Origin of the sequence: Arthrobacter sp. KN11-1C, assembly GCF_052180225.1 — a bacterium.
GTDB lineage: Bacteria > Actinomycetota > Actinomycetes > Actinomycetales > Micrococcaceae > Arthrobacter.
This window is the reverse complement of sequence record NZ_CP197467.1, coordinates 2,843,806-2,959,148: the sequence shown is the minus strand read 5'-3', so window position 1 is coordinate 2,959,148 and position 115,343 is coordinate 2,843,806. Positions and strand designations below refer to the sequence as shown.

The 115,343-nt window shown below is 65.1% G+C and carries 104 protein-coding genes and 3 rRNA genes (1 of these 107 running past the window's edge); 85 read left to right on the top strand and 22 right to left on the bottom strand.

The features are described from left to right. The 3 genes in view from ACSBOX_RS13850 to ACSBOX_RS13840 are tightly spaced (at most 51 nt apart) and all read right to left on the bottom strand, a layout consistent with a single transcriptional unit that may run on beyond the window. A protein-coding gene (locus ACSBOX_RS13850) for an aminoglycoside phosphotransferase family protein (protein WP_442542957.1) crosses the window boundary here: on the bottom strand, positions 1-308 show its 5' end (the start). Its footprint begins 739 nt before the window's first position; only the first 308 of its 1,047 coding nucleotides appear in the window; it begins with the start codon at positions 306-308; its stop codon lies beyond the left edge, outside the window. 35 nt (positions 309-343) lie between these two features. After that, entirely contained in the window at positions 344-1,072 is a 729-nt protein-coding gene (locus ACSBOX_RS13845) for a VIT1/CCC1 transporter family protein (protein ID WP_442542956.1), read from the bottom strand. 51 nt (positions 1,073-1,123) lie between these two features. Beyond that, positions 1,124-2,128 carry a DUF4439 domain-containing protein gene (locus ACSBOX_RS13840; protein ID WP_442542955.1) on the bottom strand — a complete coding sequence of 335 codons (1,005 nt, stop codon included), beginning with the start codon at positions 2,126-2,128 and terminating at the stop codon, positions 1,124-1,126. A 167-nt stretch (positions 2,129-2,295) separates the two neighbouring features. On the opposite strand from ACSBOX_RS13840, the gene rimP reads away from it, so the two are divergent. From rimP to ACSBOX_RS13810, 6 genes are all read left to right on the top strand, one after another. Further along, a complete protein-coding gene (gene rimP / locus ACSBOX_RS13835; protein ID WP_078105701.1) occupies positions 2,296-2,919 on the top strand; it encodes a ribosome maturation factor RimP in 624 nt (207 codons plus the stop codon). Further along, on the top strand, positions 2,919-3,899 hold the full coding sequence (gene nusA, locus ACSBOX_RS13830; protein ID WP_078105700.1) for a transcription termination factor NusA: 981 nt from the start codon (positions 2,919-2,921) through the stop codon (positions 3,897-3,899). The genes rimP and nusA overlap by 1 nt, the downstream gene beginning before the upstream one ends. A 224-nt stretch (positions 3,900-4,123) precedes the next feature. Next, the gene (locus tag ACSBOX_RS13825; protein ID WP_171983387.1) at positions 4,124-4,465 is read left to right on the top strand and encodes a YlxR family protein; all 342 of its coding nucleotides are present in this window, start codon (positions 4,124-4,126) and stop codon (positions 4,463-4,465) included. 152 nt (positions 4,466-4,617) lie between these two features. Continuing rightward, entirely contained in the window at positions 4,618-7,455 is a 2,838-nt protein-coding gene (infB, locus tag ACSBOX_RS13820) for a translation initiation factor IF-2 (protein WP_442542954.1), read from the top strand. Between the two features lie 268 nt (positions 7,456-7,723). Further along, positions 7,724-8,233 (top strand): 30S ribosome-binding factor RbfA, encoded by a 510-nt coding sequence (rbfA, locus tag ACSBOX_RS13815; RefSeq protein WP_078105698.1) that lies wholly within the window; start codon positions 7,724-7,726, stop codon positions 8,231-8,233. A gap of 117 nt (positions 8,234-8,350) precedes the next feature. Beyond that, complete coding sequence (locus ACSBOX_RS13810) at positions 8,351-8,836, top strand: nucleoside deaminase (RefSeq protein ID WP_442542953.1); 486 nt, start codon at positions 8,351-8,353, stop codon at positions 8,834-8,836. Between the two features lie 3 nt (positions 8,837-8,839). Here the strand turns inward: ACSBOX_RS13810 and ACSBOX_RS13805 are convergent, their stop codons facing one another. Next, positions 8,840-9,994 (bottom strand): pyridoxal phosphate-dependent aminotransferase, encoded by a 1,155-nt coding sequence (locus ACSBOX_RS13805; protein ID WP_442542952.1) that lies wholly within the window; start codon positions 9,992-9,994, stop codon positions 8,840-8,842. A gap of 94 nt (positions 9,995-10,088) precedes the next feature. On the opposite strand from ACSBOX_RS13805, the gene truB reads away from it, so the two are divergent. The 9 genes from truB to ACSBOX_RS13760 all read left to right on the top strand — a co-directional run bounded on the left by truB (position 10,089) and on the right by ACSBOX_RS13760 (position 19,297). Next, the gene (gene truB / locus ACSBOX_RS13800) at positions 10,089-11,009 is read left to right on the top strand and encodes a tRNA pseudouridine(55) synthase TruB (protein WP_442542951.1); all 921 of its coding nucleotides are present in this window, start codon (positions 10,089-10,091) and stop codon (positions 11,007-11,009) included. A gap of 2 nt (positions 11,010-11,011) precedes the next feature. Further along, entirely contained in the window at positions 11,012-11,365 is a 354-nt protein-coding gene (locus ACSBOX_RS13795; protein WP_415985370.1) for a hypothetical protein, read from the top strand. 2 nt (positions 11,366-11,367) lie between these two features. Further along, positions 11,368-11,817, top strand: coding sequence for a hypothetical protein (locus ACSBOX_RS13790; RefSeq protein WP_442542950.1), 450 nt, complete (start codon positions 11,368-11,370; stop codon positions 11,815-11,817). Between the two features lie 117 nt (positions 11,818-11,934). Then, complete coding sequence (locus ACSBOX_RS13785) at positions 11,935-12,918, top strand: bifunctional riboflavin kinase/FAD synthetase (protein ID WP_442542949.1); 984 nt, start codon at positions 11,935-11,937, stop codon at positions 12,916-12,918. A gap of 9 nt (positions 12,919-12,927) precedes the next feature. Continuing rightward, a complete protein-coding gene (gene kynA / locus ACSBOX_RS13780) occupies positions 12,928-13,782 on the top strand; it encodes a tryptophan 2,3-dioxygenase (protein WP_442542948.1) in 855 nt (284 codons plus the stop codon). 188 nt (positions 13,783-13,970) lie between these two features. Continuing rightward, the gene (rpsO, locus tag ACSBOX_RS13775; protein ID WP_028266602.1) at positions 13,971-14,240 is read left to right on the top strand and encodes a 30S ribosomal protein S15; all 270 of its coding nucleotides are present in this window, start codon (positions 13,971-13,973) and stop codon (positions 14,238-14,240) included. A 253-nt stretch (positions 14,241-14,493) separates the two neighbouring features. Next, positions 14,494-16,746: a polyribonucleotide nucleotidyltransferase gene (locus tag ACSBOX_RS13770; RefSeq protein ID WP_284989349.1), complete on the top strand. Its 2,253-nt coding sequence runs from the start codon at positions 14,494-14,496 to the stop codon at positions 16,744-16,746. 154 nt (positions 16,747-16,900) lie between these two features. After that, the gene (locus ACSBOX_RS13765) at positions 16,901-18,244 is read left to right on the top strand and encodes a M16 family metallopeptidase (RefSeq protein WP_442542947.1); all 1,344 of its coding nucleotides are present in this window, start codon (positions 16,901-16,903) and stop codon (positions 18,242-18,244) included. Between the two features lie 591 nt (positions 18,245-18,835). Then, positions 18,836-19,297, top strand: coding sequence for a DUF1579 family protein (locus ACSBOX_RS13760; protein WP_442542946.1), 462 nt, complete (start codon positions 18,836-18,838; stop codon positions 19,295-19,297). Positions 19,298-19,323: 26 nt separating this feature from the next. Here ACSBOX_RS13760 and ACSBOX_RS13755 read toward each other — a convergent pair whose 3' ends face one another. The 3 genes from ACSBOX_RS13755 to moaA all read right to left on the bottom strand — a co-directional run bounded on the left by ACSBOX_RS13755 (position 19,324) and on the right by moaA (position 21,099). Continuing rightward, entirely contained in the window at positions 19,324-19,617 is a 294-nt protein-coding gene (locus tag ACSBOX_RS13755; RefSeq protein ID WP_442542945.1) for a hypothetical protein, read from the bottom strand. 80 nt (positions 19,618-19,697) lie between these two features. Next, complete coding sequence (locus ACSBOX_RS13750) at positions 19,698-19,964, bottom strand: MoaD/ThiS family protein (RefSeq protein WP_442542944.1); 267 nt, start codon at positions 19,962-19,964, stop codon at positions 19,698-19,700. A gap of 4 nt (positions 19,965-19,968) precedes the next feature. Beyond that, positions 19,969-21,099 (bottom strand): GTP 3',8-cyclase MoaA, encoded by a 1,131-nt coding sequence (gene moaA, locus ACSBOX_RS13745; RefSeq protein ID WP_442542943.1) that lies wholly within the window; start codon positions 21,097-21,099, stop codon positions 19,969-19,971. 177 nt (positions 21,100-21,276) lie between these two features. Between moaA and ACSBOX_RS13740 the strand changes: the two genes are divergently transcribed. The 17 genes from ACSBOX_RS13740 to ACSBOX_RS13660 all read left to right on the top strand — a co-directional run bounded on the left by ACSBOX_RS13740 (position 21,277) and on the right by ACSBOX_RS13660 (position 37,617). Next, positions 21,277-22,008, top strand: a complete 732-nt coding sequence (locus tag ACSBOX_RS13740; protein ID WP_442546032.1) for a response regulator transcription factor — start codon at positions 21,277-21,279, stop codon at positions 22,006-22,008. Then, a complete protein-coding gene (locus ACSBOX_RS13735; RefSeq protein WP_442542942.1) occupies positions 21,995-23,263 on the top strand; it encodes a sensor histidine kinase in 1,269 nt (422 codons plus the stop codon). The genes ACSBOX_RS13740 and ACSBOX_RS13735 overlap by 14 nt, the downstream gene beginning before the upstream one ends. After that, a complete protein-coding gene (locus tag ACSBOX_RS13730) occupies positions 23,260-24,828 on the top strand; it encodes a molybdopterin-dependent oxidoreductase (RefSeq protein ID WP_442542941.1) in 1,569 nt (522 codons plus the stop codon). Before ACSBOX_RS13735 ends, ACSBOX_RS13730 begins: the two co-directional genes overlap by 4 nt. A 41-nt stretch (positions 24,829-24,869) precedes the next feature. Further along, on the top strand, positions 24,870-26,090 hold the full coding sequence (locus ACSBOX_RS13725) for a molybdopterin molybdotransferase MoeA (protein WP_442542940.1): 1,221 nt from the start codon (positions 24,870-24,872) through the stop codon (positions 26,088-26,090). Further along, complete coding sequence (gene moaC, locus ACSBOX_RS13720) at positions 26,078-26,641, top strand: cyclic pyranopterin monophosphate synthase MoaC (protein ID WP_442542939.1); 564 nt, start codon at positions 26,078-26,080, stop codon at positions 26,639-26,641. Before ACSBOX_RS13725 ends, moaC begins: the two co-directional genes overlap by 13 nt. Then, a complete protein-coding gene (locus ACSBOX_RS13715; protein WP_442542938.1) occupies positions 26,638-27,138 on the top strand; it encodes a MogA/MoaB family molybdenum cofactor biosynthesis protein in 501 nt (166 codons plus the stop codon). The genes moaC and ACSBOX_RS13715 overlap by 4 nt, the downstream gene beginning before the upstream one ends. Next, complete coding sequence (locus tag ACSBOX_RS13710) at positions 27,128-27,583, top strand: molybdenum cofactor biosynthesis protein MoaE (protein ID WP_345449802.1); 456 nt, start codon at positions 27,128-27,130, stop codon at positions 27,581-27,583. The genes ACSBOX_RS13715 and ACSBOX_RS13710 overlap by 11 nt, the downstream gene beginning before the upstream one ends. Before the next feature lie 118 nt (positions 27,584-27,701). Beyond that, positions 27,702-28,460 (top strand): 4-hydroxy-tetrahydrodipicolinate reductase, encoded by a 759-nt coding sequence (dapB, locus tag ACSBOX_RS13705; protein WP_442542937.1) that lies wholly within the window; start codon positions 27,702-27,704, stop codon positions 28,458-28,460. Positions 28,461-28,464: 4 nt separating this feature from the next. Beyond that, positions 28,465-28,953 (top strand): hypothetical protein, encoded by a 489-nt coding sequence (locus ACSBOX_RS13700; protein ID WP_442542936.1) that lies wholly within the window; start codon positions 28,465-28,467, stop codon positions 28,951-28,953. 60 nt (positions 28,954-29,013) lie between these two features. Then, positions 29,014-29,421 carry a hypothetical protein gene (locus tag ACSBOX_RS13695; RefSeq protein WP_442542935.1) on the top strand — a complete coding sequence of 136 codons (408 nt, stop codon included), beginning with the start codon at positions 29,014-29,016 and terminating at the stop codon, positions 29,419-29,421. A 23-nt stretch (positions 29,422-29,444) separates the two neighbouring features. Beyond that, positions 29,445-30,191 (top strand): carbon-nitrogen hydrolase family protein, encoded by a 747-nt coding sequence (locus ACSBOX_RS13690; protein WP_442542934.1) that lies wholly within the window; start codon positions 29,445-29,447, stop codon positions 30,189-30,191. Between the two features lie 64 nt (positions 30,192-30,255). Next, a complete protein-coding gene (gene dapA / locus ACSBOX_RS13685; RefSeq protein ID WP_442542933.1) occupies positions 30,256-31,167 on the top strand; it encodes a 4-hydroxy-tetrahydrodipicolinate synthase in 912 nt (303 codons plus the stop codon). Between the two features lie 27 nt (positions 31,168-31,194). Further along, positions 31,195-32,886 (top strand): ribonuclease J, encoded by a 1,692-nt coding sequence (locus tag ACSBOX_RS13680; RefSeq protein ID WP_442542932.1) that lies wholly within the window; start codon positions 31,195-31,197, stop codon positions 32,884-32,886. Between the two features lie 172 nt (positions 32,887-33,058). Further along, positions 33,059-35,920: a DNA translocase FtsK gene (locus ACSBOX_RS13675; RefSeq protein WP_442542931.1), complete on the top strand. Its 2,862-nt coding sequence runs from the start codon at positions 33,059-33,061 to the stop codon at positions 35,918-35,920. Between the two features lie 9 nt (positions 35,921-35,929). Further along, on the top strand, positions 35,930-36,532 hold the full coding sequence (pgsA, locus tag ACSBOX_RS13670; protein ID WP_442542930.1) for a CDP-diacylglycerol--glycerol-3-phosphate 3-phosphatidyltransferase: 603 nt from the start codon (positions 35,930-35,932) through the stop codon (positions 36,530-36,532). Further along, positions 36,529-37,032: a CinA family protein gene (locus ACSBOX_RS13665; protein ID WP_442542929.1), complete on the top strand. Its 504-nt coding sequence runs from the start codon at positions 36,529-36,531 to the stop codon at positions 37,030-37,032. The genes pgsA and ACSBOX_RS13665 overlap by 4 nt, the downstream gene beginning before the upstream one ends. 132 nt (positions 37,033-37,164) lie before the next feature. Further along, complete coding sequence (locus tag ACSBOX_RS13660; RefSeq protein ID WP_078105673.1) at positions 37,165-37,617, top strand: helix-turn-helix domain-containing protein; 453 nt, start codon at positions 37,165-37,167, stop codon at positions 37,615-37,617. Between the two features lie 174 nt (positions 37,618-37,791). Here the strand turns inward: ACSBOX_RS13660 and ACSBOX_RS13655 are convergent, their stop codons facing one another. Further along, the gene (locus ACSBOX_RS13655) at positions 37,792-38,289 is read right to left on the bottom strand and encodes a MarR family winged helix-turn-helix transcriptional regulator (RefSeq protein ID WP_078105745.1); all 498 of its coding nucleotides are present in this window, start codon (positions 38,287-38,289) and stop codon (positions 37,792-37,794) included. A gap of 41 nt (positions 38,290-38,330) precedes the next feature. Between ACSBOX_RS13655 and ACSBOX_RS13650 the strand changes: the two genes are divergently transcribed. From ACSBOX_RS13650 to dapF, 7 genes are all read left to right on the top strand, one after another. Further along, complete coding sequence (locus ACSBOX_RS13650) at positions 38,331-38,570, top strand: DUF3046 domain-containing protein (RefSeq protein WP_442542928.1); 240 nt, start codon at positions 38,331-38,333, stop codon at positions 38,568-38,570. A 241-nt stretch (positions 38,571-38,811) separates the two neighbouring features. Continuing rightward, a complete protein-coding gene (gene recA / locus ACSBOX_RS13645) occupies positions 38,812-39,861 on the top strand; it encodes a recombinase RecA (protein WP_078105671.1) in 1,050 nt (349 codons plus the stop codon). Between the two features lie 109 nt (positions 39,862-39,970). Next, positions 39,971-40,531 carry a regulatory protein RecX gene (locus ACSBOX_RS13640; protein WP_442542927.1) on the top strand — a complete coding sequence of 187 codons (561 nt, stop codon included), beginning with the start codon at positions 39,971-39,973 and terminating at the stop codon, positions 40,529-40,531. A 128-nt stretch (positions 40,532-40,659) separates the two neighbouring features. Then, positions 40,660-41,910, top strand: coding sequence for a lytic transglycosylase domain-containing protein (locus ACSBOX_RS13635; protein WP_442542926.1), 1,251 nt, complete (start codon positions 40,660-40,662; stop codon positions 41,908-41,910). Positions 41,911-42,058: 148 nt separating this feature from the next. Beyond that, positions 42,059-43,513, top strand: a complete 1,455-nt coding sequence (miaB, locus tag ACSBOX_RS13630; protein WP_442546031.1) for a tRNA (N6-isopentenyl adenosine(37)-C2)-methylthiotransferase MiaB — start codon at positions 42,059-42,061, stop codon at positions 43,511-43,513. Positions 43,514-43,519: 6 nt separating this feature from the next. Further along, the gene (gene miaA, locus ACSBOX_RS13625) at positions 43,520-44,461 is read left to right on the top strand and encodes a tRNA (adenosine(37)-N6)-dimethylallyltransferase MiaA (RefSeq protein WP_442542925.1); all 942 of its coding nucleotides are present in this window, start codon (positions 43,520-43,522) and stop codon (positions 44,459-44,461) included. Between the two features lie 31 nt (positions 44,462-44,492). Next, positions 44,493-45,461 (top strand): diaminopimelate epimerase, encoded by a 969-nt coding sequence (gene dapF, locus ACSBOX_RS13620; RefSeq protein WP_442542924.1) that lies wholly within the window; start codon positions 44,493-44,495, stop codon positions 45,459-45,461. Here dapF and ACSBOX_RS13615 read toward each other — a convergent pair. Further along, the gene (locus ACSBOX_RS13615) at positions 45,442-46,056 is read right to left on the bottom strand and encodes a class I SAM-dependent methyltransferase (protein WP_442542923.1); all 615 of its coding nucleotides are present in this window, start codon (positions 46,054-46,056) and stop codon (positions 45,442-45,444) included. The genes dapF and ACSBOX_RS13615 overlap by 20 nt on opposite strands. Before the next feature lie 387 nt (positions 46,057-46,443). Here ACSBOX_RS13615 and hflX point away from each other — a divergent pair, with 387 nt between their 5' ends. Together hflX and ACSBOX_RS13605 are read left to right on the top strand one after the other, a co-directional pair. Then, entirely contained in the window at positions 46,444-48,006 is a 1,563-nt protein-coding gene (hflX, locus tag ACSBOX_RS13610) for a GTPase HflX (RefSeq protein WP_442542922.1), read from the top strand. Continuing rightward, positions 47,999-50,056: an ATP-dependent DNA helicase gene (locus ACSBOX_RS13605; protein ID WP_442542921.1), complete on the top strand. Its 2,058-nt coding sequence runs from the start codon at positions 47,999-48,001 to the stop codon at positions 50,054-50,056. Before hflX ends, ACSBOX_RS13605 begins: the two co-directional genes overlap by 8 nt. A gap of 141 nt (positions 50,057-50,197) precedes the next feature. On the opposite strand, the gene lexA is transcribed toward ACSBOX_RS13605, so the two are convergent. After that, the gene (gene lexA, locus ACSBOX_RS13600; RefSeq protein WP_059387803.1) at positions 50,198-50,947 is read right to left on the bottom strand and encodes a transcriptional repressor LexA; all 750 of its coding nucleotides are present in this window, start codon (positions 50,945-50,947) and stop codon (positions 50,198-50,200) included. Between the two features lie 367 nt (positions 50,948-51,314). Between lexA and ACSBOX_RS13595 the strand changes: the two genes are divergently transcribed. From ACSBOX_RS13595 to ACSBOX_RS13560, 8 genes are all read left to right on the top strand, one after another. Next, positions 51,315-51,674, top strand: coding sequence for a LysM peptidoglycan-binding domain-containing protein (locus ACSBOX_RS13595; RefSeq protein ID WP_442542920.1), 360 nt, complete (start codon positions 51,315-51,317; stop codon positions 51,672-51,674). A 92-nt stretch (positions 51,675-51,766) separates the two neighbouring features. Next, positions 51,767-52,885: a histidinol-phosphate transaminase gene (locus ACSBOX_RS13590; protein ID WP_442542919.1), complete on the top strand. Its 1,119-nt coding sequence runs from the start codon at positions 51,767-51,769 to the stop codon at positions 52,883-52,885. Between the two features lie 43 nt (positions 52,886-52,928). Then, positions 52,929-53,555: an imidazoleglycerol-phosphate dehydratase HisB gene (gene hisB / locus ACSBOX_RS13585; protein ID WP_078105662.1), complete on the top strand. Its 627-nt coding sequence runs from the start codon at positions 52,929-52,931 to the stop codon at positions 53,553-53,555. After that, the gene (gene hisH / locus ACSBOX_RS13580) at positions 53,552-54,307 is read left to right on the top strand and encodes an imidazole glycerol phosphate synthase subunit HisH (RefSeq protein ID WP_442542918.1); all 756 of its coding nucleotides are present in this window, start codon (positions 53,552-53,554) and stop codon (positions 54,305-54,307) included. The genes hisB and hisH overlap by 4 nt, the downstream gene beginning before the upstream one ends. 1 nt (position 54,308) lies before the next feature. Then, positions 54,309-54,467 (top strand): hypothetical protein, encoded by a 159-nt coding sequence (locus ACSBOX_RS13575; protein ID WP_171983385.1) that lies wholly within the window; start codon positions 54,309-54,311, stop codon positions 54,465-54,467. Positions 54,468-54,514: 47 nt separating this feature from the next. Then, the gene (gene priA / locus ACSBOX_RS13570) at positions 54,515-55,261 is read left to right on the top strand and encodes a bifunctional 1-(5-phosphoribosyl)-5-((5-phosphoribosylamino)methylideneamino)imidazole-4-carboxamide isomerase/phosphoribosylanthranilate isomerase PriA (RefSeq protein ID WP_442542917.1); all 747 of its coding nucleotides are present in this window, start codon (positions 54,515-54,517) and stop codon (positions 55,259-55,261) included. Further along, the gene (locus ACSBOX_RS13565; protein ID WP_442542916.1) at positions 55,261-56,163 is read left to right on the top strand and encodes an SseB family protein; all 903 of its coding nucleotides are present in this window, start codon (positions 55,261-55,263) and stop codon (positions 56,161-56,163) included. The genes priA and ACSBOX_RS13565 overlap by 1 nt, the downstream gene beginning before the upstream one ends. Positions 56,164-56,221: 58 nt before the next feature. Beyond that, positions 56,222-57,556, top strand: coding sequence for an MFS transporter (locus ACSBOX_RS13560; protein ID WP_442542915.1), 1,335 nt, complete (start codon positions 56,222-56,224; stop codon positions 57,554-57,556). 83 nt (positions 57,557-57,639) lie between these two features. Here the strand turns inward: ACSBOX_RS13560 and ACSBOX_RS13555 are convergent, their stop codons facing one another. After that, positions 57,640-58,026: a DUF1844 domain-containing protein gene (locus ACSBOX_RS13555; protein ID WP_078105657.1), complete on the bottom strand. Its 387-nt coding sequence runs from the start codon at positions 58,024-58,026 to the stop codon at positions 57,640-57,642. A gap of 376 nt (positions 58,027-58,402) precedes the next feature. Between ACSBOX_RS13555 and infC the strand changes: the two genes are divergently transcribed. The 5 genes from infC to ACSBOX_RS13530 all read left to right on the top strand — a co-directional run bounded on the left by infC (position 58,403) and on the right by ACSBOX_RS13530 (position 62,233). Then, complete coding sequence (infC, locus tag ACSBOX_RS13550; RefSeq protein ID WP_442542914.1) at positions 58,403-59,404, top strand: translation initiation factor IF-3; 1,002 nt, start codon at positions 58,403-58,405, stop codon at positions 59,402-59,404. 117 nt (positions 59,405-59,521) lie between these two features. Next, positions 59,522-59,716 carry a 50S ribosomal protein L35 gene (rpmI, locus tag ACSBOX_RS13545; RefSeq protein WP_059387794.1) on the top strand — a complete coding sequence of 65 codons (195 nt, stop codon included), beginning with the start codon at positions 59,522-59,524 and terminating at the stop codon, positions 59,714-59,716. Between the two features lie 117 nt (positions 59,717-59,833). Continuing rightward, on the top strand, positions 59,834-60,364 hold the full coding sequence (gene rplT, locus ACSBOX_RS13540) for a 50S ribosomal protein L20 (protein WP_442542913.1): 531 nt from the start codon (positions 59,834-59,836) through the stop codon (positions 60,362-60,364). A 53-nt stretch (positions 60,365-60,417) separates the two neighbouring features. Then, positions 60,418-61,323, top strand: a complete 906-nt coding sequence (locus ACSBOX_RS13535; RefSeq protein WP_442542912.1) for a TrmH family RNA methyltransferase — start codon at positions 60,418-60,420, stop codon at positions 61,321-61,323. Beyond that, a complete protein-coding gene (locus ACSBOX_RS13530) occupies positions 61,316-62,233 on the top strand; it encodes a cation diffusion facilitator family transporter (protein ID WP_442542911.1) in 918 nt (305 codons plus the stop codon). The genes ACSBOX_RS13535 and ACSBOX_RS13530 overlap by 8 nt, the downstream gene beginning before the upstream one ends. 14 nt (positions 62,234-62,247) lie before the next feature. On the opposite strand, the gene ACSBOX_RS13525 is transcribed toward ACSBOX_RS13530, so the two are convergent. Further along, entirely contained in the window at positions 62,248-63,456 is a 1,209-nt protein-coding gene (locus ACSBOX_RS13525; RefSeq protein WP_442542910.1) for an MFS transporter, read from the bottom strand. A gap of 145 nt (positions 63,457-63,601) precedes the next feature. Between ACSBOX_RS13525 and ACSBOX_RS13520 the strand changes: the two genes are divergently transcribed. Beyond that, positions 63,602-64,042, top strand: coding sequence for a (deoxy)nucleoside triphosphate pyrophosphohydrolase (locus ACSBOX_RS13520; protein WP_442542909.1), 441 nt, complete (start codon positions 63,602-63,604; stop codon positions 64,040-64,042). A 9-nt stretch (positions 64,043-64,051) separates the two neighbouring features. Here ACSBOX_RS13520 and ACSBOX_RS13515 read toward each other — a convergent pair whose 3' ends face one another. Next, positions 64,052-65,146, bottom strand: a complete 1,095-nt coding sequence (locus ACSBOX_RS13515) for an Rv2578c family radical SAM protein (RefSeq protein WP_442542908.1) — start codon at positions 65,144-65,146, stop codon at positions 64,052-64,054. 125 nt (positions 65,147-65,271) lie between these two features. Between ACSBOX_RS13515 and pcp the strand changes: the two genes are divergently transcribed. Then, positions 65,272-65,919, top strand: coding sequence for a pyroglutamyl-peptidase I (gene pcp, locus ACSBOX_RS13510; protein WP_442542907.1), 648 nt, complete (start codon positions 65,272-65,274; stop codon positions 65,917-65,919). Positions 65,920-65,950: 31 nt separating this feature from the next. On the opposite strand, the gene ACSBOX_RS13505 is transcribed toward pcp, so the two are convergent. After that, positions 65,951-66,601, bottom strand: coding sequence for an SIMPL domain-containing protein (locus ACSBOX_RS13505; protein WP_442542906.1), 651 nt, complete (start codon positions 66,599-66,601; stop codon positions 65,951-65,953). Positions 66,602-66,771: 170 nt separating this feature from the next. On the opposite strand from ACSBOX_RS13505, the gene pheS reads away from it, so the two are divergent. From pheS to ACSBOX_RS13490, 3 genes are all read left to right on the top strand, one after another. Next, the gene (gene pheS, locus ACSBOX_RS13500) at positions 66,772-67,833 is read left to right on the top strand and encodes a phenylalanine--tRNA ligase subunit alpha (protein WP_442542905.1); all 1,062 of its coding nucleotides are present in this window, start codon (positions 66,772-66,774) and stop codon (positions 67,831-67,833) included. Positions 67,834-67,835: 2 nt separating this feature from the next. Next, the gene (gene pheT, locus ACSBOX_RS13495) at positions 67,836-70,385 is read left to right on the top strand and encodes a phenylalanine--tRNA ligase subunit beta (RefSeq protein ID WP_442542904.1); all 2,550 of its coding nucleotides are present in this window, start codon (positions 67,836-67,838) and stop codon (positions 70,383-70,385) included. A gap of 92 nt (positions 70,386-70,477) precedes the next feature. Continuing rightward, positions 70,478-71,077, top strand: coding sequence for a 4'-phosphopantetheinyl transferase family protein (locus tag ACSBOX_RS13490; protein WP_442542903.1), 600 nt, complete (start codon positions 70,478-70,480; stop codon positions 71,075-71,077). Positions 71,078-71,087: 10 nt separating this feature from the next. Here the strand turns inward: ACSBOX_RS13490 and ACSBOX_RS13485 are convergent, their stop codons facing one another. From ACSBOX_RS13485 to ACSBOX_RS13470, 4 genes are all read right to left on the bottom strand, one after another. Further along, positions 71,088-72,485: a M1 family metallopeptidase gene (locus ACSBOX_RS13485; RefSeq protein WP_442542902.1), complete on the bottom strand. Its 1,398-nt coding sequence runs from the start codon at positions 72,483-72,485 to the stop codon at positions 71,088-71,090. A gap of 78 nt (positions 72,486-72,563) precedes the next feature. Next, positions 72,564-76,496 (bottom strand): Pls/PosA family non-ribosomal peptide synthetase, encoded by a 3,933-nt coding sequence (locus ACSBOX_RS13480; protein ID WP_442542901.1) that lies wholly within the window; start codon positions 76,494-76,496, stop codon positions 72,564-72,566. 127 nt (positions 76,497-76,623) lie between these two features. Further along, on the bottom strand, positions 76,624-77,589 hold the full coding sequence (locus tag ACSBOX_RS13475; protein WP_442542900.1) for a quinone oxidoreductase family protein: 966 nt from the start codon (positions 77,587-77,589) through the stop codon (positions 76,624-76,626). A gap of 135 nt (positions 77,590-77,724) precedes the next feature. Next, positions 77,725-78,813 (bottom strand): fatty acid desaturase family protein, encoded by a 1,089-nt coding sequence (locus ACSBOX_RS13470; protein ID WP_442542899.1) that lies wholly within the window; start codon positions 78,811-78,813, stop codon positions 77,725-77,727. A gap of 199 nt (positions 78,814-79,012) precedes the next feature. On the opposite strand from ACSBOX_RS13470, the gene argC reads away from it, so the two are divergent. The 9 genes from argC (at position 79,013) to ACSBOX_RS13425 (ending at position 88,599) form a co-directional block, all read left to right on the top strand. Then, the gene (gene argC / locus ACSBOX_RS13465; protein ID WP_442542898.1) at positions 79,013-80,044 is read left to right on the top strand and encodes an N-acetyl-gamma-glutamyl-phosphate reductase; all 1,032 of its coding nucleotides are present in this window, start codon (positions 79,013-79,015) and stop codon (positions 80,042-80,044) included. Beyond that, positions 80,041-81,207, top strand: a complete 1,167-nt coding sequence (argJ, locus tag ACSBOX_RS13460; RefSeq protein ID WP_442542897.1) for a bifunctional glutamate N-acetyltransferase/amino-acid acetyltransferase ArgJ — start codon at positions 80,041-80,043, stop codon at positions 81,205-81,207. The genes argC and argJ overlap by 4 nt, the downstream gene beginning before the upstream one ends. A gap of 11 nt (positions 81,208-81,218) precedes the next feature. Next, a complete protein-coding gene (gene argB, locus ACSBOX_RS13455) occupies positions 81,219-82,163 on the top strand; it encodes an acetylglutamate kinase (RefSeq protein ID WP_442542896.1) in 945 nt (314 codons plus the stop codon). After that, a complete protein-coding gene (locus tag ACSBOX_RS13450) occupies positions 82,160-83,464 on the top strand; it encodes an acetylornithine transaminase (RefSeq protein WP_442542895.1) in 1,305 nt (434 codons plus the stop codon). The genes argB and ACSBOX_RS13450 overlap by 4 nt, the downstream gene beginning before the upstream one ends. Then, positions 83,461-84,459, top strand: a complete 999-nt coding sequence (argF, locus tag ACSBOX_RS13445; RefSeq protein ID WP_442542894.1) for an ornithine carbamoyltransferase — start codon at positions 83,461-83,463, stop codon at positions 84,457-84,459. The genes ACSBOX_RS13450 and argF overlap by 4 nt, the downstream gene beginning before the upstream one ends. Next, on the top strand, positions 84,459-84,995 hold the full coding sequence (locus ACSBOX_RS13440; RefSeq protein ID WP_442542893.1) for an arginine repressor: 537 nt from the start codon (positions 84,459-84,461) through the stop codon (positions 84,993-84,995). Before argF ends, ACSBOX_RS13440 begins: the two co-directional genes overlap by 1 nt. Before the next feature lie 102 nt (positions 84,996-85,097). Continuing rightward, positions 85,098-86,303 (top strand): argininosuccinate synthase, encoded by a 1,206-nt coding sequence (locus ACSBOX_RS13435; protein WP_442542892.1) that lies wholly within the window; start codon positions 85,098-85,100, stop codon positions 86,301-86,303. A 5-nt stretch (positions 86,304-86,308) separates the two neighbouring features. Beyond that, positions 86,309-87,736: an argininosuccinate lyase gene (gene argH / locus ACSBOX_RS13430; protein ID WP_442542891.1), complete on the top strand. Its 1,428-nt coding sequence runs from the start codon at positions 86,309-86,311 to the stop codon at positions 87,734-87,736. Positions 87,737-87,861: 125 nt separating this feature from the next. After that, positions 87,862-88,599, top strand: a complete 738-nt coding sequence (locus tag ACSBOX_RS13425) for a maleylpyruvate isomerase family mycothiol-dependent enzyme (protein WP_442542890.1) — start codon at positions 87,862-87,864, stop codon at positions 88,597-88,599. Here the strand turns inward: ACSBOX_RS13425 and ACSBOX_RS13420 are convergent. Further along, positions 88,505-90,070 carry an AlkA N-terminal domain-containing protein gene (locus tag ACSBOX_RS13420; protein WP_442542889.1) on the bottom strand — a complete coding sequence of 522 codons (1,566 nt, stop codon included), beginning with the start codon at positions 90,068-90,070 and terminating at the stop codon, positions 88,505-88,507. The two genes, ACSBOX_RS13425 and ACSBOX_RS13420, sit on opposite strands and share 95 nt — an antisense overlap. Positions 90,071-90,165: 95 nt before the next feature. Between ACSBOX_RS13420 and ACSBOX_RS13415 the strand changes: the two genes are divergently transcribed. Then, a complete protein-coding gene (locus ACSBOX_RS13415; RefSeq protein ID WP_442542888.1) occupies positions 90,166-90,816 on the top strand; it encodes a DNA-3-methyladenine glycosylase in 651 nt (216 codons plus the stop codon). Between the two features lie 19 nt (positions 90,817-90,835). Here ACSBOX_RS13415 and ACSBOX_RS13410 read toward each other — a convergent pair whose 3' ends face one another. Beyond that, positions 90,836-91,471 (bottom strand): GNAT family N-acetyltransferase, encoded by a 636-nt coding sequence (locus ACSBOX_RS13410; RefSeq protein ID WP_442542887.1) that lies wholly within the window; start codon positions 91,469-91,471, stop codon positions 90,836-90,838. Positions 91,472-91,629: 158 nt separating this feature from the next. Here ACSBOX_RS13410 and ACSBOX_RS13405 point away from each other — a divergent pair, with 158 nt between their 5' ends. The 6 genes from ACSBOX_RS13405 (at position 91,630) to ACSBOX_RS13380 (ending at position 102,969) form a co-directional block, all read left to right on the top strand. Further along, positions 91,630-93,858, top strand: a complete 2,229-nt coding sequence (locus ACSBOX_RS13405; RefSeq protein ID WP_442542886.1) for an AAA family ATPase — start codon at positions 91,630-91,632, stop codon at positions 93,856-93,858. Between the two features lie 44 nt (positions 93,859-93,902). Beyond that, positions 93,903-95,213, top strand: a complete 1,311-nt coding sequence (tyrS, locus tag ACSBOX_RS13400) for a tyrosine--tRNA ligase (RefSeq protein WP_442542885.1) — start codon at positions 93,903-93,905, stop codon at positions 95,211-95,213. Between the two features lie 515 nt (positions 95,214-95,728). Further along, a 16S ribosomal RNA gene (locus tag ACSBOX_RS13395) occupies positions 95,729-97,251 on the top strand. Between the two features lie 587 nt (positions 97,252-97,838). Beyond that, positions 97,839-100,976, top strand: a 23S ribosomal RNA gene (locus tag ACSBOX_RS13390). A 154-nt stretch (positions 100,977-101,130) separates the two neighbouring features. Next, positions 101,131-101,247, top strand: a 5S ribosomal RNA gene (gene rrf / locus ACSBOX_RS13385). Together the 16S, 23S and 5S rRNA genes form the textbook arrangement of a ribosomal RNA operon. Positions 101,248-101,775: 528 nt before the next feature. Beyond that, positions 101,776-102,969 (top strand): IS30 family transposase, encoded by a 1,194-nt coding sequence (locus ACSBOX_RS13380; RefSeq protein WP_442542884.1) that lies wholly within the window; start codon positions 101,776-101,778, stop codon positions 102,967-102,969. 663 nt (positions 102,970-103,632) lie between these two features. On the opposite strand, the gene ACSBOX_RS13375 is transcribed toward ACSBOX_RS13380, so the two are convergent. Beyond that, complete coding sequence (locus ACSBOX_RS13375; protein WP_442542883.1) at positions 103,633-104,730, bottom strand: hypothetical protein; 1,098 nt, start codon at positions 104,728-104,730, stop codon at positions 103,633-103,635. On the opposite strand from ACSBOX_RS13375, the gene ACSBOX_RS13370 reads away from it, so the two are divergent. The 9 genes from ACSBOX_RS13370 (at position 104,683) to xerD (ending at position 113,947) form a co-directional block, all read left to right on the top strand. Continuing rightward, positions 104,683-105,513: a hypothetical protein gene (locus ACSBOX_RS13370; RefSeq protein ID WP_442542882.1), complete on the top strand. Its 831-nt coding sequence runs from the start codon at positions 104,683-104,685 to the stop codon at positions 105,511-105,513. The genes ACSBOX_RS13375 and ACSBOX_RS13370 overlap by 48 nt on opposite strands. Further along, complete coding sequence (locus ACSBOX_RS13365) at positions 105,506-106,495, top strand: HAD-IIA family hydrolase (RefSeq protein ID WP_442542881.1); 990 nt, start codon at positions 105,506-105,508, stop codon at positions 106,493-106,495. Before ACSBOX_RS13370 ends, ACSBOX_RS13365 begins: the two co-directional genes overlap by 8 nt. 9 nt (positions 106,496-106,504) lie before the next feature. Next, positions 106,505-106,744 (top strand): hypothetical protein, encoded by a 240-nt coding sequence (locus tag ACSBOX_RS13360; RefSeq protein ID WP_442542880.1) that lies wholly within the window; start codon positions 106,505-106,507, stop codon positions 106,742-106,744. Positions 106,745-106,746: 2 nt separating this feature from the next. Continuing rightward, complete coding sequence (locus ACSBOX_RS13355; protein WP_442542879.1) at positions 106,747-107,559, top strand: TlyA family RNA methyltransferase; 813 nt, start codon at positions 106,747-106,749, stop codon at positions 107,557-107,559. A gap of 13 nt (positions 107,560-107,572) precedes the next feature. Continuing rightward, a complete protein-coding gene (locus tag ACSBOX_RS13350) occupies positions 107,573-108,595 on the top strand; it encodes an NAD kinase (RefSeq protein WP_442542878.1) in 1,023 nt (340 codons plus the stop codon). A 3-nt stretch (positions 108,596-108,598) separates the two neighbouring features. Continuing rightward, positions 108,599-110,338 carry a DNA repair protein RecN gene (gene recN, locus ACSBOX_RS13345; RefSeq protein ID WP_442542877.1) on the top strand — a complete coding sequence of 580 codons (1,740 nt, stop codon included), beginning with the start codon at positions 108,599-108,601 and terminating at the stop codon, positions 110,336-110,338. A gap of 211 nt (positions 110,339-110,549) precedes the next feature. Continuing rightward, a complete protein-coding gene (locus ACSBOX_RS13340) occupies positions 110,550-112,292 on the top strand; it encodes a CTP synthase (protein WP_442542876.1) in 1,743 nt (580 codons plus the stop codon). 27 nt (positions 112,293-112,319) lie between these two features. After that, positions 112,320-112,982, top strand: a complete 663-nt coding sequence (locus tag ACSBOX_RS13335) for an NUDIX domain-containing protein (RefSeq protein ID WP_442542875.1) — start codon at positions 112,320-112,322, stop codon at positions 112,980-112,982. After that, on the top strand, positions 112,955-113,947 hold the full coding sequence (gene xerD / locus ACSBOX_RS13330) for a site-specific tyrosine recombinase XerD (RefSeq protein WP_442546030.1): 993 nt from the start codon (positions 112,955-112,957) through the stop codon (positions 113,945-113,947). Before ACSBOX_RS13335 ends, xerD begins: the two co-directional genes overlap by 28 nt. 72 nt (positions 113,948-114,019) lie before the next feature. Here the strand turns inward: xerD and ACSBOX_RS13325 are convergent, their stop codons facing one another. Beyond that, positions 114,020-114,748 carry a hypothetical protein gene (locus ACSBOX_RS13325; protein ID WP_442542874.1) on the bottom strand — a complete coding sequence of 243 codons (729 nt, stop codon included), beginning with the start codon at positions 114,746-114,748 and terminating at the stop codon, positions 114,020-114,022. 55 nt (positions 114,749-114,803) lie between these two features. Here ACSBOX_RS13325 and ACSBOX_RS13320 point away from each other — a divergent pair, with 55 nt between their 5' ends. Then, positions 114,804-115,307 carry an 8-oxo-dGTP diphosphatase gene (locus ACSBOX_RS13320; protein ID WP_442542873.1) on the top strand — a complete coding sequence of 168 codons (504 nt, stop codon included), beginning with the start codon at positions 114,804-114,806 and terminating at the stop codon, positions 115,305-115,307. Positions 115,308-115,343: the final 36 nt, after the last annotated feature.

Here is a 115,343-nt window from a genome sequence, read left to right as displayed (position 1 = left end):
GCATCGGCGTCGAGCAGCCTGACGGCTCCGGTGCCTCCCCACAGGGCCAGGGCATGCCGTTCAACCAAGGCCTCCTCATGGGGGAACGCGATCTTGAGCACCGAACGGGCGCCGTCGTAGAGGACCGGAATGACGATGCCGCCATGGCCATTCCACGGTTCCGCGCCGGGTTCCAGGTCAACGGACAGCTGCCAGCGTTCCAGGCTCGCGTCGATCAGCCCGGGCAGGCCTGAGAGCCACGCGCGCCCCTCCGCTGTGCGGGAGTAGCGTGCCTGGAGGTCGCCAGGGATCGAAACGAAGGTAGTCATCACTGTCAGCCTACCCAAGCCGGTCCGGGAGCGGTTCAGACCACTCCGGAGGAGCCCAGCAGGCTTCCGATCAGGAACGTCGCGGCAAGTGCAAGGGCTCCGCCGATGACGACGCGCACCGCTGCGCGGGTCTTCGAGCTGCCGCCGATCCACGCCCCCAGGGCTCCCGTGATGGCCAACGCGAGCAGCACGGAAATGAAGGTCAGGGGTACACGCAGGCCCGGGGGCGGGAGCAGGATCGCGAGCATGGGCAGCACCGCGCCGAGGGTGAAGGCAACGGCGGAGGCGAAAGCCGCATGCCACGGGCTCACGATGTCGTCCTCGTCGATGTTCAATTCGGCGGAAAGGTGGGCGGCCAAAGCATCGTGTTCCGTCAATTCCACGGCCACTTTCCGCGCGGTTTCAGGGCGCAGGCCCTTGGCCTCGTAGATCGCAGTCAGTTCGGCCAGCTCTTCTTCGGGTTCCTCGGCGAGCTCCCGGCGTTCCTTCTCGATGAGCGCCTTCTGGCTGTCGCTTTGGCTGCTGACGGATACGTACTCGCCGAGTGCCATGGACACCGCGCCACCCACGAGTCCGGCTGCTCCAGCGGTGAGGATGGCGCCGGTGCTCGTGGTGGCGCCGGCGACGCCCACCACGATGGCGGCAACGGAGACGATTCCGTCATTCGCGCCTAGGACGCCGGCCCGAAGCCAGTTGAGCCGGTGGGCGAGATCGTTGGCATGTGGTTCGTTCTCATGCAGGGCTGAAGTTTCGATGGAAGCCATGGTACAAGCCAAGCATCAGGGGACGGCTGCCGCCAGCAAAGAAAGGCTTTCCTATGGAGACGGAGCTCCTGACGGCAGCGGCGGCAGTGCCGCGTTGTCGACGGAAAGTCCCGCGAACGGGCCAACCGGAGTTCCCCAGGCCTGGCTGCGGTTCGCGGCGTCGACAAGTCCGTCGATGGCCCATTGACGCGTCCCGCCGTCCGACAACGCCACGAGGTCGGCATAGGCCGTCAGCGAGCTGGACTCCATGCTCCCCAGCGCCAGGGCGGGTTTGGCGGCGAAAGTGGCTGGCAGTCGATAGCCGGCCTCCCGCGGCGGTGTGGCGATGCAGTGCAGCCGGCCCTGGGCTTCCGCTCCGCGGAGCAGCTCCTGATGGCGGGCCAACCAGGTGGCTGCCGTCGCGGAAGCCTTCGCGTCCAGCCTGGTCAAGGCCACTTGGTACGCATAGATCGACTCCTGCTCGGAGCTGACGACGGCGGCCAGGGCGGCGGGCAAATCTGCCGTGGTGGGCGCTGTTCCGGGTGTCGGCGCCGTGGTCGACGTACCCGGCGATGCAGGGCACGTTGGCGGCGGGGTCGGGGCGGAACTCGCCTCGACCGGGGTCGCCGGCGCCGGCAAGCCCCACGCCGCGGCCAACCGTGATGACTCAAGCAGCTGGGCGGTCCCGACGGCGGCAAGCAGCCGTGCCATGCCGCCGTCGGCGTCCGCCGCGTCCGCCAAGCGACGGGACGCGCTCGAGGTGAGCGCCGAGACGAAGCCCGCCCGGGTTGGGCGGTCCTGGGTGGCGCCGGGGCTGGGGGAAGCCGAGGGGGTGATTGAGGGCGACGCACCGGGAAGAGGAAGCAGCGCCCGCGACTGGATTGTCAGCAACATCACAGTGTCGGTGCTCTCCAGGGCCGATGCGTTGGCCAAAAGCGCCTCGGTCGACGACAGTGCTGCGGACCGCGCAGTTTCGGAAAACGGCACCGCTTGCGGCTTTCCAGCGTCCCGCGGGACAAGGACGGCGCCCACTCCGAGGACGAGGACTGCGAGGAAAGCCAGGAGGAGGCCTTTCATCCAGCGCCGGCTCCGTGGTTTCTCAACAGTCTCGTGGTTCACAACAGACTATGGTGTCACGCCCACGGACCGCTTGCGTCTCCCGCAGAGGAGCACCGTGCACCACGCCGCCGTAAATGTCGTTAAGCTAGTAGTCACAACATCATCTATCGGGAGGCGGCTGGCCAGTGAGTCATTCGGAAGCCACGACTTCAACAGACCAGGCTGGAACGGATCCGACGAGTCCGGCACAACACGAGGTCCGCAACCCCGAGGAGAGCAGGCTGAAGGCGCTTCTGGAGCCTGCCGTCCTGGCAAGCCGGCTCTACCTTGAGGATGTTGCCATCCAGGTTGCCGGTTCGCACCGGGTAGTCCACGTGGTCATCGACCTGCCCCAGGAGGAGACCGGGGGCGTCAGCCTGGACGTCATCGCTGAAATCTCCAGGGCCCTTTCGGACATCCTGGACAACGATCCCCGCACGGATGGCCGCCCCTACGACCTCGAGGTCTCCTCGCCCGGCGTCGGCCGGCCCCTCACCGAGCCCCGCCACTGGCACCGGGCCCGCGGACGCATGGTCAAGGTCAACGTGATCCAGGGCGAGAACCTGACAGGCCGGATCCAGTCCGTCGACGACGACGGTGTCACTCTGGTTCCCGAGCAAGAGGTCAAGAAGGGCATGAAGCCCAAGCAGGGCGAACCCGTGAAGATTCCTTTCGACAGGATCCGCCAAGGAAAAGTCGAGATAGAGTTCAGCCACCTCAACGAGGCCGTGCTGGAAGACGAGTACAACGGACCTTCCGAGGAGGCCTAATGGATATTGACATGAGTGCGCTGAGACTCCTGGAGCGTGAGCGTGAAATCCCGCTGGACCTCCTGATCCCCACCATCGAGCAGGCGCTCCTGGTGGCCTACCACAAGACGCCGGGCGCTTTCGAGAAGGCCCGTGCCGAGCTGGACCGCAAGAGCGGGCACGTGACCATTTGGGCCACGGAAATCGACGACGACGGCGAAGCCATCGGCGAGTTCGAGGACACTCCTGCGGGATTCGGCCGCATTGCGGCGAGCACCGCGCGGCAGATCATCCTGCAGCGCCTGCGCGACGTCGAGGACGACAACGTCCTCGGCGAATTCAAGGGCCGCGAAGGTGAGCTCGTCGCCGGCCTGATCCAGCAGGGCAACAACCCGCACATGATCCAGGTGAACCTCGGTTCCGTGGAAGCCTTGCTGCCGCCGCCCGAGCAGGTGCCGGGGGAGAAGTACACCCACGGCAACCGGCTGCGTGCGTTTGTGGTGGACGTCCACCGCGGCGCCAAAGGACCCTCCATCACACTCTCGCGTTCACACCCGGGCCTCGTCCGGAAGCTTTTCGAACTGGAGGTCCCGGAGATCGCGGACCGTTCCGTCGAGATCGTGGCCTTGGCGCGCGAAGCCGGCCACAGGACCAAGATGGCCGTCAAAGCCAACACCCCCGGCATCAACGCCAAGGGTGCGTGCATTGGTGAAATGGGCTCGCGCGTGCGCGCCGTCATGACCGAGCTCAACGACGAAAAGATCGACATTGTCGACTTCAGCGAAGACCCGGCGACCTTCATCGCCAACTCCCTTTCGCCGTCGCGCGTGAATTCCGTCACTATCACCGACGAAGCCACGCGCTCCGCCCGGGTGGTTGTTCCCGACTACCAGCTGTCCCTCGCCATCGGCAAGGAAGGCCAGAACGCCCGCCTCGCAGCCAAGCTGACCGGCTGGCGGATCGACATCGTCTCTGACGCCACTCCGGCCAAGGGCAACTAAATACCCCAAACAGTGCCCGGCCCCGGATCCACGCACCTCGTGGATTCGGTGGCCGGGCCCTCGGGGGCTTAGAATAGATGGAACCGGGCCTATGCCCGGTATCCGTGCGCTTTGGCGTGCTCGCGACTTGTGGGGGCAACAATCCCGACAAGGCAAGGGCCCGCGCCGGGCCAAGCAGAACCGCAGAAGACAGGTAAAGACACTGAGGCAGGTTGATACACCCAGTGACTGAACTGCTTCACACCAGGCACCAGCCTGTGCGCACCTGCATCGGATGCCGGAAACAAGGCAAGCGGAGCGAGTTGATCCGGCTTGTCGCCGAAGGCGGCGGGTCACCCGTCGTCCTGGTGGATGAACGACGCCGGATGGCTGGCCGGGGTGCGTGGCTGCACCCCAGCACCACATGCCTGGCGTTGGCAAGCAAACGGCGTGCTTTCTCGAGGGCCCTCGCGGGCGCAAGCGAAGTCACCGCCGTCGAAAGCTACCTGGCGGCAGTCATACCCCCTGCGGACACCCCCGTGAAAGCAGGAAAACCGTCCAAACCTGAAAGCGGGTCAGAAAACTGATGGAAACCCGATGAGTTCCCAGCGATGAGTGCGCAACGATGACAATTTTGTTGCGCTCTGCACAGGGCCTATCCGCCGCGTTCGTGGCAGGGGCCCGCAGTAAGAATTAGACGGTTCGTGCCTGGCTCGGTGCGGACCGAGACAGGAGAAATGTGGCCAAGGTCCGCGTACATGAGCTCGCCAAAGAGCTCGGTATTACTTCCAAAGATGCAGTGACAAAACTGCAGGAATTGGGCGAATTCGTTCGCTCCGCCTCGTCGACAATCGAGGCCCCGGTCGTGAAGAAGCTTCGCGACGCCTACCCCGGCGCCAGCGCTGCAAAGGCAGCTGCCCCGGCAGCACCTCGCGCTGCAGCCCCCGCCGCGCCTGCTGCACCCGCAGCATCCCGCCCGGCTCCCGGCCCCGCTGCACCCAAGGCTCCGGTTCCCGCCCCCAAGGCTGAAACCCCCGCCCCGGCAGCGCCCGCGGCTCCCGCAGCAACGGCAAGCCCTGTTTCCGCCAAGCCGGGCGCCCGTCCGGCCCCCAAGGCCGAAGCCCCTGCCCCGGCACGTCCGGGCAGCCAGGCTCCGCGGCCCGGTGGCCCCCGTCCGGGCAACAACCCCTTCGCGACCTCGCAGGGCATGCCCCGCGGCCGCGGCGACGGCGAGCGTCCTCCCCGTCCGGGCAACAACCCCTTCGCAACTTCGCAGGGCATGCCGCGTTCCGGTGGCCGCACTGACGGCGAACGTCCCGGCGGTCCGCGTCCCGCGGCCGGCGCAGGCGGTCCCCGCCCCGCAGCCGGTTCCGGTGGTCCGCGTCCGGGTGCTCCGCGCCCCGGTGCTCCCCGTCCGGGCGCTCCGCGTCCCGCAGGTGGCCCCGCAGGAAACCGTCCCAGCCCGGGCATGATGCCCAACCGCACCGAGCGTCCCGCTCCCGGTGGCGCAGGCCGTCCGGGTGGCGCTGGCCGTCCGGGTGGCGGCCCCGGCCGTCCGGGCGGCGCTCCTGGCGCAGGCACCGGTGGCGGAGCTCCCGCCGGCGGTGGCTTCGGCAAGGGCGGCCGCGGACGCGGCGGTACCCAAGGTGCCTTCGGCAAGGGTGGCGCAGGACGCGGCAAGCAGCGCAAGTCGAAGCGTGCAAAGCGTCAGGAACTGGAGCAGATGAGTGCTCCGTCGCTGGGCGGCGTATCCGTACCCCGCGGCGACGGCAGCACCGTGGTCCGCCTCCGTCGAGGCTCGTCCATCACGGACTTCGCCGACAAGATCGAGGCAAACCCCGCCGCACTGGTGACCGTGCTGTTCCACCTTGGTGAAATGGCAACGGCCACCCAGTCGCTGGACGAAGACACCTTCGGCCTGCTCGGCGCCGAACTCGGCTACAAGGTTCAGGTTGTCTCTCCGGAAGACGAAGAGCGCGAGCTCCTCGACTCGTTCGACATCGATCTCGATGCCGAACTGGAAGCCGAAGGCGACGACGTCCTCGAACCGCGTCCCCCGGTTGTCACCGTCATGGGTCACGTTGACCACGGTAAGACCCGACTGCTCGACGCCATCCGGAAGACCAACGTGGTTGCCGGCGAACACGGCGGCATCACGCAGCACATCGGTGCCTACCAGATCAGCCACGTCCACGAAGGCACTCCGCGCGACATCACCTTCATTGACACCCCCGGTCACGAGGCGTTCACCGCCATGCGTGCACGTGGTGCCAAGGTCACCGACATCGCCATCCTGGTTGTCGCAGCCGACGACGGCGTCATGCCGCAGACGGTGGAAGCACTCAACCACGCACAAGCGGCCAACGTGCCGATCGTCGTCGCGGTCAACAAGATCGACAAGGATGGCGCGAACCCGGACAAGGTCAAGGGCCAGCTCACCGAGTACGGCCTGGTTCCTGAAGAATACGGTGGCGACACCATGTTCGTTGAGGTTTCTGCCCGCCAGAACATCAACATCGACGAACTGATCGACGCCGTCCTGCTGACCGCAGACGCCGCTTTGGACCTGCGTGCCAACCCGGACAAGGACGCTCGAGGCATTGCCATCGAAGCGAACCTGGACAAGGGCCGCGGTTCCGTGGCCACCGTCCTGGTCCAGTCCGGTACCCTGGCCGTCGGTGACACGATCGTGGCCGGCACGGCCCACGGCCGCGTCCGTGCCATGTTCGACGAAGACGGCAACGCCCTCGACGTCGCGCTTCCGTCCCGTCCGGTCCAGGTCCTGGGCCTCTCGAACGTACCGCGTGCAGGCGACACCTTCCTGGTGACCTCCGACGAGCGTACGGCCCGCCAGATCGCTGAAAAGCGCGAGGCAGCCGACCGCAACGCGGCACTGGCCAAGCGCCGCAAGCGCATCAGCCTCGAGGACTTCGACAAGGCTGTGGCCGAAGGCAAGATCGACACCCTCAACCTCATCCTCAAGGGTGACGTTTCCGGTGCCGTCGAAGCCCTCGAAGACGCCCTGCTCAAGATCGACGTCGGCGACGAAGACGTTCAACTGCGCGTCATCCACCGCGGTGTGGGTGCCATCACGCAGAACGACGTCAACCTCGCCACGGTGGACAACGCCATCATCATCGGCTTCAACGTCAAGCCCGCAGAGCGCGTGGCTGAACTGGCCGACCGTGAAGGCGTGGACATGCGCTTCTACTCCGTCATCTACTCGGCAATCGATGACATCGAGCTGGCCCTCAAGGGCATGCTCAAGCCGGAGTACGAGGAAGTCCAGCTCGGTACCGCCGAGGTCCGCGAAGTCTTCCGATCCTCCAAGTTCGGAAACATCGCCGGTTCCATCGTGCGCTCGGGCATCATCCGCCGTAACACGAAGGCACGCGTCAGCCGCGATGGCAAGGTCATCGGCGACAACCTCACCGTTGAGACGCTCAAGCGCTTCAAGGACGACGCCACCGAGGTCCGCACGGACTTCGAGTGTGGTATTGGTCTTGGCTCGTACAACGACATCAACGAAGGTGACATCATCGAGACCTTCGAGATGCGCGAAAAGCCGCGCGTCTAAGGTGTCGAAGGCCGGTGCTGCTCTCGGGCGGCCCCGGCCCGTTCCGCCGATATGGGGGCCCCGCCCCTACGCTGGGCGGCAAAGGATCTGCGATCCTTTGCCGCCCAGCTTCGGCAGGCCCGATGCCACTCCCGGGCCCCCATTTCGGCTCCACGGGCCTCGGTGGGAAGCTCGCGGTCCGTTCCGGGTCTTTTTGACGAGTGGCATTTTTTAGACTTAAGTACGCAAGTTGCCATCGCGCCGTCGTACGCGAAATTTAGGAGTTGAAATGGCTGATCCGGCACGCGCTGCCAAGTTGGCGCAGCGGATTAAGGTTGTTGTTGCTGAGGCACTGGGCCGGCGGATCAAGGATCCTCGGGTTGAGGGCATCACTATCACCGATGCCCGCGTCACCAATGATCTTCAGCACGCCACCGTGTACTACACCGTCTTCGGTGACGAGGTTGCCCAGGCCGATGCTGCCCGGGCCCTCGAGAAGGCCAAGGGTGTTTTGCGGCAGGAAGTGGGCCGCAACATCACCGTACGGCTGACTCCCACCTTGGAATTCGTTGCCGACCTCATTCCGGTCAACGCCTCGAACCTTGAGGAGCTGTTGCGCACCGCCAAGCAGCGCGACGCTGAGGTGGCCGCGCTGGCCGCCGGCGCCAAGCACGCAGGCGATGCGGACCCGTACAAGAGCGATGCCCCACAGGATGCGGACATCGACGAAGACGATTTTGACGAAGAAGACATCGACCTCCGTGCCGATGAGGACATCGACGAAGACGGCGGCAAGTAGCCCAGCGCTTCCCGGGTGGGGCCGGATCCGCAACTCTCACGAGCTGCCGGATCCGGCCCTGCTTGTTTAACCGTGAAAAGCCGGGCCAAAATGACGGGCCGTCGCTAAGATCGGAGCATGGCGGCGCACGATGCAGCTCAGAGTCCAGAAGGCTACCTCGAGCACGCCGTGCGGCTCGCGGTGCAAAACGTGGCCGACGGCGGCGGCCCTTTCGGCGCCGTCGTGGTCACCCCGGACGGACGGCTCCATGACGGCGTCAACCGGGTCACCCGCGACAACGACCCCACAGCTCACGCCGAAGTGGTGGCGATCAGGCGCGCCGCCTCGGAACTGGGAAGCTTCGACCTCAGTGGCTCGGTGCTCTACTCAAGCTGCGAACCGTGCCCTTTGTGCCTCTCGGCGGCCCTCTGGGGCAGGGTCAGCCGCGTCTACTTTGCCGCGGACCGGCACGGGGCCGCGGCAGCGGGCTTCGACGACGCGGTGTTCTACGAATACTTCGACGGCAACAGGCCTGAACTGCTGCCCGTCCAACACACGGAGGTCCCGGCCTCCGAGGCTCCGTTCGACGCCTGGCGCGGGCACAAGAACCGGACCAAATACTGAGGTTCAGGACCGTGCCGGAAGCCGCCCGACGCCGTCGAGCAGCTGCTGGTGGTCACCGCACAAAGCGATCCTGATCCACCCCTCGCCGATCGAACCGAACGCGGTGCCCGGCGCCACGGCCACTCCGGCGTCCGCCAGGAATTGGCGCACCCACGCACGCACGTTCCCGCCGCTCACATGGGAGACGTCGGCCCAGAGATAGAAAGCGCCCTGGGCGCCCAAGTAGGGAATGCCCTTCTCCGCAAGCACTGCCGAGGCGGCGTCGCGGTTGGAACGGTAATGCTCCCGGGCGGTGTCCACATAGTCCTGGGGGCCGGTCAGCGCCGCGACTGCCGCGTACTGGGAAGGCGAAGCCACGCAGGAAACGATCGCTTCCATGACGTTGTTCATCTTCCGTTCCAGGCCCGGCGGGCAAATGAGCGCACCGATCCGCAGTCCAGTCAGCCCGTACGTCTTGGACAAGGTCAGCGATGTGAAGACCCGGGCCTCGCCGGGAACAGCGCTGTCGAAGCGGGCGGGACTCGTGTGCGGAACGTCGAAGGTGAAGGCTTCGTAGCATTCATCCGAAATGATCCACAGATCGTGTTTGACGGCCAGCTTCACGAGTTCGCGCGTCGTTTCCTCGCAGATCACCGCGCCCAGGGGATTGGACGGCGAATTCAGGACCAACACCTTGGTGCGCGGCGTGATCAGGGCCTCGATGTCCTCGATGCGGGGCTGGAACTCGTGCTCCGGGTAGAGCGGATACTGCACCGGGACGGCGTGCAGCAAATGGCTCGTCATGGCAAACGTGGGATAGCCCGGATTGGGAATCAGGATCTCGTCGCCGGGGGAGAGGAGCAGGCTCATGGCGAAGTGCAGTCCCTGCTGGGCTCCGTCCACGACGTACACGCGCTCCGCCCCGACCTCCACCTGGTTGTGGGCAAGGAAGCGGGCGGCAAAGGCCTCCCGCAGCGCCGGGATCCCGGCATTGGGGGTGTAGTTGGTCTCGTCCCGGTCCAGGCAGGCGATCCCCGCGTCCAGGATGTGCCGGGGCAGCGCGAAGCCGGGCTCGCCGATGCTGAGGACAATCGCCCCGGGAGTGCTCCATGCGGCCTCGGTGATTTCGCGGATCTGGTTCACGGGCACTTCGCGGACGTGTGCGGCAAGCTCAGGCATGGGAGCCATCTTAGCCGCGGTGGCCGGACGGTCCGCCGGGAGGGGCCGCTGCGGGCCGCGGGATGCATGCCCCGGCGCGGATATACTGGGAGGCGTGCTTTCTGGACTGGTAATCGTTGACAAGCCGCAAGGATGGACCAGCCACGATGTGGTTGGACGGATGCGGCGGCTGGCCGGTACCCGGAAAGTGGGCCATGCGGGGACCCTGGACCCCATGGCCACAGGGGTGCTTGTGCTTGGCATCAACAAGGCGACGCGGCTGCTGACCTACATTGTGGGCACCTCCAAGACATACTCCGCCACCATCCGGCTGGGCGAATCAACCATCACGGACGATGCCGAAGGCGACATCACCGAAAGCCGCAGCGCCGCCGGAGTCACCGAGGACGCCATCCGTGCCGGCGTCGCGCAGCTCAGCGGAGAGATCCAGCAGGTTCCCAGCAGCGTCAGCGCCATCAAGGTCAACGGCGAACGGTCCTACGCGCGCGTCCGTTCAGGGCAAGAGGTCAAGCTCGCCGCCCGGCCCGTGACCATCCACCGTTTCGAGATCCACGCCATCCGGAGGGTCGACGACGGCAGGTTGGTGGACATCGATGTGACCGTCGAGTGCTCCTCGGGCACGTACATCCGAGCGCTGGCCCGCGACCTGGGCGAGGCTCTCGGCGTCGGAGGCCATCTCACGGCGCTGCGCCGCACCCAGGTGGGGCCGTACTCCCTGGAGCAGGCCCGCACCCTCGAACAGCTTGCCGAGGAACTGGACGTCCTCGACATGTCCGCCGCCGCCCGCGCCCTCATGCCCAACCGGGAGCTGAGCGAGGCCGAAACCACCGAGATCTCCTTTGGCCGCAGGATCGCCGCGGGACCCACCGCCGGCACCGCCGACGCGGCCACCACCGAAAACCCGGCTGCCGCGTTCTCTCCGTCAGGGGAGCTGGTGGCGTTGTTGGCCGATGCGGGGAGTTTCGCCAAACCCGTCCTCGTGTTCGCCCCGGACAACGAAAAGCAGGTGCATTAGCCATGGACGGATATTTCTACGCCGTCCTGATAGTGGGCTTGCTGTCCACCATCATTTGCGTCGTGGCAGGCATCATGAAGAAGGCCCCCAACGACGTCACCATACTGTCCGTCGCCGCCGTCGAACTCGTCCTGCTGGTCTACCTGGTGGGATCGATCATCCGCGTGGCGACGGGTGAAAAGATCGCAGGGGAGCCCTGGGAATTCTGGGGCTACATCATCACGGCACTCATACTCCCTGTCGTCGCGGTGTACTGGTCCATCCTGGAACGGACCCGTTGGAGCAATTTCGTCATGGGCGCCGTGGGCGTCACCGCATTGGTCATGGCGGCCCGCATGAACCAGATCTGGTACTGACATTGGAAGAAGCACACGAAGTGACTGTTGAAAGCACCGAGAAGAAGAACCGGGACACCCGCAACACCGGGCCCGGGAGGCTGCTGATTGCGGTCTACGCGGTTTTCGCGATCTCGGCCACGGCCCGCGCCGGCTACCAGATCCTGACCAAGTTCTCGGACGCTCCCTTGGCCCATATCCTCTCGGCCTTCGCCGCCGTGGTGTACATCGTGGCCACGGTGTCCCTCGCGAAGCCGGGCCGCACGTGGTTCAAGGTGTCGCTGGCGGCCGTCCTCGTGGAGATGCTCGGGGTGGTGGTGGTTGGTGCCATCAGCCTTTTCGATCCTGTGGCCTTCCCGCACGACACCGTGTGGTCGCTGTTCGGACGTGGATACGGCTTTGTGCCGTTGATCCTGCCGGTCCTGGGCCTGCTGTGGCTCTACCGCCGCCGCCCGGCACCGCTCCCGCAGTAGGAATCCAGGCTCCGCAGCCTGCGCATGCCAGCCCCGGGATAGCGGGTAACCTTAGAGAATTCCGGCGCCGGACGAGGCGCCGGGCATAGCGAATACCAGCAGTAAAAGGCGAGGTTGATGGTCCACATCTGGAACGATCCCACCGAGGTCCCCGAGGATTTCGGTCCCAGCGTCGTTACCATCGGCAACTTTGACGGCGTCCATCGCGGTCACCAACAGGTGCTGACCCAACTGTTGCGCACCGCAGGGCAACACGGCGCGCGGTCCGTCGTCGTGACCTTCGATCCCCACCCGGCCCTGGTCCACCGGCCCGACTCCGCACCGGAGCTTTTGATGGGGTTGCAGGACAAGCTCGATGCCTTGGCCGATACGGGCGTGGACGCTGTCCTCGTCATGAAGTACAACCTCACGCTTGCGGCCATGACGCCGGAGGAATTCGTCGTCAACGTCCTGCTGGAGGGGCTGCACGCGGCCCACGTTGTGGTGGGCCACGATCTCCGTTTCGGTGTGGGAAATTCCGGCGACGTCGGCACCATGCAGGAACTGGGCAAGGAACTGGGGTTCGGCGTCCACGTCGTCAACGAGTTCGGCGCGGAAGGCTTTCCAGTGCACGACGACGGCGGCACGGACCGCCGCTGTTCCTCCACCTGGGTGCGCGAGGCCCTTGCCGAAGGCGACGTCGAGACCGCGGCCGCCGTCCTCGGCCGCCCGCACAGGATGCGCGGCGAAGTGGTCCACGGTGCCGCGCGCGGACGCGCCCTGGGCTTTCCCACGGCGAACCTGGACCACGGCGCCACGGGCTACGTCCCTGCAGACGGGATCTACGCCGGCTGGCTCGTGGACGAATCCGGAACCCGCTGGCCCGCCGCGATTTCGGTCGGTTCCAATCCCACCTTCGACGGGGTGAGCCGCCAGGTGGAAGCCCACGTGATCGACCGCCCGGAGGAAGCCGTGGAAGACTTCAACCTCTACGGCCAGACCGTCGTCGTGGAATTCACGGCCAGGCTGCGGGGCATGGTGGCCTACCGCGGACCCGAGGCCCTGGTGGAGCAGATGCGGCTGGACGTCGTTCAGGCCCACGATCTTTTGCTGAGCAAGTAGCCCCGCGTCGTGAGCGTTGAGAAGAACACCCGGCCGCTCGACGAAGGCATCGTTAAGGATTTCAGCTCACGCATGAGCTACGGCTCCTACCTTCAGCTGCCCTTGCTGCTCAGCGCCCAGCAACCCGTCAGTCAACCGGAACACCATGACGAGCTCCTGTTCATCATCCAGCACCAGACCACCGAGCTCTGGCTGAAGCTGGTCCTGCACGAGCTCCGCAGTGCGGCTGCATGGCTCCGCCAGGACGACCTCGGCTCCGCGCTCAAGGCCATCGCGCGGGTCAAGCACATCCAGAAGACGCTCACCGAGCAATGGTCTGTGCTCGCGACGCTCACCCCTACCGAGTACTCCCAGTTCCGTGGCTTCCTGGGCAATGCGTCCGGCTTCCAGTCGAGCCAGTACCGCGCAGTCGAGTTCATCCTCGGCAACAAGAACGCCAAGATGCTGCCGGTGTTCGACTCGGATCCGGAGTCCCGGACCGTGCTGGAGGAGCTCCTGAATGCCCCGAGCATCTATGACGAATTCCTGGCCTACCTGGACCGGCACGGCTACGACGTTCCACGGTCCGTCCTGGACCGGGACGTCACCCGGGCCCACGAATTCGCCCCGGAGCTCTTGCCCCTTTTCAAGCACATCTACGAACATGCCGCGGACAATTGGGCGGCCTACGAAGCATGCGAGGAACTAGTTGACCTGGAAGACAACTTCCAGTTGTGGCGCTTCCGGCACCTCCGCACTGTCCAGCGGACCATCGGCATGAAGACCGGAACCGGGGGCTCGAGCGGTGTTTCCTTCCTGAAGAAGGCCCTTGACTTGACCTTCTTCCCGGAGCTTTTCGCCGTCCGGACCGAGATCGGGCAGTGAGCGGTTCCCGGCTTTGACGAGGCTCACACGGCAGCTTTCGACAACATTGCCGGGCTGCCGGTAAACTGAGAGATGGATCCGGCTGCAGTCCGTGGCGGCTGGACCTGTTTTGTGTGCGGTCATTGGCACATCACAACCCGGCAGCGAGGCGCTGAATCGGGACGCACGGCACAACTCTAGGAGTTCACGTGGCACTTGAAGCCGCTGTTAAGCAGTCCATCATCGAGGCATACGCAACGTCCAAGGGCGACACTGGTTCGCCGGAGGTCCAGATTGCAGTCCTGACTCAGCGGATCAAGGATCTGACTGAGCACATGAAGGAGCACAAGCACGACTTCCACACCCAGCGCGGTCTGCTGGCCATGGTTGGTCGTCGCAAGCGCATGCTGGGCTACCTCAAGAAGACTGACATTGCCCGCTACCGTGCGCTCATCGAGCGTCTCGGCCTGCGCCGCTAGTTTGACTTCGGGCGGCCCGATCCTCCGCGGAACGGGCCGCCTTTTCTCCATAACTAAATCCAACACTTAACAGGAGTTCAACCGCATCGCGCATTCGCGGTCTTCGGTAGTGATCCCCGGGAAAGCTTTCCATGATGGAGGCGCAGCCCGTGGGTCTCGATCGATGACCGGGTGTCGTACAGGCCAGGAAAAGACGCTGGCCTGGGTCGATGCGGGAGGACTTCCGCTAAACAAGAAACGGAGGTGACTCTCAATGGAGGGTCCCGAAATCCAGTTCTCAGAAGCCATCATCGACAACGGCCGCTTCGGCAAGCGTGTAATCCGCTTCGAAACCGGCCGCCTCGCCAAGCAGGCAGCCGGCGCCGCGATGGTCTACATCGACGAAGACACCGCGCTGCTGTCCGCAACCACCGCAGGCAAGTCCCCGCGTGAAGGCTTCGACTTCTTCCCGCTGACCGTCGACGTCGAAGAGCGCATGTACGCCGCCGGCCGCATCCCGGGCTCGTTCTTCCGCCGCGAAGGCCGCCCGTCCACCGAAGCCATCCTGGCTTGCCGCCTCATGGACCGCCCCCTGCGCCCCGCGTTCGTCAAGGGCCTGCGCAACGAGGTCCAGATCGTCGTCACCGTCCTGGCGATCAACCCGGACGAGCTCTACGACGTCGTGGCCATCAACGCCTCGTCCATGTCCACCCAGCTCTCCGGCCTCCCGTTCTCCGGCCCGATCGGCGGCGTCCGCGTTGCCCTCATCGCCGACGAACAGGGCACCGAATGGGTTGCCTTCCCGAAGCACTCCCAGCTCGAGAACGCCGTCTTCAACATGGTTGTTGCCGGCCGCATCGCGGGCGACGACGTCGCCATCATGATGGTTGAAGCCGAAGCCACGGACAACTCCTGGAACCTCATCAAGGAACAGGGCGCCACGGCTCCCACCGAAGAGGTCGTTTCCGAAGGCCTCGAGGCCGCCAAGCCGTTCATCAAGGCCCTGTGCGAGGCCCAGGCCGACCTGGCCGCCCGCGCAGCCAAGCCGACGGTTGAATTCCCGGTCTTCCTGGACTACCAGGACGACGTCTACGCCGCTGTTGAAGCCGCCGCCGCCGAGAAGCTCGCTGCTGTCTTCCAGATCGCCGACAAGCAGGACCGCGACAACGCCTCCGACGAACTCAAGGACGAAGTCCTTGGTGCCCTCGCCGGCGAGTTCGAGGGCCGCGAAAAGGAACTTTCCGCAGCCTTCCGCTCCTTGACCAAGCAGGTTGTCCGCCAGCGCATCCTCAAGGACCAGATCCGCATCGACGGCCGTGGCCTGACGGACATCCGCCAGCTGACCGCCGAGGTAGAGGTCCTGCCCCGCGTTCACGGTTCCGCCATCTTCGAGCGCGGCGAAACCCAGATCATGGGTGTCACCACGCTGAACATGCTCAAGATGGAACAGCAGATCGACTCGCTGTCTCCCGTCACGCGCAAGCGCTACATGCACAACTACAACTTCCCGCCGTACTCCACCGGTGAAACCGGCCGCGTCGGCTCCCCGAAGCGCCGCGAAATCGGCCACGGTGCACTCGCCGAGCGCGCCCTGGTTCCGGTCCTGCCGTCCCGCGAGGAATTCCCGTACGCCATCCGCCAGGTGTCCGAGGCCCTCGGTTCCAACGGTTCGACGTCGATGGGTTCCGTCTGTGCCTCCACGCTGTCCCTGCTCAACGCAGGCGTGCCGCTGAAGGCCGCTGTTGCCGGTATCGCCATGGGCCTGGTTTCCGACCAGGTTGACGGCCAGACCCGCTACGCCGCCCTGACCGACATCCTCGGCGCCGAAGACGCTTTCGGCGACATGGACTTCAAGGTTGCCGGTACCTCCGAGTTCGTCACGGCCATCCAGCTGGACACCAAGCTCGACGGCATCCCGGCATCGGTCCTGGCCGCAGCCCTGAAGCAGGCCCGCGAAGCCCGCCTGCACATCCTGGACGTCATCAACGCCGCGATCGACACTCCGGACGAGCTCTCCGAGTTCGCACCGCGCGTGATCGCCGTCAACATCCCCGTTGACAAGATCGGCGAGGTCATCGGCCCGAAGGGCAAGATGATCAACCAGATCCAGGAAGACACCGGCGCCGACATCTCCATCGAGGACGACGGCACCGTCTACATCGGCGCTACCAATGGCCCGTCTGCAGAAGCAGCCCGCGCCGCGATCAACGCCATCGCCAACCCGCAGATCCCGGAAATCGGTGAGCGTTACCTGGGCACGGTCGTCAAGACCACCACCTTCGGTGCGTTCGTTTCCCTGACCCCGGGCAAGGACGGCCTGCTGCACATCTCCGAGCTGCGCAAGCTCGCCAGCGGCAAGCGCGTGGACAACGTCGACGACGTCGTCTCCGTGGGCCAGAAGATCCAGGTCGAGATCACCAAGATCGACGACCGCGGCAAGCTCTCCCTCTCCCCGGTTGTGGCCGAGGAAGAAGGCGCCGTCTCTGAAGAAGCTCCGGCCGAAGAGGCTGAAGTGTCCGCCGAGTAGCCTGAACCGGCAAACACGCGGCAGGACCGGTGGACATGTCCACCGGTCCTGCCCGGCTTTAACAACGAATTCCCGTCCCGGGGGCGATGCGCCCGCTGGTACGATTGCAGCCAGATTTGGCACCCATGATTTCCCGTAGAACTGAAAGGTCTTGATGACTGTCGTACCCCTCCCATTGGCGCAGACCGTGCCCGGCGGCGAATTGATCCATGGTGCCGAAGGCGGCTCCGTTGTCCGGCGATCAGTGCTTCCGGGAGGCGTCCGGGTGCTCACCGAAGCCATGCCCGGGCAGCGTTCGGCAACCATCGGATTCTGGGTGGGAGTCGGCTCCCGGGACGAGGCGGACGGCCAGCACGGCTCCACCCACTTCCTCGAGCACCTGCTATTCAAAGGCACCAAGAAGCGTACAGCCCTCGAGATCGCCTCGGCGTTCGACGAGGTCGGCGGCGAATCGAATGCCGCGACGGCGAAGGAAAGCACGTGCTACTTCGCCCGGGTGCTGGACACGGACCTTCCCATGGCCATCGACGTCATCGCCGACATGATCACCGGCGCCGTGCTGGATCCTGCGGAACTTGAACAGGAACGCGACGTGATCCTCGAGGAAATCGCCATGGACAGCGATGACCCCACCGACGTCGCACACGAAAACTTCGTGGCCGCCGTTCTTGGTGTGCACCCGCTGGGGCGCCCCATCGGAGGCACCCCCGCCGCCATCAAGGCCGTGTCCCGCGATTCGGTGTGGGCACACTACCAGCGCTACTACCGGCCGGACGAAATCGTCATCACCGCCGCGGGGGGCCTGGACCACGACGTCGTGTGCCGCCTCGTGCTCGATGCTTTGAAGACGGCCGGGTGGGAGCTGAAAGGCACCGCTGCCCCCGTCGAGCGCCGCTCCACCGCACGGGCGGACATCACGGGCACGGCAGGGCTGCATGTGATCAAGCGTCCCGTGGAGCAGGCCAATATCATCATGGGCTGCCCCTCGATCGTGGCCACCGACGACCGGCGCTTCGTGATGAGCGTCCTGAACGCGGTCCTGGGCGGCGGCATGTCCTCGCGCCTCTTCCAGGAGATCCGCGAAAAGCGCGGCCTCGTCTATTCCACGTATTCCTTTGCTTCCGCCTATGCGGACGCGGGCTACTTCGGAATGTACGCCGGCTGCACGCCGTCGAAGGTCAAGCAGGTATTGGAACTCCTGGGCGCCGAACTGGACAAGCTCGCTGCCGACGGGATCACGGACGAGGAACTGCGCAAGGCCGTAGGGCAATTGTGCGGCGGAATCGTGCTCGCCCTGGAGGATACCGGTTCCCGGATGTCCCGCCTCGGCCGCGCCGAACTCGTCTCCGGCGAATTCCAGGACATCGACGAAACCCTGGATCGCATCAAGGCCGTCACCGCCGAGCAGGTCCAGGACCTCGCCCGGGTGCTCGCCGAAGCCCCCCGCACCGTGACCGTCGTCGGGCCCTTCGAGGAAACCGAGACGTTCGGCCTCTAAACCCCACGCTCCCTAGGGACATGCCCTGCGTTGGAGCTGAGGAGTGGACATAACCCTGATATGTCCATTCCTGGCTTGGAAGAGGGGGCATGCTCGTTGGTACTCCGTGGAGGCTCCCGAGGGACATGCTCCGCGTTGGAGCTGAGGAGTGGACATAGCCCTGATATGTCCAGTCCTGGCTTGGAAGAGGGGGCATGCTCGTTGGTACTCCGTGGAGGCTCCCGGGGGACATGCCCCGCGTTGGAGCTGGGGAGTGGACATAGCCCTGATATGTCCAGTCCTGGCTTGGAAGAGGGGGCATGCTCGTTGGTACTCCGTGGAGGCTCCTAGGGACATGCCCTGCGTTGGAGCTGGGGAGTGGACATAGCACTGATATGTCCAGTCCTGGCTTGGAAGAGGGGGCATGCTCGTTGGTACTCCATGGAGGCTCCCGAGGGACATGCTCCGCGTTGGAGCCGAGGAGTGGACACAACCCTGATATGTCCATTCCTGGCTTCGAAGAGAGGGCATGTCCGGGTGGGGGAGGCTGGACGCGCCTGCTCGATCGGGAACATGATGGTGACATATCCATCGCCTTGCGCAGGAGTCGCCATGAACGAGCCGTTGAAGAGTCATGCAAACACTGCGCTGGAAGCGTTCCTGGGGCATTGGCGGGGGAGTACCGAGCTTGCGGCGTCGCCGTGGGGACCTGCCCGGACCGCCGACGCCGAGGTGACTTTCTCGCGTGCGGCAGGAGGGTATGCCTTGGTGCAGAGCTACCGGCACCTTGAACCCGACGGCACCCATTTCGAAGGGCACGGTGTCTTTACTGTCGACCCGGACCATGGGGAAACCATGTGGTACTACGTGGACAGCATGGGCCGGCCACCGGAAGCTCCGGCCCGCGGGCATTGGCAGGACGGCACACTGCGGCTTGAGCGCCGTAGTCCCCGGGGGACTGCGCGGCACACCTTCAAGGTGGACGGCGGCGTGCTGACCCACGTGGCGGAACTGAGGCTCGGGGATGCCCCGACGTTCAGCCCGTTCATGATCTCCGTCTGCAGGCGCGTCTGAGGCCCACGTCCAGCAGTCACCGCATGTCAGAGGACCTTGGCCTCCATCGACTCAAGGATCCGCGCATCCGGCATGCCGTCGAGCGAGGCCGGCCGTTCCGGTCCAGTCCACACCTTGATCCGCAAGGTGTTCAGCATTGATTCAGCTTGCTCCCGTTCGGCGAAATCAAGCTCGATCACGACCCGCTGTGAATCGTCCACAGGCTTGGATACCCGGTAGGAGACGACGCCTGAGCCGGCGCGGTCTGCCGGATCCGAGTCGAACGATCGCTTCCATGCGCCGAAGTCGTTCACAGCGTGTTCGATCAGGAGGGTGTACATGGCTGTTCCTTTGCTGTTGCGCGGATAGCCACAGCGTAGGCTCATCGGACCCGGGGGACCACCCTTCGGCCGTGGCCGGCTCAGCCTCCGGCAAACGGCGGGAGCACGTCGACGACGTCGTCCGCACCGAGGGCGGCCGAACGGTCGCGGACTGCTATCTCGTTGCGCAGGAAGCTGCTGCGCGAAACGATCCGGGCCAGGGGCGGCGTGCCGGCCGGTGGTTCCGGACGTTCGACGGCGAGCACCGCAGCGATCAATCCCTCCAGGCTGGTGCCCTCCGGAAGATCGTGGTGTTCCTCTTCGACGCCTGCCGCGGCGCGCGCGGCGGCGAAGTATCTTACGAGCAAAGCCTCAGCCTCCGATGGCGCTCATGCTGCGGTCCGGCTGCACGAAGTCGGGTGCGCCGAGGCCGGTGTGGTCCATGCCGTGCGCCTTGGGTTTGATCCACATGGCGTCCTGCCAGCGTTGGGCGAGCTCCCCGTCGTCCGCTCCGGAGCGAAGCAGTCCCAACAGGTCGAACTCCTCGCGGGAGAACAAACAGCTCATGATCTTGCCTTCGGCGGTGATCCTCGTGCGCCGGCAATCGGAACAGAACGGCTCTGTGACCGAGGCGATGATCCCGACGGTGCCAAGGAGCGGCCCGGTGGCGTCGGCGGATGCCGGGTCCCGCCGTCGTACTTCGAACCGTTCCGCCGGTGCGCCGTCGCGTTCGCGCGGGTCCGGGCTCAGTACGAAGTCGCGGGAAAGCAGTTCACGGATCTCGGCTGCGGTGATCATGTCCCGCCGGGTCCAACCGTGATCGGCGTCCAGCGGCATTTGCTCGATGAAGCGCAGCTCATAGCCGCGCTCCACTGCCCAGGCCAGGAGGTCGGGGGACTCGGCGTCGTTGATGCCGCGCATGAGGACGGCGTTGATCTTGACCGGGCCCAGGCCCGCGGCCCAGGCGGCATCGACGCCGGCCAGCACCTTGTCGAGGAAGGGACGCCTGGTCAGCTTCGTGAAGGTTTCTTCGTGGAGGGAGTCGAGGGACACATTGATGCGCGAGAGCCCTGCCTCCTTGAGCGCCGCCGCCTTCTTGTCGAGTCCGACGCCGTTGGTCGTCATGGAGATCGGCAGCCCGGGGTGCGCCGCGCGGAGGGCCGAGATGATATCCACCAGGTCGGCACGCACCAAAGGCTCGCCTCCCGTGAGGCGCAATTCGCGGACTCCGAGCTGTTCGACGCCGATCCGCACCAGCCGGACAATCTCGGCGGCAGTCATGACGGCCTGTTTGGACAACCATTCGAGGCCCTCGGCAGGCATGCAGTACGTGCATCGGAGGTTGCATTTGTCGGTCAGCGACAAACGCATGTCGGTGGCCCGGCGTCCGTAACGGTCGAAGAGGCCTGCGGGAGTCCCGGCAGGGCGCGCCGGGGGTGCAGACACGCCGCTTCCCGTCCCGTCGCCCGTGGGGGGCAACGGCATGCCTAGCTGAACACTCATGGGTTCAGGCTACGCCAGCCATGGCCCAAGCGTGATATCGCCCACGGGTCACGTTCGTCGGCGGCCCGCGGCGGAGGAACGAACGGCACCACTTCTTACGGAATACAAACGGTTCGCAGGGACGTGCCCGGAACACATCCCGCCGGCACGATGCGAATCTATGCTGAAGGTGTGAACATGCAGCCCGCCCCGCACGCTGCCGACGTCGGCAATCGCCGCATTCTTCTGGTCGAAGACGAACAGACCATCGCCGACGTCGTCCGGGACTACCTGGTCCAAGCGGGCTTCCAAGTCGATCTCGCCGGCGACGGCTTCACCGCGTTGAGCCTCGCGGCCGCCAGGCGGCCCGACCTTGTCATCCTGGACCGGATGCTGCCCGGACTCGACGGCGTGGAAGTGTGCCGCAGGCTGCGCCTGGCCATGAGCGTCCCGATCATCATGGTCACCGCCCTCGGCACGGAAGACGACCGGATCCTGGGCCTCGAAACCGGAGCGGACGACTACGTCACCAAGCCCTTCTCACCCCGCGAGCTGGTCCTCCGGGTGAAGTCCGTCCTGCGCCGGAGCATCCGGGAATTCAGCCCGGAACCTCCGGTGGAGCTCGCCGGCTTCGAACTGGACCCGGCCTCGCGGACAGTGCTCCAGGAGGGCAAACCCCTGATGCTCACGGCGCGCGAGTTCGATCTGCTCGCCTTCCTGCTTCGCCGGCCCAACCAGGTGTTCAGCCGCGAGGATCTCATCAAGGCGGTGTGGGGATGGGACTTCGGGGACTTGTCCACCGTGACGGTCCACGTCCGCCGCTTGCGCGAAAAGATCGAGGACAACCCGACCACCCCGGTGCTGCTCAAGACGGTCTGGGGAGTCGGCTACCGCTTTGACGCGAAGGACGGTGGACATGCAGCCAGCTGAAATGTTCACGATCCTGGGCTGGATGCTGCTGTGGGCTGTGCTCATCGGCGCCTTGACCCTCGCCTTGCTGCGATTCCTGCGCGGCGCGTCGATCCTGGTGCAGATCTGCCTCGTGGTGGTGGCCACTGTTGCAGTCCTCGTGGCAGGGATGGTGAGTGCCTTCAATGCGATGTTCATTTCCGCCGAGGACCTCGAAGTCATGTGGTACATCCTTGGGGTGGCCTCGGCGGTGGCGATCGCGATTTCCCTGGTCCTCGGCGCCGGGGTGTCCCGCAACGCCATCCGGCTCGTGGCAGCAACGCGGCGCCTGGGCAGCGGGGAAGCCCTCGACGGCTCGTTCCTGCCGCAATCGGCATCGCGGCGGACCGGACCGGCCATGAACTCCGAACTCGCCCAGCTCGCCCAGGAACTCGAAGCGAGCAGCATCAAACTCGAGGAATCCCGGCGCCGGGAGGCCGCCGTCGAAACCGCGCGCCGCGAACTGGTCTCCTGGATCTCGCACGACCTCCGGACCCCCCTGGCCAGCATGCGGGCCATGGCCGAAGCGCTCGAAGACGGCATGGCGTCCGACATCCCCGCGTACTACCGCAAGATCATCGCCCAGACGGACCAGATGGCGGTGATGGTCAACGATCTCCTGGAACTGTCCAAGATCCAGGCCGGAACCCTGCGGCTGAGCGCAGAATCCCTGGACCTCTACGACCTCGTGAGCGACGCGATCGCCGATCTCGCCCCGCTCGCCGCGCAGCGCGGCATCCGGCTCGACGGCGGCGGCGACCGCGAGTGCATGGCCGTCGCGGACGGCCCCAGCCTGGGCAGGGCCGTCCGGAACGTGCTGCTCAACGCGGTCATCTACAGCCGGCCCGACGGCGGGGTGCTGGTTCGCGTCGGTCGCGACGGAAGCGACGCCGTCGTCGACGTCGTGGACAGCTGCGGCGGGATCGACGAGGAGGATCTCGCGCACATCTTCGAGACCGGTTGGCAAAAAGACCGCTCCCGGGGAGCGGGGATGCAGGGCGAAGGGGGTCCGCCGAGATACAACGGGGCAGGCGTCGGGCTCAGCATCGTGGCGGGCATCGTGAAGGCGCACGGCGGCACCGTCACCGTGGCGAACACAGGTGAGGGTTGCCGTTTCATCCTCCGCCTTCCCTCAGGTGCACCGGCAAGCGCAGGCCGCACCGGGATTTCTCCCAAACACGCAGTTTCCGCGGATACCATTCCGGCAGAGAGCCCCCAACAGGCAGGCACACCATGAGCAGGACCACCTCGAAGAAAGCCAACACCAGTACCAAAAGCGCGGCCGCCCGGTGGGCGGCGGCGTGCGGCGTGGCGGCCATCGGACTCGGGGTGGCGGCCGGCGAATTGCTGGCCGGTTTCCTGAGCCCGTCCGTTTCGCCCGTCACCGCATTGGGCGGCGTGGTCATCGACGCCGTGCCGGGGTGGGCCAAGGAACTGGCCGTCAACCTATTCGGCACCTCCGACAAATTAGCCCTGATCGTCAGCATCGCCCTGGTGACCGTGGTCCTCGCGGCGGTCGCGGGGCTCCTGGAGTATCGGCGAAAGGGAGCCGGACTGGCGCTCGCCTTGCTCGCTGGGGCAGCGGGGCTGGCTGCCGTGCTGACCCGGGCCCAGGCCGCGCCCACGGCGGCGGTCGCGCCCGTCGTGGCCACCATGGTCACCATGCTTTTCCTCCGGCTCCTGACCCAGCGCCTCGAAACCTGGCGCCCCGTGCCCGAGGCGGCCGACATGCCACTGGCCCGCAGAAGCTTCATGCAATTGCTCGGTGGAACCGCGATCGCAGCGGTCGCCGTCGGGATCGTGACGACCCTCGTGCGGAGGGCCGGAACGGTGGCATCGGACTTCCGCAACAGCTTGGCACTACCCACCCCGGTGACTCCTCCGGAAAAGATTCCCGACGGCGCCGCGCTCACCTTGGCGGGCCTTCAGCCGCTCGTCACGCCGAACCCCGACTTCTACAGGATCGACACTGCTCTTATCCCGCCGGCCGTGAATCCGCCGGACTGGACCCTCAAGGTGACCGGTCTGGTGGAGCGCGAAGTCACCTTGGATTTCGCCACGCTGCTCACCAAGCCGATGATCGAGCGTTACGTGACCATCGCCTGCGTGTCCAACGAAGTAGGCGGAGACCTGATCGGCAACGCCCTCTGGCTCGGCTGGCCGGTCCGCGAACTTCTGGCCATGGCCGGGCCCAAGCCCGGGGCGGACATGGTGCTGTCCCGCAGCACTGACGGCTGGACCGCCGGGACCCCCCTCGAAGCGCTCACCGACAATCGCGACGCGATCCTCGCGGTCGGAATGAACGGCGAACCCCTGCCGATCGAGCACGGCTTCCCCGTCCGGATGATCGTCCCCGGCCTCTACGGATATGTTTCGGCCACCAAATGGCTGACGGAACTGAAGGTCACCCGTTTCGCCGACGACCAGGGTTACTGGGTTCCGCGCGGGTGGAGCGACCACGGTCCCGTCAAGACGCAGTCCCGCATCGATGTGCCCCGGGACGGGCGCTCGGTCAAGGCCGGAACGGTCCAGTTCGGCGGCGTCGCGTGGGCCCAACACCGTGGAGTTTCCAGGGTGGAGGTGCGCGTCGACCGCGGCAAGTGGCAGGAAGCCAGACTCGCACCTGGGATCTCCTCGGACACGTGGTACCAATGGCAGCTGGGCCTTGAGCTGGGCGCCGGGAACCATGAAGTCCAAGTCCGTGCCACTGACACCACGGGTACCCCGCAGCCCGAAGCCCAAACTCCCGTAGCCCCGGACGGCGCCACGGGGTTCCACACCATCCACGTCACCGCCAACTAGGCTGTGTAGGTCTGAGCGAAAACAACCCGGGAGGAACACTCGTGGCACGATCCGTCGCAGCCCACCGCCAAGCCGTCCAAGAGTTGCTGTCCGGGCTCGCAGACAAGGACGGCTCCGAAGAGCTGCCTTTGATGGGGGCGCTCGGCCGGGTACTGGCCGCCGACGTCGTGGCCCCGCTCAACCTGCCGCCGTTCGCCAACTCCCAGATGGACGGTTTTGCCGTCTGCTCAGCGGATCTGGCCCCTCATGCAGGGAGCGACGCCGGTGCGGAGCTGACGGTGGTGGATCCCGTCCCGGCGGGCGCGTCACCGATGCGGCTCGTGCCCGGCACTGCGGCCCCGATCATGACGGGCGCCATGATGCCCGAGGGGGCCGACGCCGTCGTGCCCATCGAACAGGCAGTGCCTGATGTCTTCCCTGCCCCCGGCGTGGCAGCAAGTGTCCGCCTTCCGACCACCGAGCCCGGAACGTTCGTGCGCGACGCCGGGAGCGACATCACCGCGGGAACCGTCGCCTTGCGTGCCGGAACGGCCCTTGGGCCTGGCCAATTGGGGCTGCTCGCCGCCTTGGGGATGACCGCCGTCGGGGTCCGTGCCCAGGTGCGCGTGCTTCTGGTGACCACAGGAGACGAAGTCGTGGAACCCGGCACGTTGCTGCCGGAAGGCAAGATCTACGATTCCAACGGAACCCTGCTCGAAGCCGCCATGCTTCAGTCGGGCCTCCACGTCACGCGGACGGGAATCAGCGGCGACGATCCCGGCGAGCTGCTCGCACTCCTCCGCAGCCGGAGCGGGACCATCGACCTCATCGTCAGCACCGGGGGCGTCAGCAAGGGCGCCTACGAAGTGGTCCGCCAGGCCATGATGGACCAGCCGGTCGAATTCGTGTCCGTGGCCATGCAACCCGGCGGCCCCCAAGGGATCGGAACGTTCGACGGCGTGCCCTTCCTGGGATTCCCGGGCAATCCAGTGAGCTGCCTCGTGTCCTTCGAAATGTTCCTTCGCCCCGCGCTCGCCGCCGTCGTCGGAAGCCCCGCCTTGCGACCCAGCGTGCAGGCCCGCCTGACGGAGTCGTTGACCTCGCCGGCCGGCAAGCACCAGGTCCGCCGAGGCACGTTGCTTGCGGGCGGAATGGTGAGGCTGGAAGGCGGCCCGGGCTCCCACCTCATCCATGCGCTCGCCAACTCGAACGCGCTGGTCCAGGTGCCCGCAGCCGTCACGGAACTCGACGCCGGAGCGGAAGTGGAAGTATGGATGTTGTGAATGACACTCCAGAACCCGCAGGCATCGGCGGCGGCCTCACCCACTTGCGCCAGGATGGAACGGCCTACATGGTCGATGTCTCCGACAAGGCCGTGACCACACGGGAGGCTACCGCCACAGCCACCGTCCACAGCACGTCCGAGGTACTTGCCCTGCTCGGAGCGGGTGAGCTTCCGAAAGGCGACGCCCTCGCCGTGGCGCGCGTCGCCGGCATCATGGCAGCCAAGAAGACGCCCGAACTCATCCCGCTGTGCCACCCCCTGCCGATTTCCAAGGTCACCGTGGACTTCGAACTCGGCCCGGACACGGTGGTTGTCCTGGCAACGGTGAAGACCAGGGGCGTCACGGGCGTGGAAATGGAAGCATTGACTGCGGCATCGGTGGCCGCCTTGAGCGTATACGACATGATCAAGGCCGTGGACAAGCATGCGGTCATCAGCGGCATCCACGTGCTGGCCAAGAGCGGCGGAAAGAGCGGCGACTGGACCGTTCCCGCCTCCTCCGGTGCGGCCGCCTCGGCTGGCGCCGCCGGCGAAGGAGCACAAGCATGAACGCCTGCGAGCCGGGGCGCGCCCCGCGGAAGGCCGGCGTCGTCATTGCGTCCAACCGTGCCGCAGCCGGAATCTACGAGGACAAGAGCGGCCCGGTGATCCTGGACTGGTTGGTCGAACATGGCTACGAGACCTTTCCGGTCATGGTGGTGCCGGATGGTGAGCCGGTCGGTGCCGCCATCCGTGCGCTGCTGACCCTGGAACCCGCCGTCGTCATTACCAGCGGTGGTACCGGGCTGAGCCCCGATGACCGTACTCCGGAAGTCACGCTGCCTTTGCTGGACCGCGAAATTCCGGGCCTCATGGAAGGCATCCGCCGGGCGGGAGCCGCCAAGACGCCCATGGCGATGCTGAGCCGGGGCCACGCCGGTACAGCAGGCAAGACGTTCATCGTGAATCTGCCGGGTTCGCCGAAAGGCGTGATGGACGGCCTCGCAGTTCTTGATCCCGTCATCGCCCACCTTTGCGATCAGTTGGAGGGAAGCCATGACCACTGAGACCGACTTCGAAGTCATCAGCGCGATCCTCAGCGCGGAGCCGATTTCCGTGGACCAGGCCATAGCAGCCGTGGAGTCGGACACTGCGGGAGCGGTAGTGAGCTTCAGCGGTGTGGTGCGGAACCACGACGGCGGCAAGCCCGTCGACAGGCTCAGCTACAGCGCCCACCCCACGGCGCACCAGGTCATGGCCGACGTCGTCGCGAAGCTCGTGGCGGAGCACTCGGGGGAGGCTGCCCAGCCTGTCCGTATCTGGGCGGCACACAGGATCGGCATGCTGGAGATTGGCGAACCGGCGCTGGTCTGCGCGGTTGCCGCCGCACACCGCGGGCAAGCCTTCGCCGTGTGCTCGGAGCTTGTGGACAGGATCAAGGCCCAAGTGCCCATCTGGAAGGAACAGTTCTTCAGCGACGGCACGGTCGAGTGGGTCGGGGCAGGGGAGTAGCCGGGGGTTTCCCGTCGAAATCGCCGGAACGGTGCCGGTTCGCCGGAGCGTTCGGGCGAACCGGCACCGTTCCGGCGAAACCACGTTGGGGCGTGCGCGGCCCGGTAGGGTTAAGGGCATGACCGAACAACTTGCTGTCGCCGTTCTGGGCGCCCAGGGCCGCATGGGTATCGAAGCCGTCAAAGCGGTGGAGGCAGCCGCCGACATGAAGCTCGTCGCGGCGCTCGGACGCGGCGATTCCCTTGATACCCTGCTCGACGCCGGTGCGAAATACATCGTCGACCTCACCGTTCCGGACAGCACCGAAGCGAACGTCCGTTTCGCCGTCGAACACGGCATGCATGCCGTCGTGGGCACCACCGGCTGGGACGCCGCACGGCTCGCGGCCTTGCGCGGCTTGCTTGCGGCGAACCCGGAGTCGGGCGTCCTCATCGCCCCCAACTTCGCGCTCGGCTCCGTCCTCGCCTCGGCCTTCGCCGCCACGGCTTCCAAGTATTTCGAGTCGGTGGAGATCATCGAGCTGCACCATCCGAACAAGGTGGACGCACCCTCGGGCACGGCCGTCCGAACCGCCCAGCTCATTGCCGCCGCCCGCGAAGAAGCCGGCGTCCCGGCAAGCCCGGATGCCACGAACAGCGCCCTTGACGGTGCCCGCGGTTGCGAGGTAGACGGCGTCCGGGTCCACAGCGTCCGTTTGCGTGGACTCGTGGCACACCAGGAAGTGCTCCTCGGCGGTCCGGGAGAGCAATTGACCATCCGCCACGATTCCTTCGACCGGGCATCCTTCATGCCCGGCGTCTTGCTGGGACTGCGCAATGTGGCGTCCCACCCCGGGCTGACCGTCGGCCTGGACGGCTATCTGGACCTGGGGCTGTAGGCGCATGGGCTCGCTCTGGAACGCATTCAAGGAAAACCGCACCAAGATCTGGGTCTGTGCCGTCACCCTGCTGCTGGTTCTCTACCTCGTGGTCACGTTCGAACGCTCGATCCTGCTGCTCAGTGACGCGAACCTGGTTGCCAAGGGAATCGGCGCTGCCTACTTGGTGCTTCCCATCATCGGAGCGTGGGCACTCATCCGCGAGCTTGTCTTCGGTGCGCGCACGGAGAAGATGGCCAAGGTGCTCGAAGCCGAAGGCGGGCTTCCGGTGGACAACCTGCCCCGGACACCCGGAGGCCGCATTGTGCGCGCCGCCGCGGACGCCGAGTTTGAGAAATACCGCGTGGAGGCCGAGGCCGCCCCCGAGGACTGGCGTTCCTGGTTCCGGCTGAGCTGCGCCTATGACGCCGCCGGCGACCGGAAGCGCGCGAGGGAATCGATGCGCGACGCCGTCCGTCTCTTCCGCACCGAGCCCACCGCCGCGGAGCGGTAGCGGCTTTCGGTTCGAAGGAAACGCCTTGTGTTCGAATATATGTTCGAATACCATGGCTGCATGAACGATCCCTCGAAGCGGCCGGACGGCTATCCCCACGGCCTGGACGGGCCAATGAAAGCGATGAGCCCGGGCGTCGTCGATTTCCTCTTCCGGCAGCTTGTGGCGGGGGAGCCTCCCGAGGACGTGGAGTGGCGTCGCGAGGGAACAGTTCTGGGCGAACAGCAACCGGGTGCAGAACTCGCCCGGCGGCTCGCGGAGACCGACCTCGAATCGTTGACCCCCGTCGAATTGTTCGACTATGTGAGGGCTGCCCAGCGGCTCGGGGCGTGGGCGGATCGCTTGCGGGAGTCGGCGGTTGCCCGATATTGCTCAGCGGAGACCACCGCGAAGCCCGGGAGCCTGAATCCGGGCAACTCGGCGACGTTCGGGGGCGGCCGCTCCGGCTGCCAAAGCGGCCCCGCCTAAGCGCGCCGGTCTAGGATGGCTGGGTGAATTCCGCCCTGACAGTTGCCGCCATTCAATACGAAGCGCTCGACGGCGGCGTGCCCGCCAATGTGCAGGAGCACGCGCGCCTTATCGAGGATGCCCATTCGCGGGGCGCCCGCCTCGTCGTCTTCCCGGAGTTGTCGCTGACGGGCTATGACCTCGAGCTGTACGGCACCGAGGAAGCCTGGGTGACCCAAGGGGACCCGCGGCTTGACCGTATCCGTGAAACCGCCAAGCGGACGGGTACCACAGTGATTGTGGGCGCCGGATTCCGGGAAGGTGACGGGACGCCACGCCTGGCGTCCCTCGTCATCCGGCCCGCGGGGGACGCCGCGCCCGCCTTCAAGACCCACGTGCACGGGGCCGAGCGGGAGCTGTTCGTGCCAGGCGGTGGACCGGGCCTCCTTGAAATCGATGGGTGGCGGATTGCCCTGGCCATTTGTTTCGACGCGGCCGTCCCGTCCCACGCCTCTGCTGCGGCGGAGGCGGGAGCCGACCTCTATGCCGTCTCCGCCGTGTACGTCCAGGGCGAAGAACACCGTTTGGGCCTCCATCTCGGGGCCCGGTCCATGGACAACCGCATGTTCAGTGTGTTGGCCAACATGGGTGGTTCCGGCGCCATCGGCGAGTCGTGTGGACTCAGCGGCGCCTGGGGGCCGGACGGCCGCGTCCTCACCCAGCTCGACGTCCGCGGTTCGGCGATTGCCGCTGTGACGCTTCAGCCTGAGGCCTTGCTCCCATTTCGCTGAATTTGACGACAATCACGCGGGCCCCATTCTCCCAACCCGTGGCCGACAGGGTAACGTTTTTCATATGTCTGACTCTCGTGCGAACGTTCCTGCTCTCGGTACCCTTCTGACCGCCATGGTCACCCCGTTCACCAAAGACGGCGAAGTTGACTACAAGCAGGCAGCTGAACTGGCAGTCAAGCTCGTGGACGACGGCTGCGATGGCCTGGTCGTCACAGGAACAACCGGGGAGACATCAACCCTCACCGACGAGGAAAACCTCGGCATGTTCCGCGCCGTGAAGGAAGCTGTGGGCGGTCGCGCGGCAATCATCGCGGGCACGGGAACCAATGACACCGCGCACTCGGTGCACCTCTCCCAGGAAGCCGCGAAGCTCGGCGTCGACGGACTCTTGATCGTCACCCCGTACTACAACAAGCCAAGCCAGGCCGGGGTCCGGGCCCACTTCGAGACCATTGCGTCCGCCACCGAGCTTCCTGTCATGCTCTACGACATTCCCGGGCGCTCCTCCATCCAGATCACACCGGAGACCATGATCGGCCTCGCGTCGCACCCCAACATCGTTGCGGTCAAGGATGCCAAAGCCGACTTCGCCGCGGCAACGCGCGTCATGGCGGAAACCGACCTCCTTTTCTACTCGGGCGACGACGGCCTGACCCTCCAGTGGATGGCCATGGGCGCGGTGGGCCTGATTGGCGTCACCACCCACGTCGCCACCCGCCGTTTCCGGGAGTTGATCGACGCCATCAACGCGAACGACCTTGGTACGGCGCGCAAGATCAACTTCGAACTCGAGCCCGTGATCCGCGCAACCATGACCCGGGTCCAAGGCGCCGTCGCCGCCAAACAAATTCTTAAATGGCAGGGAGTCCTGCCCAACTCGGTTGTCCGTTTGCCCCTCGTGGAGCCGGACGCCGCCGAGATCGCAATCATCCGCGAGGACTTGGCGGAAGCTGGAATGGACTTCACTGTCTAGTACGATTCCGCCGGAAAGTAGCGCATTATGACCCAAACCGCCCTTCCCGGACTTGTCACCCCGCCCAAACTTCCGCAGGGAACTCTTCGGATCGTGCCCCTTGGCGGGCTGGGGGAGATCGGCCGCAACATGGCCGTTTTCGAAATCAACGGAAAGCTGCTGGTGGTTGACTGCGGCGTGCTCTTCCCTGAAGAGACACAGCCGGGTGTCGACCTGATCCTGCCCGATTTCTCGTACATCGAGGACAGGCTGGACGACGTAGTTGCCATCGTCCTGACCCACGGCCACGAGGACCACATCGGTGCTGTGCCGTACCTTCTGCGCCTGCGTCCGGACCTGCCGTTGGTCGGTTCCCAGCTGACGCTTGCCCTCGTGGAAGCCAAGCTCCAGGAACACCGGATCAAGCCCTACACGCTCACGGTCGCCGAACGTCAAGTGGAGCAGTTCGGCCCCTTCGAATGCGAATTCGTCGCCGTCAACCACTCCATTCCGGATGCCTTGGCCGTCTTCATCCGCACCGCCGGCGGCAACGTGCTGCACACCGGCGACTTCAAGATGGACCAGTTGCCCCTCGACGGCCGCATCACGGACCTGCGCCACTTCGCCCGCCTGGGTGAAGAAGGGGTGGACCTTTTCATGGCCGACTCCACCAACGCGGATGTCCCCGGCTTCACCACGGCGGAAAAGGAGATCGGTCCCACCTTGGACCGGTTGTTCGGCCAGGCCAAGAAGCGGATCATCGTCGCCTCCTTCTCCTCCCACGTGCACCGGGTGCAGCAAGTGCTCGACGCCGCCGCCAAGCATGGCCGCAATGTCGCCTTCGTGGGCCGGTCCATGGTCCGTAACATGGCCATCGCCGCGAAGCTGGGCTACCTTGACGTGCCGCCGGGCATCCTCGTCGACATCAAGAACATCGACAACCTGCCGGATCACCGCGTGGTCCTCATGTCCACGGGCTCCCAGGGCGAACCCATGGCGGCACTGTCCCGGATGGCCAACGGTGACCACCGCGTGGTGGTCGGCCAGGGGGACACGGTCATTCTGGCCTCGAGCCTCATCCCGGGCAACGAGAACGCGGTGTACCGGATCATCAACGGCCTGCTCAAGCTTGGCGCCGACGTCATCCACAAGGGCAACGCCAAAGTGCACGTCTCCGGCCACGCCGCCGCGGGCGAGCTGCTCTACTGCTACAACATCCTCAAGCCCCTGAACGCGATGCCTGTGCACGGCGAAACCCGGCACCTCATTGCCAACGGCAACCTGGCGGAGGAATCCGGCGTGCCCTCGGACCGCGTCATCCTCAGCGACAACGGCACCGTCATCGACGTCAGGGACCACAAGGCCAATGTGGTGGGCCAGGTGGAAGTGGGCTTCGTCTACGTGGACGGCTCCAGCGTGGGCGAAATCACCGACGCCGACCTCAAGGACCGCAGGATCCTCGGCGACGAGGGTTTCATCTCCGTCATCACCGTGATCAACCGGACCACCGGCAAGATCGTCTCGGGCCCGGAAATCCACGCCCGCGGCGTGGCCGAGGACGACTCCGTGTTCGATGAGATCATCCCCAAGATCAACGCGGCCCTCGAAGACGCCGTGCTGCACCACGCGGACCACACCAACCACCAGCTCCAGCAAGTGGTCCGCCGGGTGATCGGCACGTGGGTCAACCGCAAGCTTCGCCGCCGCCCCATGATCATCCCGTTGGTTTTGGAAGCGTAACCCGGACGGTGACGCCTCCGAACGGCTCGGTTCAGACGAACCGGGCCGTTCGTGTTTGACGACCAGCCCACCGTGAACCCACGGTCCGCCGATGGGTCACCAGGGGCAACATGGTTCCTCCGCGCCCCTGAAATCCGCGGTTTTCCGGACGGCTTGGGGTAGCGTGGCCGATATGGCGACTCGTACTACCTCCGCGCCTAGAGGCAGCTCCAATAGCAAACCCGCCGGGGCAGGTTCACGCTCGGGCAGCGGCCGGACCCCGGCCAAGACCGGCAGGAGCGGCACAGGCGCGGCCCGCGGCAAGCAGGCCGCCGTCGTCGAACCCCAACAACCGTGGATCCTACGCGCGCTTGCCGGTGTCTGGCTGGGAATCGGGCACGTGGTGGGTGCGGGCATCCGCCGGATCGGCCATGACGTCAGCGACCTCGATCCCGCCGACCGCCGGGACGGCGCCGCGCTCTTCAACCTCGTGCTCGGTGTCTTCATCGCAACCTTCGCCTGGTGGGGCTTCAAAGGGTGGTTGCCGGACGCTGTCTACAGCATCGTGAACGGAACCTTCGGCTGGATATCCCTGCTTCTGCCGCTCATGCTTTTCGTCTGTGCCTTCCGGCTCTTCCGGCAGCCCTGGGACAGTCGCGGCAACAACCGCGTGGGCATCGGCTTCCTCATCATGACGTTCGCCGGTACCGGACTGGCCCACATTATCGGCGGCCAACCGACTGTCGCCGATGGATTCGAAGGCCTCCGGCGCGCGGGCGGAATGCTCGGCTTCCTCGCGGCGTCGCCCCTGGCCGCCATCCACCCCGCGGTACCCGTCATGGTCTACGGCGCCCTTGCGTTCGTCTCCCTGCTGATTGTCACGGCCACGCCCTTCGGCGCCATTCCCCGGCGCATCCGTGGCGCCTACGAGCACCTCATGGGCGTCGACCTGGACGCCGACGCGCATCGCGGCGATTCCCACGACCGCAGCTACCTCTACGAAAACGACGCGGCCGCCGAACCGAAGAAGAAGCGCCGCAAGCGCTTCTTCGGCAAGGACCACGACGGCGACCCCACGCTGGAGGGCTATGTCGGCGACGAGGCCTTCGAACACGCAATCGTCGACGACGACGCCCCGCCCGCCAAGGGCGGGCCGTCCGTCCCGCCCGGCGTGCGCAGGCCCACCCAGGCCGAAATCGCCGTCGAGAAGATCAAAGCCGCCCAAGGACTTGGAAGCGCGAAGGCAGTTGCGGACAACGCCACCGAAGCGATCCCCCTCGTTGCTCCGAGCGCCGCCGTCCCCCCGGTCATCGTGCCTTCCGCGCCGGTCAGTCCGCCGCCGCCCCCGACGCCGATCCCGCAGCGCACCGAACAACTGTCGCTCGCCGGCGACGTCACCTATACGCTGCCGTCCTCGGACAACCTGACGCCAGGCTCCATTCCGAAGGAGCGCACCGAAGCGAACGACGCCGTCGTAGCCGCCCTGACGGACACGATGCAGCAGTTCAACGTGGACGCCACTGTCACCGGCTTCAGCCGCGGGCCCACCGTGACCCGCTACGAGATCGAACTCGCTCCCGGCACCAAGGTGGAGCGCGTCACGGCCTTGTCCAAGAACATCTCCTATGCCGTGGCATCGAGCGATGTCCGTATCCTCAGCCCGATCCCGGGCAAGTCCGCCATCGGCATCGAGATCCCCAATACGGACCGCGAGACGGTCTCCCTCGGCGATGTTCTGCGCAGCCAGAACGCGCGGCGCACAGACCACCCCATGGTGATGGGCGTCGGCAAGGACGTCGAGGGCGGCTACGTCGTCGCGAACCTCGCCAAGATGCCGCACCTGCTCGTGGCAGGCGCCACTGGTGCCGGTAAGTCGTCGTTCGTGAACTCCATGGTCACGTCCATCCTGATGCGCGCCACGCCCGATGAGGTACGCATGGTCATGGTCGACCCCAAGCGCGTGGAACTGACAGCGTATGAGGGGGTTCCGCACCTCATCACGCCGATCATCACCAACCCCAAGAAAGCCGCCGAGGCGCTTCAGTGGGTTGTCCGTGAAATGGACGCCCGCTACGACGACCTCGCCAACTACGGCTTCAAGCACATCGACGACTTCAACAAGGCCGTCCGCGCCGGCAAGGTTGTGCCGCCCGTCGACTCCAAGCGCATCATCAAGCCGTACCCGTACTTGCTGGTGATCGTGGACGAGCTCGCCGACCTCATGATGGTGGCCCCGCGCGATGTCGAAGACTCGATTGTCCGGATCACCCAGCTCGCCCGTGCTGCCGGCATCCACTTGGTCCTGGCCACCCAGCGTCCGTCCGTCGACGTCGTCACCGGCCTGATCAAGGCGAACGTCCCGTCACGCATGGCGTTCGCCACGTCCTCCGTCACCGACTCCCGCGTGGTCCTGGACCAGCCCGGCGCGGAAAAACTCATTGGCCAGGGCGACGCGCTCTTCCTGCCCATGGGCGCCTCCAAAGCGATGCGCGTGCAGGGCGCCTGGGTCACCGAGTCCGAAATCCACCGCGTGGTGGAGCACGTCAAGGGCCAGCTCAAGGCCGTCTACCGTGACGACGTCGCGCCCGAGGCGCAGAAGAAGCAGATCGACGACGACATCGGAGACGATCTCGAGGTCCTGCTGCAGGCCACCGAACTCGTGGTCACCACCCAGTTCGGCTCCACATCGATGCTGCAGCGCAAGCTCCGGGTCGGCTTCGCCAAGGCCGGCCGCCTCATGGACCTGCTGGAGTCGCGCGGCGTCGTCGGTCCGTCCGAAGGTTCCAAGGCCCGCGATGTCCTGGTCAAGCCGGACGACCTCGCGCCGGTGCTGGCAGCCATGAAGGGGCAGGAGGCCCCGGCGACGCCCGACGCGCACACCGCGGCGCTGAGCGACAACGCGAACGCGAACATCGCCGTCGGAGGCTACGCCGAAGACCTGGTAGCCGCCGACCTCGAACGCCGCAAGCAGGTCACGGAGTACCACGACGGCGCAGACAGCTCCGATGACGAGGACGACGGCGGCGAGGACGCCTGGTCACTGACCGGACGGTAGCCTAGAGGGGTGACTACATCCGAGGGCAGCAAAGCCGGTTCCAGCAGCTCCGATATCTGGAACCTGCCCAACATCCTGACGATGCTCCGGATTGTCCTGGTCCCCTTCTTCGTTTGGTTCCTTCTGGAGGACAACAGCCAGCACGGCATCTGGCGCTGGGCCGCCGTCGTGGCCTTCGCCGTGGCGATCTATACGGACAAGCTCGACGGCGACATCGCCCGGAGCCGCAACCTCGTCACCAACTTCGGCAAGATCGCGGACCCCATTGCCGACAAGTTGCTGATCGGATCGGCCCTTGTTCTCTTGTCGGCGCTGGGGGAGCTGCCCTGGTGGATCACCATCCTCATCCTCGTGCGCGAGTGGGGAATCACCGCCTTGCGCTTCTTTGTCATCCGCTACGGGGTGATGCCGGCCTCGCGTGGCGGCAAGCTCAAGACCGTCGTCCAGACTGTCGCGATCTTCCTCTACATCCTGCCGCTGAATTCTTTCGCGCCGTGGCTGGTCAGCGTTGCCTTCTGGGTCATGATCGTCGCGCTCGCCATCACGGTGTGGACCGGCGTCGAGTACGTGATCGAAGCCGCAAAGCTTCGCGCCGCAGGCAAGCGCGTATGAGCCTCACGGCTGACGAGGCGGCCGCGTCCGCCGTCGCCCTCGCCATCGAGCGGGGCGTCACCGTGGCTACTGCCGAATCGTTGACGGCGGGCCTGGTCGCAGCCACCCTCGCCGATACTCCCGGGGCGTCAGGCATGCTCCAGGGCGGGGTGATCGCCTACCAGAATGCGGTCAAGGCCGGAATCCTGGGGGTGTCCGAGGACCTGCTTTCCGCCGTTGGATCCGTCGACGCCGGGGTGGCCGCGGCGATGGCCGCCGGCGCCAGGCAGGCCTGCGGGGCCGACGTCGGGGTCTCCACGACGGGGGTTGCGGGGCCTTTGCCGCACGACGGGAAGCCGGTTGGAACCGTCTTCATTGGCGTCGCGACGTCGCGGGGAGCCGTGGCGCATGCCTACTCCTTTCGGGGAGACCGGCCGGGAATCCGTGCGCAGGCAACCGCGGCCGCACTGGAGCGCTTGGTGGAGTGCCTTGTCCATGTCGACCTACCGCACGTAAAGTAGCCGGGAACAAAAACAGCGGCCCAATAGTTGTTACATTGTGTCGCCTCGGAATGGCCGAGGCGCCTAGGATGTAGAAAACAACCGGTGCACCTGCAAGGTGAACCGGACTCACGAGGGAGCAAGGCGATACAGATGGTTAAGCAGCCCGTATCCGTAAACGGCGTTGTCCGCTGGAAGGATGTGGGCTTGGCCGAGAAGGCACCGAGCGAACAGAAGGAGCGCAAAATGGTTGTACTGCGTCACGAAATTGGTGATGTCCTGCGCGATGTCCGCCAACGCCAGGGCCGTACTCTCCGCGAAGTCTCGCACAGCGCCCGCGTTTCCCTTGGCTACCTGAGCGAAGTCGAGCGCGGCCAGAAGGAAGCATCCTCAGAGCTGCTGTCCTCGATCTGCTCGGCGCTGGACGTTCCATTGTCCGGAATGCTCCGCGAGGTCAGTGACCGGGTGGCCGTCGCCGAAGGCGTCGCTGTTCCGGACACCGTCCCGCAGGAATTCGCCCAGCGCTACGGTCGCGATCTCGACCGCGAGCTCAGTGCCGAACTGAACGACGATTTCACGCAGGGCATGCTTTCCGGAGCCCGCTAGGCCGAGCCACCTCCGGTACGTGGTACCGGAGCGGGGATCCGGCACGTTCCTGGGCAATTGCTCAGGATCCTGTGCGGTCCAGCGCCGGTAAATACTTGAAGTAATGAAGGAGGACCTCCATTGGAGGTCCTCCTTCTTTGGTCCCTGCGGCTTGGTGCCTGCGGCTTCTTACGGTCAGTCCTTGCCGATTCCTTCGCCGTAGGCAGCATTGAGCCGTTCGATGTAGTCCGCCAGTGTCTGGATTTCTTCCAGCGGCCACTCGCCCAGCCGTTCCCGGAAGACCTGCCGGCGCGCGTCCTGTACCTGATGCATCTTTTCTTCGCCCTTGGGGGTGAGCCGGATCGATTGTGCGCGGCCGTCCTGGGGATCGGCCTCTTTGTAGACCATGCCGATGCTCTCGAGGAACGCGATCTGGCGGCTTACCGACGGCTTCCCGACGCCGATGCATGAGGCGAGCTCCGTCAGGCGAATGGGGCCCTCTTTCCGGATGATCGTCAGCAGTCCGTAAGCGGCTGGCTCCATGTCGGGATGGACCTGGCGGGATAACTGGTGGGACAGCGATCGTGCGCGGCGCCAGAACATGCTCAGCTGGTGTTCCACCTGCTGGAGGGCGGCGTCGACGTTGTCGCCGGCCTCCACCATCTCTGGTGCGTCGTCGGGAGTGTTGCTCATGACAACCATTCTAGAGTCCGCTCCCATGAGAGACTCTATTGGTGCGGATCAGTGACTTCTGGCGGCTAATGGACGATGAATTCGGGGCTGGCTACTCCCGGGTCCTCAGCAGCTCCCTTGTATTGGCCGGCGTCGGCGGCCGTACGGCAGACGACGCCTTGGCAGCGGGCTACAGCCCCCGCGACGTCTGGCTTGCGTTGTGCGCTGTCCAGGACGTTCCCCCGGAGCGACGGCTCGGCAGGGACGTCAAGCCCGCCGACAAGGGTTCCCGGACGTTCTGAGTCCCGCTTCCTGGCCGGACACGCCCACACATTTGTTCGAATATCTGTTCGGATGAGGCTATGCTCCTATCAGAGGAAAATTGGTCCTGACGGAGCGGTTTCCGTGTCATTCGAAGCCCGTAGTTGTCCACATAGGCGAAGTCGCACACAGAATTGTCAGCGGCTCATACTAGCGTCGGATGAGACAGGAAAGCGGCCGTTCAGGCCAGTCCACAGCGAGAAAGCATCAGAGGTGTGAACCATGGCGGCAAACCAGGATCGTGAGAAGGCGCTCGAGGCAGCGCTTGCCCAGATCGACAAGCAATTCGGCAAAGGCTCCATCATGCGCTTGGGTGACGATATCCGTGCGCCCATCGAAGTCATTCCCACCGGTTCCATCGCCCTCGACGTCGCCTTGGGGATTGGCGGCCTCCCGCGCGGCCGGATCGTGGAGATCTACGGCCCGGAATCCTCGGGTAAGACCACCGTCGCGCTTCACGCTGTGGCCAATGCCCAGCGCCAGGGCGGCATCGCTGCCTTCATCGACGCTGAGCACGCCCTCGATCCCGAGTATGCGGCAAAGCTGGGCGTCGACACCGACGCGCTGCTGGTATCGCAGCCGGACACCGGCGAGCAGGCGTTGGAAATCATGGATATGCTGATCGGCTCCGGCTCCTTGGATATCGTCGTGATTGACTCCGTGGCCGCCCTGGTTCCCCGCGCTGAAATCGAAGGCGAAATGGGTGACTCCCACGTTGGCCTCCAGGCCCGCCTCATGAGCCAGGCCCTGCGTAAGATCACCGGCCGGCTGAGCCAGACCAAGACCACTGCCATCTTCATCAACCAGCTCCGTGAGAAGATCGGCGTTTTCTTCGGTTCCCCCGAGACCACCACGGGTGGTAAGGCACTGAAGTTCTACGCTTCCATCCGCATTGACGTCCGCCGCATCCAGACGTTGAAGGAAGGTGCGGACTCGGTAGGTAACCGCACCAAGGCCAAGATCGTCAAGAACAAGATGGCGCCGCCGTTCAAGATCGCCGAGTTCGACATCATCTACGGCCAGGGCATTTCCCGTGAGGGCGGCATCATCGATATGGGCGTCGAGCACGGCATCATCAAGAAGTCCGGTTCATGGTTCACCTATGACGGTGACCAGCTGGGGCAAGGCATGGAGAACTCCCGTCGCTTCCTCCGGGACAACCCGGAGCTGGCCGCGGACCTTGAACGGCTCATCAAGGAAAAGCTTGGCGTCGGAGTAGTCAAGCCCGCCGAAGCCGACAAATCGCCGAAGCTGAAGGCCGTTGACGGCTAGGCACCAGGGTCGCTCCCGGTCCTCGGGTTCTTTCGGTTCTTCGGGTACCAAGCCGACGTCGGAATCCGGACGGGGCGCCCGGTCCTGGGGCCCCTCCGCCGATTCGTCCGTGGCCGCGGACCCGGAGGCCAACCCGGAATCAGTGGCGCGGGCCATTGTGCTGCGCCAACTGACCAACTCGCCCAAGAGCAGGCTTCAGTTGGCGCGCAAGCTGGCTGAGCGGAACGTGCCGGAAGATGTGGCCGAAGCCGTGTTGGACCGCTTCGAGGAAGTCCGGCTCATCGATGACGCCGAGTTCGCGGAGATGTGGGTCCGAAGCCGTGCCCAGTCGAGGAAACTCGCCCGGGGTGCCTTAAGGCGCGAATTGGCGGACAAAGGCATCGACGCCGAAACGGCGGAGAAGGCCCTCGCGCAAGTGAGCGATGACGACGAAACAAACGCGGCCAGGGACTTGGTCGCCCGCCGTTTGCGGGCCGGCTCCGACCTTTCCGACAGGACCGAGCGTGACAAGCAGACCCGGCGGCTCGCGTCGATGCTTGCCCGCAAGGGCTACCAGCCATCGGCGGCATTCCGGATTGTCGGCGAAGTCCTGGACGAAACCTTGGCGGGGGAGTCGGAGTCCCGCAATGCCAGGACAAACGGCGGTCCTGGAGGGGACGACATCGGCTAGACGGGGCCGCCGGGAAACTGAGAGCTGCCTGTGAGTATTGGCTCGGGCGGCGGGGTTGGCCGGGTTCTTGGTGGTGGTCGGCTAAGGTTCTGGACTAGTGTTCCGAGTCGGAAAGCAGGTCAGATCCAATGAATCCGTTGTCGTTACGGCTTTCGGCAATCATTGTGCCCTTGCTTGTCGCGTCGCTTCTCCAAGCCGGCCCGGCTTCGGCGGACGACGATGCCCCGCCGTCGGGCTATCCCAGCTGGGCAGAAGTGCAACAGGCCCAGGGAAATGAAGCAGCCGCAAGCGCCGAAGTGGACCGGATCAACCAGTTGTTGGCCGGCCTTCAGCAGAAGTCCGGCGAGCTGGGCGCGGCGGCCATCAAAGCGGGAACCGAGTACGCGAAGGCCCATGACGCCCTGCAGCGCCAGCAAGCAGTCACCCAGAAACTGGCTGAGGCATCGCAGCAGGCCAAGGCAAAAGCGGATTCGCTGAAGAAGGCCACGTCTTCCTTGGTCGTCAAGGCATACGAGTCCGGCGGCTTCGATCCGGGGCCCTGGTCCGTAGCGAACGCCGCCATCGCGCCGGACAACATTCAAAGTTACGCCTTGCTGAACAGGGTTCTCGATCGCACGTCGAAACTGCACGATGACGCCCTGAGCGCGTCCCAGGCGTCAGCCGCCGCAACCGCCCAGGAACAAGCCGCCCGCGATGTCCTGGCTCAACTGGACAGTGACGCCGCGGCAAAGGCCCAAGCCGCGGAGTCTGCAAGGCGCGCCGCCGAAGACAGCGTCGCCGCCACGGACGGCCAGCGGAAGACCATGGTCGCCCAGCTTGCGTCCTTGACGTCCACCTCGGCCGCGGTGGCACAGAAGTACCAGGAAGGCCAAGTGGCGCTTGCCGCCTACCAGGCGGCCCAGGAAGCCAAGAGGGAGGCGGCGCAGCGCCAAGCGGAAGCCGCCGCCGCGGCAGCGGCAGCCCAACAGGCCCAACAATCCCAGCAAAACCAGCAGGCCGCACCGCCGCCCGTCAGCAGCGGTGGCGGCGGCTTCGGTGGCGGCGGAGGTGGTGGCGGGGGAAGCGTTGTCGACGACCCCGCAGGTGCACGGCAATATGCGTCGTCCCGGCTCGGCGCCTTCGGCTGGGGGCAGGACCAAATGCAGTGTCTGTCACTCCTGTGGACCCAGGAATCAAGCTGGATGACGGATGCCACGAATCCCAGCAGCGGCGCCTACGGTCTTGCGCAGGCGCTCCCGCCGGACAAGTACTATTCCGCGGGCAGCGACTGGCTCAGCAACTACCGGACCCAGATCGATTGGGGCCTCGGCTATATCCGTGACCGTTACGGGTCCCCTTGCAACGCCTGGCAGCATGAGATGGGCTTCAACTGGTACTAGTCCGAGGGGCTACCCTAGATTGGTGAGTTCCCCTTCCGCAGCACCAGCACCAGCCCCCGTTCAGCAGCCCATACCGGCCCCGGTCGGCGATCCGGCACCAGACCATGGGGCGAAGCGCACCTACCAGGTCCGGACCTTCGGTTGCCAGATGAACGTCCATGACTCCGAGCGCATGGCAGGGCTCCTGGAGGACGCAGGATACGTGCCGTTCGATGGCGGCGTCGCCGACGTCGTGGTGTTCAATACCTGCGCCGTGCGTGAGAACGCCGACAACAAGCTTTACGGCAACCTCGGGGAACTCAAACAAGTCAAGGCAGCCCATCCGGGAATGCAGATCGCCGTGGGCGGATGCCTGGCGCAGAAGGACCGCGAAACCATCGTGCGCAAGGCACCGTGGGTGGATGCGGTGTTCGGCACCCACAACGTGGGGGCGCTGCCCGCGCTGCTGGACCGGGCCCGCCACAACAATGAGGCACAGCTCGAAATCCTGGAATCGCTGGACGTGTTCCCGTCCACCCTGCCGACCAAGCGTGACTCCGTGTACTCGGGTTGGGTTTCCATCTCCGTCGGTTGCAACAACACCTGCACCTTCTGCATCGTGCCTTCGCTCCGTGGCAAGGAGAAGGACCGCCGTCCCGGAGAAATCCTGGCCGAAATCCAGGCATTGGTGGACGATGGCGCCGTCGAGGTCACCCTGCTCGGCCAGAACGTGAATTCCTACGGCGCGGAGTTCGGGGACCGCCTGGCGTTCTCCAAGCTGCTCCGCGCCTGCGGTGACGTCGAGGGCCTCGAGCGTGTCCGCTTCACCAGCCCGCACCCGGCCGCATTCACCGACGACGTCATCGATGCGATGGCCGAGACGGCCAATGTCATGCCGCAGTTGCACATGCCCCTTCAGTCCGGCTCGGACAAGGTCCTCAAGGACATGCGCCGCTCGTACCGTTCCACCAAGTTCCTGGGCATCCTGGACAAAGTCCGCGACAGGATTCCCCACGCCGCGATCACCACCGACATCATCGTGGGTTTCCCCGGCGAGACGGAAGAGGACTTCCAAGCCACGCTCGACGTCGTCGAGAAGTCGCGCTTCGCGTCGGCCTTCACCTTCCAGTACTCCAAGCGCCCGGGCACCCCGGCAGCGGACCTTCCCGAACAGCTGCCCAAAGCCGTCGTCCAGGAACGCTACGAGCGGCTGACCGCCCTCCAGGACCGCATCGCGGCCGAGGAGAACGCGAAACAGCTCGGGCGCCGGGTTGAACTGCTTGTCACCGCCCAGTCCGGCCGCAAGGCCGAGGAAACGCATCGCCTGTCCGGTCGTTCCCAGGACCAGCGTTTGGTCCACTTCTCCGTCCCCGAAGGCGCAGAGGCCCCGCGGCCTGGCGACTTCGTCACTGTGACGATCACCGAGGCCGCTGCCTTCCACCTCGTCTCCGATCCGGCGACGACGGCGGACTACAGCTTGCGGCGCTCCCGGGCCGGTGACGCGTGGGACCGCTCCCAGGCCGATTCCTGCGGAGCTCCGGCACCGAGTGCCGCGGGCGCCGGGTCCGGCGGCCTGAAAGCCGTCTCCCTCGGTATGCCGTCGCTCCCCGTACGACGCGGCTAGCCCGGGATGGCAGCAGTTCCAGCCGGATCAGCTGATCCGCATCCGCCCGTGGTCGCCGTCGTCGGCCCCACCGGTTCCGGCAAATCCGATCTCGCCGTCAACCTCGCCCTCGCGATCGACGGCGAGGTCATCAACGCCGATGCCATGCAGTTCTACCGTGGCATGGACATCGGCACGGCCAAGATCAGCGTCGCTGAACGCAAGGGAGTGCCCCACCACCTCCTGGACACCCTGGATGTCACGGAGGAAGCCAGCGTCTCGGCTTTCCAAGCCGACTGCCGGGCCGCCATCCGTGACATCCACAGCCGCGGCAAGCGGGCCATCCTGGTGGGCGGCTCCGGCCTCTACGTCCGGGCGGCGTTGGATGTCCTGGAATTTCCCGGAACGGACCCCGGCATACGGCAGCGGCTGGAGCTGGAGCACGAAACTTCCGGTCTTGCGGGCCTCCAGGAACGGCTGCAACGCGTCGACCCCGTTTCTGCGGGACGGCTCGGTGACGCGCGCCGGATCATCCGCGCGCTTGAAGTCTTCGAGCTCACCGGTCGCCCGTTCAGCTCCTTCATGCCGCAGCGCGAGTACTTCCAGCCGGCCGTGCAAATAGGGCTCGACGTCGACCGCCCAGTGCTGCGCGAACGTTTGGCCGAGCGGGTCCAAAGGATGGTCGACGCTGGACTCCTTGACGAGGTCGCGCGGCTCGACGCCGCCGGACTGCGCCAAGGCAAGACGGCATCGCGGGCGCTCGGATACGCCCAGTTCCTGAAGGTCCTCGACGGCGATTCCTATACGGCAGCCGCGGCCGAAGAGACGATCGTGGCCACCCGGCAATTCGCCCGGCGCCAGCTCACCTGGTTCCGGGCCGACCCCCGGATCCACTGGCTTGGCTGGCAGGATCCGGATCTGGTGGCCAAAGCGACAGAAATCTGCGCAAGCCACGTGTCCGTGATTTAGGCACGACCCCTCGGGCAGGTAGCCTTGAGCCATGGATGAAACCCTTGCATTTTCCGCCCCGCAGCCTGCCGCTGCCGGCGGTTCCGTACCCGCTTCCGGACTTCACGGACTGGCCTTCTCCAAGGGGCACGGTACGGGCAATGACTTCGTCCTCGTCGCAGATCCCGACGACGCGCACCAGATCTCACCGGAGCAAGTCGCAGCGCTCTGTGACCGCCACCTGGGCATCGGCGGGGACGGGCTCATCCGGGCTGTCCCCTCACGGTTCCTGCCCGAAGGCCTCCAGCTCCTCGAAGCGGACTCCGATGCCGAGTGGTTCATGGACTACCGCAATGGAGACGGTTCGTTGTCCGAAATGTGCGGCAACGGCGTCCGGGTGTTCGTCGAATTCCTCATCGAGCAGGGCCTTGTCGCGCTCAACACAGGCGAATCCCTGACCATCGGGACGCGGGGCGGCATCAAGAAGATTGTCCGGACCACCGACGGCTATGCGGTGGACATGGGCCCTTGGGAATTCATTTTCCCCAAGGATGCCACGAGCAAGGCCATGGACTCCCTCGTCAGCGCCGATGGACTGGAAGTCGCCCGGCCCGCCCTTTCCATCAGCATGGGCAACCCGCACACCGTCGTGGCATTGGCCGAACTCTCGGAACTCAAATCCACGCAGCTCTTCAAGGCGCCTGTCGTGGACCCCAAGCCGGCCAACGGCACCAACGTGGAATTCGTTGTTCCCGCAGAGCCACTCGTCCACGAAGGCATCGGCAACATCACCATGCGGGTCCACGAGCGCGGCGTGGGTGAGACCCAATCGTGCGGCACGGGTGCCTGCGCGGCCGCCGCCGCCATCCGCCACTGGGCCGGGGAAGGCGCCCCGGACACGTGGCGCGTCAAGGTGCCGGGCGGCCTCGTCGGCGTGCGGTTCTTCCCGGGCGACAGCGGCCGTGAACACGTGGAGCTGAGCGGCCCCGCCGTGATTGTCGCTAGCGGGACGCTTTCCTGATCCGCAGGACGCGGAAGGATTTCGAGGTGCTTTCCCGGGATACCGAGAAGGAACCGTCGAGGGTATCGGCCAGCCAGCGCTGAAGCGAGTCCGCCCCGAGGTTTTTCTGCACCACGAGCCAGGCGGTTCCACCCGGCGCGAGCCGTGGCAGCCACGTGAGCAGCAGTTCGTGGAGTCCATCCTTGCCGATGCGGATGGGCGGGTTGGACCAGATGGTGTCGAACATCACGGCAGGGTCGACGTCGCCGGGCAGGCTCGCGGTGACATTCCCGAGTTCCAGCACGGCGGCGTTCTCGTTCGTCAAGGTGACGCAGCGCTCGTTGACATCAACGGCGTAGACGCGCGCATGCGGCGCCATGAGCCCCATCGTCAGCGCAATGGGACCCCAGCCGCAGCCTATGTCCAGCAGGTTTCCCTGTGGGGCAGGCGCCGGAACCTCGGAGAGCAGGATCGCGGTTCCCTTGTCGATCCCGTCGGGGCTGAAAATGCCGCCCGATGTCTGGAGGCGGCGGGTCGCGCCGGCCAGTTCCACCGTGAGGGGCTTGCGGGTGAACGGCCCCGCGGGCTGTGCGCTGAAATAGTGAGCAGACTCCATAGCTTGCCAGATTAGTGGCCAGCAGCGGGCAAAGGAAACCGCGCACCGCCCCGAACCGGCTCAACCCGTGCTTGACGCGGTCTGGTAGTCTGGTGCGCATGTTCTTGATCTCCGAGTAACCGACACCGCCCGCGACGCAGGCCTGCATCATGTGCAGCGCCATTCCGCCTTGGCATGTCCGCTCCAGACGCTGCTCTTAGCGCCTGGACACTCAGCAGATCGTCCCCCTTCCGCCCTTGGGATCCGTGCACGCAATCCGCGCAGCCCGTCCGGATGGATACCCAGACCGTCGGCAGAGGCTTGCCAGGCATCAGCCCTGCGCGAATTCCGCGCCACAAGAGACGAATCGGCACTATTCTGGAAATGCCGAACCCCCTAAAGGAGACCATGACCACGCAGAAGAACACCGGACCCGATTCCGACGCCCAGGACATGAGTCCTGAAGAAATCCAGGCTGTCATCGACCGGATTCTCTCCAAGGACGCACCTGCCATGGTGCAGGACCGCGACGAAACCAGGGGCGTGTTTGGCAAGGCCCAGGCGATTTCCCGCCTGGACGAAGAACACAGCATCTACGACGGCGACCAAGAGGACCTGGCCGAGCGCCGCGCCTTGCGCCGCACCGCCGGCCTGTCCACGGAACTTGAAGACGTCACCGAGGTCGAATACCGGCAGCTGCGCCTTGAGCGCGTCGTGCTGGCAGGCCTCTGGACCGAAGGCACCCTGGCCGACGCCGAGAATTCCCTCAGGGAACTTGCCGCCCTGGCCGAAACGGCCGGCTCGGAGGTCCTGGACGGGATGGTCCAGCGGCGCATGAAACCGGACCCCGGGACATTCCTTGGCTCAGGCAAGGCGATGGAGCTCAAGGACATCGTGATGTCCACCGGCGCGGACACCGTGGTGGTCGACGCCGAACTCGCTCCGTCCCAGCGCCGTGGGCTTGAGGACATCGTCAAGGTCAAGGTGGTGGACCGCACCACGTTGATCCTCGACATCTTTGCGCAGCACGCCAAGAGCCGCGAGGGCAAGGCCCAGGTGGAACTGGCACAGCTCGAATACCTGTTGCCGCGCCTGCGTGGTTGGGGCGATTCCATGTCCCGCCAGGCCGGTGGCCAGGTGGGCGGTGCCGGCGCCGGCATGGGTTCCCGTGGTCCGGGTGAAACCAAGATCGAACTGGACCGCCGTCGAATCCGCACACGCATGGCAAAGCTGCGGCGTGAAATCGCGGCGATGAAGCCATCGCGCGAGACCAAGCGGGCCAACCGCCGTCGTCATGCCGTTCCTTCGGTTGCCATCGCCGGTTATACGAACGCCGGAAAGTCGTCGTTGCTCAACCGACTGACCGACGCCGGTGTCCTCGTGGAGAACGCGTTGTTCGCCACCTTGGATCCCACGGTCCGCAAGGCGCAGACACCTGACGGGATCGGCTACACGCTCTCGGACACTGTGGGCTTCGTGCGTTCGCTGCCCACCCAGCTCGTGGAGGCATTCCGTTCCACCCTGGAAGAGGTGGCCGACTCCGACCTGATCCTCCACGTGGTGGACGTATCGCATCCCGATCCGGAAGGCCAGATCGCCGCCGTCCGCACCGTGTTCAGCGAAGTGGACGCCCGGAAGATCCCGGAAATCATCGTCCTGAACAAGGCGGACGCCGCGGATCCGTTCGTCATTGAGCGGCTCAAGCAGAAAGAGCCTCGGCACCTGGTCGTCTCCACCCGCACAGGGCAGGGCATCGCCGAGCTCCTAGGAGCCATCAGCGAGGCCATTCCGCGCCCCGGCGTGCGCCTTGAGGTCCTGATTCCGTACAACCGCGGAGAGCTCATCAACAAGCTGCACAACACCGACGCCGAAATCCTCAGCCTCGAGCATGAGGAGGAAGGCACCCGCGTGGTGGCCATGGTCCATGAGAACCTGGCAGCCGAGTTGGAGTCGTTCGTCAGCAATGGTTGATCCAGAGGCGGGGGAGCGCGGCGAAACCATGGGGGAACGGACCGCCCTGAAACTCCTGGATAGGGCCGTTGCCGGCATGGGCGGGCAAAACCGCACGGGCCAACACCAGATGGCCAGGCAGGTGGCGCGGGCGATCGAGACCGGCGAACATCTCCTGGTCCAGGCGGGCACAGGCACGGGCAAGTCCCTCGCGTACCTGATTCCGCTGATTGCGCACGCGATGGAAAGCAACAAGCCCACGCTGGTGTCCACGGCTACCCTCGCCCTGCAGACACAGATCGTTGGCCGGGACCTGCCCCGCCTCCTGGAAACCATCAATCCGGAGCTGGAGCGCCCGGTCAGCATCGCCCTGGTCAAGGGCCGGGCCAACTATGTGTGCCGGCACAAGCTGGAGGGCGGTTTCCCGAGCGAGGAGCCTGCTGAGGGGCAGTTGTTCTCCCTCGGCGAGGACACCAGTGTTCCGCATCTCGCGGCAGCCATCGGCGGCCCCGCATCGCAGCTTGGCAAGGAAGTCCTGCGGCTCCGGGAGTGGGCCGGGAAGACCACCACAGGGGACCGGGACGAACTCATGCCGGGCGTAACGGACCGGGCCTGGCGCCAGGTTTCCGTGACCTCCATGGAGTGCCTCGGCGCGCAGAAGTGCCCGATGGCTGAGGAGTGCTTCAGCGAACTCGCGCGCCACCGGGCCGCGGAGTCCGACGTCGTAGTCACCAACCACGCGATGCTCGCCGTCAGCGCCTTCGAAGGCCTGGCCGTGCTGCCCGAATACGACGTCGTGGTGGTGGACGAGGCCCATGAGCTCCAGGACCGGGTGACCGGAGCCGTGTCCGGCCAGCTGTCGGTGGCGATGATCCATGCCGCGGCCTCGAGCGCCCGCAAACATACAGCCATCACCGTGGACGCGCTGAACGCTGCCGCCGACCGCCTGGAACTCGCGATCATCGGTGCGCCGTCCGGCCTCCTGCCCAACGGGCTCAATGACGAACAGCTTGATTGCGTGGACCAGCTCCGGGAAGCGTGCCGTGCGGCGCTTTCCGATTCGAAGGGGGATTCGTCCAACGCGGTCGACGGCGGACGCCAGCTAGCGCGCTCACGGCTCATGCTGATCCTCGAGTTGTGCGAACGGCTGCTCTCCGCCCGGGAAAACCGGGAAGTCGTGTGGCTGTCCCGGAACAGCACCTTCGATCCGCAGCAGGGCTACACGGCGCCCGACGAGGATTCGCCGGCGCTCATCAACATCGCGCCGCTCAGCGTTGCCGGACGCCTCCGGGAAGGTCTCTTCGCAGGCCATACCGTGGTACTGACCTCTGCCACCTTGGCCATTGGCTCTGCCTTCGAGGCCACTGCCGGCGGCCTTGGCCTGACTGGCCAAGGCGCCCCGAGCTGGACCGGCGTGGACGTCGGCTCGCCCTTCGACTATCCGAAGCAGGGCATGTTGTACGTCGCCAAGCACTTGCCCAAGCCGGGGCGCGGCACCTCGCCCGAGGCGCTCGACGAACTTGAAGAGCTCATCAAAGCGTCCCACGGCGGAGCCTTGTGCCTGTTTTCGTCCCGACGTGCAGCGGAGGACGCCGCGGAAGCGATGCGATCGCGCCTGGACGTGGACATCCTGTGCCAAGGCGAATCGACCATGGCCGCGTTGGTCAGGCAGTTTGCCGAAGAAGAGGACACGTGCCTGTTCGGCACCATGTCCCTTTGGCAGGGCGTCGACGTTCCTGGCGGTTCCTGCCGGCTGGTAGTCATCGACCGGATCCCGTTCCCTCGTCCGGACGATCCCCTGATGACGGCACGGTCCCGCGCGGTGGCCCAGTCCGGGGGCAACGGTTTCATGGCGGTGTCCGCAACGCACGCGGCCATCCGGCTGGCCCAAGGAGCCGGCCGCCTCATCCGTTCAACGGGGGACAAGGGCGTGGTGGCTGTACTGGATTCACGGCTTTCGACGGAACGCTACGGCAACTTCCTCCGGGCAGCGTTGCCGCCCTTCTGGCCCACGACGGACCGTTCAGTGGTACGCGGTGCGCTCGAGCGGCTCTACGCCGAGTCGGCCTGAGGGGACCGCATCTGCACGTGGCGGAGTGAGGCCGGCGAATCCGGCGTTTGTTTCCGATCCCGGAGCCTGTTGGCCCGGAGCTGAAAACAAGCCCCAGTCCCGGGAGCGGGTCCTCGGCTACCTCGTTTTGAAGTGCGCGTCCTAGAGTGAGCGCAGCACCGAGACGACCTTGCCCATGATGGTGGCATGGTCGCCCAGGATGGGTTCGTACTGCGTGTTCTGGGGGAGCAGCCATGTGTGGCCGTCGCGCTGACGGAAGGTCTTGACGGTGGCTTCGTCGTCCAGGAGCGCGGCCACGATGTCGCCGTTGAGCGCGTCGTTTTGACGCCGCACCACCACCCAGTCGCCATCGCAGATAGCGGCGTCGATCATGGAATCACCGGCGACCTTCAGCATGAAGAGCTCGCCATGGCCTACCAGCTGGCGGGGCAGCGGCAGGACGTCTTCAACGGTCTGGTCGGCCAGGATGGGTCCACCGGCAGCAATGCGCCCCACGAGGGGAACCATGGCCGTGTCGCTGGCACTCGCGAGCTCCGTGACGGCCAGGCCGCCCGCGCTGCGGAGTTTCGCCGGAGCTTCGACGCCGGGAATGACCGAACCGCCGTCCAAGGTCAATGGCATGAGGACTTCCATCGCCCGCGGGCGCTTGGGATCGCGACGCAGATAGCCGAGCTTCTCAAGTTGTGACAACTGGTGCGTGACACTGGACAGGCTGGCCAAGCCAACGGTGTCACCGATTTCGCGCATCGACGGCGGATAGCCATGATCGTTCACTGAACGCTGGATGGTCTCCAGGATTTTCTTCTGGCGGACGGTCAGGCTCTTGGGGGCCTTCTGCGGCTGCTGGCTCCGCGCTGAGGCCGACCCGCTGCCAGTGGCTTTCGCTGCCATGTTCGCCAACGCCCTTCCGTTCCGCCCGTCCGCCGCTGGGGCGCTTGCCGGGACTGTCGGCCTGAAATGTCAGACCCTCCTGTTGCACTGATTCAGTGCTCGTTCCTTCACTCAAACGTAGGGCAGGCACAGGCGTTTATCAAACATTTGTTCTAGCGAGTCTCGACATCGTTCGTTGATAAGTGCTAAAAATGTCATAGCAAGGTTCGAATATGTGTTCTATAAAAGTGCCGCGGGATCCGGGTGTTCGTTCGAATCGTTCGAAGACATGGACGATCAACCGCCTCGCAAGCACTGACTGAAGGCAAGAATTGGCAGCCGCACCCAGAGATTCCGGAATGCGGCATTGTTCAGAAGGGCTCAGCTCATGTCCGCAATCACCATCACCCACACGCCAGGCCGCAGTGCGGCACCGGGCCGGCTTCGCCTGACTCGCCGGGGGCGCATGATCTTCTTCGGCCTCCCGGCAATGCTCGCGGTTGCAGCGCTGCTCAGCCTGGCCGGATTCCTGAATTCACCGGCCAAGGCTGCTGATTCCGCCGCCGAGCTGCAGCCCACGTCCAGCACGAGCGTCACGGTCCAAACGGGCGAATCCTTGTGGGGGATTGCGGGGAAGGCAGCGCCTTCCCGGGATCCCCGCGATGTCGTTGCGGAGATTATCCAGCTGAACAACCTCCAGGACGGGCGCATCGTACCTGGCCAGCAGTTGTTCATTCCTGCCACCTGAGGGCACTTTCGTCCGGGGCTGCGGCCCGCCTGAGCGGGGCGCAGGGCCGTCACAGTTTCAGGGCATCCGCCGCGGCACCTTAAACTGTCATGGTGAGTGAGCAGCTTGAGCGACTTGACCGCCTTCCCCTCCGGACCAACCTCCGCGGCCTGACCCCGTACGGCGCGCCGCAGCTTGATGTCCCGATTTTGCTCAACGTCAACGAGAATACGCATGGCGTACCGGCCGATGTCCAGGCGGCCATCACCGAAGCGGTGGCGGCAGCCGCGACCGGACTGAACCGCTATCCGGACCGGGAGTTCACCGAACTCCGCGAGGCCTTGGCGGAATACCTTGGCCACGAGCTCACTGCCGAGAACATCTGGGCGGCCAACGGTTCCAATGAAGTGCTGCAGCAGATCCTCCAGGTTTTCGGTGGCCCCGGGCGGTCCGCGCTCGGATTCCCTCCCACGTACTCCATGTACCCCCTGCTGGCCAGCGGCACCGACACCGCCTATATTGCGGGTGTTCGCGGCGATGACTACGGACTCGATGCAGCCTCGGCCGCCGCGCAGGTACGCGAACTCAAACCGAACGTCGTGTTCCTTTGCTCGCCGAACAACCCCACCGGCACCGGGCTTGGCCTGGATGTTGTCGAAGCCGTGTACGAGGCAGGCGAAGCAAGCCAGACAGTGGTGATCGTTGACGAGGCGTACCACGAGTTCGCCCATGACAACACGCCAAGCGCGCTGACACTCCTCCCTGGCCGGGAGCGCCTGATCGTCTCCCGGACCATGAGCAAGGCCTTCGCCCTGGCCGGTGCACGTATCGGCTATATGGCCGCTGCCCCCGAGGTCGCCGACGCGATCCGCCTGGTCCGCCTTCCGTATCACCTCTCCGCCATCACCCAGGCGACTGCGCTGGCCGCCCTCCGGCACCGCGAAGCCCTCATGGCCGACGTCGAAGACATCAAGGTCCAGCGCGATCGCATTGTCAGCGAGTTGACCCGCATGGGCTTCACGCCGGCCGCCTCCGATTCGAACTATGTGTTCTTCGGCGGAATCGAAAACCCCCACGCCCTGTGGCAAGGCCTGCTGGAGCGCGGAGTCCTGATCCGCGACGTCGGCATACCGGGCCACCTCCGGGTGACGGCAGGCACGGAGCCGGAGACCACGGCCTTCCTTGAGGCGCTCGAAGCCTTGCTGGACGGCCAGGCCCCCTCACCGGCCTAGACTTGGACAAGCCCCACCACTCCTTCCTCCTAAGGACATATCAATGAGCGAAAACGGCGCCAGCACGGCGGCCGCCCGGACAGCACGCATGGAACGCACCACCAGTGAGTCCTCCGTCCTGGTTGAAATCAACCTCGACGGCACGGGAGTCTCGGACATCAGCACCTCGGTGCCGTTCTATGACCACATGCTGACGGCGCTCTCCAAGCATTCGCTCATCGACATGACCGTCAAGGCGACGGGAGACACCCACATCGACGCCCACCACACCGTGGAGGACGTTGCGATCACCTTCGGCGAGGTCCTGCGCACCGCTTTGGGCAACAAAGCTGGTATCCGTCGCTTCGGCGAGGCCACGGTTCCCTTGGATGAAGCGTTGGCCCACGCCGTCGTCGACGTTTCCGGACGCCCTTACCTGGTCCACGGCGGTGAGCCCGCCGGCCAGGAATACCACTTGATCGGCGGGCACTTCACCGGTTCGCTGACCCGTCACGTCTTCGAGGCCATTACCCTGCACGCCGGCATCTGCCTGCACATGAATGTCCTGGCCGGCAGGGATCCGCACCACATCGTCGAGGCCCAGTTCAAGGCATTCGCCCGTGCACTCCGTTCCGCCGTCGAGTCCGATCCCCGCGTCGAAGGCATTCCGTCCACCAAGGGTGCCTTGTGAGTACGCACATCCTCAAGGACGGCGCCGTGGTGGATCCGAAGGCCGCCAGCCGTATCGTCTCGCCCGAGGGTAAGCCGACCGTGACGGTCCTTGACTACGGCTCGGGCAACGTCCGCTCCGCGGTCCGCGCGCTTGAGCGTGCCGGCGCGGCGGTCACCTTGAGCGCCAAGCCTGAAGACGTCCTGAACGCCGACGGGCTCCTGGTCCCCGGCGTCGGCGCTTTCGAAACAGTGATGCGCGAACTCAAGGCAGTCGACGCCATCCGGATGATCGGCCGTCGTGTAGCCGGGGGCAGGCCCGTCCTCGGCATCTGCGTCGGGCTCCAGGTGCTGTTCGAAGCCGGCGTGGAGCACGGAACCGAAGCGGAAGGCATGGGCGAGTGGCCGGGCAAGGTGGAGCTCCTCCCTGCGCCCGTTGTCCCGCACATGGGCTGGAACACGGTGGACGTGCCGGAAGGCTCGAAGCTGTTCGCCGGCGTCGAGCACGAACGGTTCTATTTCGTGCACTCGTACGGCGTGCAGAAGTGGGAATTCGACGTCGTCCAGCCACGCATGGCCCCGCCGAAGGTCACCTGGTCCGAACACGGCGCCCCCTTCATCGCCGCCGTGGAAAACGGACCCTTGTGCGCCACCCAATTCCACCCCGAGAAATCGGGCGACGCCGGAGCCCGGCTCCTGCGCAACTGGGTTGAGGGCTTGCGTCCGCAGGCCAAGTCCCAACCGCAAGCGAGCGAAGCCGAAGGAACTGCCTGATATGTGGTCCGTTATTCTCATGGGCACGGCCGGGCTGCTGGTCGGCGGCGGAATCTCCTTCCACCAGCAGAAACGTCCCGCCTGGGTTTCCGTTTCGTTCTACGTACTCGCCGGCCTTGCACTGCTGGCTGCCTATCTCTTCACCCTGGCCCCAAAATGACACGGCCGCGCAACTGACGCCCGTCCCCACAAACACCGAGGACTTCAATGACCACCGCCTCCGAACTGCCAGTTCTGGAACTCCTGCCCGCCGTCGACATCGTGGATGGCCAGGCCGTCCGCCTCCTTCAGGGAGAAGCCGGTTCCGAGACAAGCTACGGCACCCCGCTGGAAGCAGCGCTGAACTGGCAGAATGCCGGCGCCGAGTGGGTGCACATGGTGGACCTCGACGCCGCCTTCGGCCGCGGCAACAACGCCGGCCTCATTAGCGAGGTCGTTTCGCAGCTGAACGTCAAGGTGGAGTTGTCCGGCGGACTGCGCGACGACGAATCCCTTGAGCGCGCACTCGAGCTCGGCGTCGCCCGCGTGAACCTGGGAACCGCCGCGTTGGAGGACCCGGAATGGACCCGCCGGGCCATCGACCGCTTCGGTGACAAGATCGCCGTCGGACTCGACGTCCGCGGCACAACGCTCGCGGGCCGGGGCTGGACCAAGGAAGGCGGGGATCTCTGGGAAGTGCTGGCCCGCCTCGAGGACGCCGGCTGCGCCCGCTACGTGGTCACCGACGTCACAAAGGACGGAACCCTGCAGGGGCCCAACGTCGAGCTGCTGCGCCAGATGGTGGAAAAGACCGGCAAACCTGTCATTGCGTCCGGTGGCATCTCGAGCCTGGAGGACCTGCGGGTGCTCCGCGAACTCGTGCCGCTCGGGGTCGAAGGAGCGATCGTCGGCAAGGCGCTGTACGCCGGGGCCTTCACGCTTCCTGAAGCCCTGGACGTCGCCGGACGCCGCTGATGTCCCACGATCCACAGTCCCCGGCCGCTGACAAGGATTCGACTCCGGCGCCCCGGCAGTTGCCCGGGCACATCGCAGCGGCCCTCGCAGGTGCCGGGGGAGCAGTCGATTCCGCCGGCCGGCCCTGGGCGGGCCGGGACCTGAGCGGAGACGCCGCCAAGATCCACAACTTCGAAGACGACGACGGAACGGCCGACGCCGGGTATCTCGCCGCCGTCGCGGCCCTGCTCGCGGGCACGGGCAGCGAGGCCGGTGTGGTGGCTTCCTTGGCGACTGCCAGGGTCTTCGTTCCGGTCGTGGCCCAGCTCGCTGAGGAAGCCGAGGGCGTGGACGGCCTCCATGCCGACAAGCAGGCCGACATGGCGCTCGTGACACTGAAAGCGCCGGATGGCCGCACGGCGATGCCCGTGTTCACTTCGGCCGGCGCACTTGAGTCCTGGCACACGCAGGCCCGTCCCGTCGCGGTCTACGCGGCCCGGGCAGCGCTGTCGGCTGTCTCGGAGGGAGCCCAGCTGCTCGTCCTGGACCCCGGTTCCGATGTCACCTTCGTCGTGCGACGGCCCGCCATGTGGTCGCTGGCACAGCAACGTGACTGGACGCCGTCGTACCTTGATGATGAACTGGAGGCTGCTCTCAATTCCCTGGCAGGGATGTACCCGGCCGTGCGGCGCCTGGAGGTGCGGCCGGGATCGGGAATGGCTTCGCGCACGGCTGACGGATCGGCCATGGCCGGCGGAGGACCCGGGCCCGAATTGCGCGTGGTGCTGTATCTCGAAGACGGCTTGGACGCCGCCGCGGTGCAGGACCTCGTCGCCGGGCTGAACGGGCGTTGGGCGCAGAATGAATTGTTCGCCGAGCGGGTTGACTCCATCGAAGTCAGCCTGCAGCGGGCGGCACAGTAGCCGAAGGCACAGGGGGAACGTCCTTGTCCTGCCCTCGGCAGAACAGAGGATGTAGCTCGTGAATTTCTCTCTCTACCGGGAGATGCTGTCCATCACGTCCGTGCGGCGTCTCCTCTTGGTGGGCATGGTGGCCCGCATACCGCACTCGGCAGCGGGAGTCCTGCTCACTTTGCACATCGTGCTCACCTTGGGCAAGGGATATGCCGCCGCCGGTGCTGCCGCCGCGGTCTTCACCATCGGCATCGCGATCGGCGCTCCGTGGCGGGGCCGGCGCGTGGACACCGTCGGACTGCGCAAGGCGCTTATTCCTTCGGTGGTGTCGGAGCTGGTGATTTGGTCCGTGGTGCCCCACGTCAGCTACGAATGGATCCTTCCACTCGTCTTCGTCGGGGGCCTGCTCACGTTGCCGATCTTCAGCGTCATCCGGCAGTCCCTCGGTGTCCTGGTTGATGGCGAGCAACGGCGATCGGCCTATGCCCTGGACTCCATCGGCACCGAAGTGGTCTTCATGATCGGCCCCGCGGTGGGCGCAGTTGTCGCTACCAGCGGCTTCACGGTCGTCGGCCTGACCATCGTCGGCGTATGCACCTCTGCCGCCGGGCTGTTCTTGTTGTGGTTCAACCCGCCCACCCGCAGCGAAGGCGTCCTGGATGCCGGCCAGACGGCTGACCGGGATGCCGATGAGCTCCATGCGGCCGAAGCTGCCGTGGTGGCATCGGCGCCAGCCCATCTCCAGGAAGCCGCTTCCGAGATGGCTCCGACCGTTTCCCAGCCTTCCGGGCTGCGGGGAAAGATGGCCCGGAACTTCACGTGGTTCACCGCGGCGGTGGCCGCCGTGTTCGCCGTCGCCGCAGGATCAGGCATGGTCCTGAGCGGCACCGACGTCGGAATCGTCGCGGTGTTGCAGCGCGGGGGGCACGAGAGCCAGATCGGAATTGTCTTCTTCTTCTGGTGCGCCTCTTCGGTAGTCGGCGGGCTCATCTACGGCGCCATGCACCGGCCCGTTTCACCCATCCTCCTCCTGCTGGGCATGGCAGCCCTGACCATCCCTATGGGCTTCGCCGGGGACACCTGGACCCTTGCGTTGTTGTCGCTGCTCCCCGGCCTGCTCTGCGCGCCGGTGTTGTCCGCGGCATCGGAAAAGGTCGCCGACCTCGTGGACGAGGAACGGCGTGGAGAGGCAATGGGTTGGTATGGCTCGGCCCTCACGGCCGGGGTAGCCTTCGGTTCGCCAGTCGCGGGGCTCTTCATCGACGGAGTGGGGCCGTGGGCCGGCTTCGTCGCCATCGGGACCGCGGGAGTGATCCTGTGCCTGGCCGGGCTGTTCCTCCAGCTGCGTCGGCGCCGGGGCATGACCATCACCCGGGCCGGCGCGGGGGATCCCGCCAGCTGAGTTTCGCCCAAGGGCGATAGTACGACGACGGCGGGCCGGCCAAGGAGGCCAACCCGCCGTCGCGGTGGTACAGGTAGTCCGGATCAGTTGACCGGGCCGGTGAACTTTTCGCCCGGGCCCTTGCCCGGCTCGTCCGGGATCAAGGACGCCTCGCGGAACGCAAGCTGCAGGGAGCGGAGGCCGTCGCGCAAGGGGCCGGCATGCTGCGAGCCGATTTCCGGTGCTGCGGCAGTGACGAGTCCGGCCAAGGCGGTGATCAGTTTGCGGGCCTCGTCCAGGTCCTTGAGCTCCTCGGCCTCGGGGTCGTCGGCCAAGCCCACCTTGACGGCAGCTGCGCTCATGAGGTGAACGGCGCCGGTGGTGATGACCTCGACAGCCGGAACTTCCGAAATGTCGCGGATCTGCTGGCCTACTCCGGCATCGGTGCCGGTGGGCTCGTGGTCGAGGGAATTGCTGTCTGAAGTGCTCATGCTGGTAAGCTTGTCACAGACCGACTGGAAGTTGCCATTTCCATGGCATACGCAGCGCTCGGGCCCCCATCGTAAATGTGCGGTTGGTTGCCGATTTCTGTAGAATTGATTTTCAGTTTGCAAGCGGAGTTCTCTCCCACCCGCGTCAGCCGTTTCCCTTCGGGGATGTAAGTTGCCGGGTACCTGGTCGGACACCGTTCAAGGTCAGCCTTGGATGGTGCGAACGCCCCCATTGAAGGGCGTATCCGATCTTCGAGGCCTTCGATTGCGCCAGCAATTGGGGGCCTTCTCTATTTGCCGGTGGAATACTCATCACAACAACAGGAGCTTTGACATTAGCGAGCCAAGAATCAATGAGCGTATCCGCGTCCCCGAGGTGCGTTTGGTCGGCCCTGCCGGCGAACAGGTTGGAATCGTCCGTATTGAGGACGCCCTGCGTCTGGCTGCCGAGGCTGACCTGGATCTCGTTGAAGTTGCACCGCAGGCGAAGCCTCCGGTGTGCAAGCTGATGGACTTCGGCAAGTACAAGTACGAAGCCGCTGTCAAAGCCCGTGAGGCCCGCAAGAACCAGACAAACACGGTTCTGAAGGAAATCCGCTTCCGCCTGAAGATCGATACCCACGACTACGAGACCAAGCGCGGCCACGCGCTTCGCTTCCTGGGTGCCGGTGACAAGGTAAAGGCCATGATCCAGTTCCGCGGACGTGAGCAGCAGCGCCCTGAAATGGGCATCCGCCTGTTGCAGCGCTTCGCTGAGGATGTTGCCGAAGTCGGCGTGATTGAGTCAAGCCCGCGCATCGATGGCCGCAACATGGTCATGGTGATCGGTCCGCTGAAGAACAAGGCTGAGGCCAAGGCCGAGGCCCGCCGCGCGGCGCAGCGTGCTGAAGCCAAAGCCCAGAATGAAGCCAAGGCTGCAGGCCGGATTGACGTTTCAGGCGAGGATGCTCCCTTGACCCAGTCACTCGCGGACTTGCTCCCGGCGGAACTCTTGACCCAGGCTGGGGAAACCCAGGCCGAGGAAACCGCCTCGGAGACCGTTGAAGCGGAGGCTGCTGAAGTCGAAGAGGCTCCTGTGGTTGAAGCGGCTCCGGTCGCTGAGGAAACGGTTGTCGAAGAGGCTCCGGTTGTCGAAAAGGCCCCTGTGGTTGAAGCGGCTCCGGTTGCGGAGCCCGCGAAGGCACCGGCACCGGTCAAGGCTCCTCAGCCAGCAAAGGCTCCTGTGCAGGCAGCTCCGAAGCCCGTTGTGCCGGCTGCTCCCAAGCCTGCTGCCACACCAGTACCGAAACCGATGGCGAAGCCCGCGGTTCCGAAGCCTGCAGCTCGACCGGCAGCCCCCAAGGCCGCCCCGAAGCCAGCGGCGCGCAAGACCAACTAGTCACGCCGCAGGAGGCATCCCCTCCGCCCGGCACGAAAGCAGCAGCCGCCCCCTATGGGGTGGCTGCACGAAAGAACTGCAGACCCAGTCTGCGGACACGTAAGGAGATCGGTTCCCATGCCGAAGATGAAGACCCACAGTGGTGCTAAGAAGCGCTTCAAGCTGACCGGTACCGGCAAGCTGAAGCGTCAGCAGGCCAACCGCCGCCACTACCTGGAGCACAAGTCCTCCACCCTGACCCGTCGCCTTGCCGGCGACAAGATCGTCTTCAAGGGCGATGCCAAGGTCATCAAGAAGATGCTCGGCGTCTAAGTTCCAAGTTTTCTGGTTGCTGCCATCCGGTAGCTGCCGACTACACCAAAGCCTTCTCAGGCCGGCCGGGTTTCCGGCAGTAGCAGCTTGGGATAAGAATTTTGAAGGAGTACGCACGTGGCACGTGTGAAGCGGGCGGTAAACGCCCACAAGAAGCGTCGGGTTGTCCTTGAACGGGCCAAGGGTTACCGCGGTCAGCGGTCTCGCCTGTACCGCAAGGCTAAAGAGCAGCTGCTGCACTCGTTTGTGTACAGCTACGGCGACCGCCGCAAGAAGAAGGGTGACTTCCGTCGCCTCTGGATCCAGCGCATCAACGCTGCATCCCGCGCCAACGGCCTGACCTACAACCGCCTGATCCAGGGCCTGAAGGCCGCCGAGGTCGAGGTTGACCGCCGCATGCTCGCAGAGCTGGCCGTCTCCGACGCCAACGCTTTCGCCGCACTGGTCCAGGTTGCCAAGGATTCCTTGCCGGCCGACACCTCCGCTCCGGCCGCCAAGGGCGAGTCCGCTCCGAAGGCTGCCGCCAAGACTTCTGCAGCTACCAAGGCTGCTCCGGCAGTCAAGGCTTCCGTTTCCGACGAAGAGCCCGCTGCCAAGGCCCCCAAGGCCAAGGCTGCGAAGAAGCCGGCCGCTGAAGCTGCTGAGTAGCACTCATAGCCTCAGTTCATGGGACAGTGGCAACTGCCACTAATGTTCTGTATATGAACGAAACCGGGCGCCCGCAAGAACTTCCGATGTCCAACCCCCGAGCCGATCGGGTCAGGGATGTCGCAAGGCTTGCAGGGCGCCCGGCCCGTTTAAAACGCGGCCGGTTCCTCGCGGAAGGCCCCCAGGCTGTTCGTGAGGCACTTGTCCTGCACCGGGAGCGGACCGCGTCGGGGGAGCCCGGCGTCGTCCACGAAGTGTTCGCGAGCGAAAGCTGCCTGGACCGGCTCCCTGAACTGGCCGGGCTCGCCGACGGTGTTGCCTTGCGGCTCGCGAACGACGACGTCCTGGCCGCCATGGCGGACACCGTCAATCCCCAGGGGATTGTGGCCGTCTGCAGTTTTGTGGACGTCAGCCTTGAATCAGTGCTCGACGCCGGACCGCGGCTGATCGCCGTCATGTGCCAGGTGCGGGACCCCGGCAACGCCGGAACAGTGCTTCGGGCCGCCGATGCCGCCGGGGCGGATGCGGTCGTCTTGACGGCCTCCAGCGTTGATATCTACAACCCGAAGGCCGTGCGGTCCACGGCAGGTTCACTCTTCCACCTGCCCGTTGTCCTGGGTGCGGACGTTGAGGAACTCGTGGCCCTCTGCAAGGAACGCGGTATCGGGATCCTCGCCGCGGACGGTTACGGCACCCTCAACCTGGACAAACTCCAGGACGAGAACGCGGCACGCCGCCTGGGAGCGTCGGCCGCCCTTTCCGCTTACGCACTCGAAGCCCCCACGGCCTGGCTGTTCGGTAACGAGGCGCAAGGACTTTCAGACTCGGAACTGGCGCTTGCGGACCATCGCGTCGCCGTGCCGGTTTACGGTTCGGCGGAAAGCTTGAACCTCGGTACGGCCGCCACTGTCTGTCTTTACGCCAGCGCACGCTCCCAGCAGGGGGCCTCACGTGGCTGAACATGGCGGTACGAAGGCAATCGTGGCGGCATTGGGCGCCAACCTGGCGATCGCCGCGCTCAAGTTCGTCGCATTCGTCCTGACGATGTCGTCGTCCATGTTGGCCGAGGCGATCCACTCGGTAGCGGACTCCGGCAACCAGCTGCTCCTTTTGCTTGGCGGGAAGCGGGCGAAGCGCGCCGCTAGTCCCGAACACCCGTTCGGCTACGGCCGGGAACGCTACATTTACGCTTTCATCGTCTCGATTGTGCTGTTCAGCGTTGGCGGCCTCTTCGCGCTGTACGAATCCGCGGAGAAGTTCCAGCATCCCCATGCCATCGAAGGCGATTTCTGGTGGGTGCCGCTCGCAGTGTTGCTTGGGGCCGTGGTGGCGGAATCCTTCTCGTTCCGGACCGCCATCCACGAGTCCAATCCCTTGCGCGGCGGGCAGAGCTGGATCAAGTTCATCCGCAACGCCAAGCAGCCGGAATTGCCCGTGATTCTCCTGGAGGACTTCGGAGCCCTGCTGGGCCTGGCTTTCGCCCTGTTCGGCGTGAGCCTGACCCTCCTGACGGGCAACGGCTTGTGGGATGCCGCGGGCACGGGAATGATCGGGCTGCTTCTTGTGGGAATCGCCGTGGTGCTCGCGGTGGAGACCAAGTCCTTGCTGCTCGGCGAATCAGCCACCAAAGAGGACAATGCGCGCATCACGGAAGCCATCGAGGCCGACGGCACGCGCATCATCCACCTCAAGACCATGCACCTGGGTCCGGAGGAGTTGCTTGTCGCCGCGAAGATCAGTGTGGGCGCCGCGGATACCGGCCAGGCGATTGCAAAAGCGATCGACGACGCCGAACTCAGGATCCGCACTGCAGTGCCGATCGCGCGGGTCATCTACCTTGAACCGGACGTGGAGCGGGTCCAGGTCTAGGTCCTGCAACAGCACTATGCAGCCAGTGGCCTCTTGCGTTCCAACCAGCCGCTGATGCCCGCGACGCCGAGTCCCAGGATTGCGAGGACAGCACCGACCAGGGCCGGGGCAACGTAGCCCCAACCCCAAGCGATGACCACGCCGCCGAGGAACGCGCCAAGCGCGTTGGCGATGTTGAGGGCGGAATGGTTGAGCGAAGAAGCCAAGGACGGGGCGTCCGGCGATGCGTCGAGGAGGCGCGTCTGCAACGGCGGAACAAGCATGGAGCCGATGCCGCCCACGATGAAGACCATGATGAATGCGGACCACGCCCAGTGGGCTGCGACCGCGTAGGCCACCAGAGCCAGCGCGATGAGCGGAAGGACCCGGTAGATGGTTCCCATGACCGACTTGTCGGCGATGCGGCCGCCGAGGATGTTGCCTGCCACCATGCCGAGTCCGTAGAGGGCAACCACCAGGGGTATGAATGCCTCGGGGATGCCGGCTACGGACGTCATGGTGTGGGAGATGTACGTGTAGGTGGCAAAGAAGCCGCCAAAACCGATGATTCCGATCAGCAATGCCAGCCACACCTGGATGCGTTTGAGGGCACCGAGTTCCCGGCGGATGCTTGCCTCGGGGTGGGCAGGCTCGAAGGGGACAAATTTCCACAGCAACACGCTGGTGACAAGGCCGATGGCGCCGACGACAATGAAGAGCAGGCGCCACCCGAAGGTCTGGCCGAGCCACGTAGCCACGGGAACGCCGATGACATTGGAGATGGTGAGCCCGCCCATGACCATCGAAATCGCCCAGCCGCGCTTGGTGGGAGCGACCAGGCTCGCCGCGATGACCGCGGCGATCCCGAAGAAGGCGCCATGGGGCAGTCCCGAGGCGAACCTCGTGATCAACATGGTTCCGTAGTCCGGTGCGATGAAGGACGTCAGGTTCGCTATGGACAGGAACAGCATGAGACCCAAGGCAAGTTGCTTGCGGGGGAGGCGGGCGCCCAGGGCAGCGAATATCGGCGCCCCCACCACGACCCCCAAGGCGTAGGCGGAAATCAGGTTCCCGGCCTCAGGCGTGCTGATGTTGAGTCCTTGCTCGATCTCCTTGAGCAAGCCCATCATGGTGAACTCCGTGGTCCCGATGGCAAATCCACCCATGGCAAGGGCGAAGATCGCCAGCGCCACGTGACGGTTTCCGGTCTTTTGGGAGGTCTTGCTGACAGCGGTAGTGGTCATCGTCCTGTTTCTTGGGGGCGAGCGGGAAGCCACTCGAAGGGAGTAAAGCCGACTTTTAAGCTTAGTGCGAGTCTCCGGCGAATGGCCCTGAATGTGACAACTTCCATAGGCGGGGTGATCACTTGGCGCCCAATAGACTGTTGCGGTGACTGGACTGATAAGCGTGGCGGGCGCCGCCGTCGTCGATTCCCTTGAAAATCCGAAACGGCTGCTCGTGGCAAGGCGCAGCGCCCCACCGCAATTCGCGGGAATGTGGGAGTTTCCCGGCGGCAAGCTGGAAGCCGGGGAATCCTTCGAAGACGCCCTGCACCGCGAACTGCTCGAGGAACTCGGAGTCACCGTCCGGCTCGGGGCCGAAGTGGAACCGGATGCAGGCGCGGGATGGCCCCTGAACGAGCGGGCCGTCATGAGGGTTTGGTTCGCCGAACTGCTCGACGGCGAGCCGCGTCCGCTCCAGGACCACGACGAACTCCGGTGGGTTCCGCTGGGCAAGGGAGACGAGGCGTTCACGTTGCCGTGGATCCCTGCCGACCTTCCGATTGTCCAGGCGCTGCTGGAGCGGGTGGCCTCGGGACTGCTTGGCTAAAAGACCTGGCTAGAAAAGCGTGGACTGGCCTGCTGTCGGTGGGGAAGCCGTTGGCAAGGAAGCCGGCGTTTCCTTGCCGGCAGCGGCATTCCTGTGGCTGAAACCGCTGCTTCCGGAGTAACCGTGACGGGCCTTGAAGTAGTTGACACGTCCACTTAGCCAGGTCCGGTATTCCTTGGAGGCGTACGAGCCTTGGCCGTAGAGACGCCGGTACTTGCCGACCAGGCCGGGGTGCTGAGCCGCCAGCCACTGCATGAACCATTCCCGGGTGCCCGGTTTCAGGTACAACGCCCCGGCCGTGACGCCGGTGGCACCGGCGTCGGACAACGCGGTAAAGAGCGACTCCAGGGCGTCATCGCTGTCCGTCAACCACGGCAGGATGGGCATGGCCATGACACCGCAAGGCAACCCGGCCTCGCGCAGCCGGCGGATGAGCTTGAGCCTGGCGCGTGGTGCTGGCGTGCCCGGTTCCACTGCCGATGCCAGTGCTTCGTCAGTCATGGCCAGCGAGATGCCCAGATCCACCGGCACTTGGCTGGAGGCGTGCTTGAGGAGCGGGATGTCGCGGCCCAGGAGGGTTCCCTTGGTGAGGATGGAGAACGGAGTACCGGAATCGGCCAGGGCCCGGATGATCCCCGGCATCAGCTGATAGCGGCCTTCTGCCCGCTGGTACGGGTCCGTATTGGTGCCGAGAGCCACATGGTGGTGGCCCCACGACGGCTTCGCGAGTTCTTTGCGCAGGACCTCTGCCGCGTTGATCTTCACAATCACTTGGGAATCGAAATCGTGTCCGGCGTCGAACTCCAGATAGGTGTGGCTCTTGCGCGCAAAGCAGTAGACACAGGCGTGGCTGCATCCGCGGTAGGGATTGACCGTCCATTCGAAAGGCATCTGGGAACCGGACGCCACCTTGTTGAGCACCGATTTGGCGGTGACCTCATGGAAGGTGACTCCGGAGAATTCGGGGGTAGAGACGGAACGCACAAGCCCGGCCAGCGGCAGCAGTGCGTCCGTTGCTGGGGCGGCTCCGGACGGAATGCTGTTGCTGTTGTCTCCTGGTGCCGGACCACGTTGTGGTGAAAGTGCCTGTGCGTCCCATCTCATAGGCTCCATTCGAATATATGTTCGAATGCTTGTCAAGGCCTGCTGAAAGACGGGCCGACTGAAACTGCCGGTGAAGTTCGAACGAGGACGGGGGAAGCCGTGCGAGCTGTTGCTAGGGTGGGTGCATGATTCTGCTGACGGGATTCGAGCCTTTTGGTGGCGATTCGAACAACCCTTCGTGGGCTGCCGTCCTCGAAGCGCAGGAAATTTTGCGCACCGAAGGACATGGAGTGGAAGCGCTCGAGCTGCCGTGCGTCTTCGGGGAATCCGCCACGGTCCTGCGCGACGCCGTCGCGCGATTGCACCCGGAGCTGGTTGTCTGCGTCGGGCTCGCCGGAGGCCGCGACCGGCTCTCCTTGGAGCGCGTGGCCATTAATTGCGATGACGCCAGGATTCCGGACAACGCCGGAAACCGGCCCATCGACGAGCCGGTGGTCCCCGAAGGGCCAGCGGCGTACTTCAGCACTCTGCCGGTGAAGGCCGCGCTCCGGGCACTGCAGATCGCCGGAATCCGCGCCGAAGTCTCCCAGACCGCCGGGACGTACGTGTGCAACCACGTGTTCTATGCCCTCATGCACGAGCTCGCCGGAACGGCTGCGCCGCGCCCGCGGGGCGGCTTCATCCACGTCCCCTATGACGAGGCGCAGATCCCGGAGGGAAGCGCCGCGCCCGGGATGTCGACCCGGGACATGGGCCGGGGGATCGCCGTCGTCGTGCGCACCGCGCTTGAGACGCCGGTGGACGCGAAGCTGTCCGCCGGCGCTATTCACTAGGCCGGCGCTGTCCACTATCCGGCGCTGCCCACTACGCCTTCGCTGGCGAGTCCAGCTCCCACTGCACCACTACGCTCGCGGAAACAGCCGCCGATCCCGCCTCGATGGGAACGCCTTCGCCCGCGGAGGCACGCTTCATGCCGGACATCATCGGCACCGGTGATCCATGCTGAGGCCGCTGATCGATGGAGAGCACTCGCCCCAAGCGGGCGCCCGCAAGTGACGCAAAGCGGGCCGCCGTCGCTTCGGCTTCCCGCCACGCGGCCGCCTGTGCCCGCGCCGCAACCGCGGAGGAATCCGTGAATCCTTGTTCGATCCCGTTGATGCGAAGGCTGTCACCGCCCGCAGCCACCGCCGCGGAGATGGCCGCGGGGGCCGCCGACGGCGGGCCGACCCGGACAACCAGGGTGGTTGACGCAACGTAACCAGTGACCTTTTGCCCCTGGTTTTCGGCCCAGACAAGTTCGGCGCGCAGATTGAGGCCGCTGGTCCGCAGGTCAAGTGCGGCCACGCCGTGTCCCCGCAAGGCGTCCGTGACGGCCGCGGCGATCGCTCCGGCGTCGTCATAGGCGGCTTCGGCGGCGTCGCCCCTGACTTCGACGGCGAGAGTGAGTGTGAGCAGGTCGGGAACGGCTTCGGCGGTTCCTTCTCCGGTGACAGTGATGGTGCGGGCCGGTGTCATGAGGCCATGCTAGCCCCGGGCGCTGGAAGGGTGTCACGGGTTAAAGCCCCGCCGAACCCTTCTACTAGACTGGGGGTAGTGCCCGCCGGACGTATCCGGCGAGCATGGCTCCTGCTTTTGCCACGGCCCTGCCTGGTGAACCATTTCCGACTCGTAGCTAAGAACAGTAGATGACTGACACTTTGCCGGGCGCTGCCATCCCGAACCCTCTGGATGAAGCTGCCATCACCGCTGCCGTTGAGGAAGCCGTCGCCGCGATTGCTGCTGCATCCTCCCTCGAAGAACTCAAAGCCGTCCGCTTGGCGCACACCGGCGAGAAGTCGCCCTTGAGCCTTGCCAACCGTGAAATCGGTGGCTTGCCCAAGGACCAGAAGGCCGCCGCGGGCAAGCTCATGGGTTCGTCCCGTGGCCGCGTCAACCAGGCGCTCGCAGCACGGACCGCTGTGCTCGAAGCCGAAAACGACGCCCGCATCCTTGTCGAGGAAACCGTCGACGTCACGGCAGCACCCCGGCGGCGCCGCGCCGGTGCCCGCCACCCGCTGTCCACGCTGCAGGACCGCGTGGCGGACATCTTCGTCGGCATGGGCTGGGAAATCGCCGAAGGGCCCGAGGTCGAGTCGGAGTGGTTCAACTTCGACGCCCTCAACTTCAAGCCGGACCACCCGGCCCGCGAAATGCAGGACACCTTCTTCGTGGAGCCTCCCGAGGCGCACCTGCTCATGCGCACGCACACTTCCCCGGTGCAGGTCCGTTCCATGCTGGAGCGTGAAGTGCCCATCTATGTGCTGTGCCCGGGCAAGGTGTTCCGCACCGATGAACTCGATGCCACGCACACCCCGGTCTTCCACCAGTTCGAGGGCCTGGCCATCGACAAGAAGCTGAGCATGGCTGACCTGCGCGGCACCTTGGAGCACTTCGCCCGGCAGATGTTCGGTGACGAGGCACAGATCCGCCTGCGTCCCAACTATTTCCCGTTCACCGAGCCTTCCGCTGAGTTGGACATTTGGCACCCCGGTGCCAAGGGCGGCCCTCGCTGGATCGAATGGGGCGGCTGCGGCATGGTCAATCCCAACGTCCTGCGCGCTGCCGGCATCGACCCGGACGAGTATTCAGGTTTTGCCTTCGGCATGGGCATCGAGCGCACGCTCATGTTCCGCAACGAGGTCGGCGACATGCGCGACATGATCGAAGGCGATGTACGTTTCAGCGAGCACTTCGGGATGGAGATCTAACAGTGCGTATCCCACTTTCATGGCTGCGTGAATTCGCGCAGGTTCCGGCCGACGCCACGGCCGAAGACGTCATGGCGGAACTCGTCAAGGTCGGTTTTGAAGAAGAAGCCGTCCACCGCCCCACCGACGAACTCAAGGGTCCCATCGTGGTGGGCCAGGTGCTGAGCCTCGTCAAGGAACCGCAGTCCAACGGCAAAACCATCAACTGGTGCCAGGTCCGCGTGGTCCCCGAAGGCCAGGAGCAGACCCTGACCGGCAAGGGCATCGATCCGTCCGGCGTGCAGGGCATCATTTGCGGTGCCCACAACTTCGTCGAGGGAGACAAGGTTGTGGTGACCCTCCCGGGCGCCGTGCTCCCCGGCGACTTCCACATTTCCGCCCGCAAGACCTACGGGCACCTGTCCGCAGGCATGATCGCGTCCGTCCGTGAACTCGGCATCGGCGAGGACCACGATGGCATCCTGGTGCTGTCCCGCATTGGCCTGGATCCCGAAATCGGCACCGACGCCATGTCCCTCCTTGGACTCTACGACGAAGCCGCCGAAATCAACGTCACCCCGGACCGCGGCTACGCGTTCTCCATCCGTGGCGTGGCACGCGAGTACGCCCACGCCACCGGAACCGTCTTCACGGACCCGGCAGCGAAGGTCATCGCCCCCGCGGCGCTCTCCGGCGGCTATGGCGTCAAGCTCAACGACGACGCCCCCATCTACGGCAAGCCCGGTTGCGACCGCTTCGTGGCCCGCACGGTCCGCGGCGTGGACGCAACCCGTCCCACCCCGCCATGGATGGTCTCCCGGTTGCGCCTGGCCGGCATCCGCTCCATTTCGCTGCCAGTCGACATTTCCAACTACGTGATGCTCGAACTCGGTCAGCCGAACCACTGCTACGACCTCGACAAGCTCTCGGGCGACATCGTGGTCCGCCGCGCCGTCGCGGGCGAGAAGATCACCACCCTTGACGACAAAGTGCGTGCGCTCGACGTCGAAGACCTCCTGATCACCGACGACTCCGGCGCCATCGGCATCGCCGGTGTCATGGGCGGAGCCAATACCGAGGTTTCCGATTCGACCACCAACATCCTGGTCGAGGCCGCCCACTTCGACGAGGTCTCGATCGGGCGCTCGCGCCGCCGGCACAAACTGCCGTCGGAGGCGTCCAAGCGCTTCGAACGCGGTGTGGATTGGCAGGTTGCCAACGTTGCCGCCCAGCGCGTCGTCGACCTCCTCGTGGAACTCGCCGGCGGAACGGCGGACGACGCCGGTACCGACGTCGGGACGGCACCCGACGCCGTCACCATCGGGCTGCCGGCAGGCTACGCGGCCTCACGGATCGGCATCGACTTCACGGAAGAGCAAATCACGGGTTCCCTCAAGGACCTCGGCGCCATCGTCCTGAAGGACGAAACGAGCGACTCCTACGTGGTCACGGCACCGAGCTGGCGCAACGACCTGGAAACCAAGGAAGACCTCTCCGAGGAAATCGCGAGGCTGGTGGGCTACGACAACATCCCGGCGACCCTGCCCGTGGCCCCTCCGGGCCGCGGCCTGACCCGGACCCAGCAGCAAAAGCGCCGCGTGGTCCAGGCGCTCGCCGACGCCGGGCTCACCGAGGTCCTGTCGTACCCGTTCGTTTCCAAGTCAGCCAACGACACCTTCGGCGTGGCAGAGGAAGGCGCGGCACGCACCGCCCTCAAATTGGCCAACCCGATCAGCGAGGAACACGGCTACCTGCGTACGTCCGTGCTTCCCGGCCTGATCGAGGTGGCCCGCCGCAACCACTCCCGCGGTTTCCGGGACGTCGCCCTGTTCGAAGCAGGCTCCGTGTTCCTTCCCGACGGTCAGCTGGGCACGGCATCCATCCCGCCCCTGGGCGTCAAGCCTTCCGACGAGGTCCTTGACGGACTGTACGACGGCGTCCCGGACCAGCCGCTGCACATCGCCGCTGTCTTGACCGGCCATGATTCCCCGGCCGCCGCGGCTCACACTCCGCGTGCTTGGGACTGGGCCGACGCCCTGGATGTTGCCCGGCTCGTCGGCGACGTCCTCGGCGTGGAACTCGTGGTCAGCCAAGGCAGCCACCAGGCGTTCCACCCGGGCCGTGCCGCCCGTTTGGCGCTCCGCTCCGGCGACGTCGTGGGCTACGCCGGCGAGTTGCACCCCAAGTTGCTCGCCGCCCATGACATGCCGGCGCGCTCCGTGGCCCTCGAGCTCAATGCGGACGCACTGTTCGATGCCGCTCCGGACGTCATTGTTGCCAAGCACATCTCGGGCTTCCCGGTCGCCACCCAGGATGTTTCCCTCGTGGTGCCGCAGGACGTTCCGGCGGACGCCGTGTTGGCTGCCCTCCGGGAAGGCGCCGGTGAACTCCTCGAAGACGTCGCCTTGTTCGATGTCTACGCGGGCCAGGGCATTGAAGACGGCAAGAAGTCGCTCGCCTTCGGGCTGCGGTTCCGCGCCACGGACCGCACCTTGACCGCCGACGAGGCATCGGAGGCACGCGAGGCCGCCGTCGCCGTCGCCGCAGAGCGATTCGGGGCAGTCCAGCGCTGACGAACATCAACCCGGGGATCCAGGGGCTGGCTGTTCACATCCAGTCCCTGGACCTTGCCGATTCCGCCGCCATCGAAAAGATCGCGGCGGAATTGCTGTCTCCGGCCGAGACGCTTCGGGCAGGCACCATGGCCCGGGCCCTTCGACTCGAGTTCCTGGCATCCAGGCTGGCGCAGCAAGACTTTGCTGCCACCCTTCTGGGTGTTCCGGCGTCGAAGCTCCGGGCGGCCTATGAATGTCCGGACTGCGGTTCTGGTCCGGACATCGCGCATGGCCGGCCCGGATACCTGCTCGACGGCGGCCCCGCACCCCTGGCGCTCAGCGCCTCACGGTCGTCGGGCTGGGTGCTGTTTGCCGCCGTCGTGCACCCTGAACCCGGGCTCCGGGTGGGCGTCGACCTGGAAAATGCCGCGGGCACGGAGTTCGCCGGTTTCGACGACGTCGCCCTGACCGTGCGGGAGCGGCGCCATCTCGACGCGCTGGAACCCGCGGGGCGGGCCCAGGAGCGGGCACGATTGTGGGCGCGCAAGGAAGCCTGGTTGAAGATGACGGGCGAAGGGCTCAGGGTGGCCCCGGATTCCCTCGAGGTGCTTGAAAAGCCGGGGCTGTGGGACCTCAAGCTTCCGGCAAGCGTTGACGGCCGGGATCTTCCGGCCGGACTGCTTGCCGCCCTCGCGGTGTCGGCCCCCTGAATTCCCAGGATCAGCCGAAAGCGGGCAGCCTTGCCTGGTACAGCCACGGTTCCAGGACGCTGGCCGCGTCGAGCCCCGGGACGTACGTGTTGGCCGTAGCGATGAATTCCTCCGTGGATACCGAGCTGTGGCGCTTGGCCTCGGTCCAATGCCGCAGCAATCCGAAGAACGCTTCGTCTCCGCACGCACGGCGGACGGCGTGGAGGGCAAGGGCCCCGCGCTTGTAGACGCGGTCATCGAACATATGCTCCGGTCCCGGATCGCCGATCACGAGGTCCTGGGCGCCCATGTCGAGCTTGCGCCATGCGGCCCGTGCGCGGTTGGCGAGGGACATGACTCCGGCCTCTTCGGACCAGATCCACTCCGCGTAGCAGGCGAAGCCCTCATGCAACCAGATGTCCCGCCAACTGTTCACCGTGAGCGAGTTGCCGAACCACTGGTGGGACAGCTCGTGGGCGATGAGGCGCTGCGCGTCCCACGATTGCTCCATGTGGTTCCGGCCGAAGATCGAGAGCGTCTGGGCCTCAAGCGGGATTTCCAGTTCGTCCTCGGTTACCACGGCCGTGTATTCGGCAAAGGGATACGGACCGAAACACTCCACAAAGGTGCGCATCATGTCGGCCTGCCGTGCCAAGCCCTCGCGGGCCTCGGTCAACAAACCGGGGGAGACGGCAACGAACTGGGGCACCGGAGCTTGCCGCACGGCTTCGGCGTGATGGGCAGTCCCGGCGCGGACCGCGCCGGGGGCGGGGCTGAGCTGGTGAACCCGGTAGCGTCCGATTTGCACCGTGGCAAGATAGCTCGCCATCGGCTCCGCCTGTTCGTAGACCCAGGTTTCGCGGCTTGATTTCCTGCTGTGGGACACGAGGCGGCCGTTGCAGATGGCGCGGTAGTTGTCGTCCGTGGTGATGCTGATCAGGTAGCTGGACTTGTGCCGCGGATGGTCGTTGCACGGGAACCAGGATGCGGCGCCGTTCGGCTGCCCGGCAACCAGGACGCCGTCGTCGAGCTCTTCCCAACCGACCTCGCCCCACAAGCCGCGGCGCGGCTTTGGGTTGCCGTCGTAGCGGAGTTCAACCGTGAAGTGCTGGCCTGCCCGCAAGCGGTCTTTCGCGGTGATCACGAGGTGCTCGCCGCGCGGGCTGAACTTCGGCACCTTCTTGCCGTCGACCAGGATTTTGGAAGCCTTCAGGCCCACCAGGTCCAGGACCACGGAGTCCGTGTCTTCGAGCGTTACACAACGGAGCATGGCGCGGCCGTTGAGCCTGTTGCTGCCCAGGCTGTAGTCCAGGTCCAGCTCGTACCTCAGCACCTGGAATGCCGTGCTGCCGTGGTGCAGGGTGTAGGGATCGGCGGCAGTTGTGGTGGTTCCCTGCGCTTGCGTTGTTCCGGGTTCGCTGCGGCTCATGTGCGCTGGCTGCCTCCGTGTAGCTTGTGGTGTTGCGGTCGTCATGGGCTGGTATTCACGCCCTCTTGCCAATCTACGCTACGGCCCGGACCAGGGGCTGACGGGGTTGCCGATCCAGTACGTCCCCGCGGGAACCGTTTCGCCGCGCATGACGAGCGAGGCCGGTCCCACCGTTCCGCCGGCCCCGATGCTGGCGCGCGGCAGGATGACGCCGTGCGGACCCATCGTGGCGCCGTCACCGAGGACCACGGTGTCGATGCTCATGATGCGGTCGTGGAAGAGGTGTGTCTGGACCACGCAGCCGCGGTTGACCGTGGAGCTTTCGCCGAGCGTGACGAGGTCGGCTTCGGGAAGCCAGTAGCTTTCGCACCAGGTACCCCGGCCGATTTTCGCGCCGAGCGCGCGGAGCCACCACACCAACGCCGGCGTGCCGGATGCCGATCGCGCAAACCACGGCGCACTGACCATTTCGATGAAGGTGTCCACCACTTCGTTGCGCCAAATGAACGAGCTCCACAAGGGATGTTCGCCCTCTTTGATGCGCCCGACCAAGATCCACTTCGCGGCCACCGAACTTGCCGCCGCCACGGCACCCGCGGCGAGGATCACGACGCCTCCGAGGACGGCCGCGAGCCAGTAGGAGGTCTCGGTGGCGATCCAGTCGAGGACCAGCATGATACCGACGGCGATCCCCACCGTCAGGATGACCGGCACCAAGCGGCACAGTTCCCAGAGGGCCCGTTTGGTCTTGAGGGCCAACGGCGGGTTGAAGGTGAGGCTCAGATCCGCATTGACGGCGGTCCTGCGCAGCCTGACGGGCGGACTCCCCAGCCAGGAGGTGCCCGATTTGGCCTTGGCCGGCGTGGCGGACAGGACCGCGACGAGTGAGTTCTTGGGAACGCTGCGGCCTGCGGCGGTCATGCCGGAATTGCCCAGGAAGGAACGTTTGCCGATCTTGGCCGGGGCGATCTTCATCCAGCCGCCACCGAGCTCATAGGATGCCACCATGGTGTCGTCGGCGAGGAACGCGCCTTCGCCGATGGTCGTCATGCGTGGAAGCAGCAGCACCGTGGAAGCCTCCACGTTGCGGCCTACTTTGGCGCCCAGCAGCCGCAGCCACACCGGGGTGAAGAGGCTGGCGTAGATCGGGAAGAGCAGGTCCCTTGCCATGTCCAGCACACGTTCAGTGGCCCAGACCTGCCAGCCGACGCGGCTGCGGACCCGGTAGTACCCCTCCTTGAGGCCGACGCCGAGCATCCGCGTCGTTGCCAGGATCAAGAGGAGATTGCACAGGAACCAGGCCACTGCCGCCAAGGGGATGGCAGGCAGGAGTTCCGGGAAGGCATCCTGCAGGGAATTCCTGCCCTGGATGAAGGCCAGGAGGACGATCGCGGCGACGAATGCCGAGATGTAGGGGATCAGGGCAAGCAGCGCCGAGGCGGCAGCGAACGCCGCGAACCAGAGCCGGCCGACCAGATGGTGTGACGACGGGGTCTCCGGCCATCCGTTCTTGGCTTTGCCGCGGCGTTCGGCGGGGGATCCGGCAACAAGATGCCCGGCCTTGACCTTGCCCAACACCGCGGAACCGGGCTCCACACGCGCACCCGCGCCGATGCTGGTTCCCGGCATGAGGGTGCTGCGGGAGCCGACTGTGGCGCCGGCACCCACGTGGATGGCGCCGATGTGGACGTAGTCGCCGTCGATCCACCAGGCGGAGAGGTCCACTTCGGGTTCGATGTTGGAGCCGCTGCCCAAGGAGAGCAGTCCGGTGACCGGAGGCAGCGAGTGCAAATGGACGTTGTTCCCGATCTTCGCCCCCAGTGCCCGGGCGTAGTAGGGAACCCATGGAGCGCTGGCGAGGCTGATGGCGCCCGAAAGGTCCTGGATCTGTTCGGCCAGCCACAGCTTCAAGTGGACTTTGCCCGAGCGGGGGTAGGTTCCGGGGCTGACTCCGCGCAAGAGGGTTCGCGCGGCCAGGATCGAGATGCCCATGCGTCCCGGCGGGCTGACGAACACCAACCAAGATGCCAGGATCCACCACCAGGACACCACGGGAGCGGCGGTGAAACCGGCGAAGTCGGCCAGCAAACGGTTGGCGGCCATGAGGTAGGTGAGCCATCGCATGCCCACCAGGATGTTGAGGAAGATCCCCATCAGGGTCTGGAAGACCTGCGATTTCCGGGAGGTGGGGCGGACCGTGCGTTCGGCCGCCGGCCCCTGGATGCCGCCTTCCGGCAGCGACTGCCGCGCGGCGTCGATCAAGGCGCCTACGCGAGGAGTTGCATAGATTTCGGCCACCGTGATGGTGGGGTATCGCACGCGCAGCGCCGAGACGAGTTGGGCTGCGGCGAGGGAGCCGCCACCGTAGGCGAAGAAGTCGGCGTCGAGCGAGGTGACGCTGGAGCCGAGGACGCTTTCCCACTGTTCAACCACCCATTGGGCGTCCTCGGGGAGGTTGAGTGGTGCCTTGTCGGCATCCGCGGCGCCGGCGCCGGCCAACGGCCAGGGAAGGGAATGCCGGTCCACTTTGCCGCTGGTCTTCGTCGGGAGCGAATCCACCACCGTCAGCAGGGGAATCAGGGCGGCGGGCAGGCTTTCCGTCAGCAACTCGCGGGACGCTGCGAGGTCGATGTCCTCGGGTCCGGCCGGAGCGAGGTAACCGACCAGTATCTGGTTCCCTGCCGCCGTCGTGCGGACCGCAGCCGCGGCACCCGCGACTCCCGGGAGGGACTGCAGGGCGGCGTCTATTTCACCGAGTTCGATGCGCCTGCCGCCAAGCTTGACCTGTTCATCCGCGCGGCCCTGGAAAATGAGGCCGGCTTCCTCGTAGCGGACGAGGTCGCCGGAGCGGTATGCGCGTTCCCACCCCAGGGACGGCATGGGGGCGTACTTTTCGGCGTCCTTGGCCGGGTCGAGGTAGCGGGCCAGTCCGACGCCGCCGATGATCAGTTCGCCCGTCTCGCCTTCCGCGACCGGAGCGCCGGCGGGATCGACGACGGCGAGGTCCCAGCCGTCCAGCGGCAGTCCGATCCGGACGGGGCCATCCCCGCCCAAGGGAGCCGCGCAGGCCACGACGGTTGCTTCGGTGGGGCCATAGGTATTCCACACTTCGCGGCCGTCAACGGCGAGACGCTCGGCGAGTTCCGGAGGGCAGGCTTCGCCACCGAAAATGAGCAGGCGCACGTTCTCGAGGGCTTCCGCGGGCCACAGGGCCGCAAGGGTGGGAACGGTGGAAACCACCGTGATGCCGTGGTTGATGAGCCACGGGCCAAGGTCCATGCCGGAACGCACCAAGGCGCGCGGGGCCGGGACAAGGCAGGCGCCATGCCGCCACGCCAGCCACATTTCTTCGCAGGAAGCGTCGAAGGCCACGGAAAGGCCGGCGAGGACCCGGTCCTGCGGTCCGATCGGATCCTGTTGAAGGAAGAGCCGCGCTTCGGCGTCGACGAAGGCGGCGGATGAACGGTGCCGCACTGCCACACCCTTGGGCGTCCCGGTGGACCCCGAGGTGAAGATGACCCAGGAATCGTCGTCCAGCCCTGGTGCACGCGGAGCCGGGTGCGGTGTGGGGCGGTCCCCGGACACATCGATCCTGCGGCCCTTGCTGACGACGGCAGACACATTGGCCTCTCCGAAAACCAGCCGTGCCCGTTCCTCGGGATCGTCCGCGTCCACGGGCACATAGGCGGCCGCAATCGAGAGGATCGCCAGGATGGCAATGTAGAGATCGTTGGATCCGGAGGGAACCCGCACGCCGATCTTGTCCCCGGGGCCCAGGCCGGCTGCGTTGAGCGTTGCAGCAAAACCGCGCACCTGTGCCATGAGCTCTGAATAACTCAGCGACTTCCGCCCGTCGTCGAGGGCAGAGGCCTCCGGAAATGTCAGGGCCGTGTCGTGGAGGATCTCCACAAGCGTGCGCGCGGGCGGCGCGGCTGCTGAACCTTGCAACTGGGGCAGATGCACCGCTTGGAGTTCCAGGCTGTCCGCCGGGATTTCATGTTCCTGGGTCACGGTCGAAGCTTCTCGGATTGAAGTGAACAAAAAGTGTCAGCGGTCGCGTGGCCGTTGCCATGGCCTAGCCCAATGCTAAGTGAAAAGCCCTGACATTGAGTGGAAAGCCAACGTGCCGTTTATTCGATTATGGGAGCAACAGTAGCTTGCCCGTGGTCTTGCGGCCCTCCAGGTCGCGATGGGCCTGGGCGGCTTCGCCGAGCGGGTATGTTCCGCCAATCCGGACTTTGAGTGCGCCGCTGGCGGCAGCGCCGAAGACTTCAGCCGAACGCCAGCGCCGCTCCTGCGGGTTCTGGAGGAAGTGGCCGAGCGTGGGGCGCGTCAGGGACAACGATCCGCCGGCGTTGAGCCGCTGGGGGTCAAACGGAGGCACCGGCCCGGATGCCGCCCCGAAAAGGACAAGCGAACCGCGGACGCGCAAGCTCGCGAGGGAACCGTCAAAAGTATCCTTGCCGACGCCGTCGTACACCACGTTGACGCCCGCGCCATCGGTGAGTTCGCGTACTTTGTCGGCAAATCCGGCGTAGCGCAGGACTTCGTCCGCGCCGGCTTCCCGGGCAAGGGCTTCCTTCTCGTCCGAGGAGACCGTGGTGATGACGCGTGCGCCCCGGGCCTTGAGCAACTGCGTCAGGATGAGTCCCACGCCGCCGGCGCCGGCATGCGTCAGGACGGTCTGGCCCGGTTCCACGCGGAAGGAAGAGTTGATCAGGTAGTGCGCGGTCATTCCCTGCAGAGGCAGGGCTGCCGCTGTGTGGTCGTCGACGCCGTGCGGCACGGGAAGCGCTTTGTCGGCGTCTATGAGGGTGTACCCCGCGTAGCTGCGGGATCCTTCAGCGGTGGCGACCCTGTCTCCGACGGCGAAGTCCTCGACGTCGGAGCCGATGGCCTCCACGGTGCCTGCAGACTCGGAGCCGGGGGTGAAGGGGTACTCGACCTTGTAGGTTCCGCTGCGCTGATACGTGTCAATGAAGTTCACTCCGGCGGCCGCAACTTTGACGAGGAGCTGTCGCGGGCCAGGGGCCGGAACCTCTGCTTCGGTGAGTTCGAGGACTTCGGGTCCTCCCGCTTGCCGGGCAATGATCGCTTGCGTCATGGGTCTCCTTCTCCGTCGAGGCACTCTCGTGCCCGCATTCACACAACCATCCTAGGGAGCGGAGTCCGTCGAGTGTCCAGTCAGCGGCTGAGGGCCGTGGTTCGCCGTAATGTGGCCCGCGGCCTTCAGGGCGTGTCAGCCCCTGCCGTGCGCGGATGCAACAGGGCAGTCAAAGCCGCGGCCGGCGGCGAGTCCTACCTCGTTGAGGTACCGCACGACAATGCCGTACGACTGCATCAACGTGGTTTCCGTATACGGAATGGAATGCTTTTCGCAATAGCTCCGAACGATCTCCGAAGCGCGGCGCAAGTGGGGGCGGGCCATGTCCGGGAACAAGTGGTGCTCCGCCTGGTGGTTGAGGCCGCCCAGGAGGATGTTCATGAACGGGCCGCCGGAGATGTTCCGGGCGGTCAGAATCTGGCGGCGCAGGAAATCGACCCGCGAGTCTGCCGGGAGGACCGGCATGCCCTTGTGGTTCGGGGCGAAGGAAGCACCCATGTAGAAGCCGAACACCATGATCTGGACGCCCAGGAAGGCAAATGCCATGCCAAGCGGAAGGAAGGTGAAGGCGAGGACCGGCAGCGCGAGAAGCCGTGCGAGGAGGATGGGGGTCTCCACCCAGCGGTGCTTGATGGCTCCGGGCCGGAAGATGTATACCAAGGACTCCCACTGCAGGCTGATGCCCAGCAGCAAGAGGAGCGGGAAGAAGAACCAGCCTTGCCTGCGGGTGAGGAACGCGAAGCGTCCCTGCCTGCCCGCAGCGGCTTCAACATGGAATGCCAAGGCTCCGGTTTTGATGTCCGGGTCCTTCGAGATCACGTTCGGGCTGTTGTGGTGCGCGCCGTGCTTCTGTTCCCACCAGGCGTAGCTGATACCGGCAACCGAAGTGGCCAGGATGCGGGCGGACCAGTCATTGGCCCTGCGGGACGCGAAAATCTGGCGGTGGCCGGCCTCGTGGGCGAGGAAGCTCAACTGGGTACAAAGGATGCCTAGGGCCGCGGCGATGAGGAGCTGGTACCAGCTTGGGCCAATCAGCGCGAAGCCGAACCAGGTGCCGGTCAGCAAGAGGACCAGGGAAGCGAAAACGCTGATGTAAAAACCGACGCGGCGCTTCAAAAGCCCTTCCGCGCGGACCGTCTTGAGCAGTTCGGAATAGCTAAGCACGACGGCGTTGGGTGGCCGGACGCCCTTATGAGGACGTTCCGTGGTGGAGGTCTGTGACATATGCAGTTGCCCCGTAATACATAACGGGCAACGTTGCAACCGACGATCGGCTGCACGGTCTAGATCACCCTCTATTCAGCATACGCTCCCAAATCGGTTGTGCCGAGACGAGCTGCTCCCGGGAGTGGCCGGAAAAGCTCCGGAAAAAGGCGTGCATAAATATCGGCAACCATGAATATTTTTGCTGTATAGTCGTGCCATGACTATTTCTGTTGCCGTCTCCGGTGCCAGCGGCTATGCCGGGGGAGAGGTGCTGCGCCTTCTGGCAGGCCACCCGGACGTCACCATCGGTGCCATCACTGCGCACAGCAACGCCGGTTCCAGACTAGGGGAGTTGCAGCCGCATCTCCATGGTTTGGCCAGCCGGATTCTCGAAGACACCAGCGTGGAAAACCTCGCCGGTCACGACGTCGTGTTCCTGGCGCTCCCGCACGGAGCCTCGGCTGAGATCGCTGCGCAATTGCCGGAAGGCACGCTGGTGATCGACGCCGGCGCGGACCACCGGCTCGAAGACCCCGCTGCCTGGGAAAAGTTCTATGGCTCGGCCCATGCCGGGACGTGGCCGTACGGGCTGCCGGAACTTCCCGGCCAGCGCGACGCCTTGAAGGGAGCGAAGCGGATTGCCGTTCCCGGCTGCTACCCGACGTCGGCCCTCCTCGCCCTCACGCCCGGCTTCGCCAACAGGCTCCTCCAGCCGGACGACGTCGTGATTGTCTCCGCTTCCGGTACTTCGGGCGCAGGCAAGGCGGCCAAGGTCAACCTCATCGGTTCCGAGGTCATGGGTTCCATGAGTCCCTATGGCGTGGGCGGCGGCCACCGGCACACGCCCGAGATCGAACAGGGACTTTCCAACGCCGCGGGTGAACCGGTCACCGTATCCTTCACTCCCACCCTCGCACCCATGAGCCGCGGCATCCTGAGCACGGCAACAGCCAAGGTCAAGCCCGGTGTCACCGCTGCGGAACTCCGCAGTGCCTGGGCTGAAGCGTACGACGACGAACCGTTCGTCCACCTGTTGCCCGAAGGTCAGTGGCCCACCACCAAATCGGTGCAGGGTTCCAACCACACCGTCATGCAGTTGGCCTTCGACGAGCATTCCGGCCGTGTGGTTGTCACCTGCGTCATCGACAACCTGACCAAAGGGACCGCAGGCGGCGCCGTGCAGTCCATGAATATTGCCCTCGGCCTGGATGAATCCGCCGGCCTCAACGTCCAAGGAGTCGCCCCGTGACCATCACCGCCCCCCAGGGATTCCGGGCCGCCGGCATCAAAGCAGGCATCAAGGCCTCGGGCAACCCCGACCTCGCCCTCGTCGTCAACGACGGACCCCTGAAAGCCGCAGCAGCCGTTTTCACGTCCAACCGCGTCGCCGCGGCGCCGGTGCACTGGTCCCGCCAGGTTCTCTCCGACGGACGCGTCGACGCAGTGGTGCTGAATTCCGGTGGCGCCAACGCCTGCACCGGTCCCCAGGGTTTCCAAAATACGCACGCAACCGCAGAGAAAGTGGCAGCCGTCCTCGGAATCTCCGCCTCCGACGTCGTGGTCTGCTCCACTGGACTCATCGGTGAGCAACTGCCCATGGACAAGATCATCCCGGGCATCGACGCGGCGTTCGCGGAACTTTCCGGGGACGGCGGTCCCGCCGCCGCGACGGCGATCATGACGACGGACAGCGTGCCGAAGGAAGCAGTCTTCACCGGCACCGATGCCGAAGGCAACACCTTCACGGTCGGAGGCATCGCGAAGGGCGCCGGCATGCTGGCGCCGGGCCTGGCAACCATGCTCGTCGTGCTCACCACCGATGCCCAGGTCCCGGCGGAAGAGCTCGACGTCGTGCTCCGCGACGCGACGCGCGTCACCTTCGACCGCACGGACTCGGACGGCTGCATGTCCACCAACGACACCGTCGTCCTGCTGGCCTCCGGGGCTTCCGAGGCCATCCCGTCTGCCGAGCAGCTGGGCGCCGGAATCACCCACGTGTGCGCCGAGCTTGCCCGCAAGCTGATCGGCGACGCCGAAGGTGCCAGCCACGACATCGCCATCCGCACATTCAACGCGGCGAGCGAGCGCGACGCCGAAATCGTCAGCCGTTCCGTGGCCCGCTCCAACCTCTTCAAGACCGCCATCTTCGGCAAGGACCCCAACTGGGGCCGCGTCCTGTCCTCGGTGGGCACCACCGACGCCGCCTTCGAACCGGACCAGCTCAACGTCGCCATGAACGGCATCCAGATCTGCCGCAACGGCAGCATCGGCGACGACCGCAACCTTGTTGACCTCGAACCCCGCGAGGTGCTCGTGGAAATCGACCTGCAGGCCGGCGACGCCGAGGCCACCATCTGGACCAACGACCTCACGCACGAGTACGTGCACGAGAACAGCGCCTACTCGAGCTAGACGGGATGACCATGACTGCGCACACCCGCGAAAATACCTCCATGAGCGACGCCCAGGACAAGGCCGCGACCCTGATCGAGGCGCTGCCCTGGATCCAGCGGTTCGCCGGTACCACCATGGTGATCAAGTACGGCGGCAACGCCATGGTCAACGAGGAACTCCGCCGCGCCTTCGCCGAGGACATCGTCTTCCTGCACCACGTGGGTATCCACCCCGTCGTCGTGCACGGGGGTGGCCCGCAGATCAACTCGATGCTCGGCCGGCTGGGCATCGAATCCGAATTCAAGGGCGGCCTGCGGGTCACCACTCCCGAGGCCATGGACGTGGTCCGCATGGTGCTCACGGGACAAGTTGGCCGCGAGCTCGTGGGCCTCATCAACTCCCACGGACCCTATGCCGTGGGCATGTCCGGTGAAGACGGCGGACTCTTGCGTGCCGTGCGCACCGGCACCGTGGTGGACGGCGAGGAAGTGGACCTCGGTTTGGTGGGCGAAGTGGTGGGTGTTGATCCCAGGGGCATCGAGGACATCCTCGACGCCGGCCGCATCCCGGTGATTTCGACGGTCGCCCCCGAGATCATCGACGAAGGCGACGGCACCGGCTCCACCACGGGGCAGGTCCTCAACGTCAACGCGGACACAGCGGCAGCGGCGGTCGCCTCGGCACTGGGCGCATCCAAGCTCGTCATCCTGACCGACGTCGAGGGCCTCTATGCCAACTGGCCGGACAAGTCCTCGCTCATCTCCTCGCTGACGGCCACCGAGTTGCGGGAGATGCTGCCGAGCCTGGAGTCCGGCATGATCCCGAAAATGACGGCCTGCCTGAAGGCCATCGATGAAGGAGTGGAGCGCGCGCACATCGTGGATGGCCGCCTGCCGCACTCCATGCTCCTGGAAACCTTTACGACCGCGGGCATCGGAACCCAGGTTGTCCCCGACGAGGAAGTGAACGCATGAGTCACACAGAAATAAGCCATTCCGCCGAGGCCCCTATCGCCGGATCGAGCACCAAAGCTTCCGTCATGACCGGGGTAAGTAGTGGAGCCGACTGGCTTGCCCGCTATTCTTCTTCGCTCATGGGTGTCTTCGGCACTCCGCAGCGGGTCCTGGTCCGGGGTGCGGGTGCCCTCGTGTGGGACGCCGACGGCAAGGAATACCTGGACCTCCTCGGCGGGATTGCCGTGAACGCGCTGGGCCATGCCCACCCGTTTGTCACCTCCGTCATCTCCAGCCAGCTGGCCACGCTGGGCCACGTCTCCAATTTCTTCACGAGCCCCACGCAGATCGCGCTCGCCGAGAAGCTCCTGGCCATCACCAAAGCTCCTGCAGGCTCCAAGGTGTTCTTCGCCAACTCCGGTACCGAGGCCAACGAGGCCGCGTTCAAGCTGGCGCGGCGCAACAGCTCTGACACGCGCACCAAGATCATCGCCCTGGAGGGTGCTTTCCACGGCCGCACCATGGGTGCGCTTGCCTTGACGGCCAAGGAAGCGTACCGGGCGCCGTTCGAGCCGCTGCCCGGCGGCGTCGTCCATATCCCGTTCGGCGACATCGAGGCGCTCCGTGCCGCCGTCGACGAAACGACGGCCGCGGTGTTCCTGGAGCCCATCCAGGGCGAAGCCGGAGTCCGCCCGCTCAGCGTCGAATACCTGCAGGCGGCCCGCGAGATGACGAGCAAGGCAGGGGCGCTGCTCATCCTGGACGAAGTCCAGACCGGCGTCGGCCGAACCGGCAAATGGCTGGCCAGCGAAGACGCCGGAATCGTGCCCGACGCCGTGACCCTCGCCAAGGGCCTGGGCGGCGGCTTCCCGGTCGGTGCGCTCATCACCTTCGGGGAGCCGACGTCCTCGCTCCTGACCGCGGGCCAGCACGGCACCACCTTCGGCGGGAACCCGGTGGCCACAGCCGCCGCCCTCGCCACCCTGCATGCGATCGAAAGCCAGGGCGTACTGGAAAATGTGCTCAGCATCGGCGCGCGCCTGCGGGCCGGACTGTCCGGCGTCGACGCCGTTACCGAAGTGCGGGGCGAAGGCCTTCTGATCGGTTTCGACCTGGACTCCGATATTGCGCCCGCCATGGTGACTGCCGCGCTCGACGCGGGCTTCATCATCAACAGCCCCGGCCCCCGCACCATCCGGCTGGCTCCGCCGCTCATCCTGACCACCGAGCAAGCCGACCGCTTCCTCGACGCGCTGCCAGGAATCATCCAGACGGCAGCAGCCCTGAACGCTGCAACCCTGACCGCTAAGGACGCACAGTGAACACCACCCGTCATTTCCTCAAGGACACGGACCTCACTCCGGCCGAGCAAGCCGAGGTGCTCGAGCTCGCCGTCCGGATGAAGGCCGCCCCGTACAGCATCCAACCGTTCGCAGCTGCCGGGAACGGCCGCAAGACCGTCGCCGTCATCTTCGACAAGACCTCCACCCGTACCCGCGTCTCCTTCGCCACCGGCGTCGCCGACATGGGCGGCAACGCGCTCATCATCAATCCGGGCGAGGCGCAGATCGGCCACAAGGAATCCGTGGAAGACACCGCCAAGGTCCTCGAACGCATGGTCTCCACCATCGTCTGGCGCACCTCGGCGCACTCCGGCCTCGTAGCCATGGCCGAAAACTCCAAAGTTCCCGTCATCAACGCCCTGTGCGATGACTACCACCCCTGCCAGTTGCTGGCAGACCTCCTGGCGGTCAAGGAGCACAAGGGCGAGCTCAAGGGCCTCACCATGGCCTATTTGGGTGACGCCGCGAACAACATGGCCAACTCCTACCTTTTGGCAGGCGTCACCGCGGGCATGCATGTCAGGATCTCGGGCCCGGACGGCTACCTGCCCGCCGCGGACATCGTGGCGGCGGCGGAGGAGCGCGCCGCCGAGACCGGCGGTTCCGTGCTCATCACCACTGACGCCAAGGAAGCCCTCGACGGCGCAGACGTGGTCGCTACCGACACCTGGGTGTCCATGGGCCAGGAAGCCGAAAAGGAAGCGCGAATGGAGCTCTTCCGCGAGTACTCCGTGGACGAGGCCGCCATGGCACACGCCGCAACGGACGCCGTCGTGCTCCACTGCCTGCCCGCCTACCGGGGCTATGAAATCTCCGCCGGGGTCATCGACGGACCCCAGTCGATCGTCTGGGACGAAGCCGAGAACCGCTTGCACGCCCAGAAGGCGCTCATGGCCTGGCTCATGCACCGCTCAGGACTCGCATTCGTCGACGGGCTTTCACCCGTTGAAGGCACCGGCGAGAGCACGTTCTAGTGTCCACCCATCCTGCGTCGCAAGGCGTCAGCCCCGCCACGAAGACCGCCCGGCAGGCGCGGATCACCGCGATCCTGACGGGCCAGTCGGTGCGCTCGCAGGCAGAACTCGCTGCCTTGCTGGCGGACGACGGCGTGCAGGTCACCCAGGCGACCCTCTCGAGGGACCTGGTGGAACTGGGGGCGGTGCGCGTGCGCGGCAAGGACGGAGCCCTGGTCTACGCGGTGCCCGGCGAGGGTGGGGACCGCAATGCGAAGAGCGGCGTCACCCAGGAAATCCTGGACGCCCGCTTGTCGCGCCTCTGCGGCGAGTTGCTGGTCACCGCCGAGGCCTCGGGCAATATCGTGGTGTTGCGGACACCGCCGGGTGCCGCCAACTTCCTCGCCCTGGCCATCGACCACTCGGTGATGCCGTCCGTATTGGGTACGATCGCAGGCGACGACACCTTGCTTTTGGTTGCCAGGGATCCCGACGGCGGCGCCGAGCTGGCAGCCCGCTTCCTCCAGCTGGCCCAGGAAGCCGGACCGGGGAACTAATCGGGCCGGCAACTGAACCCTTCCGGCCTGTTCCATCCGGGCCTTCGGCCCGACTCAAGCATTTGACTCAAAAGAACCAAGCAACAACAAAGGAGCACTCTCGTGACTGAGCGCATTGTTCTGGCCTACTCCGGTGGCCTTGATACTTCCGTAGCCATCGGCTGGATCGGTGAAGCCACCGGTGCCGAGGTCATCGCCGTGGCCGTCGACGTCGGACAGGGCGGCGAGTCGCTGGAGACCATCCGCCAGCGCGCCCTCGGCTGCGGCGCCGTCGAGGCCTACGTGGCCGACGCCCGCGACGAATTCGCCAACGAATACGCCATGCCCACGCTGAAGGCCAACGCCCTCTACCAGGGCCACTACCCGCTGGTTTCGGCGATCTCGCGCCCCGTGATCGTCAAGCACCTCGTCAAGGCCGCGCGCGAATTCGGTGCCACCACCGTTGCGCACGGCTGCACGGGCAAGGGCAACGACCAGGTCCGCTTCGAGGTCGGCATCCAGACCCTGGGCCCGGACTTGAAGTGCATCGCACCTGTCCGCGACCTCGCCCTGACCCGCGACAAGGCCATCGCCTTCGCCGAGGAAAAGGGACTGCCGATCGAGACCACCAAGAAGAACCCGTACTCGATCGACCAGAACGTCTGGGGACGCGCCGTCGAAACCGGCTACCTCGAGGACATCTGGAACGCTCCCACCAAGGACATCTACGACTACACGGCCACCCCGGAATTCCCGCCGGCACCGGACGAAGTCACCATCACCTTCGAAGCCGGCGTCCCGGTGGCCATCGACGGCGTCAAGCGCACTCCGCTCCAGGTCATCCAGGAACTGAACCGCCGCGCCGGCGCCCAGGGCGTTGGCCGCATCGACGTCGTCGAGGACCGCCTGGTGGGCATCAAGTCCCGCGAAATCTACGAAGCTCCCGGCGCCATGGCCCTCATCACCGCCCACAAGCACCTCGAGGACGTCACCATCGAGCGCGAGCAGGCCCGCTTCAAGGCCACCGTCGGCCAGCGCTGGTCCGAGCTGGTCTACGACGGCCAGTGGTTCTCCCCGCTCAAGCGCTCCTTGGACGCCTTCATCGAGGACACCCAGAAGTACGTCTCCGGCGACATCCGCATGGTCCTGCACGGCGGCCAGGCCATCGTCAACGGCCGCCGCTCCGACACCTCGCTCTACGACTTCGACCTCGCCACCTACGACACCGGCGACACCTTCGACCAGTCGCAGGCCAAGGGCTTCATCGAGCTGTGGGGAATGTCCTCCAAGGTTGCCGCGGGCCGCGACCTGCGGGTTTCGGAAAAGTAGCCCCTGTGGCTGAGCCAAAATCCGAAGCGACAAATACTGGCGCGCTGTGGGGCGGCCGGTTCGCCGGCGGCCCGGCGGACGCGCTTGCCGCGTTGAGCAAGTCCACGCACTTTGACTGGCGGCTGGCCCGCTACGACATCGCCGGCTCCAAGGCGCATGCCCGCGTGCTGCACAAGGCCGGGCTGCTCGACGACGGCGAACTCGAAGGCATGCTCGCGGCGCTCACCCTGCTGGATGACGACGTCGCGAGCGGCGCCTACCAGCCGGCCGAAAGCGACGAGGACGTCCATGGTTCCCTCGAACGCGGGCTCATCGAGCGCGCGGGAACCCACCTGGGCGGCAAGCTCCGGGCAGGCCGTTCGCGCAACGACCAAGTGGCCACGTTGGGCCGCATGTTCCTGCGCGACCATGCCCGCATCATCGCGCGCGGCGTGCTCGCCACGATCGATGCCCTCGTGGAGCAGGCCAAGGCCCACCAGGGCGTGGCCATGCCTGGCCGGACGCACCTGCAGCATGCCCAGCCTGTCCTGCTGAGCCACCACCTGCTGGCCCATGCCTGGGCGCTGCTGCGCGATGTGCAGCGGTTCCAGGACTGGGACAAGCGCGCCGGTGTCTCGCCGTATGGTTCCGGAGCCTTGGCGGGTTCCTCGCTCGGCCTGGATCCCGAAGCCGTCGCTGCGGACCTCGGATTCTTTTCGGCGGTGCACAACTCCATCGACGGCACTGCCTCGCGCGACGTCTTCGCCGAGTTCGCATGGATCTGCTCGATGATCGGCGTGGACCTGTCGCGGGTTTCCGAGGAAGTCATCCTGTGGGCCACCAAGGAGTTCTCCTTCGTGACGCTCCATGATTCGTACTCCACGGGGTCCTCGATCATGCCGCAGAAGAAGAACCCGGATGTCGCCGAGCTCGCCCGTGGCAAGGCAGGGCGCCTCATCGGCAACCTGACCGGGCTGTTGGCGACGCTCAAGGGCCTGCCGCTCGCGTACAACCGCGATCTGCAGGAAGACAAGGAACCGGTTTTCGACGCCGCGGACACCCTGGAAGTGCTGCTTCCTGCCGTCTCCGGCATGATTGCCACGCTCACCTTCAACACCGGGCGCATGGCGTCCCTTGCACCGCAGGGCTTCGCGCTTGCCACGGACATCGCCGAGTGGCTTGTCCGTCAGGGCGTGCCGTTCCGGGAGGCTCACGAGCTCTCCGGCGCCGCGGTCAAGCTGGCCGAAGGGCGCGGCGTGGAACTGTGGGACCTGACGGACGAGGAGTACGCGGGCATTTCGGCGCACTTGACTCCCGAGGTCCGCACTGTGCTGAGCACCGAAGGTTCGCTCAACAGCCGCAACTCGCAGGGCGGAACGGCCCCGGCCGCCGTCGAACGCCAACTGCTTGCCCTCGAAGCTGAACTCGCAGCGGTAAGGAAGTACGCGGAGTAAGCAAAGAAGGCCAATGCCGGTGGGCATTTCGCGGCGGTGTTTTTCGCAAACGCTGCCGCGAAATGCCCGCCGGTGTCAGTTAATCCTCGTTAACAGCCGTTAACTCTGTCGGATACTATGGCGCTATGACCGAGATCACTACCTCAGCGCTTCTTGCCGAGCTCCACAAAGCAGCCGGCACTGTCACCGACGTCCTCGCCAAACTCGACGACGCCGATGTCGCAGCTCCCTCCGAGCTGCCCGGGTGGACCCGCGGCCACGTGTTGGCTCACATTGCCGGCATCTCCAACGCGATGGCCAGGCAGCTGGAATACGCCGCCCGCGGCGAGATCATAGACATCTACGACGGCGGCTACGAGGGCCGTACGAAGGCCATTGAGCTGGCGGCGAGCCACAGCCTCGCCGAACACCGCGACGCCACCGAAACCGCCCTTGCCCGGGCCCTGAGGGCCTTCGACGGACTCGTGGAGTCCGGCTGGAACACCCGGATCAGCTTCCGGAACGGAACCGTGCTCGACGGCGGCCTGGCGCTCTGGCGCGAACTCGTCATCCACGTCACGGACCTGGGAATCGGCCGCGGCCCGGAAGCCTGGAGCCGGCAGTTCTGCGAGCACCTCTTTGATTTCCTCTCCGCCCGCGTGCCGGCAGACCAGAAGTTCGTGCTCCAGCCCCTGGGCCTGCCGCAACTGGTCATCGGCTCGGGGCGGCAGTCCGTCGCCATCAACGGCATGATCACGGATATCGCCGCCTGGCTCGCCGGGCGCACACCTACCCTGGGGAGCCTGCGGGCCTCTGCCGACGCGGACGGTGTTGACTTGCCTGAGCTTCTCCCGTGGCCGTCGAGCGTTCCCGCGGCGCACTAGCGCCTCCGCGTTTGCCTGCCGCCGCCCGCCACAAGTGCATGGTGGCGTAGGAACGCCACGGGCTCACGTTGCGGAAGTCGGCAGGCAGGTCTTCCGCCGCCGCCAGGTTCTTGAGGCCGTTCCGGACCGCTGCATCGTTCGCCAGGAAGACGTCCGGGTCGCCGATGACCCTCATCGCCACGTAGCCCACGGTCCATGGTCCGACGCCGGGCAGCGGCAACAGTTTGTCGGCGAGCGTTTGGGGGTCGTCGCCATAGTCGAAGTCGAGGTCCCCGCTGGCCATGGCCGCTCCCGCGGCCAGTACGGAATCTATGCGCCGCTGCGGACCCCGCAGCAGTTCCCGCCCCGAGGCGGCGATCTCCGCGGCCGTGGGAAAAAGGCGGTCCAGGCCCAGCGCGTGGCCTGCGTGCCCTTCCGGCAGGCGGGTTCCAGCGTCGGAAAGTTGGCTCAAAGCGGTCCGGGCGGCGGCTACGGTGATTTGTTGGCCGATCATCGCCCGGATCAGCAGTTCCTGGGGATCCACGGCACCCGGAACCCTGATACCGGGCGTAGCGCGAACTGAGGGACCGAGCCTGGCGTCGGAGGCCAACGCTTCGTCCACGGACACGGGATCGGCGTCGAGATCGAACAACCGCCGCACCCGGCTCAATAGGACGGGAAGGTCGTGGAGATCCAAGGTGCTGACGGCGAGGGTCAACGCGCCGCCGCGCGCCCCGGCGTCGTACTCCACCGTGAACACGGCGTTGCCGCGGGGCAAGCGGAGGGTCCGCGTGTAACTTGCGGGACCCGCCAGCTCGACCCCGGGAACCGCGCGGGCCGCAAGGAAATCGAAAATCCCCGTATCGAACGGCTCCCTGTAGGGGAGATTCAGGGTCAAGGACGTCGCCTCGCCCGGTTTACCGTGATGGCCTAGGGGCTTCGCGGTGGCCCGGAGCGCGGTGGGAGTCAGGGCGAAGACTTCGTTGATGGTGTCGTTGAACTGGCGGACACTGTTGAACCCGGCGGCGAACGCCACGTCCGAGAGTTTCATCGAGGTGGAGACCAGGAGCGTCCTGGCGGTCTGCGCCCGGCTGGCCCGCGCCAGGGACAGCGGCCCGGCGCCGAGTTCATGGCTGAGGATCCTGTTGAGCTGGCGGGAGGAGTAGCCCAGCCTGGTAGCGAGTCCTTCGACGCCGATCCGGGAGATGGCGCCGTCGTTGATGAGCCGCATCGCCCTGCCCGCGACGTCCGAGCGCAGGTTCCACGCCGGCGTGCCAGGGACCGCCTCGGGGAGGCAGCGCTTGCACGCCCGGTACCCGGCTTCGTGGGCCGCGGCCGAGGTTTCGTAGAACGTCACGTTTTCGGCCTTGGGCGTCCGTGCCGGGCACGACGGCCGGCAGTAGATGCCCGTCGAGCGGACAGCGGTGAAGAACTGGCCGTCGAACCGGGGATCCCGCGCATCGATGGCACGGTAGCGTTGCCAAAAGTCCATGACTTCATCCTGCCAGCTTCCGCGGGCACTTCCTAGCGGGAATCGGACATCGCCGACGGCGGATCCGGTTGGCGGATTTTTGCTAGGGTCTGGGCATGACAACGCAGCGCCGGTCCACGGAGGCCATCCGGGCCATTCTTTCCGGAGATCCGCGGGACGTGGCACCTTTGCTCCTCGGCGCGGTGTTGAGCCATCGGACCCCTGAGGGCACGGTATCCGTCCGGCTCAGCGAGGTGGAAGCGTACCTGGGTCCGCGGGACTCGGCCCAACCCGATCCCGGATCCCACACCTTCGGCGGCCCCACCGCCCGGAACGCTCCGATGTTCGGTCCGGCGGGCCACCTCTACGTCTACTTCACGTATGGCATGCACTATTGCGCCAACATCGTCTGCGGGCCCGACGGCGTTGCGTCCGCGCTGCTGTTGCGGGCAGGGGAGGTGGTGGCAGGGCAAGCCCTGGCACAGTCCCGCCGTCCGGCGTCGAGATCGCTGACCGATCTTGCCAGCGGGCCGGCGCGGCTTGCCTCCGCTTTGGGGCTGACCACGGCGGACAGCGGCCGCGACGCCCTGGCCCAGCCGTTCGGCCTCGACCTTCCGGCCGCCCCGGCAGCGCCGGCAGCGATCACGAGCGGCCTCCGCGTCGGCGTATCGGGCGACGGCGGTTCCGCCGCCTACCCGTGGCGGTTCTGGCTCTCCGGCGATCCCACGGTGTCGCGCTACAAGCCCGGCCGGAGCCGGGGCGTCTAGCGACTCCCGGGCAAATCGTTCAGGCGGCGTGTTCGCTCCGGGCCGGTTCCGCGACATACGCACAGTGGTTGTCGGCCAGCTCGAAGGGCGCGAGACGGCCAAGCAACGACTCGCGCACGTGGGGCCACTCTTCGCGCAGGATCGAGAAGACGGCGGTGTCGCAGCGGCTGCCGTCGGGGGCGAAGCGGTGCCCGCGCAGGGTGCCCTCGTAACTGGCGCCGAGCCGCTGAATGGCCGCGGCGCTGCGCGTATTGCGGGCGTCGCAGCGGAAGGCAACCCGGTGGACGTCCAGCACATCGAAGGAGTACGCCAACAGCAGGTGCTTCGCGGCCGGATTGACGTGGCTGCCCCAAAACGGTCGCCCGTAAAAAGTGCCGCCGATTTCCAGCCGCTGCTGCCGCGGACTGTACTCGCACAGGGACGTGGTTCCGAGCAGTGCTCCCGTCCGCTGCTCGACGACGGCGAACGGTATGGTTGCCGGATCTTCGAGGCGGGCCGCGAAGAGTTCGGCCAATTCCGCGGCGCTCAAGGGCTGCTCGGCGGCCATGCCGGACCACATCCCGGAGTCCACGAAATCGAAGAGCGGACCGGCATGTGCGGGGGAGAGCGGGACCAGGCTGATGCCGTGTCGGGTCAGGGCAACGTCGTGCTGCATTGCAGCATTGAAGCACCACTGGGTGCGGATGGAATAGCTCAGGAGGTTAGCGCCAGGTGAACATTGTGTGACGCACCGGCGGGCGGGCAGTTTCACGCACGTCAAGCAAAACCGCTGTAGAATGGACGGTCCGTCTTTTTCGATAGGGGAACGTTTCGATGCACGACGCTGATTTGATCCACGAGCGGGAGTACGTGGCCGGTCTCTACTCGCGTCTGGATGAGCTGCGGGAGGAAAAGCGCCACCAGCTCGCGCAGGTCCGGCGCGCCGGCGCGGTGGGCACCATGCAGAACGTTTCCGAAAGGGACGCCTTCGCGGCACTGTACGAGGACCGCCTGGCCCAGCTCGACGCCGTCGACGACCGTCTCGTGTTCGGGCGCCTTGACCTGGACACCGGGGAGGCGCAGTACATCGGGCGCATCGGACTGTCCACGGCGGATCTCCAGCGGCTCATGGTCGACTGGCGCGCGCCGGAAGCCGGCCACTTCTACCAGGCCACGGCCTTCGACCGGCAGGGCGTACGCCGTCGTCGCCACCTGATCCTGCAGGGCCGCGAGGTCAAGGCGATCGAGGACGATGTCCTGGATGCCAGCATGCTGGCGGACAACGCCTCGCTCCAAGGCGAGGGTGCCCTTCTTGCCGCCCTCAATTCCAAGCGGACCGGCCGCATGTCGGACATCGTCGGCACCATCCAGTCCGAGCAGGACCGGATCATCCGTTCGTCCATGTCGGGTGCCTTGGTTGTCCAAGGCGGTCCCGGCACCGGAAAGACGGCCGTCGCGCTCCACCGCGCCGCCTACCTGCTGTACACCCACCGTGACCGTTTGAAGTCCGCGGGCGTGCTGCTCGTTGGACCGTCGTCGTCGTTCATGCACTACATCGAGCGGGTCCTGCCGTCCCTTGGCGAGACCGGCGTCGTCATGGCGAGCCTCGGCCGCCTCATGCCCGGCATCCATGCCGTCCCGGAAAACGATCCCGACGTCGCAGCGCTCAAGGGCAAGCTGAACATGGCCGACGTGATTGCCAATGCCGTGGCCAACCGGCAGCGGACTCCCGCCGAGGACCGCATCCTCGAGGTCGATTCCCGCAAACTCACGCTGACCGTGCGGCAAGTCCGCCGCGCCCGGGACAGGGCACGCGCCACCGGCAAGCCGCACAACGAAGCGCGCGTGACGTTCGTGAAGATCCTGCTGCGCGAACTCACGGAGCAGCTGACGGAGATCGTCGAGGAATCGAACATCGGCAACAATGCCGACCGTTCCTACCTCGCCGAAGACGTCCGCTCGGCACGTGATGTCAGGATCGTCCTGAACCTGTGCTGGATGCCCATGACGCCCGAGAAGCTCGTTTCCGAGCTCTTCAGCAAGCCCGCCATCCTGGAAGCCTGCACTCCGCACCTCACGCCGGCCCAGCGTGCCCTCCTGCTTCGCCCGGCGGACGCCCCGTGGACGGAAGCCGATGTTCCGCTGCTCGACGAGGCCGCCGAGCTCCTGGGCGAGCTGGATCCTGCCGCCGGCCGGGGATTGGCGCAACAAGAGCACGACCGTGCCCGCGACATCGCCAATGCCAAGCAGACCTTGGTCAACATGGAGGCCATGGGGGTCGATGTATTGATGACGGCCGAGGAACTGGCGGACCAGAACCAGGAGCGCGAAACGCGCCTGACCGCGGCCGAACGTGCCACGAGCGACCGTTCGTGGGCGTTCGGACACATCGTGGTGGACGAAGCCCAGGAGCTCTCGCCCATGCAGTGGCGGCTGTTGGTCCGCCGCTGCCCGCTGAAGTCCTTCACGATCGTCGGCGACATCGCCCAGACGAGTTCCTCCGCCGGTGCGAATTCCTGGCAGAGTGCGCTCGCGCCGTCGTTCGGGGACCGCTGGCAGCTCGAGGAACTCACGGTCAACTACCGCACGCCCTCGCAGATCGCCGAAGCGGCAGTCCGCATGGCGAACCGGGCAGGCCTCGTCGTCTCAGCGCCCAAGGCCGTCCGGGAAGGCAAATGGTCGCCCATCGTGGACCGCGTGGACGAAGCCGGGATGGTGGACCGCCTCGTCGAGATCCTTCCGGAAGAACTGGAAGCGATCGACGGCGGCCTCCTCGCCGTGATTGCCGACGGCGCCGTGCTGCCTCGCGCCGCAGCCGCCCTCCGTGGCGTCTACGGCCACCGCGTGGGCACCGGAGCGGGCAGCTACTCCCAGGACATCGTGGTCATCAGCCCCAAGGAAGCCAAGGGGCTGGAGTTCGATGGCGTCGTGGTCCTTGAGCCTGCTGCCATGCTGAACCACGAACACGGGAAGGTGGGCGATCTTTACGTCGCCATGACCCGTCCGACGCAGCGGTTGCGCCTCATTACGGCCGCTCCGTTGCCCGCGGGTATCGAGCGCTGAGCCATGCAAGCAGGCCGAACGGCAATCCTGCTAACTTAGAACTCGTGTCACACGTAAACAACCTCGAGTCCCAACACAACGACCCGGGCTTTGCCAATATCTGGCAAGAGCTCAAATGGCGCGGCCTGATCCACGTTTCCACTGATGAAACGGAACTGGAAAAGCTGCTCGGCGGGGACCCGATCACGTATTACTGTGGCTTCGACCCCACCGCGCCGTCCCTGCACCTGGGCAACCTGGTCCAGCTCCTGCTCATGCGCCGCCTGCAATTGGCCGGCCACAATCCGCTCGGCCTGGTGGGCGGCTCCACCGGCCTGATCGGGGATCCGCGCCCGACGGCGGAGCGCACCTTGAACACCAAGGACACCGTTTCGGAGTGGGTCGGCTACCTTCAGGCCCAGGTCCGTCGCTTCCTCAGCTTCGAGGGGGACAACGCGGCGCGCATGGTCAACAACCTTGACTGGACCGCGCCCTTGAGCGCCATCGATTTCCTGCGGGAGATCGGCAAGCACTTCCGTGTGGGCACCATGCTCCGCAAGGACGCCGTTGCTTCCCGTCTCAGCTCCGATGAGGGCATCAGCTACACGGAGTTCAGCTACCAGATCCTGCAAGGCATGGATTACCTCCAGCTCAACCGTGACTACGACTGCGTGCTGCAGACCGGCGGCTCGGACCAGTGGGGCAACCTCACGAGTGGTACGGAGTTGATCCGCAAGGTCGATGGGAAGACCGTCCACGCCTTGGGCACGCCCCTGATCACCAACTCGGACGGCACCAAGTTCGGCAAGAGCGAGGGCAACGCCATTTGGCTCGATGCCCACATGTGCAGCCCCTACGCCTTCTACCAGTTCTGGCTCAACACGGCGGATGCCGACGTCGTTGACCGCCTCAAGGTCTTCACTTTCCTTAGCCGCGCGGAGATTGAGGAACTTGGAGCAGCTGTTGCCGAGCGTCCGTTCGCCCGCGAGGGCCAGCGCAGGCTTGCCTACGAAGTCACGTCGCTGGTTCACGGTGTGGACGCGACGGAGAAGGTGATTGCTGCTTCGGCTGCGCTGTTCGGCAACGGCGATCTTTCGGTTCTGGACGAAGTGACCTTGGCCTCTGCAACTGCCGAGCTGCCGTCTGCCTCGATCGGCGCGGATGGCCTGGGCATCGTCGACCTCCTGGTGGCGTCCGGACTCTCCGAGAGCAAGTCCGCTGCCCGACGCACGGTAGGGGAGGGTGGCGCCTACGTGAACAACAGCAAAGTGACCGATCCCGACGCCGTCATCGACCAGGCGGAACTGCTTCACGGCCGGTACCTGTTGCTGCGCCGCGGCAAGAAGAATCTGGCCACTGTCGAAGTGACCGTCTGACTCCGAGACAGACTATTGCACGCTCCCTCCGGGCCGACTTGCGCGGCTCAGGGGGAGCGTGTATCGTTTTCTGAGTCGCTGCCGCTGAAGCGGATAAAATGCGACAAAATCCCATTGAGTGTGAATAATCCGATGTAGACCAAAAGTCTGGAAATCGGATAATTTATAGACTCTTTGGGGAAATTCGGTCCACTTGGATGAATTTCCGGAGAAATCCTGGATTTGCAAAGTGGAAATGAATGAAATAAAGTAGAAACATCGCAGCGAGGAAATGCGGAACATCGAATTCAATTGAATTTGTTTCGCGGAGTAATCGGATTGTGTCTGTTGTTTGAGAACTCAATAGTGTGCCAAGTTTGTTGATACCGATTTATTTTTTATGAATTGGTTGTTTTGGCTGGTTCTGTGTCACCTCCGTGGCGCGGGGCTGGTTTTTTACAGCTGGTTTCAAATTTTGTGCAGCCCGGCCGTCCGTTATTTCCGGTGGTTGTGGTTGTGTCTGTTTTTGTTTTACTTCAACGGAGAGTTTGATCCTGGCTCAGGATGAACGCTGGCGGCGTGCTTAACACATGCAAGTCGAACGATGATCTCCAGCTTGCTGGGGGGATTAGTGGCGAACGGGTGAGTAACACGTGAGTAACCTGCCCTTGACTCTGGGATAAGCCTGGGAAACTGGGTCTAATACCGGATACGACCGCTCCACGCATGTGGTGGTGGTGGAAAGCTTTTGCGGTTTTGGATGGACTCGCGGCCTATCAGCTTGTTGGTGGGGTAATGGCCTACCAAGGCGACGACGGGTAGCCGGCCTGAGAGGGTGACCGGCCACACTGGGACTGAGACACGGCCCAGACTCCTACGGGAGGCAGCAGTGGGGAATATTGCACAATGGGCGGAAGCCTGATGCAGCGACGCCGCGTGAGGGATGACGGCCTTCGGGTTGTAAACCTCTTTCAGTAGGGAAGAAGCGAAAGTGACGGTACCTGCAGAAGAAGCGCCGGCTAACTACGTGCCAGCAGCCGCGGTAATACGTAGGGCGCAAGCGTTATCCGGAATTATTGGGCGTAAAGAGCTCGTAGGCGGTTTGTCGCGTCTGCTGTGAAAGACCGGGGCTCAACTCCGGTTCTGCAGTGGGTACGGGCAGACTAGAGTGATGTAGGGGAGACTGGAATTCCTGGTGTAGCGGTGAAATGCGCAGATATCAGGAGGAACACCGATGGCGAAGGCAGGTCTCTGGGCATTAACTGACGCTGAGGAGCGAAAGCATGGGGAGCGAACAGGATTAGATACCCTGGTAGTCCATGCCGTAAACGTTGGGCACTAGGTGTGGGGGACATTCCACGTTTTCCGCGCCGTAGCTAACGCATTAAGTGCCCCGCCTGGGGAGTACGGCCGCAAGGCTAAAACTCAAAGGAATTGACGGGGGCCCGCACAAGCGGCGGAGCATGCGGATTAATTCGATGCAACGCGAAGAACCTTACCAAGGCTTGACATGAACCGGTAACGCCTGGAAACAGGTGCCCCGCTTGCGGTCGGTTTACAGGTGGTGCATGGTTGTCGTCAGCTCGTGTCGTGAGATGTTGGGTTAAGTCCCGCAACGAGCGCAACCCTCGTTCTATGTTGCCAGCGCGTGATGGCGGGGACTCATAGGAGACTGCCGGGGTCAACTCGGAGGAAGGTGGGGACGACGTCAAATCATCATGCCCCTTATGTCTTGGGCTTCACGCATGCTACAATGGCCGGTACAAAGGGTTGCGATACTGTGAGGTGGAGCTAATCCCAAAAAGCCGGTCTCAGTTCGGATTGGGGTCTGCAACTCGACCCCATGAAGTCGGAGTCGCTAGTAATCGCAGATCAGCAACGCTGCGGTGAATACGTTCCCGGGCCTTGTACACACCGCCCGTCAAGTCACGAAAGTTGGTAACACCCGAAGCCGGTGGCCTAACCCTTGTGGGGGGAGCCGTCGAAGGTGGGACCGGCGATTGGGACTAAGTCGTAACAAGGTAGCCGTACCGGAAGGTGCGGCTGGATCACCTCCTTTCTAAGGAGCACCATTATCGCCCTTCTCCTTCCGCATGGTGGGTGGGGGGTGTGTGGAAGCAAAGCCCATTGCGCAGGCGTCTGTTCTGCGGTGGGTGCTCATGGGTGGAATATCAGCAGATAGCGGCCGGTTGTTTCTTGTTTGTTCTTCAGTACGGATGCCCCTTTTTCCTCGTGTTTTCACGGGTGGGGGTGTTGTGGAAAGGGTGCGGGCAGGGGGTGGCTGGTTTTCGTGTTTGGCACACTGTTGGGTCCTGAGGCAACAGGGCCGGTTCTTGGGGGGGTGCGTGGCCTGTGAGGGTTGCGTGGTTTTCCTTGGTGCCGGGTTTGTGTGTTTCTGGTTTCCTGGCTGCATGTCCTGTGCGTGTCCGGCTGTCCTTCTTTTTTGGGGGGTGGTTGGTGTGTGGGGGTGTGGTACGGGGTTGTTGTTTGAGAACTACATAGTGGACGCGAGCATCTAGGCACGCGCATGGTCATTGCTTCTCCTTTTTGGTGGGGTGGTGGGGTGTGTGTGTCTTACAGCAATTTCTTTTTATGAACCTGGCCCTTGTGGTCATGGTTCTCTCGAGAAGTTTTTTGATCTTGTGTGGTCAAGTTTTTAAGGGCACACGGTGGATGCCTTGGCATTAGGAGCCGAAGAAGGACGTAGGAATCTGCGATAAGCCTGGGGGAGTTGATAACCGAACGGTGATCCCAGGATGTCCGAATGGGGAAACCCCGCCAGACGCTGCAAGGTGATCTGGTGACCCGCATCTGAACACATAGGGTGCGCGGGGGGAACGCGGGGAAGTGAAACATCTCAGTACCCGCAGGAAGAGAAAACAAGAGTGATTCCGTTAGTAGTGGCGAGCGAACGCGGATGAGGCTAAACCGTTCCATGTGTGATAGCCGGCGGGCGTTGCATGGGCGGGGTTGTGGGACTTTCCGTACTGGTTCTGCCGGACCGGTGGGGTGAGAGCATGGACATAGGTGAACGGTCTTGAAAGGCCGGCCGGAGAGGGTGTTAGCCCCGTAACCGTAATGTTGTGTGCCGCCTGGAGAGGATCCCAAGTAGCACGGGGCCCGAGAAATCCCGTGTGAATCTGTCAGGACCACCTGATAAGCCTAAATACTTCCTAATGACCGATAGCGGACCAGTACCGTGAGGGAAAGGTGAAAAGTACCCCGGGAGGGGAGTGAAACAGTACCTGAAACCGTGTGCTTACAATCCGTCGGAGCAACCTTGTAGTTGTGACGGCGTGCCTTTTGAAGAATGAGCCTGCGAGTTAGTGTTACGTCGCGAGGTTAACCCGTGTGGGGTAGCCGTAGCGAAAGCGAGTCTGAATAGGGCGAGTGTAGTGGCGTGATCTAGACCCGAAGCGGAGTGATCTACCCATGGCCAGGTTGAAGCGACGGTAAGACGTCGTGGAGGACCGAACCCACTTCAGTTGAAAATGGAGGGGATGAGCTGTGGGTAGGGGTGAAAGGCCAATCAAACTCCGTGATAGCTGGTTCTCCCCGAAATGCATTTAGGTGCAGCGTTGCGTGTTTCTTGCCGGAGGTAGAGCTACTGGATGGCCGATGGGCCCTACAAGGTTACTGACGTCAGCCAAACTCCGAATGCCGGTAAGTGAGAGCGCAGCAGTGAGACTGTGGGGGATAAGCTTCATAGTCGAGAGGGAAACAGCCCAGACCACCAACTAAGGCCCCTAAGCGTGTGCTAAGTGGGAAAGGATGTGGAGTTGCGAAGACAACCAGGAGGTTGGCTTAGAAGCAGCCATCCTTGAAAGAGTGCGTAATAGCTCACTGGTCAAGTGATTCCGCGCCGACAATGTAGCGGGGCTCAAGTACACCGCCGAAGTTGTGGATTTCAGATAGTAGACAAGCCTTCGTGGTTCAGTCGTCTGGAGTGGTAGGGGAGCGTCGTGTGGGCGGTGAAGTCGCGGTGTAAACCAGCGGTGGAGCCTACACGAGTGAGAATGCAGGCATGAGTAGCGAAAGACGGGTGAGAAACCCGTCCGCCGAATGATCAAGGGTTCCAGGGTCAAGCTAATCTGCCCTGGGTAAGTCGGGACCTAAGGCGAGGCCGACAGGCGTAGTCGATGGACAACGGGTTGATATTCCCGTACCGGCGAAGGACCGCCCATGCCAAGCGGGGGATACTAACCGCCCGGAGCCTGCCCAATCACCCTTGTGGTGTGCGGGTTTTGGCCGAGCGCGGGACCTGATCCCGGGAGGTAAGCGTATTAACAGGTGTGACGCAGGAAGGTAGCCGGGCCGGGCGATGGTTGCCCCGGTCTAAGGATGTAGGGTCAGCGATAGGCAAATCCGTCGCTGTGTCTTTGATGACGTTCCTGAGATCTGATGGGACCCCCGTCATGGGGGGATCCGGTGATCCTATGCTGCCTAGAAAAGCATCGGCGCGAGGTTCCAGCCGCCCGTACCCCAAACCGACACAGGTGATCAGGTAGAGAATACCAAGGCGATCGAGAGAATTATGGTTAAGGAACTCGGCAAAATGCCCCCGTAACTTCGGGAGAAGGGGGGCCCCAACCTTGAACACCACTTGCTGGTGGGAGGGGATCGGGGCCGCAGAGACCAGGGGGAAGCGACTGTTTACTAAAAACACAGGTCCGTGCGAAGTCGCAAGACGATGTATACGGACTGACTCCTGCCCGGTGCTGGAAGGTTAAGAGGACCGGTTAGCCGCAAGGCGAAGCTGAGAATTTAAGCCCCAGTAAACGGCGGTGGTAACTATAACCATCCTAAGGTAGCGAAATTCCTTGTCGGGTAAGTTCCGACCTGCACGAATGGAGTAACGACTTCCCCGCTGTCTCAACCATAAACTCGGCGAAATTGCAGTACGAGTAAAGATGCTCGTTACGCGCAGCAGGACGGAAAGACCCCGAGACCTTTACTATAGTTTGGTATTGGTGTTCGGAGTGGCTTGTGTAGGATAGGTGGGAGACGTTGAAGCCCGGACGCCAGTTCGGGTGGAGTCATCGTTGAAATACCACTCTGGTCACTTTGGACATCTAACTTCGGCCCGTGATCCGGGTCAGGGACAGTGCCTGATGGGTAGTTTAACTGGGGCGGTTGCCTCCTAAAAAGTAACGGAGGCGCCCAAAGGTTCCCTCAGCCTGGTTGGCAATCAGGTGTCGAGTGTAAGTGCACAAGGGAGCTTGACTGTGAGAGAGACATCTCAAGCAGGGACGAAAGTCGGGACTAGTGATCCGGCGGTACATTGTGGAATGGCCGTCGCTCAACGGATAAAAGGTACCTCGGGGATAACAGGCTGATCTTGCCCAAGAGTCCATATCGACGGCATGGTTTGGCACCTCGATGTCGGCTCGTCGCATCCTGGGGCTGGAGTAGGTCCCAAGGGTTGGGCTGTTCGCCCATTAAAGCGGTACGCGAGCTGGGTTTAGAACGTCGTGAGACAGTTCGGTCCCTATCCGCTGCGCGCGCAGGAAATTTGAGAAGGGCTGTCCTTAGTACGAGAGGACCGGGACGGACGAACCTCTGGTGTGTCAGTTGTACTGCCAAGTGCACCGCTGATTAGCTACGTTCGGATGGGATAACCGCTGAAAGCATCTAAGCGGGAAGCTCGCTTCAAGATGAGATTTCCATACACCTCGTGTGTGAGAGGCCCCCAGCCAGACCACTGGGTTGATAGGCCGGATGTGGAAGACAGGACTAAAGACTGTTGAAGCTGACCGGTACTAATAGGCCGACAACTTACACCACACAAACACGATCACTGCTTGCGTCCACTATGTGGTTCCCGAACAACAACCCGATACCGGGCTGTTCCGGAACCAACAACTAAATAACAACACCACACATGTTGTAACCACAGACTTCCCACCCCGCACCCAGTGCGGGGATCGGGTAACAGGGTTACGGCGGTCATAGCGTGGGGGAAACGCCCGGTCCCATTCCGAACCCGGAAGCTAAGACCCACAGCGCCGATGGTACTGCACCCGGGAGGGTGTGGGAGAGTAGGACACCGCCGGACAACCATTCACCGGCCAGGCCCCGACACACCGTGTCGGGGCCTGACCCACTTAAACACCCCAAACCCCCGCCCGCCCAGGCGCCGGAAACCCCAAACGCGGGAAACCCCAAACCCCCGCTCACATAAACACCAGTTTCCCCAAACCCGGGCTCACGTATACGCGGGATATCCCGAACGCGGGCTCACGTATACGCGGGATATCCCGAACGCGGGCTCACGTATGCGCGGGAAACCCCGAACGCGGGCTCACGTATGCGCGGGAACCCCCGAACGCCGGCTCACGTATACGTGCTCCCGGGCTGACGCCGGCTCACGTATACGCCCGTTTCCCTAAACCCCGGCTCACCTATGCGCGGGAAACCCCAAACCCCCGCTCACCTATGCGCGGGAACCCCCGAACGGGCGCTCACCTATGTGAGGGAAACCCCGAACGCCGGCTCACGTATACGCCCGTTTCCCTAAACCCCCGCTCACCTATGCGCGGGAAACCCCAGGCGGGTTCAGGGGGTCGTTGCAACACCTGAGTGATTGGTGGGTGTTGTGGTGGGTGTTGGTCGGCCTGAGGTGTTGCGTGAGGTGGTGCGGGTGTTCTGGGCGGCCCGGTCCTCGGGGTTTTCTGATGAGGCCGCGGCAGGGGTTGCGGGGTTCTCGGAAGGAACTGCCAGCAGGATTGTCCGTCAGCATGGTGGGGTGGATCCTTCGATTGAGCCTGCGTGCGGGCGGTTCTTGTCCTTCGATGAGCGTGAGTTGATCGCCGTGTGGCGGGCGCAGGGGTGCGGGATGCGGGAGATCGGTCGTCGTCTGGGCCGGAGCCCGTCCACGATCAGCCGGGAACTGGACCGGAACATCCGCAACGGGGGCCGGCGCCCGTATCTTGCCTCCACGGCGCAGAGCCGCGCGCAGAAGCAGGCCCGCCGCCCCAAGGCCCGGAAACTGGCGGTGAACACGGCCCTGGCCCTTTACGTCGCCGGGATGCTGAGCTGCCGGGAACGGTTGTCCCCGGAACAGATCAGTGCCCGGCTGCGGATCGATTTCCCCGATGATGAAAGCATGCGCATCAGCCCCGAGACCATTTACCAGTGCATCTACATCCAGGGACGCGGGGGCCTGCGGGCCGAACTCGCCGCGGCCCTGCGCACCGGCCGGGCGGTGCGGCAACCGAACAGGCGCCCCGGGATGCGCCGGCCCCGGGTCCCGAAGGAGCTGCTGATCAGCGAACGCCCGGCCGAAGCCGATGACCGTGCGGTTCCCGGCCACTGGGAGGGAGACCTGATCATCGGTACCCCCGGCACCGGGGCGATCGGGACGCTCGTGGAACGCACCAGCCGATTCGTGATGCTCCTGCACCTGCCAAACGGACACACCGGGGAACAGGTCCTGGCCGCCATCCAGGACACCCTGCCGACCCTGCCCGAGGTGCTGCGCCGGTCCCTGACCTGGGACCAGGGCGCGGAAATGGTCGGCATCCACGAACGGGTCAAGATCGCCACCGGAGCCGATGTCTACTTCTGCGACCCGCACTCACCCTGGCAACGCGGCACGAACGAGAACACCAACGGACTCCTGCGCCAGTACTTCCCCAAAGGCATGGACCTGACAGCCGTGACCCGCGAGGAGCTCGACTACGCAGCCGCCGGCCTCAACGGGCGCCTGCGCAAAACCCTCGGCTGGAAAACCCCCGCACAAGCACTCCAACACATTCTGGAAGAATCAGCAGCATAAGGACGTGTTGCAACGACCACTTGAATCCGCCCCCAACGCCCGCTCACATATCAGCAGTCGCGGACGAACCCCCGCTCAGACATGCGGGTTCCACGGGCGACGCCCGCCCAAATGATGTGAGCCGGCGTCCGGCCAGAACCCCTTGTTTGTGAGCGCGCGTCCGGTTGGGACCCGGTATATGTGAGCGGGCGTCCCAAACGCCCGATTCCCCGAACGCCCGCTCACATATGCGCCCGATTCCCCGAACGCCCGCTCACATATGCGCCGGAATTCCCGAACCCGGCTCACCCGGGGGCGCGGCCCGGCAGCCAGCCCACCCGTCGGCAACAAACCTGAGCGGGCGTCTGGTTGGGACCCTGCATATGTGAGCGGGCGTCCAATTGGGGCTGGGCATATCTGAGCGGGCGTTGTTGTAGGGATTGGGTAGACTTGACGGCTTCTAGGAACTGACACGTCGGCCGCGGGCTTGGTTTGCCAGAGGGCCGTAGGGTACTCGCCCTGGCATCAGGTTGTGATGCTTCCCACGGGAAGCTGAATACGTGGCCTTCGAATGCGTTCGCGGATGGCTGTTCACCTAGAATTGCATAAGAGATACGAGCCGGATCCCGGCGGCGTGAGAACAAAATACGGATAAGAGCGGCTGCGCATGCGCCAGTGGTCAGCTCACAACAGGAGGAATCCATCATGGCTGAGCACAACGGCGGCAATCGCGGCAACTTCGGCGGTGGCCGTGGCGACCGCGGCCCGTTCCGCGCCAACAACAATTCCGGGGGCGACCCCCGAGGATTCCGTTCCAGGGACAACCGTGACGGCGCTGCTGGCGGCGACCGGGATCGTAAGCCGGCCGGCGATGGTGAGCGCCGTAGTTTTGGTGATCGTCCTCGTCGTGATGGGGATGCGCGTCCGAGTTTCGGTGATCGTGATCGTAAGCCTTTCGGCGATCGCCCGAGTCGTGAGGGCGACCGCGACCGTAAGCCCTTTGGTGATCGTGATCGTAAGCCGTTTGGTGATCGTCCTCGTCGTGATGGGGATGCGCGTCCGAGTTTCGGTGATCGTGATCGTAAGCCTTTCGGCGACCGTCCGAGTCGTGAGGGCGACCGCCCGAGCCGTCAGGGTGATCGTGATCGCAAGCCCTTTGGTGATCGTGATCGTAAGCCTTTCGGTGATCGCCCGAGTCGTGAGGGTGATCGTGACCGTAAGCCCTTTGGTGATCGTGATCGTAAGCCTTTCGGCGACCGTCCGAGTCGTGAGGGCGACCGCGACCGTAAGCCTTTCGGCGATCGCCCGAGTCGTGAGGGCGACCGCGACCGTAAGCCCTTTGGTGATCGTGATCGTAAGCCGTTTGGTGATCGTCCTCGTCGTGATGGGGATGCGCGTCCGAGTTTCGGTGATCGTGATCGTAAGCCCTTCGGTGATCGTCCTCGCCGCGAAGGCGACGGAGAGCGCCGTAGCTTCGGTGACCGCCCCGAGCGTGGTCCCCGCAAGTTCGATGGCCCACGTACCGAGGGACGCAGCTTCGGCGGCGGCTCCTGGGAAGAGCGTCCCGCGCGGGTTCCGAACGCGGCGGATCTGCGTAGCGCCAACCGCCCGGACCGCGAGCGTTCCCCGGAGATCGACGACGACGTCACGGGCCAGGAACTCGACCGGGTCACGAAGCACCAGATCAAGACCCTGGAAGGCACCAATGCCGATTGGGTCGCCAAGCACCTGGTGATGGCCGGCCGCCTCATCGATATCGACCCTGAGCTGTCCTTCCAGCACGCACTGGCAGCGAGCCGTCGTGGCGGACGTTTGGCCGCCGTCCGTGAAGCCGTGGGCCTGACCGCCTACGCTGCCGGACACTATGGCGAGGCTCTTCGCGAATTCCGCACCTACCGCAGGATCAGCGGCTCCAACGTCCATTTGCCCCTCATGGCTGACTGCGAACGCGGGCTGGGGCGGCCGGACCGTGCGCTCGACGTCGTCCGTTCACCCGAGGCCCAGGATCTCGACGCTCCCGGCAAGGTTGAGCTGGCAATTGTGGCTTCCGGCGCCCGGAGCGACCTTGGTCAGCTCGACGCCGCAGTGGCTGAGCTGGAAATCATCCAGCTCGACATCAACCGTGCCTTCTCCTACAGCCCGCGGCTGTTCCGTGCCTATGCCGACGCCTTGACGGCAGTGGGCCGCACGGAAGAAGCCGGCAAGTGGCAGCGCCAGGCAGTCGTGGCTGAAAACGCCCTCGGCGTTGGAGACTTCGAGGACCCGGACATCATCGACCTCGGCGAAGACGACGAAAACGAAGCCCGCAAACCTCGTTTCCGGAACCCCGAAGAGAACACCGAGCGAGCCGAGGAGCGCCAGTCCGAGGAGGCGCCGGCACGCGCGGAGACAGTTATCGCCCCTGAAGCCCCCGAACAGGACGAAGTGGAACTCGACGACGCCGAGTCTGACTACTTTGAGTCCGACGACGCCGAATCGGACCGCGATTCCGTGGAGGAAGACGACGACGCTGAAGAAGACGGAGAAGAGGCTTCCCACGCCGGCGAAGAGTCCAAGAATGACTGAAGCCTCACTGGTTTCGCGTTTCGATGCCGTTCTGTCCGATCTGGACGGAGTAGTTTACGCAGGCCCGCACGCCATTCCAGGCGCAGTGGAAGCCCTGCAACGGCTTGAGTCTGTCGGGGTGCGGCTAGGCTATGTCACCAACAACGCCTCGCGTACCCCGGCACAGGTTGCCGCGCATCTTCGCGAACTTGGCGCGCCTGCTGAGGATCACCAAGTAGTCAGTTCTTCGCAGGCCGCCGGGGATCTTCTGGCCGAACTCCTCGCTCCGGGTTCGCGTGTGATGATCACGGGAAGCGCGGCATTGGCCCACGAGATCGAACTCGTGGGCCTTACCCCGGTGCACAGCGCCAAAGAGAAGCCTGTGGCTGTGGTCCAGGGCTTCAACCCGGAAATCGCATGGAAGGACCTGGCCGAGGCATCCTATGTTGTTGCGGCGGGCGCCCTTTGGGTGGCTACCAATACGGACATGTCCATTCCGCAGGCCCGGGGGATTGCCCCCGGAAACGGCACCCTCGTGGCTGCCGTCGCGTCTGCCACGGGCAAACAACCGCGGGTCGCCGGCAAGCCGGAGGCCCCGCTCTTCCATTCGGCAGCCCGGAGGCTGAAGTCCGAGCGGCCGATCGTTGTGGGAGACCGCCTGGACACTGACATCCTTGGCGGCAACCGTGCGGGCTTCGCGACGGCGGCGGTCCTCACCGGCGTCGACACGCTGGAGTCAATCCTTGCTGCGCGCAGCTCGGAAAGGCCCAGCTATTTGCTGGCTGACCTCACGGAACTGTACGAGCCCTACCCCGAAATCGTCGAAGAGGACAGCACCTTCCGTTGCGGACAGGCAACTGCCGAAGTCCAGGACGGCCTGATCACCGTTTCCGGGTCCGAGAAGGATCTGGACGCCTGGCGTGCCGCGTGCGCGGCCTGGTGGGCCATCAACCCGGACGCGACAGAAGCTACATCGCCACGCCTTGAATGGCTGGAAAACTAGACTGGTCCAATGAGCGAGTTGAACGATCACCAACAGGGCGCCGCCGAGCCACAAAGCGCCGAGCCGCAAACCGTCGAGCCGCACGATGCCCCATGGCCGGACGACACGGCCGCCACAGGTGACGCCGCCGTGGATTCCGCGTTGGAGCGGCTGGCCGGGGTATCCGCTGCGCCGGTGTCGGAACACAGCGGGCTCTACGCCGAGATCCATGACTCCCTGCTGGCGGCCCTCGACGCCGACGAACGCTGAGCATGGCCAGGCTCGACCAGGAACTCGTCAGCCGTGGATTGGCGAGATCGCGGACCCACGCCGCGAAGCTCATTGCGGACGGAAAAGTCAGCTCCGGAGGCAGCGTTCTTGCCAAGGCAGCGCAACAGGTTTCCGAAGACACGGAAATCGATGTTCAGGCCCATGCCGAGGACGTTTACGTCAGCCGCGCCGGACACAAACTGGCCGGGGCGCTGGCGGCGTTCCCCTCCGTCGTTGTAGCGGGGAAGCGGTGCCTCGACGCCGGAGCCTCCACGGGCGGCTTTACTGACGTACTGCTGCGGCACGGTGCCGCGCACGTTGTGGCGGTCGACGTCGGGCATGACCAGTTGGTGCCGTCCCTGCGGAACGATCCCCGCGTCGCAGTCCATGAGGGGCTCAACGTCCGCTACATGACTCCCGGGGAGATCGGCGGGCCGGCCGCGCTCACTGTGGCAGACTTGTCCTTCATTTCCCTCACACTGGTTCTGCATCCGCTCGCGGCGTGCACCGAACCCGGGGGAGACCTGGTGCTCATGGTGAAGCCCCAGTTCGAGGTGGGCAAGGAACGGCTGAGCCGCACCGGCGTGGTCACTTCGGACCATGAACGGCGGCGCGCGGTGGCCCAAGTCGCCAAAGCGGCCGTGGACGCAGGGCTTGAACTTTGCGGCCTGGCACCGAGTCCCTTGCCCGGCCAAGACGGAAATGTGGAGTACTTCCTGTGGATAAGACGCAGGATGCAGGCGGACTTGCCTAAGATCGAAGAGCGGGACGAGGAAGTTGCTGCACTGATGGAACGAATCTGGACCACCCACTAGAAAGCAGAACACCATGAGCAGGCGCGTTATGGTCCTTGCCCACACCGGGCGCGAGGACTCCCTTCGCGCGGCCTGGGATGCCTGCGGGCAGCTCCACTACTCCGGCCTGATCCCCGTGATGCAGAAGTCCGAACTGGACGATATCGAACGGTTCTATGGCGTGGTGGACAAGCCGATTGAGATACTCCATGAGGATGTCCGGCTGGAGGACGTCGAACTCGTCATGGTTCTTGGCGGCGACGGCACCATCCTGCGCGCGGCCGAGCTAGTCCGCAACGTCGATGTTCCCCTGTTGGGCGTCAACCTCGGGCATGTCGGTTTCCTTGCCGAGAGCGAGCGTGCAGATCTGGCCCAGACTGTCGAGTGGATTGCCAGCCGCGAATACACTGTGGAAGAACGCATGACCATCGACGTCCAGGTGTGGGTCCGGGGCCAGAAGATCTGGCATACCTGGGCCCTCAACGAAGCCGCCATTGAAAAGGCGGACCGGGAGCGCATGATCGAAGTGGTGACCGAAGTGGATGAGCGTCCGCTGACGTCCTTCGGCTGCGATGGGGTGGTGCTAGCTACCCCTACGGGCTCCACGGCTTATGCCTTCTCATCCGGCGGTCCGGTGGTGTGGCCCGAAGTGGAGGCCTTGGTGATCGTCCCCATCAGCGCCCATGCCCTCTTCGCCAAGCCCCTCGTGGTTTCGCCGCGGTCCAAGCTCGCCGTGGAGATCCTCACCCGGACGGATGCCCAGGGCGTGCTGTGGTGCGATGGCCGCCGTTCCGTGGACCTGCCGCCCGGCGCCCGGATCGAAGTCACCCGGTCCGCCCGGCCTGTGCGGCTTGCACGCACCCACCAGACCCCGTTCTCAGCGCGGCTCGTGCGGAAGTTTGAGCTCCCCATCCACGGCTGGCGGGGTCCGGCACCCCGTTCGGCCGACATCCACACGGGCCCGACCCCCGTGATCAGGACCTTCAAGCCCAGCCCTTTGCCGACGCCCCAGGACGTGCGGACAGGCAGAGCGGCCGATCCCACAAAGGAGATGTAAACCATGATCGAGGAACTCCGGATCCGTGATCTCGGCGTCATCACCGACGCCACCCTGCCGTTGGGGCCCGGCCTGAGCGTCGTCACGGGCGAAACCGGCGCCGGCAAGACCATGGTGGTTACCGCCGTCGGCCTCCTTCTGGGAGCGCGGTCCGACGCCGGGGCGGTACGCTCCGGTGCGAAGTCGGCCTCTGCTGAGGCCACGCTCTTGCTCGATCCCGCGCATGCCGCCGTGGAGCGGGCCGTGGAGGCGGGCGGCGACGCGGAAGAGTGCGACGGCGGCACCCAGCTCCTGCTGGCCCGCACCGTGGGAGCGGACGGCCGCAGCCGTGCTTTCGTGGGCGGTCGATCGGCACCGGTGGGCGTGTTGGCGGAACTTGGCGAGAGCCTGGTGGTGGTGCACGGCCAGTCGGACCAGATCCGGCTCAAGGGTGCCGTGGCGCAGCGGCACGCACTGGACCGGTTTGCCGGGGCAGATCTCGCCGCGACGCTCACGGAATACCAAGACCTTTACAGCCATTGGAAGTCCAGCCAGGCGGAGCTCGATACCCTCCGCGGCGAGGCACGGGAAAGGCTGCGCGAAGCGGAATCGCTCGCGGTCGCGCTCAGTGAAATCGACGACGTCGATCCCCAACCCGGAGAGGACGAAGCCCTCAAGGCCGAGGCCGTGAAGCTGGCGAACGTCGAAGAACTCCGCATTGCCGCAGCGGCAGCGCATGAGGCACTGATCTCGGAGGAATTCGGCGAAACAGCCGACGCCACCACGCTGATTGACTCCGCGAAACGGGCCCTGGACCAGGTTTCCGAACACGACGAAGCGTTGGCGGGAGCGGCCGCACGGCTCGCCGAGATCGGCTTCCTCATCAACGACATCGCGGGGGAGCTGTCCAGCTACCAGGCCTCCCTGGACTCCGAGGGACCCGAACGGCTCTCGGAGATCGAGGAACGGCGTGCCGCCCTGGCCAAACTCATCCGGAAGTACGCCCCGAGCATTGACGAGGTCTTGGAATGGGCCGCAGCTTCGAGGACCCGGCTGGATGAACTGCAGGATGACTCGACCCGGATCGAGGCCCTTGAGGCCGAAGTGACCGCCGCGGAGTCAACGCTGCGCAAGCAAGCCGCGCGCATCTCGAAGTCGCGATCGAAGGCAGCCAAAGAACTCTCCACACGCGTGAGCGCGGAACTCACCGCGCTCGCGATGGCCGACGCAACCCTGGTGATCGAGGTGGACAGCCAAGGGCAATTGGGACCGCACGGAGTGGACGACATCTCCTTCCTCCTGCAGCCCCACTCGGGTGCCCCTGCCCGCCCTCTCGGCAAGGGTGCATCCGGTGGTGAGTTGTCACGCGTCATGCTCGCCATCGAAGTGGTCCTCGCGGCCGTGGATCCGGTGCCGACCTTCGTCTTTGACGAAGTGGACGCCGGAGTGGGCGGGCGTGCCGCCGTCGAGATCGGACGCCGGCTTGCCATGCTGGCCCGTCACGTCCAGGTGCTTGTGGTAACCCACTTGCCGCAGGTGGCTGCCTTCGCCGACCAACATATCCGCGTCACCAAGACCTCAGTCCGGGGAAGCGATGGCAAGACCGCTACCGGCTTCACGTCGAGCGACGTCCAGCTCCTCGATGACGAGGAACGCGTGAAGGAGCTTGCCAGGATGCTGGCTGGACAGGAAGACTCCGAGTCCGCGCGGGCGCACGCACAGGAATTGCTGGACGACGCGAAGCTTCTGCCGCAGCAGGCGTAGCCACCCGGCTGCGGCCTGGGACATCGGTCACATGCGCCCCATCGCCGGACCGGCAGGCTCCTTCCGCGGTCCTTGGGTCCAAGTGGCAGATTCCCGGCCGCCCGGGCTGTTTTCGCGGTTCGGGTGGACTTCACCCTTGATCCTTGCCCCACGGCAAGGGACTATTGAGCATTTGGGAAAACGGTTAGCGGACCCTTTGGAGGCGCAATTGATGATAGGCTCGAATTCCGTGGTGCAGCGATCAAATTCCCGTGTAAATTCCCGGTTTCCGGGCTCGTCCAAGACGACCAAACACATCTTTGTCACCGGCGGTGTGGCGTCCTCGCTCGGTAAGGGACTGACGGCTTCGAGCCTCGGCCACCTGCTGCGGGCACGCGGTTTGTCTGTAACTATGCAGAAGCTCGATCCCTATCTCAACGTGGATCCGGGCACGATGAACCCCTTCCAGCACGGCGAAGTCTTCGTCACTGACGACGGCGCCGAAACCGACCTCGACATCGGACACTACGAGCGCTTCCTGGATGAAAACCTCGAGGGTTCGGCCAACGTCACAACCGGCCAGATCTACTCGACGGTCATCGCCAAGGAACGGCGCGGTGAGTACCTCGGCGACACCGTCCAGGTCATCCCGCACATCACGGACGAGATCAAGCGCCGCATGCGCCTTCCCGCCGAAGGCAAGAGCGCTCCGGACGTCATCATCACCGAAATCGGCGGCACTGTTGGCGACATCGAGTCCCAGCCTTTCCTCGAGTCCGCACGCCAGGTCCGCCAGGACATCGGCCGGAACAACGTCTTTTTCCTGCACGTCTCCTTGGTGCCGTACATCGGCCCCTCGCAGGAACTGAAGACCAAACCAACGCAGCACTCTGTTGCCGCCTTGCGCTCCCTTGGCATCCAGCCGGAAGCGATCGTGATCCGTTCGGACCGCGAAGTGCCCGAGGCCATGCGCGAAAAGATCGGCCGCATGTGCGACGTCGATATCGACGCCGTGGTCAATGCCGCCGATGCTCCCAGCATCTACGACATCCCCAAGACGCTGCACTCCCAGGGCCTTGACTCCTACGTCGTCCGTGCCTTGGACCTCCCGTTCAAGGACGTCGACTGGACCAGCTGGGACAAGCTCCTCGAAGCAGTCCACAACCCCAAGCACCACGTTGAAGTTGCCCTCGTGGGCAAGTACATCGACCTCCCGGACGCTTACCTGTCCGTGACCGAGGCCTTGCGTGCCGGCGGTTTCGCGAACGAAACCAAGGTCAAGATCCGCTGGGTCCCGTCCGACGAATGCGAAACCCTCGAAGGCGCCACCAAGTCCTTGGCCGGCGTCGACGCCATTTGCGTTCCCGGCGGCTTCGGCATCCGTGGCCTGGAGGGCAAGCTCGGCGCGCTCAAGTTCGCACGCGAGACAAAGCTTCCGGTGCTGGGCCTTTGCCTCGGCCTTCAGTGCATGGTCATCGAGTACGCCCGCAACGTGGTCGGCCTCGAGGGAGCGTCCTCCAGCGAGTTCGAACCCGACTCCAAGTACCCGGTCATCGCCACGATGGAAGAACAGCTCGACATCGTGGACGGCAAGGGCGACCTCGGCGGCACGATGCGCCTGGGCCTTTACGAAGCGAAGCTGGATGAAGGCTCTGTGGTTGCGGAGACCTATGGCGCAACTACCGTTAGCGAGCGCCACCGCCACCGCTACGAAGTCAACAACAAGTACCGCGAGCAGATTGCGGCCGAGGGGCTCGTGTTCTCCGGAACGTCTCCCGACGGCAAGTTGGTCGAGTTCGTGGAACTGCCGCGCGAAGTACACCCGTACTACGTGGCAACCCAGGCCCACCCCGAGCTCAGCTCCCGCCCCACGCGCCCCCACCCGCTGTTTGCCGGGCTCGTGAAGGCTGCGCTGGAGCGTCAGGCAGGCGTGGATGCCGGAGCAAAGTCGGCCCGCAAGGTAGCTGCAAAGTAATCGCTCACACAAACGAAGGACGGCGCGATGCCCGGTATTTCTGAAACCCCCAGCACTTTTCGGAAGGTTTCGGACATGCCGAGCCCGCGCCGTCTTTTGTCGTCCAGCAAGGTCTATGAAGGCCGGATCTGGGACGTCGTCAGCGACGCCTTCGAACTGGGCGAAGACACCGGTCCGTTGGTCCGCGATTACATCGACCATCCCGGCGCTGTTGCGGTGCTGCCGATGAATGTCGACGGCGAAATCCTGTTGCTCAAGCAATACCGCCACCCCGTGGGCATGGACTTGTGGGAGATTCCCGCCGGACTTCTTGACGTCGCCGGTGAGGACTTCGTGGACGGCGCAGCCCGGGAGCTCGCGGAAGAGGCCGATCTTACGGCGGCCACGTGGAATGTCCTCGCGGACTTCTTCAATTCTCCCGGCTCCTCAAGCGAGGCGATCCGCATCTATCTGGCACGGGGTTTGGGAAGCGTTCCCGAGGCGGAACGGCACGTCCGCACGGATGAAGAAGCCGAGATCGAGCTCGTGTGGGTGACGCTCGACGAAGCCGTTTCCGCGGTGCTCGAAGGCCGGCTGCACAACCCGTCCGCCGTCGTCGGGATCCTCGCGGCCGCCGCCGCACGCGCGGACGGCTTCAGGAACCTGCGCCCCGCCAATGCTCCCTGGCCCGCCCACCCGAGCCAGCGCTGACCGTGCCCCAGCTCGCGGAGACCCGGGTCCAGACCGCCATTGACCGGGCCGTCACGGATTACCTGCAACACCTCGGCGTGGAACGTGGCCTTGCCAGCAACACCTTGTCCGCTTACCGCCGGGACTTGTCCCGCTATGCGAACTTCCTGGCCGCGTCCGGTGTCGACAAACCGGGCAACATCTCCCGCCACGATGTCACGGCCTTTGTCCAGGCACTGTCCGACGGCTCGGATGGTGGCGCCGCCCTCGGTGTCCGCTCGGCGGCACGCACCGTGGTCGCCGTCCGGGGGCTCCACAAGTTTTGGGCCCTGGAGGGGACGACGACGGCGGACCCGGCGAGCGATGTCCACCCGCCCATGCCTGGCAAGCGGCTGCCGAAGGCCATCAGCGTCGGCGAAGTGACCCGGATCCTTGAGGCCGCCGGCGCCGATACCGCCACAGGGTTGCGGGACCGGGCGCTGTTGGAGTTCCTCTACTCCACGGGCGCCCGCATCAGCGAAGCGGTGGGGCTCGACGTCGACGATGTCTCCCTCGAAGCGGAATCCGATGGCCCCGCGATCGTCAGGCTCTTCGGAAAAGGTTCCAAGGAGCGCCTGGTGCCGCTGGGGTCCTACGGTGCCCGCGCCGTCGGGTCCTACGTGGTTCGCGGAAGGCCTGCGTTGGCCGCGAAAGGAAAAGGCACCCCGGCACTCTTCCTGAATGCCCGCGGAGGCCGGATCAGCCGGCAGAGCGCCTGGACCATTCTCAAGACCGCGGCGGAGAAGGCCAACATCACCAAGGACGTTTCCCCGCACACCCTCCGGCATTCTTTCGCCACGCATCTGCTGGAGGGCGGCGCCGATGTCCGGGTGGTGCAGGAGCTCCTGGGCCATGCCTCGGTGACCACCACGCAGGTGTACACCCTGGTCACCGCCGACACTTTGCGCGAAGTCTACGCCGCTGCGCATCCGCGGGCGCTCGGCTGACGCCATGCGTTGCCCGCTGGACACTGCACACTGGACACTGCACACCGCACACTGCACACTGCGCGGTGCCGGTTACGCCAAGACCTTGAAGGTCAGTTCCACCGCGTTCAGGAACAGCGCCAGGATGGACATGCCGAGTCCGGCCACGAGCAGAAGGCCCGGGTGCGCCAAGCCGACAACCACCCGCCTCAGATTGGGCCGGGAGCGCAGGAATTTCTTCGGCACCCGTGAGCTGGCGGGACTTTGGCTCCAGCCGCGCAATCGGCGCAGGAACCAGGCGCAGCGGACGATGAAAGCCATCCACAGAACCGAAATGACAAGCGGGACGGCTGCCACGAGCAAGTTGAAGCCGAGGGCCGTGACTTCGCGCTCGGAATTTCCGACGGCGGCCTGGACAGTCGTGGAGATCGAAGCGCTCATGACCACTGAAACGCCCCACACGAGGAATGCAGTCACCAGTGCAAGGAACCTCACGAAGAAGTGGCCAAGTACTGATTCGTTGCGTGGTTTCAAATGCCTGCGGGGAGTGGCGTTCAGCACCGCCAGCGTCGACAGGAGGGTCGGCAGCGCGGCCATGCCGACCAGCAGGTACCAGCTCCAGCCGGCGAGGTCGAGGAATTCATCGAGGACGATCAACAACGCCCAGAATCCGGTCCATGCCCATCCGGCGTAGAGCGGATGCCGGACCAGCCAGCCCGGCAGCCATGCCTCGGAGGCTTGATCTGCCCGGGCCTCCGCCTCGTTCGCCGAGGCGCTTGAAGAGGTTTCCGTCGTGGGAGCTTCACCCCCATCCGCGCTCATGGGCCAACTGTAGCAAGGACGCACTTCCGGGGAGCTGCAGAGTTAGGCTTGGTCAATGACCGCAGCCCACGTCACCCTGTGCTTCCTGCTCCGCGACGGCGACGCCGGACAGGAGGTGCTCCTGGGCCGGAAAAAGACCGGCTTCGGCACCGGGAAGGTCGTGGGCGTCGGCGGACATGTGGAAGCCGGAGAGACGGCGGCCGAGGCCGTATGCCGGGAAGTCCAGGAGGAGATCTTCGTCCACGTGGAAGAAGAGGACCTCATTCCCGCGGGCACCGTGGATTTCGTCTTCCCCGCCAAGCCTGAGTGGAACATGTTCACCACGGTGTATCTGACCGGGCGATGGACCGGCGAACCCGCCGAAAGCGATGAAATAGCGCCGCAGTGGTACCGGGTGGAGGGACTCCCTGTCGAACAGATGTGGGCCGACGCCGAGCACTGGCTGCCGGCCATGATTTCCGGCCAACGCATCGCCGTTGAAGTCGTGCTTGCTCATGACAATGAAAGCGTCGCCGAAGTCCACACGGCCGAGTGGCTGGATTCGGGAGCCGCGCGCTGACTTCCAGGCAGAACCCAGAACGACGTCGGGCCGGCC

Bases quoted from the DNA above. Each gene is read 5' to 3' on its own strand.
- ACSBOX_RS13845 (WP_442542956.1), bottom strand. From the start codon at position 1,072: ATGGCTTCCATCGAAACTTCAGCCCTGCATGAGAACGAACCACATGCC.
- ACSBOX_RS13840 (WP_442542955.1), bottom strand. From the start codon at position 2,128: ATGAAAGGCCTCCTCCTGGCTTTCCTCGCAGTCCTCGTCCTCGGAGTG.
- nusA (WP_078105700.1), top strand. From the start codon at position 2,919: ATGGATATTGACATGAGTGCGCTGAGACTCCTGGAGCGTGAGCGTGAA.
- rbfA (WP_078105698.1), top strand. From the start codon at position 7,724: ATGGCTGATCCGGCACGCGCTGCCAAGTTGGCGCAGCGGATTAAGGTT.
- ACSBOX_RS13810 (WP_442542953.1), top strand. From the start codon at position 8,351: ATGGCGGCGCACGATGCAGCTCAGAGTCCAGAAGGCTACCTCGAGCAC.
- ACSBOX_RS13805 (WP_442542952.1), bottom strand. From the start codon at position 9,994: ATGCCTGAGCTTGCCGCACACGTCCGCGAAGTGCCCGTGAACCAGATC.
- ACSBOX_RS13795 (WP_415985370.1), top strand. From the start codon at position 11,012: ATGGACGGATATTTCTACGCCGTCCTGATAGTGGGCTTGCTGTCCACC.
- ACSBOX_RS13785 (WP_442542949.1), top strand. From the start codon at position 11,935: ATGGTCCACATCTGGAACGATCCCACCGAGGTCCCCGAGGATTTCGGT.
- ACSBOX_RS13770 (WP_284989349.1), top strand. From the start codon at position 14,494: ATGGAGGGTCCCGAAATCCAGTTCTCAGAAGCCATCATCGACAACGGC.
- ACSBOX_RS13765 (WP_442542947.1), top strand. From the start codon at position 16,901: ATGACTGTCGTACCCCTCCCATTGGCGCAGACCGTGCCCGGCGGCGAA.
- ACSBOX_RS13760 (WP_442542946.1), top strand. From the start codon at position 18,836: ATGAACGAGCCGTTGAAGAGTCATGCAAACACTGCGCTGGAAGCGTTC.
- ACSBOX_RS13755 (WP_442542945.1), bottom strand. From the start codon at position 19,617: ATGTACACCCTCCTGATCGAACACGCTGTGAACGACTTCGGCGCATGG.
- moaA (WP_442542943.1), bottom strand. From the start codon at position 21,099: ATGAGTGTTCAGCTAGGCATGCCGTTGCCCCCCACGGGCGACGGGACG.
- ACSBOX_RS13740 (WP_442546032.1), top strand. From the start codon at position 21,277: ATGCAGCCCGCCCCGCACGCTGCCGACGTCGGCAATCGCCGCATTCTT.
- ACSBOX_RS13735 (WP_442542942.1), top strand. From the start codon at position 21,995: ATGCAGCCAGCTGAAATGTTCACGATCCTGGGCTGGATGCTGCTGTGG.
- ACSBOX_RS13730 (WP_442542941.1), top strand. From the start codon at position 23,260: ATGAGCAGGACCACCTCGAAGAAAGCCAACACCAGTACCAAAAGCGCG.
- moaC (WP_442542939.1), top strand. From the start codon at position 26,078: ATGGATGTTGTGAATGACACTCCAGAACCCGCAGGCATCGGCGGCGGC.
- ACSBOX_RS13715 (WP_442542938.1), top strand. From the start codon at position 26,638: ATGAACGCCTGCGAGCCGGGGCGCGCCCCGCGGAAGGCCGGCGTCGTC.
- ACSBOX_RS13710 (WP_345449802.1), top strand. From the start codon at position 27,128: ATGACCACTGAGACCGACTTCGAAGTCATCAGCGCGATCCTCAGCGCG.
- dapB (WP_442542937.1), top strand. From the start codon at position 27,702: ATGACCGAACAACTTGCTGTCGCCGTTCTGGGCGCCCAGGGCCGCATG.
- ACSBOX_RS13700 (WP_442542936.1), top strand. From the start codon at position 28,465: ATGGGCTCGCTCTGGAACGCATTCAAGGAAAACCGCACCAAGATCTGG.
- ACSBOX_RS13695 (WP_442542935.1), top strand. From the start codon at position 29,014: ATGAACGATCCCTCGAAGCGGCCGGACGGCTATCCCCACGGCCTGGAC.
- dapA (WP_442542933.1), top strand. From the start codon at position 30,256: ATGTCTGACTCTCGTGCGAACGTTCCTGCTCTCGGTACCCTTCTGACC.
- ACSBOX_RS13680 (WP_442542932.1), top strand. From the start codon at position 31,195: ATGACCCAAACCGCCCTTCCCGGACTTGTCACCCCGCCCAAACTTCCG.
- ACSBOX_RS13675 (WP_442542931.1), top strand. From the start codon at position 33,059: ATGGCGACTCGTACTACCTCCGCGCCTAGAGGCAGCTCCAATAGCAAA.
- ACSBOX_RS13665 (WP_442542929.1), top strand. From the start codon at position 36,529: ATGAGCCTCACGGCTGACGAGGCGGCCGCGTCCGCCGTCGCCCTCGCC.
- ACSBOX_RS13660 (WP_078105673.1), top strand. From the start codon at position 37,165: ATGGTTAAGCAGCCCGTATCCGTAAACGGCGTTGTCCGCTGGAAGGAT.
- ACSBOX_RS13655 (WP_078105745.1), bottom strand. From the start codon at position 38,289: ATGAGCAACACTCCCGACGACGCACCAGAGATGGTGGAGGCCGGCGAC.
- recA (WP_078105671.1), top strand. From the start codon at position 38,812: ATGGCGGCAAACCAGGATCGTGAGAAGGCGCTCGAGGCAGCGCTTGCC.
- ACSBOX_RS13635 (WP_442542926.1), top strand. From the start codon at position 40,660: ATGAATCCGTTGTCGTTACGGCTTTCGGCAATCATTGTGCCCTTGCTT.
- miaB (WP_442546031.1), top strand. From the start codon at position 42,059: ATGAACGTCCATGACTCCGAGCGCATGGCAGGGCTCCTGGAGGACGCA.
- miaA (WP_442542925.1), top strand. From the start codon at position 43,520: ATGGCAGCAGTTCCAGCCGGATCAGCTGATCCGCATCCGCCCGTGGTC.
- dapF (WP_442542924.1), top strand. From the start codon at position 44,493: ATGGATGAAACCCTTGCATTTTCCGCCCCGCAGCCTGCCGCTGCCGGC.
- ACSBOX_RS13615 (WP_442542923.1), bottom strand. From the start codon at position 46,056: ATGGAGTCTGCTCACTATTTCAGCGCACAGCCCGCGGGGCCGTTCACC.
- hflX (WP_442542922.1), top strand. From the start codon at position 46,444: ATGACCACGCAGAAGAACACCGGACCCGATTCCGACGCCCAGGACATG.
- ACSBOX_RS13605 (WP_442542921.1), top strand. From the start codon at position 47,999: ATGGTTGATCCAGAGGCGGGGGAGCGCGGCGAAACCATGGGGGAACGG.
- lexA (WP_059387803.1), bottom strand. From the start codon at position 50,947: ATGGCAGCGAAAGCCACTGGCAGCGGGTCGGCCTCAGCGCGGAGCCAG.
- ACSBOX_RS13595 (WP_442542920.1), top strand. From the start codon at position 51,315: ATGTCCGCAATCACCATCACCCACACGCCAGGCCGCAGTGCGGCACCG.
- hisB (WP_078105662.1), top strand. From the start codon at position 52,929: ATGAGCGAAAACGGCGCCAGCACGGCGGCCGCCCGGACAGCACGCATG.
- ACSBOX_RS13575 (WP_171983385.1), top strand. From the start codon at position 54,309: ATGTGGTCCGTTATTCTCATGGGCACGGCCGGGCTGCTGGTCGGCGGC.
- priA (WP_442542917.1), top strand. From the start codon at position 54,515: ATGACCACCGCCTCCGAACTGCCAGTTCTGGAACTCCTGCCCGCCGTC.
- ACSBOX_RS13565 (WP_442542916.1), top strand. From the start codon at position 55,261: ATGTCCCACGATCCACAGTCCCCGGCCGCTGACAAGGATTCGACTCCG.
- ACSBOX_RS13555 (WP_078105657.1), bottom strand. From the start codon at position 58,026: ATGAGCACTTCAGACAGCAATTCCCTCGACCACGAGCCCACCGGCACC.
- rpmI (WP_059387794.1), top strand. From the start codon at position 59,522: ATGCCGAAGATGAAGACCCACAGTGGTGCTAAGAAGCGCTTCAAGCTG.
- ACSBOX_RS13535 (WP_442542912.1), top strand. From the start codon at position 60,418: ATGAACGAAACCGGGCGCCCGCAAGAACTTCCGATGTCCAACCCCCGA.
- ACSBOX_RS13525 (WP_442542910.1), bottom strand. From the start codon at position 63,456: ATGACCACTACCGCTGTCAGCAAGACCTCCCAAAAGACCGGAAACCGT.
- ACSBOX_RS13515 (WP_442542908.1), bottom strand. From the start codon at position 65,146: ATGAGATGGGACGCACAGGCACTTTCACCACAACGTGGTCCGGCACCA.
- pcp (WP_442542907.1), top strand. From the start codon at position 65,272: ATGATTCTGCTGACGGGATTCGAGCCTTTTGGTGGCGATTCGAACAAC.
- ACSBOX_RS13505 (WP_442542906.1), bottom strand. From the start codon at position 66,601: ATGACACCGGCCCGCACCATCACTGTCACCGGAGAAGGAACCGCCGAA.
- pheS (WP_442542905.1), top strand. From the start codon at position 66,772: ATGACTGACACTTTGCCGGGCGCTGCCATCCCGAACCCTCTGGATGAA.
- ACSBOX_RS13485 (WP_442542902.1), bottom strand. From the start codon at position 72,485: ATGAGCCGCAGCGAACCCGGAACAACGCAAGCGCAGGGAACCACCACA.
- ACSBOX_RS13475 (WP_442542900.1), bottom strand. From the start codon at position 77,589: ATGACGCAAGCGATCATTGCCCGGCAAGCGGGAGGACCCGAAGTCCTC.
- ACSBOX_RS13470 (WP_442542899.1), bottom strand. From the start codon at position 78,813: ATGTCACAGACCTCCACCACGGAACGTCCTCATAAGGGCGTCCGGCCA.
- argC (WP_442542898.1), top strand. From the start codon at position 79,013: ATGACTATTTCTGTTGCCGTCTCCGGTGCCAGCGGCTATGCCGGGGGA.
- argB (WP_442542896.1), top strand. From the start codon at position 81,219: ATGACTGCGCACACCCGCGAAAATACCTCCATGAGCGACGCCCAGGAC.
- ACSBOX_RS13450 (WP_442542895.1), top strand. From the start codon at position 82,160: ATGAGTCACACAGAAATAAGCCATTCCGCCGAGGCCCCTATCGCCGGA.
- ACSBOX_RS13425 (WP_442542890.1), top strand. From the start codon at position 87,862: ATGACCGAGATCACTACCTCAGCGCTTCTTGCCGAGCTCCACAAAGCA.
- ACSBOX_RS13420 (WP_442542889.1), bottom strand. From the start codon at position 90,070: ATGGACTTTTGGCAACGCTACCGTGCCATCGATGCGCGGGATCCCCGG.
- ACSBOX_RS13415 (WP_442542888.1), top strand. From the start codon at position 90,166: ATGACAACGCAGCGCCGGTCCACGGAGGCCATCCGGGCCATTCTTTCC.
- ACSBOX_RS13410 (WP_442542887.1), bottom strand. From the start codon at position 91,471: ATGCAGCACGACGTTGCCCTGACCCGACACGGCATCAGCCTGGTCCCG.
- ACSBOX_RS13405 (WP_442542886.1), top strand. From the start codon at position 91,630: ATGCACGACGCTGATTTGATCCACGAGCGGGAGTACGTGGCCGGTCTC.
- ACSBOX_RS13370 (WP_442542882.1), top strand. From the start codon at position 104,683: ATGGCCGGCCGCCTCATCGATATCGACCCTGAGCTGTCCTTCCAGCAC.
- ACSBOX_RS13365 (WP_442542881.1), top strand. From the start codon at position 105,506: ATGACTGAAGCCTCACTGGTTTCGCGTTTCGATGCCGTTCTGTCCGAT.
- ACSBOX_RS13360 (WP_442542880.1), top strand. From the start codon at position 106,505: ATGAGCGAGTTGAACGATCACCAACAGGGCGCCGCCGAGCCACAAAGC.
- ACSBOX_RS13355 (WP_442542879.1), top strand. From the start codon at position 106,747: ATGGCCAGGCTCGACCAGGAACTCGTCAGCCGTGGATTGGCGAGATCG.
- ACSBOX_RS13350 (WP_442542878.1), top strand. From the start codon at position 107,573: ATGAGCAGGCGCGTTATGGTCCTTGCCCACACCGGGCGCGAGGACTCC.
- recN (WP_442542877.1), top strand. From the start codon at position 108,599: ATGATCGAGGAACTCCGGATCCGTGATCTCGGCGTCATCACCGACGCC.
- ACSBOX_RS13340 (WP_442542876.1), top strand. From the start codon at position 110,550: ATGATAGGCTCGAATTCCGTGGTGCAGCGATCAAATTCCCGTGTAAAT.
- ACSBOX_RS13335 (WP_442542875.1), top strand. From the start codon at position 112,320: ATGCCCGGTATTTCTGAAACCCCCAGCACTTTTCGGAAGGTTTCGGAC.
- ACSBOX_RS13325 (WP_442542874.1), bottom strand. From the start codon at position 114,748: ATGAGCGCGGATGGGGGTGAAGCTCCCACGACGGAAACCTCTTCAAGC.
- ACSBOX_RS13320 (WP_442542873.1), top strand. From the start codon at position 114,804: ATGACCGCAGCCCACGTCACCCTGTGCTTCCTGCTCCGCGACGGCGAC.